We start from the raw sequence: 115343 nt of genomic DNA, 5'->3' as shown, positions 1-115343 counted from the left end.
GGCCCACCGGCGTCGCCAGCGGGCCCGCGACGACCCGGGCACCGAGTTCGGTGAGGAGCGTGTGCGCCTCGTCGACGTCCTTGACGGCGATCGTCGCCGCGACCTTCCGCAACACCTCCATCTCCGCCTCGGGCCCGCTCATCAGCAGGAAGAAGCCGACCGCGGCCACCGACACCCCACCGCGCTCGAACCGGAGCGCCGAGGCGCCCGTGAGGCGTTCGTAGAAGGGGACGGCGGTCTCCAGGTCGTCGACGCAGATACGCAGCGTGGCTCCCAGAATGTCCATACGGACGAGCCTAGTTGGGAAGACCGGGTGTCGTGGTGAGGACGGCCCGCTACCAGCGGTACCAGCGTCCCCTGCCGCCGCTCGCCGAGGTGCCGCGCACCAGGAAGCCGAGCAGCCACACGGCGAGCACGATCAGCGCCACCCACCAGAGGATCTTCAGCGCGAAGCCGGCGCCGAAGAGGATCAGCGCCAACAGAAGGACGATCAGGATCGGAACCATGTGTGTAACCTCCTGACCGCCCGACTGCCCCCGAATCCGCGGATCAGGCGTCCTTACGGCACAGGATCTCCCCGTGCAGCACGGCGAACCAGCCGTCCTCCTGCTTCCCCCACTCCCGCCACGCGTCGGCGATGGCGTGCAGCTGCTCGGGGGTCGCGTGACCGCCCTCGATCGCGATCTCCGCGTACGAGGACGCGACGGTACGGTCCGCCCACAGGCCGCTCCACCACGCCCGCTCGTCCGGAGTGTGGAACGTCCAGGTGCTCGACGTGGTCGTGATGTCCGTCAGCCCCGCCTGCAGCGCCCACGATTTGAGACGCCGTCCGGCGTCCGGCTCGCCCCCGTTGGCGCGGGCCACCCGCTGGTACAGGTCCAGCCAGTCGTCCAGCCCCGGCACCTCCGGGTACCAGGTCATCACCGCGTAGTCCCCGTCACGGGCCGCGATGTACCCGGTCGGTTTGGTCACCCGCTTCATCTCCCGCAGCGCCTGCACCGGATCGCCCACGTGCTGGAGCACCTGATGGGCGTGGACCACGCAGAACGTGTCGTCCGGGTAGTCCAGTGCGTGGACGTCGGCGACCGCGAAGTCGACGTTCGTCAGGCCGCGTCGGTCGGCGGTGGCGCGGGCCTGGTCCAGGATGCCCGGCTCGCGGTCGACAGCGGTGACACGCCCGTCCGGGACCAGCGCCGCCAGGTCCGCGGTGATGGTGCCGGGGCCGCAGCCGATGTCCAGGATCTGCATGTGCGGCTTCAGCGAACCGAGCAGGTAGGCGGCGGAGTTGGCGGCGGTTCGCTGGGTGTGCGATCGCAGTACGGACTCGTGGTGCCCGTGTGTGTAGACAGCGGTCTCCTGCGGCTTCGGCATGGCTCTACCTACCCCTTCGCGGCGGCTTCTTCGTCGTATGAACGAAGGTACGCGCGCATGCCGAATAATGAGACCCACGTTTTACGATGTGGACTGACGGGTGATCAGGGACTCCGTCAGTGGGCGGTAGACCGTCAGCGCCTCGGGCAGTTCCTCCAAGGTCAACTCCCCTCCCACGTCGGTGACTTCGCCGTCGAACGCGAGGAGTGTGCCGGGCGCGAGACCGGTCAGGCGTAGTCGGTGGACCTGGGCCGCCGCATGGGCGGGGGAGCGGGTGAAGGGGCCCGCGAGGGCCGCCGCGAGCAGGCGCAGCGCGGGCCTGCGACCGCCGTGCACGACGCGGATGTCGAGGCGTCCGTCCGCCAGGTCGACCCGGCGGCCCGAGGCGATCCCCATCCGGTGATAGGTGCCGTTGCCGACGAACAGCAGCCACAACGGGCGGGTACGGCCGCCGAGTTCGGCCTTCAGCGGATGCCGGTCGGCGCGCAGCACGCGCAGCGCCGCGACGACCCCCGCGGGCCAGCCGCCGATCCGGGGTGCCCAGTGCTCCCGCTCGCGCACCAGCTCCGGATAGACGCCCAGGCTCAGGGTGTTGAGGAAGATGCCCCGGGTGGCGCCGGACGTGAAACGGCCGACGTCCACGCGCACGGCGTCGCCCTGTTTGATCGCCCGGCTCAGATCGCGGGGGCCCTCCACGCCGAGGTCGTAGGCGAAGTGGTTGAGGGTGCCGCCGGGGAGGACCGCGAGGGGCAGGCCGTGGCGCAGGGCGACCTGGGCCGCCGCGTTCACCGTGCCGTCGCCGCCGCACACCCCGAGGACCCGGGCACGGGTCGCCGCCTTCTCCAACTCGGCCTGTATGTCGGCCGGTTCACAGGCGACGAGCTCCGCGCCGGGCAGCGCGTCCGTCAGCGCGTCCGCCCGGTCGGCGGTGCCCGACGCCGAGTTGACCACCATGACCAGGCCCTCGCCGTCCTCCAGCGCCGGGACCTCGGCACGGGCACGGGCAGGCGGAACGATCTGCCCGCGGGTCGGCACCATGCCGCGCACCGCGAACGCCGCGCACGCGCCGAGGGCGGCGCCCGCCAGCACGTCGCTCGGGAAGTGGACGCCGGTGTAGACGCGGGACAGGGCGACCGACACCGCGATCGGGGCCACGACCGCGCCCCAGGCCGGCGACTCCAGGGCCACACCGGTCGCGAAGGCCGCCGCCGACGCCGCGTGACCGGACGGGAACGAGGTGGTGATCGGCTGCCGCTTCAGCTGCCGCACCATGGGGACAGGGTCCAGGGCGGGCCGGTGCCGGCGCACGGTCCGCTTGCCGATCGTGTTGATGGTGAGCGAGGCCACGGTCAGCGAGGCGAGGCCCCGGGCGGCGGCCCGGCGGGCGCGCGGAGTACGGCTCGCGGCCACCGCGGCGGCCGTCGCGTACCACAGCACGCCGTGGTTGGCACTCCGGCTCAGCCGCGGCAGCACGGGCTCACCGGCGGGCCAGTGCCGCTCGGCCGCCACCTCGAAGAGACGGGAGTCCAGGGAGATCAGCCATGCACGCAGGGCGTGGCGGCCGGGCAGGGGGACCGTGAGGTCGACGTCAGGGCTCATGCGCTGCCGGGTACCCTGAAATGGCCGTTTGCTGCCCGGCGGACCATCGGCGAACCGAATCCACCGTCGGCCAACCGTTTCGTTCCGACCACCGGCGGACTGTTTCTTCGGAGGACCCCCGCATGCGCCTGCTCCTCATCCGCCACGGCCAGACGACGGCCAACGTGGACTATCTCCTCGACACGGCCGTCCCCGGCGCGGAGCTGACCGACCTCGGCCGCCGCCAGGCCGCCGCCCTCCCCGAGGCACTCGTCGACGAGGACATCGAGGCCCTCTACGCCTCCACCCTGATCCGCACCCAGCACACCGCGGCCCCGCTGGCCGCCGCCCGCGGCCTCGACGTACGCGTCCGGGACGGCATCCGGGAGCTGTCGGCCGGTGACCTGGAGATGCTGCCCGGCGACACGGAGCCCGGCCACGAGTACATGCGGATCGTGTTCGCGTGGGCCGCCGGTGACACGGAGCTGCGGATGCCGGGCGGCGAGAGCGGCACCGAGGCCCTCGCCCGCTACGACGGTGTGATCGCGGAGGCCGCGGACAGCGGCGCCCGCACCGTCGCCATGGTCAGCCACGGCGCCGCGATCCGGATGTGGACGGCCGCCCGCGCCGACAACGTCGACGTGCCCTTCGCCGCCGCCCGCCCGCTGGAGAACACCGGCATCGTGATTCTGGACGGCTCCCCGGCCGACGGCTGGAAGGCCCTGTCCTGGGAAGGTGCCGCCGTGGAGGCCGCCGGACCGGGCACGGACGGCGGCCCGACGGGACAGCCGCTCGACGCGGACCAGAAGCCCTAGCGAAGCCGTTGTGAAGCCTTCGCGGGCACAATAAGCGTTTGCCCGGCCGCGAGGCCGCCCCACAGAATGCGTGGTCATGGGACATCTGGAAGCCGCACACCTCGAGTACTACCTCCCCGACGGGAGGCCGCTGCTCGGCGATGTGTCCTTCCGGGTCGGCGAGGGCGCCGTGGTCGCCCTGGTCGGGCCCAACGGCGCCGGCAAGACGACCCTGCTGCGGCTGATCTCCGGCGAACTGAAACCGCATGGCGGCACGGTCACCGTGAGTGGCGGCCTGGGCGTGATGCGCCAGTTCGTGGGCTCCGTACGCGACGAGACGACCGTACGGGACCTGCTCGTGTCGGTCGCACCGCCGCGCATCCGCGAGGTCGCGCGCGAGGTCGACAAGGCCGAGCACGGCATCGTGACCGTCGACGACGAGGCGGCCCAACTCGCCTACGCGCAGGCCCTGTCCGACTGGGCCGAGGTGCACGGCTACGAGTTCGAGACCCTGTGGGACATGTGCACCATGGCCGCGCTCGGAGTGCCGTACGACAAGGCGCAGTTCCGGCAGGTCGGCACCCTCTCCGGCGGTGAGCAGAAGCGGCTCGTCCTGGAGGCGCTGCTGCGCGGCTCCGACGAGGTGCTGCTGCTCGACGAACCCGACAACTACCTCGACGTACCCGGCAAGCGCTGGCTGGAGGAGCGGCTCAAGGAGACCCGCAAGACGGTCCTGTTCGTCTCCCACGACCGTGAACTCCTCGCCCGCGCAGCCGAGAAGATCGTCTCCGTGGAACCCTCGCCGACCGGCGCCGACGCCTGGGTGCACGGCGCCGGCTTCGCCACCTACCACGAGGCCCGGCGTGAACGCTTCGCCCGCTTCGAGGAGTTGCGCCGCCGCTGGGACGAGAAGCACGCCCAGCTGAAGAAGCTCGTCCTGAATCTCCGTCAGGCGGCCTCCATCAGCCATGAGTTGGCGTCCCGCTACGCCGCCGCCCAGACCCGCCTGCGCAAGTTCGAGGAGGCGGGCCCGCCGCCCGAGCCGCCGCGCGAGCAGGACATCACCATGCGCATCAAGGGCGGCCGCACCGGCGTAAGGGCCGTCACCTGCAAGGGACTTGAGCTCACCGGGCTGATGAAACCCTTCGACCTGGAGGTCTTCTACGGCGAACGCGTCGCCGTCCTCGGCTCGAACGGCTCCGGCAAGTCGCACTTCCTGCGCCTGCTCGCCGGCGACGACGTGCAGCACACGGGGGAGTGGAAGCTCGGCGCGCGCGTCGTGCCCGGCCACTTCGCGCAGACCCACGCCCACCCCGAACTCCAGGGCCGCACCCTCCTCGACATCCTGTGGAAGGAACACGCGCAGGCCCAGGGCCCCGCCATGTCCCGACTGCGCCGCTACGAGCTCACCGGCCAGGCCGAGCAGAGCTTCGACCGGCTCTCCGGCGGCCAGCAGGCCCGCTTCCAGATCCTCCTTCTGGAACTCCAGGGAGTCACCGCGTTGCTCCTCGACGAGCCCACCGACAACCTCGACCTGGAGTCCGCGGAAGCCCTCCAGGAGGGCCTTGAGGCCTTCGACGGGACCGTGCTCTCCGTCACGCACGACCGCTGGTTCGCCCGCTCCTTCGACCGCTATCTGGTCTTCGGCAGCGACGGCAAGGTCCGCGAGAGCACCGAGCCCGTGTGGGACGAGCGGCGGGTGGAGCGCGCGCGGTAGTTCCCTTTGTACGGAGGTCGCGGGGCTTGTACGGAGGTTGCGGGGCCGGAATGCCGGAATGTTCGTAGAGTGGCCTTAAGGACCGTGAGACTCGACGAGCGGGGCACACCATGACCGGAGTCGACCCTGCGCGCCTGGACGATTCCCAGCTCATGAAGGAGCTGGAGACCATCCACCGCACGCGCCACGACACCCTGCTGTACGGCTCGAACGACGCGCTGCGCGCCCACAACGACCGCATGGCCGGGCTGGAGGGCGAGTATCTGCGCCGCCATCCGCGCCGCCTCGTGGCCCCCGGCCGTACCCGGCAGGGGGCACGCGAGCGGGACTGAGCGGTGCGTGTTTGTGCCTTGAGGTCGGGGGCAGGCGAACGTTCAGCGCTGGATCGCAAACGCGTTCCCACCGACGGTGACCGTCCAACCCGGAGCATGCTCAAGGGAGTTGTGACGCACCATGCCCAGCACCATGTCCTCTCGCACGAACACGAAGCGTCATTCGCACCATGACGCCCCCGACACGGCGGAGGCGTTCCGCACGCTCGCCGCACTTCCTCCCGGCCCGCAGCGCGACACCGTCCGCGAGCGGATCGTGGAGGCCTGGCTGCCCATGGCCGACCGGCTCGCCGGGCGGTTCCGCAACCGGGGCGAGAACACCGAGGACTTACGACAGGTCGCCGCCCTCGGTCTGGTCAAGGCCGTCGACCGGTACGACCCCGAGCGCGGCAAGGCGTTCGAGAGTTACGCCGTGCCGACCATCACCGGCGAGATCAAACGGCACTTCCGTGACCACATGTGGACCGTGCATGTGCCGCGGCGGGTGCAGGATCTGCGGAACCGGGTGCGGGTCGCCGGGCAGGAGTTGGCGCAGACCGTGCCGGGGCGGCGGCCCACGGTTTCGGAGATCGCCGCGCAGGCGTGTCTCTCCGAGGAGGATGTGCGGGCCGGGCTGGAGGCGCTGGAGAGTTTCAGCGCGTTGTCGTTGGACGCGGATGCCTCCGGCGGTGGGGACGGGTATGCGTTGGGCGACGTTCTCGGGTCGGCTGATCCGGCGTTGGATGTCGTGGCGGACCGGGAGGCTGTGAAGCCGAGGCTTGCTGCGCTGCCTGAGCGGGAGCGGGAGATTCTGTACCTGCGGTTCTTCGGGGACATGACGCAGAGCCGGATCGCGGAGGAGTTCGGGATTTCGCAGATGCATGTGTCTCGGTTGATCAGTCGGTGTTGTCGGCGGATTCGGGAAGAGGTGCTGCAGGAAGTTGCCTGAGTGCGGGCCGGTGGGGGCTGGTCGCGCCCACGCGGCGGAGCCGCAAATCGACACAGCCCCGCGCCCCTGACGGGGCGCCGCAGCTGGCCTGTGTTCACTCGCTCGGGCCTCGCCGCGCGCGGCTCTCTCCTTACCGGGCTTCGATGGTGTTGCCGCCGTCCTCGGTCTAAGGAGCACCGCTCATGCGCCGCACCGCACTCGCCCTGTCCGTCGTCGCCCTTGTCGGGGGCGCCGCCGGACCGGCCGTGGCCGCTGATCCGGCCGCCGAGGTCAGTCCGAGCAGCGTGCAGGCGGGTGGGAGCGTCACCGTCTCCGTCACCTGCGAGGGGATCGGGGGGACCGCGGCCGACACCATCGACGCCACGTCCCAGGGTTTCGACGGCGGGACCGTCCAACTGCAACGCGTGCCCGGCAACGACGACCGGGCCGCCGGGGCCGCCTACCGGGGCACCGCGCGGATCTCCGACGGTGACGGGGGCGGGCGGGACTCCGCGTGGACCGTGGACGGAACCTGTCCGGGGCAGGCCGGGGGACAGGGGCGGCCCTGGAGCGCGACCTTCAGCGTGGAGCGCGGGGCCGGGCAGCCGCCGTGTCAGGAGCCGCGGGGCGATTCCTGCGCCGGTGCCGCCGTGATCGAGCGCGGGGTGCGAGCGGGGGAGGGCGGTACCTTCACCGACTCCGTGCCGGCGCTGGTCGCCGGGGGTGTGCTGATCGCGGGTGCGTGCGGTGGTGCCGTGTACCGGCTGCGCAGGCGGACTCCGGGACACTGAGGGCACGACGAGGACACGGCACGGCACGAGCGACTGCGCGGAGGCACCATGCGGCAGGCGGACGCGGTAGGCCAGGGACCCGTCCGTTACGGGCCGGTCTTTCCCGACGACGGACTGCCCGTCCTGCCGGAACTGGCCGCCGTCCTTGCCGCCGCCGCGAGCCGCACCGAGGAACAGCCGGTCGGCGGCGCCCCCGCCCTGCTCGACGCCGCGAGCGGCTACTTCGAGCGCCGGGGACTGCCCGCCGACCCCGCGCGCGTGGCCGCCGCCCCCGGTGCCCCCGCGCTGCTGGTCGCGCTGACCGCCGCGCTCGGCGGTGACGTCCTGGTGCCCAGACCCTGCGCCGCCTGGTGGGCGCCGTACGCGCGCCTGTTGGGCAGACCCGTGTTCCATGTGGGCACCCCGGCCGAGTGCGGCGGGGTGCCCGATCCGTACGCCCTGCTGGAGACCGTGCGCCGGGTCCGGGACGAGGGCGGTGACCCGCGCCTGCTCGTGCTGTCCGTCGCCGACGACCCCACCGCCACCGTGGCGCCGCCCGAGGTCATGCACGAGACCGTCGAGGCCGCCGCCGCCGAGGGCCTGCACCTGGTCAGCGACGAGACCTGGCGCGACACCCTGCACGCACCCCGGCGCACCATGCTGCTCAGCCCCGCCGAGATGCTGCCCGACAAGGTCACCGTCGTCACCGACCTCGCCGGCGCGCTCCTCCCGTCCGGCTGGCCGGCCGCCGTCGCCCGCTTCCCCGCCGGCCGCGCCGGGAACGCGCTCCACGCGCGCGTGCTCGACGTCCTCACCGCACTCGGCGCCCGCATCGCCGCACCCGTCGCCGCCGCGGCCGGCCACGCCCTCGGCGAACCCCCGCCCGTCATCGCCCGCCGCGACACCGCCGTACGCCTTCACGCGCGCGTGGCCGCCGCCGCGCACGCTGCCGTCACCGGGGCGGGCGCGTTCTCCCGGCCGCCGCAGGCGGGACGCCATCTGTACGTCGACCTCGGGCCGTTGCGCCACGCGCTGACCCCGCAGGGCGTGGGTGACGCGCAGGACCTGGAGGAGTTCCTCACCGCCCGGCTCGGCATGCCCGCCCCTGGAGGCCATCGCTTCGGCGACGACCTGGGCGCGCTGCGGGTACGGCTGTCCACCGGACCGCTGCTGGGCCGAACCGACGAGGAACGCGCGGAATGCCTCACGTCACCCGTGCCGTTGGAACTGCCACACGTGCAACGCGCGTTGATGTCCTTGAGGTCGATCTTCGACGATCTCCGCGACGACGCTCAGCGATGGGAGCCTCCTCGATGACGCAGCAGTCCGAGTCGACCACCACCAGCAGTACGACCACGCGTGAAACCGCCGACCCGATGCCCCCGTTCGCCCCGTCCTCCCCGCCGCTCGCCGAACCCCGCCCCCTCGGCGAGCGGCGCGTATGGCCCCGGACCTTCCACGACCGGCTCACCGCCCCGCTGCCCGGCCTCAAGGCCTTCGCCCGCTTCGCCCGCGAGGGCTCCGTACGGCCCCGCCCGGAGGGCCTCGCCGACATCCCCCGACTCCCGTTCGCACCCGAACCACTGCCCCAGGTCGACGCGTTGACCGTCGCCGTCACCTGGGCGGGACACGCCAGCTGGGTGGTGCGGATCGGCGGCCTGACGATCCTCACCGACCCGGTCTGGTCCCGCCGCATCCTCGGCACCCCGGCCCGCATCACCCCAGTAGGCGTTGCCTGGGAGGCACTCCCGCCGATCGACGCCGTCGTCATCAGCCACAACCACTACGACCACCTCGACGCCCCCACCCTGCGCCGACTCCCGCGCCACACCCCGGTGTTCGCGCCGGCCGGCCTCGGCAGCTGGTTCCGCCGCCGCAGATTCACCCGCGTCACCGAACTCGACTGGTGGGAAGCGGCCCAACTCGACGGCGTCCGCCTCGACTTCGTACCCGCCCACCACTGGTCCAAGCGCAGCCTCACCGACACCTGCCACTCCCTGTGGGGCGGTTGGGTGATGACAGCACCCGACGGCCAGCGCATCTACTTCGCGGGCGACACGGGCTACGGCCACTGGTTCTCACGTATCGGCCGCCGCTATCCGGGAATTGACCTGGCCCTCCTCCCCATCGGCGCCTACGACCCACGCTGGTGGCTGAGCGACGTCCACTGCGACCCGGAGGAGGCGGTGCGGGCCGTACAGGATCTGGGGGCGCGACGGATGGCTCCGATGCACTGGGGCACGTTCGTCCTGTCGGCAGAGCCGGTCCTGGAGCCGCTGACGCGGGTGCGGGCGGCCTGGGAACAAGCGGGCCTGGCCAGGCAAGACCTGTGGGATCTACCGGTGGGAGCTTCGAGAGTGCTGGCTGAGACCCCTTAGGGGCGCGGGGCTGTGTCGAATTGCGGCTCCGCCGCGGGGCGCGCCCAGCCACACACGACCCGCACCCCGCAACGCAACATCAACTGGCAGCCCGAACCCGCCGCCACAAACTTGGCGCCACACTGATCACCACGGTCAACACAACCGCCGCCACAACCCCCTCCCACGGCTCCGGAAACAACGAACCCCCAAGGATGCCGATCAGCTGGTACGTCACGGCCCACGCCAGACACGCGGGCGCATTACCCCGGGCGAACCGGCGGATCGGCCACTCCGCCATCAGACACGCCAGCATCACCGGAATACGCCCCGCCGGCACCAGCCGAGACAGCACCAGCACCGTCACCCCATGGTCGGCCAGCTTCTCCTGGGCCTGCTCCAGCCGATCCTGCGGAGCCCGCGCACGGATCGCCTCCAGCCACCGCGACCCGTTCTTCGACCCCATCCCCCGCCGCCCCAGCCAGTACAGCGCGACGTCCCCGAGAAACGCGGCCAGCGAAGCCGTGACGAAGACCAGCGCCAGCGCGAACGGCGCCGTCTGGTGAAACGCGACCACCGCCGCCGAACTCACCAGCGCCCCCGTCGGAATCACCGGCACCAGCGCCCCGAACAGCACCAGCAGGAACAACGACGGGTAGCCGATGGCCTGTTGGGTGGACTCGGGCGACGTCGTGGCGGTCGCGGACAGCGCGTCCGCGATCCAACTCACCGGGCGACCTCCGGGCGCACGCTCTCCCCGTGTCCGAGCCGGTGCACCGAAACCGAGGGCGCGAGCTGCGCCGCGATCCGCACGAACTCGTCGCCCGGCGTGTGGAATTCGTGCGGGCGCACCGCGTCCATCCCGATCGGCCAGTACGTGCCGTAGTGCACCGGCACCGCACTGCGCGGCGAGAGTCGCGCCAACGCCTGGGCCGCGCGTCCCGCGTCCAGATGCCCCTCGCCGAGATACGGACCCCAGCCGCCGACCGGCAGCAGCGCCACGTCGACCGGCCCGACCTCCTTGGCCATGTCGTCGAACAGCCCGGTGTCCCCGGCGAAGTAGGTGCGCGCCTCGCCCTCGACGACGTAGCCCAGCGCGGGGGAGCGGTGCGGTCCGACCGGCAGCCGCCTCCCGTCGTGCCGCGCGGGCACGGCCCGTACGACCAGGTCACCGACCAGCGTCTGGTCGCCGGGGGCCACCTCGTCGATCCGCAGCTGCCGGAGCCGGCGCAGTCCCGGTACCGCGCGGAGTGCGCCCCGGGGCACGAGCAGGCGCGTGCCCGGGGCGAGGGCGGCGAGCGAGGGAAGGTGTAGGTGGTCGGCGTGCAGATGGGAGACGAGCGCCAGGTCCGCGCGCCGGGCCTCGGGCGGCGGCACCGCGCCCCGGCGGCGTCGTAGATGCGCGAGTCGGCGGGCGAACAGGGGGTCGGTGAGGACGCGTATGTCCGAGTCCTCGATCGTGCAGCTGGCGTGACCCCACCAGGTGATCTCCACCGGCACCTTCTTTGCCTCCTTCGCGCGACTCCCCCGAAGCCTACGGGCAGGAGTAGGGTCGGCGGCGAAACCCGGAGGTGAGGGGGACGCCATGGGACAGGTACGCGGTGCCTCGGGTATGCCCTCGCGGCTTCGGGTGACGGCGATCGCCAGCCTGACGCCGCTGGAGGAGCTGGACGACGACCCCTTCCTGGTCGACTCCCGCAGCCAGCACGCGATGTGTGCCCGCTGGGCCGCCGACCACGGCTATGTGATCGCCCGCGAGCTTCTGGTGCGCGGGCTGCGCCCCGACCACTGCGCGCTGTGGGACGGTGTCCGGCCCGGTCTCGACCTGTTCGTCGCCCCCAGCCGCCGGGTCCTGGAGAGCGCGCTGTCCTCCGTCGACGAGTTCACCGACGAGTGCGCGCGACGCGGGGTGCGGATCGAGACGGTCGGCCGCGCGGAGCCCTCCTACGACGCCCAGATGAAGGCCAGCGTGCACCGACGGCTGTCCATGCCGACGGCGGGCTACGACGGCCGGTGACATCTGGACCGTTCCACCCGTTGTGACAAGGTGGGTGGAGGCCCGCCAGGTCGTCGGGCCAGGGACGTGAGGTGTACGGGGCGTGGGTGGAGCGCGTTGGCGGCGGCTCGCCAGTCAGGTCGGGCGGAGCATCGCGGTGTGGGCGGTCTCCACGGTCACCATGCTGGTGCTCGCCGGGATTCTGCCGGACTTCAAGCTCCAGTCGGCGGACGGCGACAGCGCCACCCGGATCGGGGTCACGGCCGCGCTCGGCGCCGGTGCCTTCGGTGTGCTGTCGGCCCTCGTCTGGCCGCTGCTGGTACGGCTGTTGCTGCTCGTGCCCGCGCTCGTCCTCGGCCTCCTCGTCTTCGTGCTCAACGGCTCGCTGCTGCTGATCGCCCTGCGCATCAATCCCGACGGCGGACTGCGTGGCCAGGTCGCCCCCGAGACCGCCGTGGTCGTCGCCGCCGTCATGTCCGCCGTGGCCTCCGCGACCGGCGGTGCCCTGGCCGTCCGCGACGACGACGCCTACCGCCGTCGCCTCTACCGCCTCGCCGACCGCCGCCGCAGAGCCCTGCCCCCCGGCCCGTCCTCGCCCGGCACCGTCTTCCTGCAACTCGACGGCGTCGGCCACGACGTGCTGCTCGCAGCCGTGGCCAGGGGCCTGATGCCGACCGTCGCGAAGCTCCTCGGCGGCGACCGCCCAAGCCACCGCCTCACCCCCTGGCGCACCGACTGGTCCAGCCAGACCGGCGCCAGCCAGCTCGGCATCCTGCACGGCTCCAACCACGACATCCCCGCGTTCCGCTGGTACGAGAAGGACACCGGCGAGGTGATGGTCTGCAACCGCCCGACCAGCGCCGCCGAACTCCAGCGCCGCGCCGTCGAGTTCACCGGCGACGGCGGCCTCCTCACGCTCGACGGCGCCAGCCGGGGCAACCTGTTCAGCGGCGGCGCCGACGAACAGGCCCTCGTCCTGTCCATCGCCATCCGCCGCCGGGGCCGCGAAAACCGTTCCCGCGCTGGCTACTTCGCCTACTTCTCCGACCCCGCCAACGCCGTCCGCACCGCGATGTCCTTCGTCGCCGAAGTCGGCCGCGAGATCGGCCAGTCGACCCGCAGCCGCCTTACCAAGCAGCGCCCCCGGATCAAGCGCGGCGGCCTCTACCCCCTCGTCCGCGCCTTCGCGACCGTCGTCGAACGGGACGTCGTCGTCGCCGCCGTCATGGGCGACATGCTCGCCGGCCGCACCGCCGTCTACGCCGACCTCGTGGCCTACGACGAGGTCGCCCACCACTCCGGACCGCGCAGCCGCGACGCCGCCAAGGTCCTCCAGCGTTTGGACCGTTCCCTCGCGTTGATCGAGAACGTCGCCGAGCACGCCCCGCGGCCGTACCGCATCGTCGTCCTCTCCGACCACGGGCAGAGCCCCGGCGAAACCTTCCAGGGCCGCTACGGCCTCACCCTCGGCGACCTGGTCCGGGCGGGCTGCGGGCTGCCCGTGCCGCGCCGGGCCCGCCGCACCCACAGCGGCGCCGAGGCCCGCGCCGCCGTCCGCGCGGCGCTGCGCAGGCCCGCCAAGGACGGCGACGAGCGGCAGGTCCACGCCGGCCGCCACTCCGAGCCGATCGTGCTGGCCTCCGGCAACCTCGGTCTGGTCTCCTTCCCGGACGTGCCGCACCGGATGACCAAGGAGGAGATCGACGCCCGCCACCCGGCACTGCTGACGACCCTCGCCAACCACCCGGGCGTCGGCTTCGTCCTGGTCCGCAGCGAGGAGCACGGCGGACTCGTCCTGGGCGCGCACGGTGCCGAACTCCCGGTGGCCGAACTCGACGACAAACAGGGCCCGTTGGCGGACTTCGGCCCCGGCGTCGCGGACGCCGTCCGGCGCACCCACTCCTTCCCGCACACCGCCGACATCATGGTCAACTCCTGGTACGACCCGGCCGAGGGCGAAGTCCTCGCCTTCGAGGAGCAGATCGGTTCGCACGGCGGCCTCGGCGGCTCCCAGGGCAAGCCGTTCCTGCTGTCGCCGCACGCCTTCTCCGCGCCGGTCGACGACGGCGAGGATCTAGTCGGCGCGGAGCAGGTGCACCGGGTACTGCGGCGCTGGCTGCGGGAGTGCAACGGACCCCAAGTCCCGCTGACGGCCGAGCAGGAGGAGCGGGCCGCCTGAAAATGGGCTGCGCCGGGTGGGTCGTAGGCACACACTGGGGGCATTGGAGCGCGTTTGCGCCCTTGTCGAACCCCCTTGAGGAGAGCCTCTTTTGCAGGCTGCCGTCACTGTCACGCCCGCTCGCATACCGGAGTTGCTGCTCGGCCTCGCGACCGTCCGCCCCGTGTTCCTCTGGGGCGCGCCCGGCATCGGAAAGTCGTCCCTGGTAAGGGAGTTCGCCCAGTCTCTGGGGCTTGAGTGCGTCAGCCTGCTGGGTACGCAGCTCGCGCCCGAGGATCTGATCGGTGTGCCGCAGATCCGTGACGGGCGGTCGGTGTTCTGCCCGCCGGAGGCGATCGCGCGGGACGAGCCGTACTGCCTGTTCCTGGACGAGCTGAACGCGGCGACGCCGGATGTGCAGAAGGCGTTCTACTCGCTGATCCTGGACCGCCGGATCGGCAGCTACGAACTCCCCAAGGGCTCGATCGTGATCGGCGCGGGCAACCGGGCGACCGACAACGCGCTGGCCCGCCCGATCGCGTCCGCGCTGATCAACCGGCTCACGCACGTCCACCTGGAGGCGTCCCCGAAGGACTGGCTCGTGTGGGCGGCGGGCAACGGCATCCACCCGTGGATCCTGGACCACCTCACCGACCGCCCCGACCACCTGTGGTCCAAGCCGCCGAAGACGGAAGAGCCCTTCTCGACACCGCGCTCCTGGCACATGCTCTCGGACGCGCTGGGTTCCTTCGGGCCCGACCTCGACGAGGACACCCTCAAGGTCATCGCCCACGGCACGCTGACGCCCGCCCACGCGGTCGCGTTCTGCGGTTACGTCAAGATCGTGCGCAGCCGGTTCGGCATCGAGGCGATCATCAAGGGCGACGCGCGCTGGCCGCACCGCCCGGAGGACCGCGACCTGCTGTACTACCTCGCCGAGTCCTTCCGGGGCCGGCTCGTCAAGGAACTCCCGGTCAGCAAGGAGCACTTGTCGGCGAACGGTTTGCAGACCGCGTACCGCGCCAAGTCGCTGCTCGTGCAGCTCGCCGAGATCTCTGTGGAGGTCGCGCAGAGCGTCATCGCCCCGGACACCGACGGCAATCCGCTGCTGCCCGCCTGGTTCCTGGTCGAGGCGGCCCGTGACATGCCCCGGCTGGTCGAGGCCCGGCAGTGAGCCGCACCCGGGGCAACAAGGGGAAGCCCAAGAAGGATCTCGCGGCCGAGGCCTTCGAGGAGGGGCTGCGGCTGGTGCGGGCCAACCGCGCGCTCGCCGCCATCGGCTTCAGCACCTGCCGCCGGGACGACTGCCCCCGCACGCCCCACACCGGTCTGGTACGCGTCGATTCCAACGGCGTGCTGCACGTCCACCCCACCCGGCGGGCCGAACCCGCCGAATGGGCCTGGGCGATCGCACACTGCATCATCCACCTGGGCTTCGGCCATGTCCCGGCCGCGCCGAAGCTCCGCGACCAGCCCGACGGCCCCGCCCTGGCGGCCAACTGCGCCGTCGTCAACCGCTTCCTGCTCGGATTCCCCATCGGCGTCACCCCCGAGGACCTGCCCGCCGCCTACCCCGGCGGCGACGAGGACCAACTCGCCGCCGGCTGGCGCCGCGACGGCGTCCCGCCCCTCTACGAGCGTTGCGGCACGGCGGGCGGCGAACCGGACCAAGTGCTCGTGCCGTGGGACACCTGGCAGGGCGGCAAGGCCCCGGACTGGCAGCTGAACTTCGCGAACGCCCTCACCCGTACCGTCGCGACGGCCATGGACGTGGCGGGCGGCCGCCGTGCCTCGATGCGCGGCGGACCCACCCGACTCCAGCCCTGGGAACGGGCGTTGAGCTGGTTCGTCTCCTCCTACCCCCTTCTCGGCGGCATTGCGGCCGGCATCACCCTCGTCGCCGACGCCGAGCTCGCCCGCGCCCACGGCATCTCCGTCGCCGCCGTCGACACCGAGGCGGCCGAGATCTACATCAACCCGCTGCGCCAACTCGACGACGAGGAATGGCGGTTCGTCCTCGCGCACGAGATGCTGCACGCCGCCCTGCGTCACGGCGACCGCTGCGGCACCCGTGACCCGCTCCTCTTCAACATCGCCGCCGACTACGTCATCAACGGCTGGCTGTGCGAGATGGACATCGGCACGATGCCCGAAGGGCTGCTGTACGACCCGGAGTTGAAGGACCTCTCCGCCGAGGAGGTCTACGACCGGATCGCCGGCGACCTGCGCCGCATGCGCCGCCTGGCCACCCTGCGGGGCAAGGGCGCCGGCGACATCCTCGGCGGCCCGCTCGGCAGCGCCCGCGACTACGTGGACCTCGACGAGTTCTACCGGCGCGGCCTCGCCCGCGGCCTGGACCTGCACCAGCAGCACGAACGCGGCTACCTGCCCGGCGGGTTGGTCGAGGAGATCCGCGCCCTGAGCCATCCGCCGCTGCCGTGGGACGCGCAACTCGCCCGCTGGTTCGACGAGTTCGTGCCCCGCCCGGAGCCCGTGCGGTCCTACGCCCGCCCCTCGCGCCGCCAGTCCTCCACCCCCGACATCCCGCGCGCCGGGCGGTACTTCCCGCCCGAGGAGGTCGCCCGCTGCACCTTCGGCGTCGTCCTCGACACCTCCGGCTCCATGGACCGCACCCTCCTCGGCAAGGCGCTGGGCGCGATCGCCTCGTACGCCGAGGCCCGTGACGTACCGGCCGCCCGGGTCGTGTTCTGCGACGCGGCCCCGCACGACGCGGGCTATCTGCCGGTCACGGACATCGCCGGCCGGGTGCGCGTCCACGGGCGCGGCGGCACCGTCCTGCAACCCGGGATCGACCTGCTGCACCGCGCGGACGACTTCCCGCCGGGCGCGCCCGTCCTCGTCATCACGGACGGCTGGTGCGACGTGCTGCGGGTGCGCCGCGAACACGCCTATCTGATCCCGCAGAGTGCTCGCCTGCCGTTCACCCCGCGTGGGCCGGTCTTCCGGGTGCGCTGAGCACGGTCAATGCAGCTGCCAGTGCCCGGAGCGGACCTGGCCGAAGGCGTTCATGGCCTTCACCGCGGTGGGGGCCCCGGGGACGTGGGAGCCGTCACTGAACGACTGCATCGTGCCGAGTGTGCCGGCCAGGGTGATGAGCTTCTGCAGGGTGACCTGGTCATCGCGGAACTCCACCGCCGGAAGCCGGTGATACGCGTCCCGCAGGGTCTTGATGTGCTGCGTCAGCCGCTTCGTCGCCGAGTCCCGGTCGTGGTGGTACAGATCGTCGAGCGCGTAGAAGGTGACCTCACTGGTCCACAGACCCAGGCCGTGCACCGTCACCGTCTCCTCCGAGAGCGTGAACTCCTTGGCCAGGTCGAGGTGGTGGCTGCGGCTGTCCCGCGCGACGGTGTCCACGTACTGGACGGTCGCCGTGCCCAGGTCCGGCAGCTCGCGGCCCGGCGGCACGGCGAGTTCCAGGACGATCCAGTACGTCTCGTCGAAGGCGAGGTCGGGCGCGAAGATCCGGATGCCCTTCTCCTCGGTGATGATGTCGGGCAGCGCCTCGGTGCCGTAGTCCTCGCGCGCCCGGACGGCCGCGTGCCGGGCCTCGCGCAGCACCGCTGACCGAGCCCGTGGATCCGTGACCAGATCATGGCCGTACAGATGCCGGACCTCCACCCCGGGGTCGACGTCGAGCCTCAACTGGATGTTCACGGCGGCCAGATGGTCCCGTCTGCTCAGGTCGCCGAGCAGATCCTCCGCCACCTGGTCGGGCCGGGTCACGAAGGTCGAGTGACCGCCGGCGAGCCCCGCGAGCGCCGCCAGTTCCGGCATGCGCGCGTCGGTCCCGAAACCGAAGCAGGACAGGGTCAGGTCGCCGCGGATCCGGGCCGCGATGTTCCTGCGGATGGTGATCCAGTCCCGTTCGCCGGAGGTCGGGTCGCCGTCCGAGAAGAGATAGAGACAGTCGACCGTGCGCCCCCGTGCCGAGTGCCGGCCCAACTCGTCGATGCCGTACTGCACACCGAGGTTGATGTCCGTGCCGCCGCCTGCCGTCAGCTCGGACACCACCTGTGCGAAGCGTTCGGGCGGCAGATCCTGCCTGGCGACCGCGGGCAGGACGGTGCGCACACCGTGGTCGAACGTGATGATGCCCAGACAGTCCGTGGGACGCAGCTTGTCGTAAAGGGTTTGCAGCGACGCCTTCACGGTGTCGAGCTTCTCGCCCTGCATCGAGCCGCTGGTGTCCACGGCGAACACGAAGTTGACAGCGAGCGGCTCGGTCGCGGGAGCGTCGTCGGGGTGTCCCCCGCCCGCCTTGAGCGTGATCTCCAGGAAGTGGGTCGTCGCCTTGTTCGCCTTGAACTCCCCCTGAACCGCGGCCAGTCCGTGACTGACGGCGATACCTTCGTTCCGCCGGGGCCCGGGCACCTGATCGGTGCGGGCGGCGACGAAGTCGTCGAACCGGATCTGGTCCTGGCCGATGACGACGCCCTGCTCGATGAGGTCACGGACGCCCAGGAGGGACCGGGTGCCGAAGGCGTTGTTGCGGCGGATGAAGAGGCCGTCGTGGGGGAGGGGGAGGCTGGTGTCTCGGGGGTTGGACGGGCGGTGGGGCGGTGGGGAGGCGCCGGTGCTCTGGCGTGATGGGGGGCCGATTCGGCGGGGGGCGAGGGGAGAGGCGAGGCTGGTGTGGCGTTCCTGCACTCCAGTGCGGGATTTGAGGAACTCGCGCACTTCGAGGTCGTCCGACCCATCGCGCGAAGATCCGCGGACTCTGCGGCGCTCGAACCCTGCGCGCCGGCCCGCCGATCCCGAGGAGGCGTCGGGATCGGTCCTGTGAGCTGACATGGCACGCACCGGTTCACTCGGTTGCGGCCACAGGATCTCGCGCCCCTGCCGCAGCCACCGCCACAGCAAGCCGTCGGGGCTGTCCGGGTCCGGCGCGGTGATCTCGGGGTGGACGACGACCGTCACGGGCCAGGGGTGGAGCTGCACGAAAGCGCGGCCCAGGGTCCAGGCGGGGCCGGCGTCCGCCAGCACGTACGCGACGTGCAGACCGTGCCGTACGGCGAAGGCCCGGCCCTCGGTCTCACGCTGCGAGTAGGGTGTTTCGTCGCCCACCGGCCCGGTTCCCCGGGGTAGCTCGACCACCAGGAGCGCTTCCTGATGCCGGAGTGGCGGAGACGGAGGACGCGTTTCGTCGTCTGCCTCGGCGGTCTCGCCCAGCCGCAGAACCGCCCCGGAGTACAGAAGGCTCTGTAACGCGCCCCCGGGGTTCTGCGACGGGTCTTCCCCCGGTGTGCGGCCCGGATGAACCACGAGCGCGGCCTGTGGATGCGCCGCGAGCAGCGCATCGGCCTCCTCCACCGTCGTGGCCACCGGCAGCAGAGGAGTCAGTCCGCGCTCGGCCATCCGCCCCAGTGCCACCCTCTTCAGGTGCTCCGCCATCGGACCCGAGGCGTCCGCCACCGCCGGCGGCCCGACGTAGACAACGGCATTCGGCTTACTCGGCATGTGAATTCTCCGTGGTACGGGTGGGCAGTGGGCATCGGGCCTCCAACTGCGTGCGTGTGCGCACCCCGCCGCCGAACATTCCCTCGGCCCGCAACCGCCGCAGCCAGGCGTCGAGTTCGGCGCTGAGCCCCAGGTTCTCCTCGGCCAGCCGGGCGGCCTGGTCACGCCGCGCCGGGTCATTGGCCAGCAACAGCAGTTCGACCTTCAGCGCGATGCCGTACGGGTCCCGGCCGTTGAGCTTCAGCGCCTCGTCGACATAGCCGGACGCGACCTCGATGTTGGCGCGGGCAAGCGCGATCCGGGCCTTCCAGTACCAGAACTGCTCCGACTCCCGGTCCAGGCGCGATGCCTCCAGGGCCCGCTCCGCCCGGTCCGGCTCATCGGCCTCCACGTGCCTGCGCACCGTGGTGAGCGACCGTTCGGCCCCGTGGGCCGCGGCGGTGGGGCGGCGTGCCCCGGGCCCGTTGGTCACGCGCACGGCGATGAGCAGCACCGCCAGCAGGAACAAGAGGAGCATGCCGACGAGGACGACGAACTGGCGTACGGACTTGCTCTCGGCGAGCGTCGCGAAGATCCCGAGGATGGCGACGGCGAAGGCGAGCACGACGACCGCGCCGAAGAGCAGGGTGGCCTGGGAGGAAGTGAGCGTGCGGAACATCCGGTTGCGGATGATGTCGCGGACGAGGTCCCGGTAGAGCAGGTACAGGACGCCGAGAGCGACTCCGCCAAATCCCGCGATCCCCCCGAGGACTTGGAAGAGCTCGACCATGGAACGGACTGTACGGCGTGGGCCTGCCGCCCGGCAGGGGATTCACCGAGCCGCTACGGCCGGTCGCTGCCGAGTCCGGTGGGTGTGGGCGGACCGGATGTGATCGGATGGATCCGAAAGACATCCGCATCGAAAGGACCCATCGTGGCCACCACGCGCACCGCACACACCGTCTGGGAAGGCAACCTGCTCGAGGGCAAGGGCGTCGTCACCTTCGACTCCTCCGGCGCCATCGCCGAGCAGCCGGTGACGTGGGCGTCCCGCGCCCAGGACGCGAACGGCAAGACCAGCCCCGAAGAGCTGATCGCCGCCGCCCACTCCAGCTGCTTCTCCATGGCGCTGTCGCACGCCCTCGCGGGCGCCGGCACCCCGCCCACCAAGCTGCTCACCAACGCCGACGTCACCTTCCAGCCCGGCGAGGGCATCACCGGCATCCACCTCACGGTCGAGGGCACGGTGCCGGGCCTCGACAACGACGGTTTCGTCGCCGCCGCCGAGGACGCGAAGAAGAACTGCCCCGTCAGCCAGGCCCTCACCGGCACCACGATCACCCTGTCGGCCAAGCTCGCCTGACCGCACGACTGCGATCGCAGACCGTACGTCCCATTGACAAGAGCCCACTCAAGTTTTGTGCTGGAGTCCGGGAAGTGCCCTGGCGGAAGGGGACGGCGATGGGACGTGCGGTCGGTATCGATCTGGGGACCACGAACTCGGTGGTCGCGGTGTTGGAGGGCGGGGAGGCGACGGTCGTCGCCAACGCCGAGGGAGCGAGGACCACGCCCTCGGTCGTGGCCTTCGCCAAGAACGGCGAAGTACTTGTCGGCGAGGTCGCCAAACGGCAGGCCGTGACGAACATCGAGCGCACCGCGCGCTCGGTGAAACGCCACATGGGCAACACCGACTGGCGGTTCCCGGACACGGGCGCCATCGACGGAACGCGGTACCGCGCCCAGGAGTTGTCCGCGCGCGTGCTGCAGAAACTCAAGCGGGACGCCGAGGCCTATCTCGGCGAGGACGTCACCGACGCCGTGATCACCGTCCCCGCCTACTTCGACGACTCCCAGCGCCAGGCCACCAAGGAGGCCGGCGAGATCGCGGGCCTCAAGGTGCTGCGGATCATCAACGAACCGACGGCCGCCGCCCTCGCCTACGGCCTCGACCGCGGCGAGGAGCAGACCGTCCTCGTCTTCGACCTCGGCGGCGGCACCTTCGACGTCTCCCTCCTGGAGATCGGCGACGGCGTCATCGAGGTGAAGGCCACCAACGGCGACACCCATCTCGGCGGCGACGACTGGGACCAGCGGGTCGTCGACTTCCTGGTCAAGAAGTTCCAGGGGCAGTACGGCATCGACCTCGGCAAGGACAAGATGGCGCTCCAACGCCTGCGCGAGGGCGCCGAGAAGGCGAAGATCGAACTGTCCTCGTCCTCCGAGACGACGATCAACCTGCCCTACATCACCGCCTCCGCCGACGGCCCGCTGCACCTCGACGAGAAGCTGACCCGCGCCGCCTTCCAGGAACTCACCGCCGATCTCCTCGACCGCTGCAAGACCCCCTTCCACCAGGCGGTCAAGGACGCGGGCATCAAGCTCTCCGCCGTCGACCACGTGATCCTCGTCGGCGGCTCGACCCGGATGCCCGCCGTCACCGACCTCGTCAAGGAACTCACCGGCAAGGACCCGCACAAGGGCGTCAACCCCGACGAGGTCGTGGCGGTCGGCGCCGCCCTCCAGGCCGGAGTCATCCGCGGCGACGTCAAGGACGTCCTGCTCCTCGACGTCACCCCGCTGTCCCTGGGCATCGAGACCAAGGGCGGCATCATGACGAAGCTCATCGAGCGCAACACGACGATCCCGACCCGGCGTTCGGAGATCTTCACCACCGCCACCGACAACCAGCCCTCGGTCGGCATCCAGGTCTACCAGGGCGAACGTGAAATCGCCGCGTACAACAAGAAGTTGGGCGTCTTCGACCTCACCGGCCTGCCGCCCGCCCCGCGTGGCGTCCCGCAGATCGAGGTCGCCTTCGACATCGACGCCAACGGAATCATGCACGTCTCCGCGAAGGACCTGGCGACCGGCCGCGAACAGAAGATGACCGTCACCGGCGGCTCGGCCCTGGGCAAGGACGACATCGACCGCATGATGCGGGAGGCCGAGCAGTACGCGGACGACGACCGCAAGCGCCGCGAGGCAGCCGAGACCCGCAACCAGGCCGAGCAACTCGTCTACCAGACCGAGAAGTTCATCCACGAGAACGAGGAACGCGTCCCGGCCGACATCAGGTCCGAGGTCGAGGCGGCCGCCACCGAGGTGAAGAACCTCCTGGAACACAACGCCGACACCGCCGAGTTGCGCACCGCCGTCGAGAAACTCGCCACCGTCAGCCAGCGGATGGGCCAGGCGATGTACGCGCAGGCCGCCCAGCAGTCACCCACGGAGCAGACGGAGAACGCCGAGGAGCACACCTCCGCGCAGCAACAGGAGGAGGAAGGTGTCGTCGACGCGGAGATCGTCGACGACGAACGGGACGCGAAGGGTGGGGCGGCCTAGCTCACGGTCCGGTGGGTCGGGGCGGTCGGCAGGGTGGCGCAGACGGCGTCCAGGACGGAGGCGTACGGCGTGCCGAAGTCGGCCAGGCGGGCGCGGAGTCGGTCCAGGGCACCGCGGTGTTCGGAGAGGAGGTCGAGGTTGCCGGTGCGGGCCGTGAACTCCAGGACGGCGGGCAGGAAGTCCGGCAGCTCCTCCCCGGTGAACTCCAACTCGTGCGCCCGGTACAGCTCTTGGAAGCGGACCAGGGATATTCCGCGCCGCCGGGTGTCGCCGTCGTACCACCGGCTCAGGTACAGGCTGTGCCGGTCCTCGAAGTCGAAGACCTGGACGTAGTGCGCGGCCAGTTCCTGGGGCGGGGTGAGGGCCGCGTGGTCGACGAACTCCCGTAGTTGCGGGGCCGCTTCGCGCAGCAACGGGAGCCGGGCGCGGAAGTCGTCGTCGGGGAAGGTCAGGCAGAGCGCGGCCGCCTGGTACAGCACAGCGTCCGAGGGCATCAGACCTCCATCGTCGTCGTCCGGCCCGGCGGGCGGGGTCCGCGGGTCCGTCGCCTGCGCTCCCTTGCCCGCCCGTGGTGTCGAACCTAGGGCGGGGCAGGGGAGCGCACCCGCTCACAGCAGCCGTACGGGTCAGAGCCCGTGGACGTACGGGGGTCAGTGCTTGACGGCGACCCCGCCGTAGACCGGGACGACGCCCTCCGCCTGGGCGGCCACGTCCTCCGGCTCCGGCCGCCAGCCGTAGACCGAGATGACACCCGGGCCGAGCAGCTCCAGGCCGTCGAAGAAGCGCGAGAACTCGGCCAGCGAGCGCGGGTAGAACGGGGTGCCGCTGCGCCGGAAGTGCTCGGCGGCCTGCGCGATGGCCTCAGGGATGAGGTCGGGGGTGACCTGCGACAGCACCAGGTAGCTGCCCGGGGCGAGCACATCGACGTACCGCTTGATCAGGCCGTACACGTCGTCGCCGGCGGGGTCGTCGCCCAGATAGTGGGTGAGCGCGACCAGCGACAGCGCGACCGGCTGCGTGAAGTCGAGGGTCTCGCCGGCCAGCCGCAGGATCGTGTCCGGATCGCGCACGTCGGCGTGCACGTACTCGGTGCTGCCCTCGGCCGAGCCGTGCAGCAGCGCCTCCGCGTGCCGCAGCACGATCGGGTCGTTGTCCGCGTACACGACCTTCGCGTCCGGGGCGACACTCTGCGCCACCTGGTGCAGGTTCGGCTCGGTGGGGATGCCGGTGCCGATGTCCAGGAACTGGCGTATCCCGGCCTCGGCGGTGGTACGGGTCGCCCGGTGCATGAACCGGCGGTTGGCCCGCGCCCCGCGCACCGCGGTGTCGTCCGAGGCGAGGATCTTGCGCGCCAGCTCCTCGTCCACCGGGTAGTTGTCCTTGCCGCCGAGCCACCAGTCGTACACCCGCGCCGGATGCGGCCGACTGGTGTCGATACGGGTGGGCGCGGGTTCGGATCCGGTCATGCGGTGTCGTCTCCTCGGGAGTTCGGGTCGTCGTGCCGGGATGCGTGCTCAGAAGTTCTCGCGGTAGTCCCGCAGGATCTTCTTGGTGCGCTGGGCGGACGCGGCGTGCGCCGTCATGTGGTCGAGGACCTCCAGATGCGCGGAGACCTCGGCACGGGAGTCCAGATACAGGGCGCCGGTCAGGTACTCGGTGAACACCATGTCGGGCAGCTCCGGTTCGGCGAAACGGAACAGCGAGAAGGGGGCGTACGTCCCCGGGTGCGGGCCGCTCGCGAACTCGGCGACCTGGAGCGTGATCCGGTCGCGCTCGGCGAACTCCAGCAGTTTGTCGAGCTGTTCGCGCATGACCTCGCCGTGGATGCTCACCGGACGGCGCAGCACCGTCTCGTCCATGATCACCCACAGGTGCGGCGGACTGTCCCGCTCCAACAGCCCCTGCCGCGCCATCCGCAGGGACACATGCCGTTCGATCGTCTCCGGACCGGTCTGCCCGATCGTCCCGGCCTCCATCACGGCACGCGCGTAGGCCTCGGTCTGCAACAGGCCCGGCACGAAGTGCGGTTCGTACGAACGGATCAGCCCGGCGGCGCCCTCCAGGCTCACGTACAGACTGAACCACTCCGGCAGCACATCGTGGAACCGCTGCCACCAACCCGGCTGGTTCGCCTCCTCGGTGAGCGCGACGAACGAGGCCGCCTCCTCGTCGGGCACCCCGTACGTGGTCAACAGCACCTGGACGTACGGCACTTTCAGCGCGACCTCGGCCATCTCCATCCGCCGTACGGTCGCCGGAGCCACCCGCAGGACCTGCGCGGCCTCCTCGCGCTTGATGCCGGCCGCCTCACGCAACTCCTGCAGCCTTCTGCCCAGCACCACTTGACCCACCGTGGGTGCGGGCCGCCGCTCACTCACGCCACGCCTCCCCATACGCGCCGAAGTCTGGGGGCAGTGTGCCATGTTCCGGCCATTGTCTCAGCGGTTCGGGAGTGATCATCCGTCAGCCTCCGAGCGCGTGCAGGTACTTGGCGGTCGCGGGGTCGGCCGGAAGAAACGTCTCGATCGCCAACTCCGAGACCGTCACGTCCATCGGGGTGTTGAACGTGGAGATCGAGGAGACGAACGACAGCACCCGGCCCTCGTGCTCGATCCGCATCGGCAGCGCGAAGTACGGTACGGAACCGGCCAGTTCAGCCCCCTCGTCGACCACCTCCGGCACCGGATACGCCGCGACCTCCTCGTACAGCGCCCGCAACGGCTCGGAGCGGTGCAGGGCGATCTGCCGTTCCATCTGCGCGAGCAAATGCCCCCGCCATTCACCCAGATTGCGGATGCGCGGTGCCATGCCCTCGGGGTGCAGCGTCAACCGCATCGCGTTGAGCGGCGGTTGGAGCAGGGACTCCGGTACGCCGTCCAGGAGCATGGTGATGCCCCGGTTCGCCGCGACCACGTCGTAGACGGCGTCGACCACCAGCGCCGGATACGGCTCGTAGCACTGGATCAGCCGCTCCAGACCCTCACGCAACGCGTCCAATGCCGGGTCGTCCAGCGGGGTTTCCGGATAGTGCGGCGCGTAACCGGCCGCCAGCAGCAGGGAGTTGCGCTCCCGCACCGGCACGTCCAGATGCTCGGCCAGCCGCAGCACCATCTCCTCGCTCGGCCGGGACCGCCCCGTCTCGACGAAGCTGATGTGCCGCGCCGAGGAGTCGGCCCGCAACGCCAGCTCCAGCTGACTCACCCGCCGCCGCTCCCGCCAGGCACGCAGCAACGGTCCGATGCTCTTGCCCGCAGGGGTGGCGGCAGGAGTGTCGGTGCCGGTCGCGACAATGGTCATACGCCTGACCGTAGTCGAAGGAGCACGCACGTGAACGAGTTGAGGAACCCGTCCGGGGAAGCCACGGCGGTGTACCGGGCACGAGTCCGGGGCTGTCTGCTCGGCGGAGCGATCGGCGACGCCCTCGGCTACCCGATCGAGTTCACCTCCCTCGACCGCATCCGCGAGACCCACGGCCCGCGCGGGATCACCGGGTACGTGCCCGGCGAGTACGGAGCACTGGGCCTGATCAGCGACGACACCCAGATGACCCTGTTCACCGTCGAGGCACTGACGCAGGCCGTACGGCGCGAACGGGCGAAGGGCATCGGCGGCGCCTGGCCCGTGCTGCTGCGGCAGGCGTACGAGCGGTGGCTGGAGACCCAGTCGAAACCCGCACCCGCCGAAGACGTCGAGGGCGGTCTGCTCGCCGAGCCCTGGCTGTACGCCCGCCGCGCCCCCGGCAACGCCTGCCTGTCCGGAGTCGCCCAGGGGTACGCGCCCGAACCGTGGCTCGAACTCGACGGCACGCCGGGACCCGTCAACCCCGACTCCAAGGGCTGCGGCACGGTGATGCGCTCGGCCCCCTTCGGCCTGGGCACCACAGCGGAACTGGCCTTCGCCACGGCCGCCCGCGGCGCCCAGATCACCCACGGCCACCCCACCGGCTACTACGCGGCGGGCGCCTTCGCCGCGATCGTCGCGCACCTCGTCGCCGGGGACTCCCTCGAAGGCTCGGTCCTGCGCGCGCTACGACTCCTGGAGCGTCACCCCGCCCACGAGGAGACGTCGGCCGCCCTCCGCGCGGCCCTCGACCTGGCCGCCGAGGGCTCGCCCACCGCCGAGAAGGTCGAATCCCTCGGCGCGGGCTGGGTCGCCGAGGAGGCCCTGGCGATCGGCGTCTACAGCGCGCTGGTGGAGCGCGACGTGAAGGCCGCACTGCTCCTCGCCGTCAACCACTCCGGCGACAGCGACTCCACCGGCTCCCTCTGCGGCAACCTCCTCGGCGCCCGGCACGGCGACCACGGCCTGCCGCACACCTGGGTGCAGGGGGTCGAGGGCCGCGCCACGATCGCCGCCCTCGCCGACGACCTCGCGGCGCAATGCGTACCGGGCTGACCTCCGGGCACCCTTCTGACCAGGGACGCAGCCGCCCGCCTGTGGCACGCTGAAGAGGAACCCGATCCTGAGCCCGACCCGAAGCCCGACCCCGAGGAAGGAGCGAGGCCATGCCCGTCGCACCGCTGTCGCAGAAGGAGATCGAGGACCGCCTCGCGGAACTCCCCGGCTGGTCCGTCGACGCCGACCGCCTCACCCGCACCTACCGGCTCGGCTCCCACTTCGCGGCCACCGCGATGGTCGTCCACATCGCCCAGGTCCAGGAGGAACTCGACCACCACTCCGACCTCACCCTCGGCTACAACACGGTCTCCCTCACCGTGAACACCCACAGCGTGGGCGGCGCGATCACCGACCTGGACTTCCAACTCGCGCACAGAGTCGAGGACTTGGCACCGGGACACGGCGCGGGCTGACCGGACGGGAGCAGGACGGGAGAGGGAAGGGCAGGACGGAAGCGCGTGCTCGACTACGACAAGGAAGCCGACGCGTACGACGCGACCCGCGGCGGCGAGCCCCGCGCCGCCGCGGCGGCCGAAGCGGTACTGGGCCTCGTCCCGCAGCACGCCCGAAACCTCCTGGACGTGGCCTGCGGCACCGGCATCGTCACCCGCCGCCTGGCCGCTGCCCGCCCCGGGCTGCAGGTCACGGGCCTGGACGCGGCGCCGGCCATGACCCGCACAGCGGCGACAAGGCTTCCCGGCGCGATCCTGCTGGCGGACAGCCGCCAACTCCCCTTCCCCGACGGGGTGTTCGACGCCGTCTCCACCGTATGGCTGCTGCACCTGGTGGACGGCCCGGAGGAGGTCGGCGCGATCATCGCGGAGTGCGCGCGAGTACTACGACCCGGCGGCGTCTACATCACCACCGTCGACAAGGCAGCCGCCCACGACGTCGGCAGCGACATCGACACCGTCCTCGCCGCGCGCCCACGCCGCCCCGCCCAGGACCGCCCCGACCAAGTCCGCGCGTACGCCGCCGAGTACGGCCTCCACCCGGCCGGTACGGCCCGTTTCCGGGGCCATGGACAGGGCCGCAGCCCGCGCAGTACGGCCGCGGACCTGCGCCGAGGCTGGTTCACCATGCTGCCGCCCGGCGAACCGCTCACCGAACGGTTCGCCGCCCAACTGGAGTCGCTCCCGGACCAGGAACGGCCGCGCCCCGACCCGGAGTTCACGATCCTGGCCTTCAGGAAGCCCTCGGTCGGGTGAAGTCCATCGTCCAGTTGGTCACCCAGCTCGCCCCGTCGTCCACCGAGAACGCCTGCTCCCACCGAGCGCCGCTCTTGGAGACCCCCGACCACACGAACCGCACCCGCACGTCCTTCCCGTCGTGCGCGTCGTCGCCGTAGAACTCGCCCCGGCCGCCCACGAACTTCCCGGTCACCGGCGGGAACAGCCTGCCGCTGCTGCTCGACGACCAGTTCAGGGACCACTGTTCGGTCTCCCGGTCGAAGAGCCGCAGGGTCAGCCCCTTCGACCCCAGGTACGGCATGTCGATCTCGTCGACGTTCGCGGCGCCGTCGAAAAGGGGCCAGCAGCGGCTCGCGCCCCCGAACTCCTCCCAACCGCTGCCGGGTCGGAGGAAGTCGGTGAGGCGACGGTTCGCGACCTCCCACTCGCCGTGGAAGAAGTCGAAGTCGCGCGGGCTGCTCATGAGCGGTCTCCAGTGGTTCCGGCGGGCAGGGAGTCGGCCAAGTAGGCGTCCAGGTCCGGGACTTCGGGCGCGAGGAGGTGCCGTACCCAGGCGTCCCGCTCGTGCAGGATCGGCGGCAGCTCCCAGACGCAGCCGATCCACGGCAGGTCGGGCTTGACGAAGTGGGTGGGGTCGCGGTCGGGGCAGCCGAGCACCGGCTGGCCCGCCGACGCGCCCCGGAAGTGCAGAACGTTGTCCCACACCCAGCTGTACGCGTTCAGATAGGCGCCGTCGTCACCGCCCCGGTGCAGCACGACGAACGTGGCCGGCGGAGTGCCGTCCGGTTCCGGCAGCAGCTCGGGCAGGATCGCGTACGCCGCCTTCTCCACCTCGGGTGCGATCCCCGCCGGGTCGGCGGTGACGTGGTAGCGCTTGATGTACCGCCCGGCCACCTCGATCGGCGGTGGCACGGTCAGCAGTTTCTCCGTGAAGGGCATGGACGCGACGCTAAGGCCACTTCACTGACACCATATGTCAGTGAAGTCCAGCCGACTCGTCTCGATCCTGCTGCTGCTCCAGACCCGCGGCCGGATGACCGCCGCCCAGCTCGCCGAGGTACTGGAGGTCTCGGTCCGCACGGTCTACCGGGACGTCGAGGCGCTGAGCGCGGCGGGCATCCCGCTGTACGGCGACGCAGGTCACGCCGGCGGCTACCGCCTCCTCGACGGCTATCGCACCCGCCTGACCGGCCTCACTTCGGACGAGGCCGAGGCCCTGTTCCTCGCGGGCGTGCCGGGACCGGCCGCCGACCTGGGACTCGGCGCGGTCCTGGCCGCCGCCCAGCTGAAGGTGCGCGCGGCCCTGCCGGCCGAGCTGCGCGAGCATGCCGACCGGATCAGTGGCCGGTTCCACCTGGACGCGCCGGGCTGGTACGCGGACGCCGACGAGACACCGTTTTTGCATACAGTCGCCGACGCCGTATGGAATAGCCGTGTCCTGTATGCCATGTACCGGCGCTGGCGCGAACCGACCGACGTGGAGCGCCGACTGGAGCCGTACGGACTCGTACTGAAGGCGGGCCGCTGGTACGTCGTCGCCGGCCCCGGACCGCGCACCTTCCGCGTCGACCAGATCCTGGAACTCACCCCCTCCGCCTCGGACGAGGAGTTCACCCGCCCCGACGACTTCGACCTGGCCGCGTACTGGACCGCCCACCAACGGGACTTCCACGACCGCCTGTACCGGGGCGAGGCAGTGGTCCGACTGGCCCCCGGTGCGACCCTCGCCCGGGCGGCCCCCCTCAACGGACAGACGGAGCAGGACGGTTGGACCCTGATGTCGGTCCCCATCGAGTCCGTCGAGCACGCGCACGGCGAGTTCCTGCGCCTCGGCACGGACATCGAGGTCCTGTCACCGCCCGAACTGCGCGACCGGATCGCGCACACGGTGGCCGAACTGGCCGAAAGATACGGCAACTTGCTCACGGACAGCGGCGACTGAGGGCACGGAACCCGTCCGTCCTCCCAGGAGGTACGCCACGTGAGCCACCCGCACCCGCACGTGCACCCGCCCCACCACGACCGCGGACGAAGGGCCGTACTCTCCGCCCTCTCCGCCCCGCTCAGGCGACCGTGCAGGCCTGATCGCCCACCTTGAACGACGCCGGTTTCGTATTCACCCCCGCCCAACTCCCCGTGAACCCGAACCCCACCGACGACCCCGCGGCCACTGTCCCGTTCCAGCTCACGTTTCTCGCCGTCACCGCCGCGCCGGACTGGGTGTAGTCGGCGTTCCACAGCTGACCGATCTGCTGGCCGTCGGCGAACGACCAGCCAAGTGCCCAGCCGTTCCAGGCGGTTGAGCCGGTGTTCGTCAACTGCACATCAGCTTGGAAGCCGCCAGCCCACTGGTTCGTGATCCTGTATGTGACCGTGCAGGCGCCGGTCGGCGTCGGATCGGTACCGCCACCGCCCCCGCTGCCTCCATCGCCGTCGGAGGAGTCGCCGTAGACGATGCCGCGGCCGTTCGTCGACACGTACACCCGGCCGTACACCCGCGGGTCACCGGTGATCGCCGCACCGGTCCAACCCCACTGGTGGGCATCGTCGTTGATCCGGGTCCAGGTCGCGCCCTTGTCGGTAGAGCGGAAGATGCCGCGTACGCCGCCGATCCTCGCGCTGGTGTAGAGCGTCTGGTACGAGGCTCCCGTCGCCGCCTTGCCGAAGCCGATGGCGTCGGCCTGATCGACGTTGGCGAGTTTGGCGAAGGTGGCGCCGCCGTCCGTGGAATGCCATAGCCCGTACGCCCCGTCGCCGGCCCCACCCGCCAGCCAGACGTCCCCTTTCGTACCGGACAGCGCCTTGAAGCGCACACTGTCACCGCTGGGGAGGCCGGTCGCGGAGGATGCCGTGAAGGTCGCGCCGCCGTCCGAACTGACGTAGAACTTGCCGGACTTGAAACCGTAGAAGGTCTTCGCGTCGACCCGGTCCGCCTCGACGATCGCGCCCGCCGGGATACCACTCGATGCCGACCAGGACGAGCCGAAGCCCGTCGTGTACTGCACACCCGCACCCGCCGGACTCCACACGAACCGACTCCCGTCGGCCGCCGCCGCGACGGTCCCGCCCCCGCTGACGCCCGAAGGGTCGGTCCCCGCGAACCAGTTGGCGCCGTTGTCCGTCGAGAACGCGATGTGCGGCCCCGAGTCCACATTGCCCACCCGCACCACCGTGTTCGGGTTGGTCTCCGCGAAGTCCAGGCTCGTGGTCGTGGTGAAGGTCGGCGAAGTGAACATCGTCGAGGGGACCTTGGTCAGGTCCGTGTGCCGGAACCCGCCGATGTCGCCCAGCGCGCTGAGGAGTTGGGCCCCGCCGGACGGGGGAGCGGCGAGGTCCTCGACGGCCGTCTCCTCCAGCCCCTGCACCATCGGCTTCACGGTGAACTGGCCGCCGCTGTCCCAGTTCGTCAGGTTCTCGGTGCCATAGAGCGTCGCACCCGTCCCGTACATCATCCGGTTCGAGTCGAACGGGTCGATCTCCAACGACTCGGTCATCCAGCCGAGTTTCGGGGCCTGTTCGGGCGGCGACGGATTCGCCCCGAAGGTCAGCCAGGGCGAGGACGACACGTCGATGGTGTAGCGGTTCGAGCGGTTGGGATAGGACGTGTAGTCCCACGCCTTCGTCCAGGTACCGCCGCTGTCCGTGGAGCGGAAGATCTGCGTGTCCGGCCACCACGAGCTGTACGCCGTCGCCATCACAGTCCCGGGATGCTGCCGGTCCACGGTCAGACCGCTGAAGCCGTAGTAGGTGTCGGCCTCGGCGACCGGGCTGATGTTCGTCCAGGTGCCGGTCGCGGTCGCGTACCGCCACACCTGACCCTTGCCGCCGTCGTACGGCCCACCCTTGTCGCTGTATGCGATGTACAGATAACCGTTGACCGCATCCAGTACACCCTTGTGCGCCAGATACCCGGTGGGCTGCCCGGCCACCCGCGACCACGTCGCACCCGCGTCCGTCGACCGGTAGACGGCGTTGGCCTGGTCGGCGACACCGACATAGATCGTCCTGGTCGCGCTGCCGGACGTACCCGTCGACTCGTCGAAGGTGACCCACACGATGCCCTGGTTGTCGCTCGCGTAGCCGCTGGTGTCGGTCGGATCCTGCACGTAGTTGCCGACGTCGGGGAAGTTCGTCACCTGCGACCAGGTGACCCCGGAGTCAGTGGACCGCCACAACCCCTTCCCACTCGGCGCACCCAGATACAACACGCTGTCCTTGTTGGGATCGACGGCCAGCCGCTCACCCATACCGCGCCCCGGCATGTTCCCGCCGAGCTTGAACGGAAGATCGGTCTTCTGCCAACTCGCGCCCCGGTCACCGGACCTGAGCACGGCCCCGTTCGTAGGATCCCAACTGTTCGTGTACGTACCGACAGCCGCGTACACCTTGTCCGGATCGACCGAGTCGGACGCGAGACTCACCACACCGGTGTGCCCCCACTCGTCCCACCCGACCGAGTCCAACAACGGAGTCCAGGTCTTCGTCGACTCCTGCCACCGGTAGGCGCCGCCGATGTCGGTACGGGCGTAGGCGAGGTTCTTCTCCTTCCGGTTGAAGACGATGCCGGGTACGAATCCGCCGCCGTCGATACGGGCGTTGTGCCAGGTGTAGCTGTCGGCCGCGAGCGCCGTCGCCTTCGGCGCACTCGCGGCAAGAGCGGACGGACTGCCCGCCAACAGGCCGGCGGCGAGGGCGAGTACGGCCGTGAGGATACGAGTTCTTCGCACGATGGAGTCCTCTCCTTGCGGGGTGGAAAGGCGAGAGGACCGGGCGACCCCCAGTGCGGGTGGGGGTCGCCCGGCGGTTCCTTGAATGAGCCGTGAGGTGTAGCGCCCCTTCAGGGGCGCGGGGAACTGCGCGACCAGCTACAACGGACCGGCACTGTTCCGAACCGCCTGACCCACGGAGCCTCTGGAAGGGGGACTACTCGAGAAGCTCCGCATACGACCCCATGGCCAAGGCGACATCCGCCTGAGCCCAGAACCGGTGATACGTGAACACAGGCGCAGCCCCGCCCGCCAAGTAGCTCTGGATCTTCGACCACGCCGGATCGTTCTTGTAGAAGGACCGCAACGAGGCGAACGTAGAAGCGGAGTTGACCGCGTCCCCGTTCGGCATCGTCCCGCTCCACCCGCTCGGCACATACACACTGTCGTCGAACCGGTTGTAGTCCGCGCGGGTCTCCGGGACGGCGATGCCCAGGCTGTCCTGGTAGTTGCCCCACATGCCGTCCAACAGCGCCTTCGCGGTCGCTTTCGCCGTCGCGGAACCGGACTTCGCGGCGTAGTACGTCAGCGTCTTGGCATACGCGGCCGCGACGCCCACGTCATTGGTGTAGTCGGCGACGGTGACATGAAGTCCCGCATTGGCACCGGGACTTGACGCGCTCCACGTGTCCGGCTGCCCCGACCACTGCAACGTCGAGGGAATCAGATACGTACCGTCCGGATTGATCGTGGTCTTGGACAACGCCCACGCCACCCACTTGTCGAGGACCGCCTTCGCGCTCGCGTTCCCCGTCTGCTGGTAGTACTCGGCGACCCGCTCCATCGACCACGCCTGGAAGCCGAACCACTGGTTGGACGGCGGGTCGTGATAGACGGGCTGCTGGTCGTAGTACATGCCGTAGAAGGTCGACGTCCCGGCCGGCGGAGTGGCGTACCGCCCCTGCCAACTGTTCGTCGCCCCACCGGCGATGGCACCCTCACTCGACTGCAGCCAGCGGTAGAACTCCAGCTGCCGCGACAGCGAGGTACCCCAATCCGCCGCCCCCGTCGTCGACTTGGGCTTCAGATCGGCGTACGAACTCAACGCGTAGGCAGCCAGCGGGTTTTGATAACCCCCGTGCACATGGCTGGACCCGATGCGCCACGCCCAGCCCGCGCTGGTGTCGTTCGCGCCGCCCCACGCGTAGTACCAGGACAGCAGATAGTCCGAGGCGTCCTTGCCGGTGCCGGCCGGGCACGTGGACGGTCCGACGCAGTTGCCGATTTTCTTGAAGTACTTGTCGTACATGGCGTAGCGCAGATAGTCGCCCATCTTGGCCGCCTTGCCGACGGTCGTGGAGACGTCAGTGCCCTTGCCCTGCTCCTTGGCCCACACGTCGGCCCAGTACGCGGCCTGCACGGCCCGCGCGTCGGCGTCGGGAGCGTCCGTGTACTTCCACTGCTTGGCGTACGAGGAGTCACCGGTGAAGAGGTCCAAGTACCCGTTCGTACCGCCGTACTTGAAGGCGTCACAGGTCGGCTGCGGCACCGTCTCCCACACGGACTCCTGCGCCCCGCGCTGGAAGGTGTTGATATACGACGGCCCGCTCGCCGTCGGCCCCGCCTCGCACCCGCCGCCCGGCGTGTCGCCGTAGCCGTAGGTGTTGTCGACGTCCTCCAGCCAGTGCATACCGTAGACATCGTCCGTACCGTATGCAGTCTTCAGTTCACCGGCGATCGGATCCGATCCCACCGGCACCGAGCTGTCTAGCTTCGCCGGATACTCGTTCGGGGTGTCCAGCTCGGGCGCGTAGGTCGCAGGCTTCGAGGCGTTGTAGAACGAGTTCGTCGGCTGGTCGGCGTGGGTGGGGATCATGTACTTCTCCATGAGATCCCAGGCGCCGTTGAACTTGGACCAGTCGCCCGTCACCTTGCCGTACATCGCCTGCAGCCACAGCAGATAGCTGTACGCCTCCGACGTCGTCTCGTGCCCCTGGTCCGGCGCCTCGACGATCAGGGTCTCCACCGAGTGGTAGGGGATGCCCTGAGGGGAGAAGTAGCCGTTCGCCGGGTTGGTGATCTTCCCGTAGAGGTCGAGGAAGCGGGCGTCGTACGCGTTCGACGCCGCCAGCTCCGTCACCGTGACCGTCGCCTTGGTGAACCCCGTCGCCGTCGACTCGAAGGACGCCGAACCCGTGCCGGACGCGTCGGCGGTGAGGGTCACCGTCTGCGGGGTGTTCCAGTTCGACGGCGTGAAGGTGAGCGACGCGCCGCCGGTGACCGACAGTCCCGAGTTGCCGCTCGCGCGGGCCGTCGTGACGGTCACGTTCGACGCCGGCTGCGTGGACAGCGACACCGCATACGTGCCCGACTTGCCCTGCTGGATGCCCAGTTGGGTCGGCGAGGCCACGATCGCGGGTCCCGAGGCGACCGTGATGCCGACCGGCGTGGACGTACCGGACGCGCCCAGGCTGTCGTACGCCTTTGCCACTAGCGAATGACTGCCCACGGACAAACTAGAAGCCGAGAGCGAGTACGGCGAGCTCGTGTCCGTGCCGAGCAGCGTGGTGTCGTCGTAGAACTCGACCTTGCTGATCGTCGCGTTGTCGGCCGCCGCCGCGGTCGCCGCGAGCGGGACCGCGGCCCCCTGCGTGTAGATCGCGCCCGCACTCGGGCTGGTCAGCACGGTGATCGGCGGCTGATGGGCGCCGGTGCAGGTGGTGCCGTTGATCGCGAACGAGGTGGGCGCGGTGTTCGTACCGCTGTAGCCGAACTGCGCGCCGGTCGAGACGGCCGCGCCCGCGGCGATCGTCCCGTTGTACGACGCGTTCGTCACCGTGACCGCGCTGCCGGACTGCGACCAGGTGCCGTTCCAGCCGTTGCTGAGCTTCTGGTTGCCCGAGTACGCGTACGTCAGGGTCCAGCCGTTGATCGCGTCCGTACCCCGGTTGGTGAGGGTCAGATCCGCGGTGAAGCCGGAGCCCCAGTCGTTGGTCTTGTAGTCCACGCTGCACTGAACTGTCGCCGCCTGAGCGGGAGTTGTGCCGGTCGCCAGCATCGAGACCGGAAGAGCGAGGGCCGCCACGACAGCGGTCCAGAGTCTCCGCGTGACGCGGTGTCTCCTTCTGGGGTGCATGTGCTGGTTCCTCCTTGCGGCTCGGAGAAGGTGGGGGCGGAGCAGCAACAAGCCTTGAACCAGTGGGAGCGCTCCCATCGTGGGGACGAGGGTGAGAACCGTCAAGGTGCTTACGGAGTCGAAAAGATTCGACGGACGTGGGTTGAGGGAAAGTCAGCGAAAGTCTGTGACTCCCCTGTCCTTTGCCGTCACTTGGCGCTACCTTCCTGGACACCAGTGGGAGCGACTCCATCAGTCGACGCGTCCGTCACGACGCGCCCGAGCTGCAAGGACTCGCTCATGCGACACCCCCCGCGTTCAATGCTTTTAGCCGTCACCGGTGCGGTCGCCCTCGTCGGGGCAATGGTCGTCCCGGTGGTCACGGCGTCCGGTGCCACTCCCGCGTGCACGGTGGAGTACTCGGTCACCAGCCAGTGGGACACCGGCTTCCAAGGCGCAGTGCAGATCACCAACAACATGGCACCGGTGAGCAGTTGGAGCCTGAGCTTCGACTTCGCCGGAGGCCAGAAGGTCACCCAGGGCTGGAACGCCAAGTGGTCCCAGTCCGGTACGACGGTCACCGCGGCCAACGAGAGCTGGAACGGCGCGCTCGGCACCGGCGCGAGCGTCAGTGCCGGGTTCCTCGCCAACTGGTCGGGGAGCAACGCCGTACCGTCCGCGTTCAGGCTCAACGGAACTACCTGCAACGTGGATTCGGAGCCCCCGCCGACTCCGACACCCACGGAACCTCCCCAGAGCGGCAGCGCGCCCGCACTGCACGTCTCCGGGAACAAGCTCGTGGACGCCGACGGCGCGGGCCGTCGCCTGCTCGGCGTCAACCGGTCCGGCGGCGAGTTCATGTGCGTGCAGGGCTACGGCATCTGGGACGGTCCGGTGGACGACGCGGCCGTCGCGGCGATCGCCGACTGGAAGGCGAACGTGGTCCGCATTCCGCTCAACGAGGAGTGCTGGCTGGGCCTTTCGAACATCAAGCCCGAGTACGCGGGCGCCAACTACACCGCCGCCGTCAAGGATCTGGTGGCGAAGGTCGAGGCGCACGGTATGACGCCGATCGTCGAACTGCACTGGACCTACGGGCAGTACACCGGCAACTCGGCGGGCTGCTCCGACGTGCACGCCACCTGCCAGAAGCCGATGCCGGACGCGCAGTACACGCCGTCGTTCTGGTCATCGGTCGCCAGCACCTTCAAGGGCGACCAGGCGGTCGCGTTCGACCTGTTCAACGAGCCCTACCCGGACCGCGCGACCTCCACGACCACCCAGGCGTGGCAGTGCTGGCGGGACGGCGGCACCTGCCCCGGCATCGGGTATGAAGTCGCCGGTATGCAGGATCTCGTCGACGCCGTACGGTCGACCGGCGCCAAGAACGTGATCATGGCCGGCGGGCTCGCGTACTCGAACGACCTGAGCCAGTGGCTGACCTACAAGCCCACCGATCCGACCGGCAATCTCGTCGCCGCGTACCACGTGTACAACTTCAACACCTGCGCGAGCGAGAGCTGCTGGAACTCCACCCTCGCCCCCGTCGCGGCCCAAGTGCCGCTGGTGGCAGGGGAGATCGGCGAGAACACCTGCTCGCACGCCTTCGTCGACCAGGTCATGAAGTGGTTCGACGACCGCGGGCTCTCGTATCTCGGCTGGACCTGGAACACCTGGGACTGTTCCGCCGGTCCGTCGCTGATCTCCGACTACGCCGGTACGCCCACGGCGTACGGCATCGGGCTGCGCGATCATCTGCGCGCCCTCAACGGATAGGCGCCCCCGCACACCGAACAGCGCACACCACAGCACCCGCAACCAATCAACTTCCTTACCAGACAAGGAAACCCGCACTCATGAGCCGTACCAGAACAGCGTTGCTCGCTGCCTTGGTGCTCGTCGCCGGGGCCTCGGGGACGGCGGTCGCCGTCACCCCCTCGTCGGACGTCGGCATCGCCGCGATCCCGTGCAGCGTCGACTACAAGGTGCAGAACCAGTGGGACACCGGTTTCACCGCCGCTGTCACGATCACCAACAACTCGGCCGCGAAGTCGAGTTGGGCCGTGAAGTGGTCGTACGCCGGTAACCAGCAGGTCACCAGTGGCTGGAACGCGAAGATCAGCCAGAGCGGGACCGCCGTCACGGCGGCCAACGAGACCTACAACGGGAGCCTGGCGACCGGCGGTTCGGTCAGCTTCGGCTTCAACGCCTCCTACAGCGGCACCAACGCCCTCCCGACCACCTTCACCCTCGACGGCGTGACCTGCAACGTCGACGACGGCAGCGGCGGGGGAGGCGGCGGTGGCACCGATCCCGGCACGCGGGTCGACAACCCGTACGCGGGCGCCAAGGTGTACGTGAACCCGGAGTGGTCGGCGAAGGCCGCCGCCGAGACCGGGGGCAGCCGGATCTCCAGCCAGCCCACCGGCGTCTGGCTCGACCGCATCGCCGCGATCAACGGAGTCAACGGCGGCATGGGCCTGCGCGCCCACCTCGACGCGGCGCTCGCCCAGAAGGGCACCGGCGAAGAGGTCGTCCAGCTCGTCGTCTACGACCTGCCCGGGCGCGACTGCGCGGCCCTGGCCTCGAACGGAGAACTCGGCCCGACCGAAATCGGGCGCTACGAGACCGAGTTCATCGACCCGATCGCCGCGATCCTCGCAGACAGCAAGTACAGCTCGCTGCGGATCGTCACCACGATCGAGATCGACTCGCTGCCCAACCTCGTGACCAACACGGGCAGCAAGGCCACCGCCACCCCGCAGTGCGACACCATGCTCGCCAACGGCAACTACGTGAAGGGCGTCGGCTACGCCCTCAACAAGCTCGGCGCCATCCCCAACGTCTACAACTACATCGACGCCGGCCACCACGGCTGGCTCGGCTGGGACGACAACTTCGCCCCCTCCGCGAACCTCTTCTACCAGGCCGCGAACGCCGAGGGCGCGACCGTGAACGACGTGGCCGGCTTCATCACCAACACGGCCAACTACAGCGCCCTGAAGGAGAACAACTTCACCATCAACGACAGCGTCAACGGCGTCTCCGTGCGCCAGTCCAAGTGGGTCGACTGGAACCGCTACGTCGACGAGCTGTCGTACGCCCAGGCGTTCCGCAGCGAGTTGGTGTCGGTCGGCTTCAACTCCGGTATCGGCATGTTGATCGACACCTCGAGGAACGGCTGGGGCGGTTCCGCCAGGCCGACCGGGCCGGGTGCGACGACCAGTGTGGACACGTATGTCGACGGTGGCCGCTACGACCGCCGGATCCAGGTCGGGAACTGGTGCAACCAGTCGGGCGCCGGCCTCGGCGAGCGTCCGCAGGCGGCCCCCGCGACCGGGATCGACGCGTACGTGTGGATGAAGCCGCCGGGTGAGTCCGACGGTTCCAGCACCGCCATCGCCAACGACGAGGGCAAGGGCTTCGACCGCATGTGCGACCCGACGTACACGGGCAACGCGCGCAACGGGAACAACATGTCCGGAGCGCTGCCGAACGCTCCGCTGTCCGGGCACTGGTTCTCGGCGCAGTTCCAGCAGCTGATGGCGAACGCGTACCCGCCGCTGTAGATCGGATACCGCGAGCGCATACCGCATCGCCTATGGCATACCGCCACGGCTTATGGCATACCGCCCGCACCGCACCACCCACCGATGCGGGCTCCGCCGGGGTCAGCCCTTGTTGGACAGACCCCGGCGGATCGCGAACTCCACCGCCGAGTAGTCGCCGTCGGGGCGGTCCAGCTCGTACGGCACCGCCGGCATCAGCGGCGGCTGCCCCATGAAGCGGGGGCGGTCGCCGTGGTGGGGCTGGGCCGCGTGGACCAGGAAGGGGTGGCAGAGGTACACGTCACCGGGCTTGCCGGTGGCGTACGCGAGGGGGCGCCCGGCGGATGCCTCGGCCACCTTCGGGCCGAGCGTCAGTGAGGAGGCGCCCTTCTCGCCGTACGGTTCGAGGACGCGCGGGACGTCGAGGTGGGAGCCGACCCGGATGCGTGTCGGCGCGTTCTCCTCAGTGACCTCGGTGTACAGCATCAGCATGAGCAGGGCCCGGCCGCGCGAGCGCAGGTTCGCGTACGGCCACTCGTTCTCCGCGCCCTCCGCCACATAGCTGCCCTCGATGTGCCAGCCGGCGTCGTCCGGTTCCGTCGCGTGCGGGAAGCGCAGCGGAAGACTGCCCACCGAGTACCGGGACTGCCAGCGGCCGGCGCCCACCAGGAGGTCGAACGCCTCATGCAGGAAAGGGGAGTTGACCGAGGCCGCGAATGGCCCCTGGGGCATGTCGCCCACCCGGACCACCGGGTCCTTCCAGGTGCCGGGGTCGTCGGGGTCGTAGCCCGTCTCCCGCCACAGCAGTCGCGCGCAGTCCTCGGCGACGCGCGGCGGAAAGGCGCCCTCGATCTTCACGAACCCGTCTTCGAGGAAGCGTTCCACCATCACGTCGTCCGTGTCGTCCATACGGGCATGCTCGGCGACCGGCGGCCCATACCGCATCCGATTTTTTGCCGCTTCGGCAAGGGAAGTGGCCGCCGGAGGGTGCGTCGGCGCAGGCTGGCGGCACGCGGACGAGAGGCTGACCACCATGGCGCACGAGCACGACGAGAAGCATGCACAGCACCACGAACACACCGACATCGACTGGGCCGTCATGGGCCCCCTGCTGGAAACCCAGGCGGAGCTGTTCGCGCCCCTGTACGAGCGGGCGATGGCATGGCTCGCGAAGGAGCGGACCGATCCGGGGCTGATCGTCGACGTGGGCAGCGGACCCGGTGTGGTCGCGTGTCTGTTCGCGGAGACGTTCCCGGGTGCCCGGGTCGTCGCGGTGGACTTCTCCGCACCGCTCCTGGAGCGGGCCCGCGCCCGCGCCGACCGGCAGGGCTTCGGTGACCGTTTCGGCACGCTCGTCGGTGAACTGCCCGATGTATTGGGGGAGTTGGAGTACCCGGCCGACCTTCTGTGGGCGAGCCGGAGTCTGCACCACCTCGGTGACCAGCGTGCCGGTCTCGCCGCCTTCGCGCAGCGGCTCGCACCCGGCGGCACCCTCGCGATCATGGAGGGTGGTCTGCCCTCCCGCTTCCTGCCCCGCGACTTCGGCATCGGCCGCCCGGGCCTGGAGGCGCGGATCGACGCGATCGAGGCCGAGTGGTTCGCCCAGATGCGCGCCGATCTCCCCGGCGCCGTCACCGAGACCGAGGACTGGCCGGCCCTCCTGGCCTCGGCCGGTCTGAAGCACACCGGCAGCCGCAGCTTCCTCCTGGACCTGCCCGCCCCGGCCCAGGACCGCGTCCGCGCCTATGTCGCGACCTGGCTGACCCGCGTCCGTGACGTCTACGGCGAGGCCCTGGACGCCGAGGACCGGGCCACCCTCGACCGGCTCGTCGACCCCGAGGACCCGGCAGGTGTGCATCGGCGCGCGGATGTGTTCGTGCTCGCCGCGCACACCGTGCACACGGCGGTGCGGACGAGCTGAAAGGGCCCGTGATCTCGAAGGCTTGACTTCGAGAGTGCTCAAGGTGATGAACTGCCCCTCAGACTGCGCGGAGTTCACCGACCCACGGGGGTACGACCACCATGAACGACAACTCTCATGTCGCGCTCATAACCGGCGGCGGCAGCGGTATCGGGGCCGCCGTCGCCCGGCAACTTCTCAGCGCCGGGGGCCGGGTGGCCGTCACCGGCCGCAGCGAGCAGCGGCTGCACGCCTTCGCCGCTCAACTGGGCCATCCCGAGAGTCTGTTGACGGTCCCCGGCAGCGCTTCCGAATACGACCAGGTGCAGGACGCCGTCGAGACGACGCTCAAACAGTTCGGGCGACTCGACGCGGTCGTCGCCAACGCCGGGGTCGCCACGCACGACTCGGTCGCCGAGGGCGACCCGGCCGGCTGGACCGAGATGGTGCTGACCAACGTCCTCGGGCCCGCCCTCCTGATCCGGGCGTCCGTCGACGCGCTGAAGCAGACGCACGGGCGGATCGTGCTGATCGGCAGCGTCGCCGGGTTCGTGCACACCCCCGGCAACATCTACGGCGCCACCAAGTGGGCGATGACCGGTCTCGCCGAGAACACCCGGCGCGAGGTCACGGAGTTCGGCATCGGGGTGACCCTGGTCGCCCCGGGCCGGGTGGAGACCCCGTTCTGGGACGGCAACGGCAGCCTGCCGCCCGGCCATCTCCTCACCGCCGACCAGATCGCCGACTCGATCCTCTGGGCGATCCGCCAGCCCGCCGGCGTCGACATCAACACCGTCGTCGTACGGCCGATCGGGCAGCCCAACTGACGTAGCCGACCCAACTCGCCCACGGGAAAGGCCCGTTGCCGCGAACTCGCGCGACAACGGGCCAACTCATGCCCTTCCGGGCTCAGTTGTTCTGCAGGAACTGCTTCGCCAGCTGGTCGCCCAGCGAGACCGCCGCGCTGTGGCTCTCGATGGGGGACACCGTCGAGTTCTTGAACAGGATGTACGTCACGCCGGAGTCGGCGCCGCCGGTCGCCGGGTCGGGGTCGATGCCGAGGGCCTTGGCGGTGGCGTACGAGGCCTCGCCGATGATGTTGGTGGGGCCGGTGTCGCCGACGACCGCGTACTCGACCTTGTTGTTGTAGATCACGGCGACCACACCGCCGCCCTTGATGCCGTAGCTGGTGTACTTCCAGATGCTGCTGGTGCTGGGCACCACGATGTAGGGCAGTGAATCCGCCTTCAGGGGCTGGCCGTTGGACTGGTGGAACGCCGTGTCGTCCTGGTACCAGGGGTCGGCGTTCTCGTTGCAGTTCGTGGTGCGCTGGCCGTCGCAGTCGATGTCCATGTCGGCCTTCCAGAACACGGCGCCGTTCTTGCCGCAGACCGGAATGGTGGCCGACGTCTCGTCGTCGGTGCGGTACTTGCTGTTCGATATCTGGGAGCAGGACGTCACCTTGGAGAGCAGGTCGGCCGCGCTGACCGTGCCCTCCTGAGCGGACTTCGGGGTGGCGCCGGAGGCGCTCGCGGGGAGCACTCCGGCGGCGAGCAGGGCGGCACCTGAGGCCGCGGCGAGGGTCAGTGTTCGCATGCGCACTGTGGGGGACCCTTCTGTTAGGAAAGTTTCCTTACCGGGTGCGCAACAAGGTGGCCCTATCTGCATGCTCGCGTCAAGACCCTGGTACGAACCAAGTCCCCGTCGTCACGGAAACGCGAAGCGCCCCGGAGTCGGGCTCCGGGGCGCTTCGTCTTGGCTGGTTCGGGTTCCTGGGCTCAGCCCATGTTGAACGTCGACGGGTCGGGACCCAGCCGGCGGTCCTCGTTCAGCGCGCTGATCGCCGCGAGGTCCTCGGTGTCCAGGCTGAAGTCGAAGACCTCGATGTTCTCCTTGATCCGCGACGGCGTCACGGACTTGGGGATCACCACGTTGCCCAGTTGGATGTGCCAGCGCAGCACGACCTGGGCCGGGGTACGGCCGTGCTTCTGGGCGATGGCGACGATCGCCGGGACCTCCAGGAGGCCCTTGCCCGAGCCGAGCGGCGACCAGGCCTCGGTCGCGATGCCCTGCTCCGCGTGGTACTCACGTGCCGCGCGCTGCTGCAGCTGCGGGTGCAGCTCGATCTGGTCGACCGCCGGGATGACGGACGTCTCGGCGATCAGCCGGGCCAGGTGGTCGGGTTCGAAGTTGGAGACGCCGATGGCGCGAATCCGGCCGTCCGCGTGCAGCTTCTCGAACGCCTTGTAGCTGTCGAGGTACTTGTCCCGGGCCGGGGTGGGCCAGTGGATCAGGTACAGATCCAGGTACTCCAGGCCGAGCTTCGCCAGCGACACGTCGAAGGCGCGCAGCGTGGCGTCGTACCCCTGGTCGCTGTTCCAGAGCTTGGTGGTGACGAAGAGTTCCTCGCGCGGGACACCGGAGGCGGCGATGGCCTTTCCGGTGCCCTCTTCGTTGCCGTAGATCGCGGCTGTGTCGATGCTGCGGTACCCGGCCTCGAGCGCCGTGGCCACCGCCCGCTCCGCCTCGTCGTCCGGCACCTGCCAGACGCCGAAGCCCAGCTGGGGCATCTCGACACCGTTGTTGAGGATGATCGGGGGGACCTTGCTGCTCACGAGCTCTCGATCCTTCAGTCGTCGGTTGGTACTCACATCGTCAACGATCACGGGCCGTGATGCATTCCTGACCGAGAAATCCGTGGCGGGGTGTGCGTCGCTCAGGCGCGGTACAACGCCTCGACCTCGTTGGCGTAGGTGGTCTCGATGGCCTTGCGCTTCAGCTTCAGGGACGGGGTCAGGAGGCCGTGCTCCTCGGTGAAGGGCTGGGCCAGTATCCGGAAGGTGCGGATCGACTCGGCCTGCGAGACCAGGGTGTTCGCGGCGACCACCGCGCGCCGCACCTCGGTCTCCAGGTCGGCGTCCCGCACCAGCTGGGCCGGAGTCATCTGCGGCTTGCCGCGCATGGTGAGCCAGTGCTCGACGGCCTCGTGGTCGAGGGTGACGAGGGCGGCGATGTAGGGGCGGTCGTTGCCGACGACGATGCACTGCGAGACCAGTGGATGGTCCCGCACCCGCTCCTCAAGGAGCCCGGGCGCGACGCTCTTGCCGCCGGAGGTCACCAGGATCTCCTTCTTGCGCCCGGTGATCGTGAGATAGCCGTCCTCGTCGAGGGAGCCCAGGTCGCCGGTGGCGAGCCAGCCGTCGTGCAGGGTCTCGTCGGTGGCCTTCTGGTTGTTGAGATAGCCCTGGAAGACGTTGGGACCGTTCAGCCAGATCTCGCCGTCGTCCGCGATGTGCACGGTGACGCCCGGCACGGCCTGGCCGACCGTGCCGTAGCGGGTGCGGTCGGGCGGGTTGGCGGTCGCGGCGGCCGTGGACTCGGTGAGGCCGTAGCCCTCGTAGATCTGCACGCCCGCGCCCGCGAAGAACAGTCCGAGGCGACGGTCCATGGCCGACCCGCCGGACATGGCGTTGCGGATACGGCCGCCCATCGCGGCCCGCACTTTGGAGTAGACGAGTTTGTCGAAGAGCTGGTGCTGCATGCGCAGCCCGGCGGACGGGCCCGGGCCGATGCCCCAGGCCTTCTCCTCGATCGCGTCCGCGTACTTCACCGCGACCTCGACGGCCTTCTCGAACGGCCCGGCCTTGCCGTCCTTCTCGGCCTTGCGGCGGGCCGCGTTGAAGACCTTCTCGAAGATGTACGGCACGGCGAGGATGAACGTCGGCTTGAAGGCGACCAGGTCGGGAAGCAGGACGGCCGCGTTGAGCTGCGGCTGGTGTCCGAAGCGGACCCCGCCGCGGATCGCCGCGACCTCCACCATCCGCCCGAAGACGTGCGCCAGCGGCAGGAAGAGCAGGGTCGCCGCCTCGTCGCCCTTCTTGGAGTGGAAGACGGACTCCCAGGTGTCGATGACCGTGTCCGCCTCGTACATGAAGTTGCCGTGCGAGATGACACAGCCCTTGGGGCGGCCCGTGGTGCCCGAGGTGTAGATGATCGTCGCGGTCGAGTCCGGGGTGACGGCCTGGCGGTGCCGGTGCACCACCTCGTCCTCGATGTGCGCGCCGGCGTCGTACAACTCCTGCACGGCGCCCGTGTCGAGCTGCCACAGCTGGTGCAGCGCGGGCAGGCGGTCGATGACGGTGGCGATGGTCATCGCGTGGTCCTCGTGCTCGACCATCGCCGCGGAGACCTGCGCGTCGTGCAGCATCCAGAAGCACTGCTCGGCCGACGACGTGGGGTAGACCGGCACGACCTGGGCGCCGATCGTCCACAGCGCGAAGTCGAACAGCGTCCACTCGTAGCGGGTACGGGACATGATCGCGACCCGGTCGCCGAAGCGGACGCCCCGGGCGAGCAGGCCCTTGGCGAGGGCGAGGACCTCGTCGCGGAACTCGGCGGCGGTCACGTCCCGCCACTCGCCCTGCTCGTCCTTGCGGCCGAGGGAGACGTGGAGGGGCTGGTCCTGGGCACGCTCGAAGACGACGTCGGCCAGACCGCCCACCGGCGGTGCCAACGCCAACGGAGGGTTGTTGTACTCGCGCAAACCCCGCTCCCCGCTCCTGTTGGCACTCCCCACAGCGCCGTGAAAGCTACCCCACCGGACGGAAGGGCGGGAGGGGGTCGGAAACCGAGCAGTGCTCACGTACGTACTGGTCAGCGAAGGAAAATGCCCTCACAAGGGGAAGGGTCGGACAGAAATCCTTACGGTTCCGTAGGTTTCGGCCCCGTAATCTCCACTGAATCTGTACGACCCGGTCACCCCTGGCGTCCCGCTCGTGCGACGTCACCGGTGTGACGCCGTCTCCTCCTCGGTCAGCGTCCGCGCGGCCGATTCCGTCACTCCGCCGGCCGGGTCGGAGAAAAACGGCTAAAGCGTGAATTTCCCCGCCTCGGGATGCGACCGTGCCCGTCAACTCGCCCCGGCTCAAAGTAAGTTCAAGATAAATCATGCTCAAAACCAAGCACTCGGAGATGTGAATCACAGTGTTCGGCGATCGAATGTGGCTTGTCCGAACCGATGTCGCAGGGATTTCCCGAAAGATCTTTTTCGAGGCCGGAAGCAATCTTCGGAAATCCGCCGGGCGAGACCCCTGAAGGGAATATTGAATTGAAGACCAAAAATGCTCACCGCAGGAATCTGGGTCGCCGCAGGAAGGTGGTCATGGCTTTAGCCGCTGCGACGACCCTGCTCGGTGGCGCGCTGTACGCCAATGCGAACGCCGCGTCCGTCCAGACCGACCCGTCCACCGGCGTCTCCGCATCCGCGTCCGACCCCGGATCCACCTCCCCCTCCACCCCGGGATCGACATCCCCGTCCAACCCCGGATCCACTTCCCCGTCCACCCCTGGATCCGCATCCGCCCCCGCACCCACGGGCACCGCCGGGACGGGCTCGTCCGTCTCGGACGTGGTCGACGCCGCCAACGCGTTCCTGGACACCCTGGACGACGACCAACAGGCCGACGTACTCCTCGACTTCACCCAGGCCAACGCCGTCGCCTGGTCGAACGAGGCGTGCGGTGCCACCTGCCGGGTCGGCATCGAGCTGAGCACGCTCAGCGACACCCAACTCACCGCCGCCAAGGCCGTGATCGAGGCGGCCACGGGCACCGGCACCGACACCGGCTACGACCAGATCAGCCAGATCCTGGCGGCCGACGACGTCCTGGGCGAGACCGACAGCAGCTACGGCAGCGGCAACTACTACCTCGCCTTCCTGGGCACCCCGAGCACCTCCGGCACCTGGCAACTGCACTTCGGCGGCGACCAGTTGGCCGTGAACCTCACCTACAAGGACGGGGAGGTCGTGGGCACCACCCCGTACTTCGTCGGAGTGGAACCCGCCACCTGGACCGACGACGACACCACCTACGCACCCCTGTCCGGGATGCACGACGGGATGGAGGCGATGCTCGAAGGCCTGAGCGACGACGAGTTGACGGAGGCGAAGCTCTCCGACTCCACCACCGACGTGGTGCTCGGCCCGGACGAGGACGGCGACTTCCCCGACACCAAGGAGGGCCTCGCGGTCAGCGAACTGACCGATGACCAGCAGCAGTTGGTGCTCGACGCCATCACGCCGTGGGTGGAGGCCGCGGACGACACGACCGCCGAGTCCACCCTGAGCACCTACAAGTCGGAGCTCGACGACACCTACATCTCCTACTCCGGCACCACCGCACTGGACACCGCCGGCGACTACGTCCGCATCGACGGACCCGGTGTCTGGATCGAGTTCTCCGTCAAGGACGGCGTCGTCGACACCAGCCAGCTCAACTACAGCTCCGTCTACCGCGACCACGACACCGACTACGGAGGAGAGTTCTCCTTCTCCTGACCCGCCCGACACCGTAACGGGCGGCGCTGCTCCTGGCAGCGCCGCCCGCTGTCGCGCATTTCCACACTTTCACTCCGAGCGCCTACGGCAATTCCGGCAACCACGCGCCGCCTGTCGAGGAATGTGTCGCTGCCGGAATTCTCGTCCGCCGCTATTTCTCACCCTCGCGGAATTCGATCCCGGCATCGCCCCACAATGAACAACCGGGACTACGGACCGCGCCGGTGCAATCGATCCCCGCCCGCCAGAATCGCCGCCGCCAACGCGTCCGCCGCCCCCTGCGCCGAAACCCGCCGCCGCCCGTGCACCAGCACGAAATCGACCTCGCCCAGCTCCGGCAACCCCGCCCGCTCCGGCATCCGTACCAACCCCGGCGGCACCAGCCCCCGCGAGTGGGCCATCACCCCCAGCCCCGCCCGAGCCGCCGCGATCAGCCCGTTCAGGCTCCCGCTCGTGCACGCGATGCGCCACGCCCGCCCCTGCCGCTCCAGCGCCTCCAGCGCGAGCGCCCGGGTGATGCCGGGCGGCGGGTAGACGATCAGGGGCACAGGGCGATCGGCGTCCAGGCGGAGCCGCTCCGCGCCGATCCACACCAGCTTGTCGTGCCAGACCAGTTCGCCCCGCGGGTCCTCGGCGCGCCGCTTCGCCAGCACCAGGTCCAGCTTCCCGGCGGCGAGTTGCTCGTGCAGCGTGCCGGACAGTTCCACCGTCAGCTCGAGGTCGACCTCGGGATGGTCGTAGCGGAAGCCCTCCAGGATCTCCGGGAGCCGGGTCAGGACGAAGTCCTCGGACGCGCCGAAGCGGAGCCGGCCGCGCACGCGGGTGCCGGTGAAGAACGCCGACGCCTGCTCCTGCACCTCCAGGATGCGGCGTGCGAAGCCGAGCATCGCCTCGCCGTCCTCGGTCAGCTCCACGGAGTGCGTGTCCCGGGTGAACAGCTGCCGTCCCGTCGCGTCCTCCAGGCGTCGCACGTGCTGGCTCACGGTGGACTGGCGCAGCCCGAGCCGCCGGGCGGCCTGCGTGAAACTCAGGGTCTGGGACACCGCGAGGAAAGTGCGCAGGTGGGAGAGGTCGTACATGGCATACACCATGGCATACACCGGGCTCGGTTATCGCGATACGTGATGGCAGTGAGAGCGGTATGACGGATTCCCGATCAAGAGCCCGGAGAGGAGGATGGGGAGGGCACGAGTCCGCGCCGGAGGACGGACCGGACGTACAGCGCGACAAGCGAGACAGTGGAGCACAGTGAAACGCCTGCGATGGCCGAGTCGGATGCCGATCGACCCCTACATCCTGCTGCTGCTCGGGACGGTGGGCCTCGCCGCACTCCTCCCCGCCAGAGGCACCGGCGCCGACGTCGCCTCGGGCGCCTCCACGGCCGCGATCGCCTTCCTCTTCTTCCTCTACGGCGCCCGGCTGTCGACGCGTGAGGCACTGGACGGGCTCAAGCACTGGCGGCTGCACACCACCGTCCTGGCCTGCACCTTCGTCGTCTTCCCGCTGCTCGGGCTGGCCGCCCGCGGTCTCGTCCCGGTGCTGCTGACCCACCCCCTCTACCAGGGGCTGCTCTTCCTCACCCTCGTCCCGTCGACCGTCCAGTCGTCGATCGCGTTCACGTCGATCGCGCGCGGTAACGTGCCCGCCGCGATCTGCGCGGGCTCCTTCTCCTCGCTCGCCGGCATCGTCATCACCCCGCTGCTCGCGGCGGCGTTGCTCGGCGGCAACGCGGGCGGCTTCTCCGCCGACTCCCTCGTCAAGATCGTTCTGCAACTCCTCGTGCCGTTCCTGGCGGGGCAGTTGCTGCGGCGCTGGGTCGGCGGCTTCATCACCCGGCACAAGAAGGTCCTCGGCTACGTCGACCGCGCCTCGATCCTCCTCGTCGTCTACACCGCGTTCAGCGAGGGCATGGTCCAGGGCATCTGGCACCAGGTCAGCGCGGTCCGCCTCGGCGCGCTGCTCGCCGTCGAGGCCGTCATCCTCGCGGTGATGCTCAGCCTGACCTGGTACGGCGGCAAGGCGCTGCGCTTCGACCGGGAGGACCGGATCGCCATCCAGTTCGCCGGCTCGAAGAAGTCCCTCGCCTCCGGACTGCCCATGGCCAGCGTCCTGTTCGGCGCCCACGCCTCCCTCGCTGTGCTGCCGCTGATGCTGTTCCACCAGATGCAGCTGATGGTGTGCGCGGTCATCGCCAAGCGCCGTGCCCGCGATCCGCAGCCCGAGGTCATCGAGGCGGCGGCCCCAACCGCAGCGTCACGAACCGCGGTCGGTACAGCGACACGTTCCGGCTGAGGTTCAACGCGGCCGAATAGGCCGTCGCGTCCAGCCAGTTGACGTCGTAGCTGAGGACGATCCGCCCGTCGCCGTCGAGCGCCGTGTGCACCTGCGGGTTGTACGCGGCGACCTGCCCCTGCGGCAGCGGCGGGCTGAGACTCCCGGTCGGCCCGTGCCACGGGCCCGTGGGTGAACAGGCCCAGTACGAGGTGACGGTGGTGAGCCCCCGGCTGCCCGCGGCCATCGTGAACAGGACGTACGTCCCGCCGTCCCGCATCACCGAGAACGCGCTGCCCACACCGATGCGTTGCCCGTCCCCGAGCACCGGCGAGGGTCCGGCCCGGGCCGTCCACGCCGAGCCGTCCCAGTACTCCCAGGCACCCGGCTCCCCGAGCCGCCCCTCCGGCACCCGCGCCACATACGCCGAGGACGTCGGCCGGGCCGCGGCCTGCGCGTCGTTCCCACCGAAGACATACGTCCAGCCGCCCGCCGCGACCAACGTCGTCCCGAACTGCACACGCCGGGACGGGTCCTGGACCAACTGCTGGTCGAAGACCTTCACGATCGACTCCACCCGCAGGTCCGGCAGCGACAGCGTGGCCACCTCGGTCGCGGTCGGCACACCGTAGATCCACGGATACTGCCCGACCGTCCGCGTCCACAGCAGCACCCGTACGACGGACTCGGCCGAGCCGGGGGAGCGGGGCTCGACACGGGCCGCCACCGGCCAACGCCACTCGTTCGGGGCGGGATCGGGGAACAGTGGGGCGGGGAGCGTGAGTTGAGGCTTTCCGTCGCGCATCACCACCGCCGAGTTGCGCACCAGCGGGGCTGTGGTGTCCCGCCAGGCGTACGACTCGCCGACCGGGTTGGGCGGGCCGTGCACCTGGCCGAGGTAGGTGTCGGAGAACAGCCACAGCAGCCGCCCGTCCGGCAGCCGCACCGAGTGGGTGCCGTCGCCGCCGGTCCAGTCGTCGGCGCGGGTCTCGTCGTCGCCGTACGCGGCAAAGGAGTTGGTGAGCTTCGTGTCGTTCGACCAGGAGCGCACCGTACGGGCCGTGCACGTGCCGCCGCCCTCCCGGTCGTGGTCCTTGGGGAGGGCGGTGAGCAGCACGGCCGCGAGAGCCAGGGTCAGCAGCAGGCCGACCCCGGCTCCCATCCGCCGTCGTGCTCGGTCCTCGGGCACGCCCGGGACGTTAGTGGCTGTCGCTCACGTGGTCCATGGGCAGCCACAGGACGGTGCCGTCGGGAGAGGGGTGCTCCGCGGCCAGTTCGTCGTCCGTCAACAGCCGGTCCCAGACGTGGACTTCGTCGAGCGACCCGGTGAAGTACTGCATGCTGTCCATGCGTTGGCCGACATGCACACCGAACGGCGAGTTGCGGCTGACGGACCCCACGATGTCCGCCGTGCTCACCGCCGTCCCGTCGACGGACAGCGTCAACTGCCCACCGCCGCGCCGCAGTACGGCCTGGTGCCACACGCCGTCGTTGTAGGCGCCGGCGGTGACCACCGACGTGGTGTGCACGGTCGTCGCGCCGACGCGGGTGGTGATCAGCGCCCGGACATGGTTGCCCGCGGGCTCGCCGCGCAGCCAGACCTGCGGCTGGGTGGTGCCGACCCCGCCCATCCACAGGAACGGCTGATCACCCGTCGTGGCGGTGTAGCGGAACCAGAGGGACACCGTGAAGTCCTTTGTCCCCAGGGGCAGTCGGTCGCTGTACGGCAGGCGTACGGCGTCGTCGACACCGTCGAAGGACAGGGCGCCGCCGGACACGCCGTCGGTTTCCTGGGCGCCGCCGAGCACGGCCGCGCGCCTGGCGTGCGGGGCGAGATCGGCGGTCGTCGGGTCCGGGCCCCGACGCGGTTGCAGCCAGGCCGCGTTGAAGCGGGCGAAGCGGATCTCGTCGGTGGCGGTCACGGCACCGCCCTCGTAGAGCAGGCCCACCGTGTCGCCGTCGACGCGCGCCATGTCGGAGTAGCCCGACCAGTCCTTCGTCACGACCGTGCCGCGGTCCACGCTGTCCCAGGTGCGGCCGCCGTCGTAGGAGGAGCGGATCATCATCGTGCGGCGGCGGTCGGGATCGGCGTCGCAGGCCAGCAGGATGCGGGAGCCGACGCCGAGCGTCGAGCACTGGACCTGCGGGGCGTACAGGTCGGGCAGGTCGCGGAAGGGCGCGATGAAGCTGTCGCCGCCGTCACGGCTGACCGCCTGGGTGCGATGGCCGAGGTCGGTGCCGTCCTGCTCGCGCCCGCTGACCAGGACCGAGCCGTCGGTGCGCTCGGTCAGCGTCACCTCGGACGGCTTCTGCCGCCACGTCCCGTCGGTCGCGATCGGATACGAGTCGGTGGCACCGATCCTCCAGTGGTCGCCGTCGTCGTCGCTCACGATCAGCGCCGCGTTGTTGGCGGTGACCCGACTCCCGTCCCAGGTCTCGGTGTTGACGCCGAACACGAGCCGGCCCTTGTGCTTGCCGCGGGTGAGCTGGATGCCGTGCACGGGGCCGGTGGCGTACCAGGAGTTCCAGTTCGGGGGCAGGATCTCGGCGCTCAGGTCACGCGGCTGCGACCAGGTGAGTCCGTCGTCGTCGCTGTACTGCATGTGCGGGGTGCGGTCGCAGGGGACCGAGCAGCCGGCGCCGTCCGTACGGCCCGTGTTGTACGTCTCGGCGAGCAGGATGCGGCCCGTCCTGCGGTCCACGATGGGCGCCGGGTTGCCGTGCGTGTCGCCGCCGCCGTCGTTGACGACCTCCAGCGGGCTCCAGGTGAGACCGTCGTCCGTGGAGCGCTTGACGACGATGTCGATGTCGGCGGCGTCACCGCAGTTGAGGACCCGGCCCTCGGCGAACGCGAGCAGCGTGCCGTCGTTCGTCCGCACGATCGCGGGGATGCGGAAGCAGGCGTAGCCCGGGTCCTGGGAGGCCTTGAAGAGAACCTGCTGGTCGAACTCGGGGGAGGCGGTTTGGGCGGTGGCGTGCGCCGGACTCGGGAGCATGAGCAGCGCGGCCAGGGTGAGTGCGGCGGTGAGGGTGGATCTCAGACGTGTGCGAAGCCTTGACGGCATGGAGCGACCTGCCCTTCATTCGTCTGGACATCCGGACATCCCACGTCCAACGGGCGCTTCACAGACGTTAGTTGGGGCCTCCCGTGCCTCACAAGAAGCGTGCAGCCCTCGTCGTCGCACAACTTCGCAGCACCGGGCGAGTGGTGAGTGATCGTCAGCTGCGGCCGGGCATCTCAGGGGCGCAGAACGACCTTGCCCAGGTTGCTCCGCGACTCGATCACCTCGTGCGCCTTCGCCGCCTCCGCCAGCCCGAACTCCCCGTGCACCGCCGGTTTCAGGGCGCCCTCGGAGAACAGCCGCCACAGCTCCTGACGCCACCGCTCGTACAACTCCGGCCTCCCGCGCGCGATCCGCGCCATCTGGAACCCGATCACGGACTTGGCGCCCACGAGAAGGTCGTACGCCTCGATCGTCCCGCCGCCCGAGCTGTACGCCACGAGCCGCCCGCCCGGAACGAGCGCCGTGATCGCCGGGGTCAGCAACTCGCCGCCCACCGCGTCGAGTACATAGTCGACGGGGTCGCCCCAGTCCTCCCGGTCGTAGGTGATCACCTCGTCGGCACCCAGCGCGCGCACGAAGTCGGCCTTCGCCGGATCGGAGACCGCGCCCACGACCCGCCCGGCGCCCCGCACCTTCGCCAACTGCACGGCGAGATGGCCGACTCCGCTCGCCGCCGCCGTGATCAGCGCGGCTTCGCCGGGTTCGGGACGGGCCGCGTCCAGCGCGCCCAGTGCCACCAGTCCGCTGCGGACCAGCGCGACCGCGTCGACGGCGGACACGGTGTCGGGCACGGGCGAGGCCATGGCTTCGTGGAGAACCGCGAAGTCGGCGTACCCGTGCCCGAAACACAGCCCCGTCACGCGCTCGCCCGCCCGGAAACGGGTCACACCATGTCCTACGGCGACCACCTCGCCCGCGATCTCGCCGCCGAGCGGGATCGGCTCGGTGGCTTCGGTGACCTTGCGGACGACGGGCAGGGTGACCCCGATCGCCTCGGCGCGGACGAGGAGTTCGCCGGGGCCCGGTTCGGGGACGGGGGTCTCCTCCAGGAACAGCGGGCCGCCGGTGGACTCGTACCGGACGCGACGCATCGCACCTCCAGGAAGCATGGGGGATCGCCGAGGAGCCGGCTGGGGATCGCCGGGGATCGTTGGGAGGTCCAATGATATTCACGATTTCGTTGGGAAGTCCAACGACTTTTGGGTAGGCTGCCCGCATGGCCGAAGCACCCCTCCCCGCGATCCGCTCGCTCCCCAGCTGGCTCCTCGGCCGGGCCGCCGCACGCGGCCGGGCCCTCGTCGCCGACGCGCTGGCCGCCGAGGGCCTGAAGATGTGGCACCACGTGGTGCTCTCCGCCGTCCGCGATCTCGCCCCCGTCGCCCAGGCCGACCTCGGCCGCGGTGTCGGGCTCGACCCCAAGGACCTGGTCGGCGTCCTCAACGACCTCCAGTCCGCCGGTCTGGTCGTACGGGAACCGGACCCGAAGGACCGCCGCAAGAACGCCGTCTCGCTCACGACGGAGGGTGAACGGCTGCTGAAGCGCTGCGAGAAGGCGGCCCGCGAGGCCAACAAGCAACTCCTCGCCCCGCTGTCGGTGGCCGAACGTGACCGGTTCATGGGGCTGTTGATCCGGATTTCCGGTACGGACGGCTGACGGGAGCTAACGTTCCGTCATGACCCCACCGCAGACTCCCGAACCCCGGCTCGCCCTCGACCCCGAGCGCACCGCCCTGGTCCTGGTCGACCTCATGGACCGCATCGTCGCGCTGCCGCTCGAACCGTACAAGGGCACCGAAGTCCTCGCTGCGGCCGAGGAGTTGGCCACCGGCTTCCGCTCCGCTGGCGCGCTCGTCGTACTGATCCGGGTCGAACGCCCGGGCATCGCCGAGCAGCCCTCCGGCAGCGGACTCGCGGACGGGCTGGCCCGGGACGGTGACCTGGAGATCGTGAAGCGGACGATCGGTGGCTTCCAGGGCACGGGACTTGACGCCCGCCTGCGTGAACGGGGCGTCAGCACCCTGGTGTTCGGCGGGATCGCCACCAACCTCGGTGTGGAGTCCACCGCCCGCGCCGCCGGCGACCTCGGCTACGACCTCGTCTTCGTCGAGGACGCCATGAGCGCGTTCACCGCGGCCGAGCACCAGGCGTCGGTCAGGCTCGACTTCCCGCGACTGGGGTCGGTGGTGACGGCGGCGGAGGTGCGGTTCGCGACGGGCGGCTGAGGTGCGCCTCATGCCGGGTGGTTGAGGAGGGCTTCGCGCCCGGCGGCTGAGACGCGCTCTGCTCCGGGCCGGCGGTACGGGCGCCCGAGTGGTCAGACGAGGACCGTGCCGCCGTCCACGACCACCGTCGAACCGGTGGTGTAGCCGCCGCGCATCAGATACAGATACGCCTCGGCGATGTCCTCTGGCTCGCCGATCCGGCCGACCGGCAGCGAACCGGCGACGGACGCGAACAGTCCGTCCCGGTTCTCGTCGCCCAACTCCCGCCACAACTCGGTGCGGACCACGCCGGGCGAGACCACGTTGACCCGCAGCGGGGCCAGCTCCAGGGCCAGCGCCCGGGTCAGCGACTCCATCGCCCCGCACAGGGCGGCGGCGACGGTCGTCCCCGGCAGCGGCCTGCGCCCGGCGGTGCCCGTGGTCAGGACCACGGAACCGCCCTCCCGGATCGACCCGGCGCCGTACTTCACGGCCGTGTACGCGCCCCACAGCCGGATGTCCAGGAAGGCGCGGGCCCGCCCGAGGTCGGACTCGGCGAGGCTCTCCATCAGCAGCGCCTCACCCGCCGTGTACACCAGGTGGTCGTAGCCGCCCAGCCCCGCGAAGAAGTCCCGCACCGCCTCCTCGTCGCTCGCGTCGAGCACCCGGCCCTCGGTGTCCTCCGGGAGCCGCTTCAACGCCGCGTCCACGCTCTCCTGCCGGCGCGAGGCGACCACCACTCGGGCGCCCTCCCGCGCGGCGGCCTCCGCGACGGCGAACCCGATTCCCGCCGTACCGCCGATGACGACGATCCGCTGTCCCTGCAGGCTCATGTCCTGCCCCTTTCGCATTGCTGTGACGCGATCCAGCCTGCGACCGCCACCGCCCCGCCGTCCAAGACCTCTTTCGGCGGTGGCGATACCCTGAAGGCATCGCCGACGGCGGCACGGAAGCACGGGAAGGGGCGACGTCCATGGACCTCGACCTGCGGAAGGTCCGCTACTTCGTGGCGGTCGCCGAGCTGTTGCACTTCGGGCGCGCGGCCGAGCGACTGCACATCGCACAGCCGGTGCTGAGCCGTCAGATCCGGGCCCTGGAAAAGGACTTGGACGCCACGCTCTTCGAACGCGACAGCCACGGCGTGACATTGACGGCGGCCGGGCGTCAACTCCTCGACGACGGGCATGCGTTGCTCGCCTCGGCGACCGCGACGCGGCGCAGGGTGCAGCGGTCCGCGCGCGGACCCCACCGCCTCGTCGTCGGCTTCCGCGCGGGCGTCGTGGTCACCCGCACCCTGCGCGCCTTCGGCGCCGCCCACCCCGACATCGAGGTCAAGGCCCGCCGCGTCGAATGGGACGACCAGGAACAGCTGATCCTCGACGGCACCGTCGACCTCGCCTATCTGCGCCGCCCGATCCGCGAACAGGGCCTCACCCTGCTACCCCTGTTCACCGAGACCCGGGTGGCGATGCTCCCCGCCGACCACCGGCTCGCCGGCAAACAGGACCTCGTACGGGCCGACCTCGACGGTGAGAACTGGCTGCGGTACGCCAACCCAGGCCCGGACGACGTACCGATCCGCAGCATCGAGGAGAAGTTCGAGGCCGTGGCATCCGGAGCGGGCATCACCCTCGTCCCCACCTCCGTCGCCGAGCAGTACTCCCGCCCCGACATCACCTACGTCCCCGTCACCGACGCCGAACCCGACCAGGTGATCCTCGCCTGGGAGGCGGCCCGCCGCTCACCCCTGATCACGGCGTTCACCCAGGCCGCACAAGGCCTCGGGGACCAGGACTGAGGCGGGGCCCCTGCGGCGCAGGGGGCGCTCCCCGCCGGCCGGGGCCCCGCCGCCGTGACGCGGGACGTGGACCTTCAGCCCTGGGCGGCCGCGGCCCGCAGGGCGATGCGGTCCTCGCCCGCGTACACGTTCATGTTGCTGCCCCGCAGGAAGCCCACCAGGGTCAGACCCGTCTCCAGCGCCAGGTCCACGGCCAGCGACGAGGGCGCCGACACCGCCGCCAGCAGCGGGATGCCCGCCATCACGGCCTTCTGCGCCAGCTCGAACGAGGCCCGGCCCGACACCAGCAGGATCACCCGGGACAGCGGCAGGTCTCCGTTCTGCAGGGCGCGGCCGACCAGCTTGTCGACCGCGTTGTGCCGGCCCACGTCCTCCCGTACGTCCAGCAGCTCGCCCTCCTCGCTGAACAGGGCCGCCGCGTGCAGACCCCCGGTCCGGTCGAAGACCCGCTGGGCCGCGCGCAGCCGGTCGGGGAGGCCCGCGAGCAGCGAGGGCTCGACACGGACCGGGGGAGTGTCCGCGATGGGCCAGCGAGCCGTCGTACGGACCGCGTCCAGGCTCGCCTTGCCGCACAGACCGCACGAGGACGTCGTATACACGTTGCGCTCCAACGTGATGTCGGGCATCACCACGTCCGGGGCGGTTCGTACGTCCACCACGTTGTACGAGTTCGAACCGTCGACGGTCGCCCCCGCGCAGTACACGATGTTCTGCAGATCGTATGCATTAGCCAATACACCCTCGCTGACCAGGAAACCGGCCGCGAGCGCGAAGTCGTCGCCCGGTGTGCGCATGGTGATCGCGAGCGGTTTGCCGTTGAGCCGGATCTCGAGGGGTTCCTCGGCGACGAGGGTGTCCGGGCGGCTGGTGACCGCGCCGTCCCGGATCCGGATCACCTTGCGTCGTTCCGTGACTCGTCCCATGTCCTGATCAGCCCCGGTTCTGTACGTGCTGGTAGCCGAAACGGCCCTTGATGCAGAGGTTGCCGTGGGTCACCGGGTTGTCGTGCGGAGAGGTGACCTTCACGATCTCATTGTCCTGCACGTGCAGCGTGAGGTTGCAGCCCACTCCCCGGTACGGCTGCTCATGCGGCGCTCCTCAGCGCGAGCAGGTCCGAGATGGCGTGCACGGTGCGCAGGGTGGGCACCTCCACACCGGTGATCTCCGCCAACTCGACGACGGCCGCGAGGAGTACGTCGAGTTCGAGCGGCTTGCCCCGCTCCAGGTCCTGGAGCGTCGAGGTGCGATGGTCGCCGACGCGTTCCGCGCCGGCGAGCCGCCGTTCGATGGAGACGCCGACCTCGCAGCCCAGGGCCTCGGCGACGGACAGCGTCTCGGTCATCATGATCTCGATGACCTTGCGGGTACCGCCGTGCAGGCACATCTGGCGCATGGTGGCGCGGGCCAGCGCGCTGATCGGGTTGAAGGAGATGTTGCCGAGCAGCTTGAGCCAGATGTCGTTGCGCAGCTCCGGCTCGACCGGGCACTTCAGGCCGCCCGCCTGCATGGCCTCGCTCAGCGCCAGACAGCGCGCCGAGACGCTCCGGTCGGGCTCCCCGATCGAGAACCGGGTCCCTTCGAGATGCCGTACAACTCCCGGTCCCGCCAGCTCTGTTGCCGCGTAGACGACACAGCCGACGGCCCGTTCCGGCGCGAGCACCGCACTGACCGCGCCGTCCGGGTCCACACTCTCGATGCGCTGCCCGTCGTAGGGCCCGCCGTGTGCGTGGAAGTACCACCAGGGGATGCCGTTCTGGGCGGCCACGACCGCCGTGGTGTCGTGCAGCAGGGGCTCGATCAGCGGCCCGCACGCCGCGTACGAGTTGGCCTTCAGGCCGAGGAGGACGAAGTCGACCGGGCCGATCTCGGCCGGGTCGTCGGTGGCATGGACGCGGGCGGTGAAGTCGCCGCGCGGGCTGAGTACTTGGACACCGTGCTGCCTCATGGCCGCGAGATGCGGTCCACGGGCGACGAGATGCACATCGGCGCCCGCACGGTGCAACGCGGCGCCGACATAGGCGCCGATCGCACCGGCGCCGAGGACTGAGACTTTCACCGGAGACTCTCCGTTCGGTCGAGGGAGTACCGCGGAGGTGGCTGCCGACCGGCCAGTGCGGACGGCGCCGAGCAGAGGAGAAAAGTGTCGACGAAATATTGTCTACAGTATGGAGTCAGGGGCGGCAAGGGTTCGGACAGCGACCGTTTCGGCAACGGCCGTTCCGGCAACGACCGTTCCAACGGCGACCGTTCGGCGCACTCTGCATACCGCTCATCGCATACCGTCGACGCGCCGCCTTCTCAACTCCCCTGCCACTCCCTACCGTCCGGGATCATGAGTCCCCCAGTAGCACCCCCGGCGTGGAGCCGCTGGCTGGTTCCCCCCGCCGCCCTCTCGGTGCACCTCTCCATCGGCCAGGCCTACGCCTGGAGTGTCTTCAAGCCGCCGCTCGAATCCTCACTGAACCTCAGCGGCACGCAGAGCGCGCTGCCCTTCCAGCTCGCGATCGTCATGCTCGGCCTCTCGGCCGCGTTCGGCGGCACCCTCGTCGAACGCAACGGGCCGCGCTGGGCGATGACCGTCGCCCTGATCTGCTTCTCCTCCGGCTTCCTGATCTCCGCGCTGGGTGCGGAGACGAAGCAGTTCTGGCTGATCGTCCTCGGCTACGGCTTCGTCGGCGGGATCGGCCTCGGCATCGGCTACATCTCACCGGTCTCGACCCTCATCAAGTGGTTCCCGGACCGGCCCGGCATGGCCACCGGCATCGCCATCATGGGCTTCGGCGGCGGCGCGCTCATCGCCTCACCGTGGACCGCCCAGATGCTGAAGTCGTTCGGTTCCGACAACACCGGCATCGCCCAGTCGTTCCTCGTACTCGGTCTTTCGTATGCGGTATTCATGACACTCGGTGTGCTGCTCGTACGAGTGCCGCGCACGGAGGACCTCAAGGGCGAGGACAAGGGCAAGGTCGCCGCGAACGCGCCCGGCGTCCTCTCCGGCGTACAGGTCTCGGCCAACAGCGCCGTGCGGACACCGCAGTTCTGGTGCCTGTGGGTCGTCCTGTGCATGAACGTGACCGCGGGCATCGGCATCCTGGAGAAGGCCGCCCCGATGATCACGGACTTCTTCGCGGACACCTCCACACCGGTCACCGTGTCGGCCGCCGCCGGCTTCGTCGCGCTGCTCTCCGCGGCCAACATGGCCGGCCGTATCGGCTGGTCGTCGACCTCCGACCTGATCGGGCGCAAGAACATCTACCGCGTCTACCTCGGCGTCGGCGCGATCATGTACGCGCTCATCGCCCTGTTCGGCGACTCCTCGAAACCGCTGTTCATCCTGTGCGCGCTGGTCATCCTCTCCTTCTACGGCGGCGGCTTCGCGACCGTGCCCGCCTACCTGAAGGACCTCTTCGGGACCTACCAGGTCGGCGCGATCCACGGCCGGCTGCTCACCGCCTGGTCCCTGGCCGGCGTACTCGGTCCGCTGATCGTGAACTGGATCGCCGACCACCAGAAGAACGCCGGCAAGCACGGCGCCTCCCTCTACGACACCTCGTTCATCATCATGATCGGGCTGCTCGCCATCGGTTTCGTCGCCAACGAACTCGTCCGGCCCGTCAACGCCCGCCACCACATCCCCGCCCCGAGGGAGGCCGTCGATGTCGAACGACACCAGTCAGAGTCCGCCTGACCGGCGACCGCTGATCGCCTTCGCCTGGCTCTGGGTGGGCGCACCACTCGTGTATGGCGTATACGAACTGATCCTCAAGGCGAAGCAGCTGTTCACCGGCTGAATGTTCGGCTAACACCGTCGACCCCGGAACGGATGACAGAAGCCGACAAGCCGGACGGCAGTTTCCTGTGGCATCACCTGCCGTCGTACCCGCGAGTCACTGGCAAGACTGGTGGATCCCGCTACCCAAGGCAACGAGGGGGACCACCCAATGAACGGCACGCGGATCGCCGCCGTCGGCCACTACCAGCCCGCCAAGGTACTCACCAACGAGGACCTGGCGGGCATGGTCGACACCAGTCACGAGTGGATCACCTCCCGGGTGGGCATCAAGACCCGCCACATCGCCGGGCCCGACGAGCCGGTCGACGAGCTGGCCGCGCACGCCGCCGCCAAGGCCCTCGCCGCCGCAGGCCTGACGCCCGGGGACATCGACCTGGTCCTCGTCGCCACCTCCACGGCCATCGACCGTTCCCCGAACATGGCCGCGCGCGTCGCCGCCCGCCTCGGTATCCCGTCGCCCGCCGCCATGGACGTCAACGTCGTGTGCGCCGGCTTCACCCACGCCCTGGCCACCGCCGACCACGCCGTCCGCGCGGGCGCGGCCACCCGGGCCCTGGTCATCGGCGCCGACAAGATGTCCGAGGTCACCGACTGGACCGACCGCACGACATGCGTTCTCGTCGGCGACGGAGCGGGGGCCGCAGTCGTCGAGGCCGCCGACGAACCCGGCATCGGACCGGTGCTGTGGGGTTCCGTGCCCGAGATGGGGCACGCGGTACGGATCGAGGGCACGCCCCCGCGGTTCGCCCAGGAGGGCCAGAGCGTCTACCGCTGGGCCACCACCCAGCTCCCGCCCATCGCCCGCAAGGCCTGCGAGAAGGCGGGCCTGACCCCCGCCGACCTCGCCGGCGTCGTCCTCCACCAGGCGAACCTGCGCATCATCGAGCCCCTCGCCGAGAAGATCGGCGCCGTCAACGCGGTCGTCGCCCGCGATGTCATCCAATCGGGCAACACCTCGGCCGCCAGCATCCCCCTCGCGTTCTCGAAACTCGTCGAACAGGGCGCCGTCCGCACCGGCGACCCCGTCCTCCTGTTCGGCTTCGGCGGGAACCTCTCCTACGCCGGCCAGGTCGTCCGGTGCCCGTGACCTGCGCACACGCTCGGATGCGTCTTCGGACGCGCCTTCGGGTGTGACGAGGCCGACTCCCGCACCCCCTGGCTCCTGTGCGCCGTAGACTGTAGACGATAGACAATCGATACTTGGTTGTACGGCTACTGTCTACAAAATGCCGAAGCCGCCCAGGAGGGGGACCGCGATGTTGTCGCAAGGACTGCCGCAGGGGGCGGTGCCCAAGCTCGAACGCCCTGGCCCGCTGCGCGACCGCGTCTACGAGGCGCTGCTGGAACTCATCACCACCCGCGCCCTGCAGCCCGGCCAGCATCTCGTCGAGAGCGAACTCGCCGGGCACCTCGGGGTGTCCCGGCAGCCGGTGCGGGAGGCGTTGCAGCGGCTCAACACCGAGGGCTGGGTCGATCTGCGGCCCGCCCAGGGCGCGTTCGTGCACGAGCCGACAGAGGAGGAGGCCGACCAACTCCTCACCGTACGCACGCTGTTGGAGGCCGAGGCCGCCCGGCTCGCCGCCGCCAACGCGGGCAAGGCGGGCATCGCCGTCCTGGAAGAGCTGTGCGCGGAGGGCGAGCGCGCCGTCGACGCCGACGAGGTGGACGCCGCCGTCGCCATGAACGCCCGCTTCCACGCGAAGGTCATGGAGCTGGCCGGCAACGCCGTCCTCGCCGAACTCGCCGCGCAGGTCGACCGCCGGGTCCGCTGGTACTACACGCCGGTGGCCCGTCAGCGCGGCCTGACGTCCTGGATCGAGCACCGCCACCTGATCGACGCGATCGCGGCCCGAGACGAGCTGCGCGCCAGCCTGCTGATGCGTGAACACACCGAGCACACCCGGCGGTCGTACCACGAGCGCGCCAAGTCCTGAGCCCCACAGAGCCCCTGACGTACCGACAGACTCGAAGGCGATGGCCCTCCCGTCCCGGGGAGGGCCATCAGGCAGTTCCAGGTCAGGTCTACGACGGTGTCGTACGAACTGTCAGGTCGCGGGCTGTGGTTGGGGAACCTGGGTCAACTCCCTGTCCTCGCGCCCGGGTTGGCGCAGCAGCAGCGCGATCGCCGCCGCCACCATCGAGACACCGCCGGCCAGTGCGTACGCGCCGTTGTAGCCCCAGGCCGCAACCACCATGGAGCCGAGGCCGCCGCCGAACAGGCCGCTGATGAGCTTGCCGCTGTACACCAGGCCGTAGTTGGTGGCGTTGAAGTTCTCGCCGAAGTAGTCCGGGGTCAGGGCGGCGAACATCGGGTAGAAGGCGCCGCCGCCGAAGCCGGAGAGGAAGGCGAAGAACAGGAACAGCCACTCGCTGCGCAGATGCCCGGCCCAGATCACGCCGAACTGGGCGAGGCCCAGGACGAGGATGACGAAGACCAGGGTGAGTTTGCGGCCCCACAGGTCGGACAGCCAGCCGACGACCGCGCGGCCGATGCCGTTGATGACGGCCATGATGCCCATCGACGAGGCCGCCACCAGCGGGCCGAAGCCCACGTCCTTGGCGAAGTCGACCTGGAAGGAGATCCCGAAGATCGACACCCCTGCGGTCAGCACGATGGACAGCCACATCAGGGGCAGCATGCCGGTGCGGATGGCCTCCTTGGGCGTGAACTGCCGTACGGCGGGCGGGTTCTTGGCGAGGCTCGTCGCGCTCTTGCCGCTGCCGCCGTAGGTCAGCGGGTCGATGTCGGCGGGCCACCAGTTCTTCGGCGGGTCCTTGAAGAAGAACGCGCACCCGAACACCACGATCAGGATGTAACAGCCGATCAGATCCAGGACCCGGTGGTAATTCCCGGTGTCGAAGGCGTAGTTGAAGATAAAGATGAACGGCAGCGAGCCGTAGGCGAAGCCGCCGTTGACGAACCCGGTGCGGGCGCCCCGCCGTTCGGGGAACCACTTGCCGACCATGTTGATGCAGGTCGCGTAGACCAGCCCGGCACCGATGCCACCGATCACGCCGAAGCCGATGATCGCCAGCCACACGTTGTCCAGGTGGGACAGGGCGAGGAAACCGAGCACGCACAGCACCGAACCGACGTACATCGCCTTGCGGGCCGTCAGGATGCCCTTCTCCCGCATCCAGCCCGCCGGGAAGGCGATGCCGGCCTGGAAGAAGACCCAAACGCTCAGAATCCAGAAGGTGTTGCTCTGCGTCCAGCCGTGCGCGCTGGACAGCGTGTCCTCCGCCGAGCCGTACGCGTACTCGAAGACACTGATCGCCATCATGGCGATCCACGGCAGGTAGATCATGAGTTTGCGCGAGTGGCCGAGGATGTCGCGGTCGGTCTCCCCGACGCGGTATATGCGGCCGTTGGCGTCGGTCACTTCACGGTAGGGACGGTTCGCGGCGCCGGATTCGTTCGTGGTGATGGGATCTGCGGTCATGTCACGCCATCTCCTCGCCGAGCGGGTGCGGATTGGGCACGATGCGCCGGGCGTTGGGCCTGCCCGGTGCCTTGAGGAAGAGCGCCAGCACCGCGGAGGCCAGGCCCACGGAACCGGCCAGGACGAACGCGCCGTGGTAGTCCCACTCACCGACGACGACCGCGCCCAGACCGGAGCCGACGAGCCCCGAGATCAGCTTCGAGCTGTAGACCATCCCGTAGTTGCTGGCGTTGTTGTTCTCGCCGAAGTAGTCCGCCGTCATGGCCGCGAACAGCGGGAAGATCGCCCCGCCGCCGAAACCCGAGACCATGGAGCAGAACAGGAAGAACGGCATGCTGCCCATCTGGCCCGAGACCAGCACACCGAACTGCGCGGTGCCCAGCACGAGACACACGATGATCAGCGTGTGACGGCGGCCGTAGCGGTCGGAGATCCAGCCGATGACACCGCGCCCGGTGCCGTTGACGATCGCCTTCAGGGACATCGCCGTGGCCACGATGCCGCCCGCGAAGCCCATGTCCTTGCCGAACGGCACCTGGAAGGCGATGCCGAAGATGTTGATGCCGGCCGTGCACAGCAGACAGAACCACATCATCCAGAGCACGGGTGTGCGGGCGGCCTCCCTCGGGGTGTACTGCTTGATCGCCGGCGGGTTCTTCTCCAACGCCCGCCGGACCTTGGGGTCTTGGGTCGCCTTGAGCGGATCGACGTGCGCGGGCCACCAGTTCTTCGGCGGATCGCGGAAGAACCAGCCCGCAGAGGCCACCACCAGACACAGTCCTACGCCGACCAGGCTGAACAGCACTTTGTAGTTGCCGAGATCCAGCACCGAGGTGAACAGGAACACGAACGGCACGGACCCGTAGGCGAATCCGCCGTTGACGAAGCCCGTCTTGCCGCCCTTGCGCTCCGGATACCACTTGCCGACCATGTTCACGCAGGTCGCATACACAAGACCGGCGCCGATACCGCTGCACATACCGAAGCCGAAGTACGCGACGAGCACGTTCGGTGCGAAGGCCAGCGCCAGATAGCCCAGCAGGGTGCCGAGCGCGCCGATCAACATGGCCGTGCGCGCCGGGAGTTTGCCGCTCTCGCGCAACTGCCCGGCCGGGAAGGCCACGGCCGCCTGGAAGAACACCCAGACGCCCATCAGCCAGAAGATGTGCCCGCTGCTCCACAGATGCGCGTCGTGGAGCGTGTCCTCCGCCGACGTGAACGCGTACTCGGCGGAGCTGATGCCCATCATGCTCACCCAGGGCAGGACGACCATCCACTTGCGTGCCCGGCCCATGATGTCGACATCGGATTCACCGATGCGGTACACGCGGCCGTGACGGTCCGTCACCTCCCTGTAGGAGACGGACGTCGGGTAGTCCGTTGTTGCCATCGCTCAGTGCCCCTTGCGTCGAAAGTCTGGCCAGCGCCCCCTGTCCAATGCCTTTCGTGTGCGCACGGGTCCCCGGGGCCGGCCGACCGCACTGTCGGCCGACCCCGTGATCACCTACGTCATGAACCACCGCCCAACAGGCCTGCCGCACGCGCCCATTGGTACTTCGCGCCGAGCACGGCCACCGGCTTCTCCGTCGTGTACGGGTACGCCACCACCCCGCGCTCGTACAGGTACTGGCAGGCCTCCTCGACCTCCACGTCACCGGCGAGCGAGGCCACCACCGGCTTCTCGATGCCACGCTCCTTGAACTCGGCCACCACGCGCGCGGTGAGCTCGGCGAAGACCATCGGGGGAGTGACGATGGTGTGCCAGTAGCCGAGGACCAGTGCGTGGATGCGCGGGTCCTCGAGTCCCAGCCGGATCGTCGCCTCGTACGTCGACGGCGGCTCGCCCCCGGTGATGTCGACCGGGTTGCCGGCGGCCCCGAAGGGCGGGATGAACTCCCGGAAGGACGCGTCGAGATCGGGCGGAATCTCCATCAGGGAAAGGCCGTTGTCGGTCACCGCGTCGGACAGCAGCACACCACTGCCGCCGGCGCCCGTGATGATAACTACGTTGTCACCCTTGGGAGTTGGCAGCACGGGCAGGCCACGCGCGTACTCCAGCATGTCGTTGAGCCCGGGGGCGCGGATGACACCGGCCTGCTTCAGGATGTCCCCGTACACGGCGTCGTCGCCGGCGAGTGCGCCCGTGTGCGAGCCGGCGGCCTTCGCGCCGGCCGCCGTACGACCTGCCTTCAGGACCACAACCGGCTTGCGCGGTACGGTCTTTCGGGCCGCCTCGACGAACGCGCGCCCGTCCTTGAGATCCTCCAGGTGCATCGCGATGCACTCGGTGTGCGGGTCCTCGCTGAACCAGGTCAGCAGGTCGTCCTCGTCCAGGTCCGACTTGTTGCCGAGCCCGACGATCGCCGACACGCCCGTCTTCGTCGTCCGCGCGAAACCCAGGATGGCCATGCCGATCCCACCGGACTGCGAGGTCAGCGCCACCCCGCCCTTCACGTCGTACGGCGTGCAGAACGTGGCGCACAGGTCCTGCCAGGTCGAGTAGTAGCCGTAGATGTTCGGCCCGAGCAGCCGGACGCCGTAACGCTCTGCGATCTCGACTATCTCTTCCTGGAGCTGGACCTCACCGGTCTCGGCGAACCCGGAGGGGATGAGGACGGCGTTGGGGATGTTCTTGCGTCCCACCTCCTCCAGTGCCGCTGCCACGAACTTGGCGGGAATGGCGAAGACGGCCACATCCACCTCACCGGGAACGTCCGTGACACTCTTGTACGCCTTGCGGCCGAGGATGTCATCGGCCTTGGGGTTCACCGGGTGGATCTCGCCGGCGAAGCCGCCGTCGACGAGGTTGCGCATCACTGAATTGCCGATCTTGCCCTGCTCGTTGGAGGCACCGATCACGGCGACCGAGGTCGGCTCCATCAACCGGCGCATGGTCGTCAGGATTTCGTCGCGTGTATACCGTCGACGGGGTACCGGCTGCGACTCCGCCAGGATCACCCGGATGTCCGCCGCGACCGCGCCTTCCGCAGTCGCGATCACCGGGTTCAGGTCCACCTCGGCGATCTCCGGGAAATCCGCGACCAGTTGGGACACCCGACGGATCTGCTCCGCGATCGCCCACCGGTCGACGGCCGGTGCGCCGCGCACCCCGCGCAGGATCTCCGCCGCCCGGATCGAGTCCAGCATCGACAGCGCCTCGTCGGGGCTCACGGGTGCGAGCCGGAACGTCACGTCCTTCAGCACCTCGACCAGCACCCCGCCGAGCCCGAACGCGACCACCTTCCCGAACGTCGGGTCGGTCACCGCGCCGACGATGACCTCCTGCCCCTGTGGCAGCAACTCCTGTACTTGGACGCCCTCTATGCGGGCGTCGGCGTCGTACGCCCGCGCGTTGTCGACGATCTTGTGGAACGCGGCCCGTACGTCGGCCGCGCCCTCGACCCCGACGATCACTCCACCCGCGTCGGTCTTGTGCAGGATGTCGGGCGAGACGATCTTCATCACCACCGGCCCGCCGAACCGCGCCGCGTACGCCACGGCCTCGTCGACGTCCGTAGCCAACTCCTCACCCGGTACGGCGATCCCGTACGCGTCGGCGATCACCTTGCCCTCGGGCGCGGTCAGCGCGAAGCGTCCCTCGGCCCGCACGGAGTCGAGGAGCGCGCGCACCCTCAGGACCCGGTCCTCTGCCATCACGTCAGATCACCCCGTTCGACTTGAGGAGGCGCAACTCTTCGTCGCCGAGACCGAGTTCGCCGATGTAGACGTCTTCGTTGTGCTCGCCGAGCAGCGGTGAACTGGTCACGTCCACGGGGGAGTCGGAGAGCTTCAGCGGGCTGCCGACGGTGACGAACTCGCCGCGCTCGGGGTGCGGGACCGTCACGACCATCTCGTTGGCGACCAGCGACTCGTCCTCGATGATCTCCCTGGTCGAAAGGATCGGCCCGCACGGGATGTTGTGGGCGTTGAGCTTCTCCAGCACCTCCCACTTGGGCAGCGTGGACGACCACTCCTCGATCAGCTGGAACATCTTGGCGAGCTGCGGCAACCGGGCCTCCGGCGTCGCCCACTCGGGGTCCTCGGCCAACTCGGGCCGGCCGATCAGCTCGGTGAGCGGCCGCCAGCCGACCGGCTGCACGATGACGTACACGTAGTCGTTCGGGCCGCCCGGCGCGCATTTGACCGCCCAGCCGGGCTGGCCGCCGCCGGACGCGTTGCCCGAGCGGGGCACCTCGTCGCCGAAGTCCTCGTTCGGGTACTCGGCGAGCGGACCGTGCGCCAGCCGCTGCTGGTCGCGCAGCTTCACCCGGCACAGGTTCAGCACGGCGTGCTGCATGGCCACGTTGACCCGCTGCCCACGGCCGGTGCTCTCACGCTGGAACAGTGCCGCCAGTATCCCGGCTACTGTATGCACTCCTGTGCCGGAGTCACCGATCTGAGCACCCGTCGCCAGCGGCGGCCCGCCCTCGAAGCCCGTGGTCGACATCGACCCGCCCATGGCCTGCGCGACGACCTCGTACGCCTTGAAGTTGGTGTACGGGCCGTCCCCGAAGCCCTTGATGGACGCATACACAATGCGGGGATTGATCTCCTGTATGCGATCCCAGGTGAACCCCATACGGTCGACCGCGCCCGGCCCGAAGTTCTCGACCATGACGTCGGAGCGCCGGATGAGCTCGGTGAGGATCTCCTTGCCGCGCTCGGTCTTGGTGTTGAGGGTGATGCTCCGCTTGTTGCAGTTGAGCATCGTGAAGTAGAGGGAGTCGACGTCCGGGAGGTCGCGCAACTGCTTGCGCGTGATGTCGCCGGTCGGTGCCTCCAGCTTGACGACGTCGGCGCCGAGCCAGGCAAGGAGTTGGGTGGCGGAGGGGCCGGACTGGACGTGCGTCATGTCGAGGACGCGGATGCCCTCAAGTGCCCTGGCGGTCATGGCCGTTCACCTCACTTGTACATCGTCTGGTTCATGGTTCCGGGGGCGTACGCGTCCGGGTCGACCCAGACGTTGATCAGCGACGGCTTGCCCGACTCGCGGGCGCGTCGCAGGGCCGGGGCGATGTCGGCGGGGTCGCGGACCTCCTCGCCGTAACCGCCCAGCATCTGGGCGAACTTGTCGTAGTGGACGTCGCCGAGGGTGTTGCCGACCCGCTCGCGCTCCGGGCCGTACTTGGCGGCCTGGCCGTAACGGATCTGGTTCATCGAGGAGTTGTTGCCGACGATGCCGACGAAGGGGAGGTCGTAGCGGACGAGGGTCTCGAAGTCCCAGCCGGTGAGGGAGAACGCGCCGTCGCCGAACAGCGCGACGACCTCCTTGTCCGGCCGTGCCTGCTTCGCCGCGAGGACGAAGGGGATACCGACACCGAGCGTGCCCAGCGGGCCCGGATCCATCCAGTGGCCGGGCGACTTGGGCTGGACGACCTGCCCGGAGAAGGTGACGATGTCGCCGCCGTCGCCGATGTAGATCGAGTCTTCGGTGAGGAACTCGTTGATCTCGCTGACCAGGCGGTACGGGTGGATCGGTGAGGCGTCCGACTTCAGGCTCGGCAACCGCTTCTCGATCGCGGCCTGTTCGGCGGCGCGCAGCTCGTCGAGCCACTCCTTGCGCCTGGACGCACCGCCGTTGAGGCGCCCCGAAGCGGCGTCCGCGACCGACTTCAGGACGAGCCCCGCGTCGCCGACGATGCCGAGGTCGATGTCGCGGTTCTTGCCGACGGTGCGGTAGTCGAGGTCGATCTGCACGACGGTCGCGTCGGGGGAGAGGCGCTTGCCGTAGCCCATGCGGAAGTCGAAGGGCGTGCCGACGATGACGATGACGTCGGCGTTGGAGAAGGCGTACCGGCGCGACAGTTGGAAGTGGTGCGGGTCGCCGGGCGGGAGGGTGCCGCGGCCGGCGCCGTTCATGTACGCGGGGATGTTGAGGGTGCGGACGAGGTCGATTGCCGCCTCGGTGCCGCGAGTTGTCCACACCTGGCTGCCCAACAGGATCGCCGGCTTCTCGGCGTGCACGAGCAGGTCGGCGAGCTTCTCGATCGCCTCGGGGTCGCCGGCCGAGCGGGTCGAGGCACGGTAGGCACCGGGCTTCGGCACCCGCGCCTTGCCCACCGGCACCTTGGCGTCCAGCACGTCACGCGGGATCTCCAGGAAGGAGGGGCCGGGCGCGCCGTGGTAGCACTCGCGGAACGCCATCGACACCATGTCGGCGGCGCGCGCCGTGTCCGGCACCGTCGCCGCGAACTTGGTGATCGGCGTCATCATGTCGACGTGCGGCAGGTCCTGCAGGGACCCCATCTTGTGCTGGGTGAGGGCCCCTTGGCCGCCGATCAGCAGCATCGGGGACTCCGCGCGGAACGCGTTGGCGACACCGGTGACGGCGTCGGTCGTACCGGGACCCGCGGTGACCACCGCGCACCCGGGCTTACCGGTGATCCGCGCGTAGCCGTCGGCGGCGTGGGCGGCGACCTGCTCGTGCCGTACGTCGACGACTTCTATGCCCTCGTCGACGCAACCGTCGTAGATGTCGATGATGTGGCCGCCGCAGAGGGTGTAGATGCGGTCGACCCCCTCGGCCTTCAGGGCTTTGGCGACGAGATGACCACCGGAAATCACGTCCTGGGTGTCGTCGGGCATGGCGAAGTCCTGTCCCTTCGTAGGGGGTTGGAACGCTCTCGCGGTACATTGCATACAGTCGACGAATACTGTATGAAACTTGTTATCCCGCATCCGGTGGGTGGTGTCCAGGGGGCGTGCGGCACTTTTAAGTCAGGAGCCGAGATGGACCTGTACGAGCACCAGGCAAGGGAACTCTTCGAGGAACACGGCATCCTGGTGCCCCGGGCCGAGGTCACCGCCTCGTCCAAGGAGGCACGGGAGATCGCCCGCAGGCTGGGCGGGCGGGTGGTGGTGAAAGCCCAGGTGAAGACCGGTGGGCGAGGGAAAGCGGGCGGGGTGAAGCTCGCCGCCGACCCGGCCGCCGCGGAGCTGACCGCGCGGCAGATCCTCGGCATGGACATCAAGGGCCACACGGTCGGCAAGGTGATGCTGGCCCAACCGGTCGACATCGAGAGCGAGTTCTACGTCTCCTACGTCCTCGACCGCGCGGCCGGCCGTTTCCTCGCGATCGCGTCCGCGGAGGGCGGTATGGAGATCGAGGAGATCGCCGCCGGTCGACCGGATGCGGTCGCCCGTATACACATCGATCCGGCCGAGGGCGTCACCTCGGCGAAGGCGGGCGAGATCGCCGAGGCGGCCGGGCTGCCGCCGCAGACCGTCGACGTCCTCGTACGGCTCTGGGAGGTGCTGGTGCGCGAGGACGCTGTCCTCGTCGAGGTGAACCCGCTCGTGCGGACGAAGCAGGGGCAGATCCTCGCCCTCGACGGCAAGGTCACCCTCGACGACAACGCCCGTTTCCGGCAGGCGCGTTGGTGCGCCGAGGGCGCGGCGCACGACGATCCGCTGGAGGCGGCGGCCGCCGCGAAGGGGCTCAACTACGTCAAGCTCGACGGCGAGGTCGGCGTCATCGGCAACGGCGCGGGTCTGGTCATGTCGACGCTCGACGTGGTGGCCGGCTGTGGTGCCCGTCCCGCCAACTTCCTCGACATCGGCGGCGGCGCCTCGGCCCAGATCATGGCCGACGGGCTGTCCGTCATCCTTTCCGACCCGGCCGTGAAGTCGGTCTTCGTCAACGTCTTCGGCGGCATCACCGCGTGCGACGCGGTGGCCGACGGCATCGTACGGGCCCTGGACACCGTGCAGTTGACCAAACCGCTCGTCGTCCGGCTCGACGGCAACAACGCGGCCCGCGGCCGGGCCATCCTCGACGGCCACGCCCATCCGCTGGTCCAGCAGGCCACCACCATGGACGGCGCCGCACGCCGCGCCGCCGACCTCGCCAACGCACGCTAAGGAGCCGGGACATGGCGATCTACCTCACCAAGGAGAGCAAGGTCCTCGTCCAGGGAATGACCGGCGGCGAGGGCATGAAGCACACCCGACGGATGCTCGCGGCCGGCACGAACGTCGTCGGTGGCGTCAACCCGCGCAAGGCCGGCCGCACCGTCGACTTCGACGACCGCGCCGTCCCCGTCTTCGGGTCGGTCGCCGCCGGTATGCAGTCGACGGGAGCCGATGTAACCGTCGTGTTCGTGCCGCCCGCCTTCGCCAAGGCGGCCGTGACCGAGGCCGCCGACGCGGGCATCGGCCTCGCCGTCGTCATCACCGAGGGCATCCCCGTCCACGACTCGGTCGCCTTCACGGCGTACGCCAGGTCGAAGGGCACCCGGATCATCGGCCCCAACTGCCCCGGCCTGATCACCCCCGGCCAGGCCAACGCGGGCATCATCCCCGCCGACATCACCAAGCCGGGCCGCATCGGCCTGGTCTCCAAGTCCGGCACGCTCACCTACCAACTCATGTACGAGCTACGGGACATCGGCTTCTCGACCTGCGTCGGCATCGGTGGAGACCCCGTCGTCGGCACGACCCACATCGACTGCCTCGCCGCCTTCCAGGACGACCCCGACACCGAACTCGTCGTCCTCATCGGGGAGATCGGCGGCGACGCCGAGGAACGCGCCGCCGCGTACATCCGCGACCACGTCACCAAACCGGTCGTCGGCTACATCGCAGGCTTCACCGCACCCGAGGGCAAGACGATGGGCCACGCGGGCGCGATCGTGTCGGGCTCCTCCGGTACGGCGACGGCGAAGAAGGAGGCGCTGGAGGCCGTAGGAGTCAAGGTCGGACGCACCCCGACGGAGACCGCCCGGCTGGTGCTCGACCACCTGGACCACCTGGACCTCCCGCACGCGGCACGTGATGTCACTCATAGTTGACGTGCCGTGACTGTCGCGCTCCTTCGAGCGCAACTAGCTTCATCTGTACGACAGTTCGTACGTAGGACCGTTCCTGCCTCACCCCGCCCCGACTGTGCACCGAGAGCGGAGCAGAAGCATGGCATCAACCCTCACCCCGGCCCCGATCCCTCCCCACCCGACCCTCAAGGCGGGCACGTCCTGGAGTGACGCCTGGCGGCGTTGTCTCGCCGTCGCGCCCGAGGCGTTCCAGGACGACCGTGTCCTCAACCTCTGGAACTCCGCCTGGCAACGGGACGGCCGGGCCCTGCCTGCCACCAGCCCCGTCGACGGCAGCCCCATCGCCGGACCGCCCCGCCTGGACCGGTCCACCGCCCACCAGGCCGTACGCGCCTCCCTCGACCAGCACCGCGCCTGGCGCCATGTCCCGCTCGACGAACGGCGCGCCCGCGTCGCCGCCACGCTGGACGCCCTGACCGAGCACCGCGAACTCCTCGCGCTGCTGCTGGTCTGGGAGATCGGCAAGCCCTGGCGGCTCGCGCAGGCGGACGTGGACCGGTCCATCGACGGAGTGCGCTGGTACGTCGACGGCATCGAACCGATGCTCGCCGGCCGCACCCCGCTCGACGGCCCGGTGTCCAACATCGCGAGCTGGAACTACCCGATGAGCGTGCTGGTGCACGCCATGCTGGTCCAGGCGCTGGCAGGGAACGCGGTCATCGCCAAGACCCCGACCGACGGCGGCGTCGCCTGCCTCACCCTGGCCGCCGCGCTCGCCGCGCGCGAGGGAATCCCCGTCACCCTCGTCAGCGGCAGCGGAGGCGAGTTGTCGGAGGCGCTGGTGCGCGCGCCCGAGATCGGCTGCGTCTCCTTCGTCGGCGGCCGCGACACCGGAGCCGCGGTGGCCACGGCCGTCGCCGACCTCGGCAAACGGCATGTCCTCGAACAGGAAGGACTCAACACCTGGGGCATCTGGAACCACACGGACTGGGACACGCTCACCGCGGTCATCCCCAAACTCTTCGACTACGGCAAGCAGCGCTGCACGGCCTATCCGCGTTTCGTCGTCCAGCGTGAGCTGTTCGACGAGTTCCTCACGGCCTACCTCCCGGCGGTCCGAACTCTCCGAGTCGGCCACCCCCTTGCGGTCCGGGACGCCCAAGACCCGTATCCGGAGCTGGACTTCGGCCCGTTGATCAACGCGGCCAAGGCCAAGGAACTCCACGACCAGGTGGCCGAGGCGATCGACCGCGGCGCCGTACCGCTGCACCGCGGCAAGCTGTCCGAGGCCAACTTCCTTCCCGGGCAGGACACTTCGGCGTACGTCCGACCCGTCACGCTCCTCAACCCGCCCCCGTCGTCCCCGCTGCATCACGCGGAGCCGTTCGGCCCGGTCGACACCATCGTCCTGGTCGACACGGAGGCGGAGTTGCTGGCCGCGATGAACGCGTCCAACGGCGCGCTGGTCGCCACCCTCTCCACCGACGACCGCGCGACATACGACCGACTGGCCCCGCAGATCCGCGCGTTCAAGGTCGGCCACGGCACACCACGCTCCCGCGGCGACCGCGACGAACTGTTCGGCGGCTTCGGCGCCTCCTGGCGCGGTGCCTTCGTCGGCGGCGAACTCCTCATCCGCGCGGTGACACACGGGCCGGTGGGGGAGCGGCTCCCCGGCAACTTCCCGGAGTACCAGCTCATGCCGTGAGCGGTGGGCACCCGTAGGTGCCGTGACCGGCGGGCACAGTCCCGCGCCGGGACCGGCGGGTGCGGCCCCGAGTTGTCGCCGACAGGCACCGGCAGGCACCGGCTCACGCCGTGATCGGCGGCCGGGTGGCACTCGCGTTCACCGAGTGCCGCCCGGCGATGATCTCGTCGGCCAGCCACCGGGCCACGCCCTGCGGATAGGGGCGCGGCAGACTCAGCACGATGTGGTTCATCCCGGCGTCGACGAGCCTGCCGACCGTCTCCCGGGTCGTGGCCGGATCGTCGTACGACACCAGGATCTGCACCGAGCGCGTGATCGTGCCCGGGTCGCGGCCCAGTTCGGCGCAGTGCGCGTCCAGGACGCGGGCGCGCTCGGCGACGTGCTCGACGGTGTTGTGCGGTGGCCCTGGAACGTTCCACATGTCGGCGTGCTCGGCGACCAGCCGCAGCAGGCGGGTGCCCCAGCCGCCGATGAGCAGCGGGGGACCGGGCCGCTGTACGGGCTTGGGTTCGCATCGCGTGCCCCGGAGACGGTAGTAACGGCCCTCGAAGTCGAAGACGTCCCGGGTCCACATCCCCTTCAGGATCTCGACGGTCTCCGCGAGCCGTGCGAGGCCCTCGCCGGGCGGGACGAGCGAGAGGCCGTACGCCTCGTACTCGGCGATCGCCGGATTGGCGCCCTCGATGCCCCCGGTCCCCGGCGGCTGATGCGTGCCGCCGACTCCCAGCCTGAGGACGAGACGGCCGCCCGAGATCACGTCCACCGTGGATGCCATCTTGCCGAGTACGGCCGGTGGACGGATGCGGTTGCTGGTGACGAGGAGTCCGAGCCGGAGCCGTTCCGTCTGCGCGGCGAGCGCGCTGAGGAGGGTCCAGCCCTCGTGTATCTGCCCGTCCTTCGGGCCGGCGACCGGTAGCAGGTGGTCCCACAGCCAGGCGTCCGCGATCTCCGGCACGGTGTCGGCCTCCAGCCAGACCCGCCGGATGTCCTCGTACGACACATGCATGGGGGTCGTCTTGATCCCGAAGCGCACATTGGTTGCTTCTGCCTTGTCCGTCATGGCTGTCATGACCATCAGCGTAGCCAATCGTCAGGCATGCTGACGATCAGAGTGAGGATTCAGTCGGGATACAGTCGGCGAATGGCCAACGATCAGCACCCCACCCCCCTGGAGTCCCGGCTCGGCTACCTCCTCAAGCACGCCCAGGCCAAGCTGGCCAGGACGTCCGCCGAGGCGCTGGCGCCGCACGGAGTGGACGGTCATGAGCTGGCCGTCCTGGTGGTGCTGTCGGCGGGGGAGCCGTTGTCGCAGGTCGAGGCCGCGGGGCGGCTCGGGGTCGACCGCACCACGATGGTGTCGCTGATCGACGGCCTGGAGGACCACGGCCTGGTCGAGCGCCGCCGCAGCCCGCAGGACCGCCGCAAGAACATCGTCGGACTGACGCCGGAGGGTCAGGACTGCCTCCGCCAGGCCGAGAAGGCCCGCCGCGCGGCGGAGCGCCGTTTCCTCGCCCCGCTGGACGAGGATGCGGCGGCGTCACTCGTACGGGCACTGCAGACCCTGGTGCTCGCGGAGCGGGAGTGAGCGCCGGAATCCGGCCGGTTTCCGTAGCCGAACGTTCACCGGTGGTGGCGGCTTTCCGCAGGTCGCAGGCCTCCCGTGACCTGCCCTCCTAGGGGTGGATATGCAGGTGAAAGGCGCTCCGAAAGCTTGGTATTGTTGTCCATGTCGCCGCGGGGAACACCCCCGGCCAGGCGGCAGACACCTGGTCCGGGTGGCGGAATGGCAGACGCGCTAGCTTGAGGTGCTAGTGCCCTTTATCGGGCGTGGGGGTTCAAGTCCCCCCTCGGACACACACAGTACGCACACCGGTGCTGGCCGATTCTCGGCCGGCACCTTCTGCGTTTCAGGGGCGCCGGAGTGGGCTGAAAGGCCTTGCCGGGGGCACTCGGCTTGTGCGGTACCGATGGGTGCCGCAGAAGCCGAAGGAAAGAGAAGCTCGTGTACATAGGTCTGGGTACCGTGGTCGTCATCATCGTCATCGTGCTCGTCGTCATGATGCTGCGCCGCCGCTGACCCGTACCCCTCGTCCCGCACGATCGGCCATGACCAGAGCCCGCCCCGGATCCGGTTCCCCTGGTTCCCCGGGCGGGCATGGTCACGATCGGTGCGTCGGTGGGCTCAGCCGAGGGTGAAGTCGTCGGCGGTGACGTTGGACTGGCCGTACCAGCCGTGGACGTAGACGGTGACCGTTCCGCTGCTGCCGGTGGTGAAGGCGACCGACAGCTGGTTCCAGGCCGTGTTGTTCGACCAGGTGCTCGCGGAGGCGCCGCCGGTGACTCCGATGTAGGCGTACGGTCCTTGCACCCAGGCGGTGAGCGTGTAGCTCTTGTTGGGGGTCAGGGTGACCGTCTGGTCGCATTCGCCAGTGCTGCTGGAGCTCGGGGTGACCTGGAGGCTGTGGCTCCCGGTGTGGACCGGCGTGGAGACCACCGTGCTGCCGCCCGTGCAGGTCCAGGGGGTCAGAGTGCCGGTCTCGAAGCCCGCGTTGGTCAGTGAGCCTCCGCCGCCTCCGCTCCCGCTCGTGGTGACCGTGAGTGTGTACGTCGCGCTGTGGCTGCCGGTCGCGGCGGTGCCGGTGACGGTGATCGGGTAGGTGCCTGCGGCCACCGACGAGCCGACCGTCGCCGTCAGTGTCGAACTGCCGCCGGATGTCACGGAGTTGGGGCTGAAGGAGACGCTCACGCCGGAGGGTGCGCCGGAGGTGGCGAGGCTGACGGACTCGGCGCTGCCGGAGGCGACTGCCGTGGCGACCGTTGCCGTTGCCGAACCGCCTTGGGCTGCCGAGGCGGAGCCGGGTGACAGGGACAGGGAGAAGTCGGTGGTGGTGCCTCCGCCGCCGCCCGAGCTGCCCTCGTAGGGCACGAACGCGTCGGTGAACGCGAGGCTGTTCTGGCTGATCTCACTGCACGTGGGCAGCGAGTTGGCGCTTCCGCCGCATGCCTGGTCGCGGGTGATGGCCCAGAACGCGAGCCGCCCGACGCTGTTCTGTGCGGCGAAGGTCTCCACCGTCTGGGCGTCCGCCAGCGTGAAGGTGGAACCGTCGTCGTTCTTGCCGATCATCGGCGTGATGCCGAGGTTGGCGTAGGTGTAACCGGAGTCGACGGACTGCATCTGCGCCAGCGTGGCCTTGGCCGCGGAGATCGCGCCCTGGCCCATCTCGGTGCCGGTGCCCGCGTAGTAGTCCATGGCCATGATGTTGACCACGTCGATCTTGATACCCGCGTTCTTCGCGGCCTTCAGGATGTTGACGCCGTCGCCGGTCAGCCCGCTCGTCAGGACGGGGAGGGTCATGGAGAACTGCAGGTTCGGGTTGGACGCCTTGAGGTCCTTCATCGCCTGCATCTGGCGGGCCGCCGCCGCGGTGTCCGCGATGGCTGCGCCCTCGATGTCGAAGTCGAGCTGGGTGACGCCGTAGTCGTTGATGATCGCCTGGTATCCGGCGTCGATGCTGCTCTGCGTCGAGCACGTCCAGGCCAGCGGCTCGCCGCTCGCACCGCCGGAGGAGACGATGACCGACGCGCCCTCGGACTTCGCCTTGGCGATCAAGGGATCGGTGTAGGAGTCGTTGCCGATGGGGAGCGTGTCGCCCCAGATCTGGTTGCAGCCGACGCCGAGCACGAAGGCCGCGGTGTAGGCCTTGAGCTTGTGTCCGGTGATGGCGGTGTCGAGCAGTCCTTCCTGACTGTTCGACATGTCGACGTAGGGGGCCACGGAGTAGACGCTGCTTCCCGCGGCGCTGCTCGCCGGGGCCAGGGCGACGGTGACGCCGGTGGCCGCGAGCGCGAGGGCGGACACGGAAGCCGCCAGTCTTGCCAGGTGCATGACAGTACCCCTCTCGGGGATGCCCAATGGGGCGCGGAGTGGTGGGGGTGAGCCGTGCGGGATATTGGTACATACCAAACCGCTGACGGAGGGCACCGTCAAGAGGACTAGACCAACTGTTTACGGAGTCAGCGCAGGTGGACCAGGATCCGGCCGGCGTTGGTCGGATCGGCCTCCACGCGGGCGTAGAGCTTCTTGAGGTGCTTCTGCGCCAGCACGGCCAGCACGCGCTTCTTGAGCTGGCCCGTTCCCTTGCCCGGGATGATCTGGACGATGTCGACCCCGGTCGCGGCGGCCTTGAACAGGGTCTGCCGCAAGGCCGTGTCGATGTCGCGGTCGCTGCGGAAGAACGGGTGCAGATCCAGGGTGATCAGGGCCATCGCCTCCGATGTGGTCGGTCGCCGGCCGGCGTCGGTGCCCGGCGCGGCGTAGGTGATCCTCCTACAGCGGCGCCGGGGAAGAGGCGTCCGCGATCAGCAGGCGTGGCCTGCCCGTGCCGTTCGCCGGGACGCTCCACAGGTCGGTGGTGCCGACCTTGCCGTTGGTGGGGAGCGCGTAGGCGACGGTGTCGTTGTCGAGCCAGGTGGCCTGGTCGTCGACGCTGTGGCGTTCGGCGAGGGGCGTCTCGCGCAGGGTGCCGAGGTCGAGGACGTACTCGTGCCACAGGTCCGTGCGGGACAGGACCCGCTTCTTGAAGGCGACCCTCGTTCCGTCGGGGGAGAGTGAGGGGCATTCGACGTTCTGGATCAGCGTGGTGACCGACTTGCGGGAGAGGGAACCCCGGACCAGGTACGTCTTGTTGGCGGTGTTGAGTGTGGCGTAGAACGTGTCGTCGTCGGAGGCGAAGGTGACGCCCCAGAAGTTGATGTCCGAGGCGTGGTACGGCTTGCCGTCCAGGGTGATGGAGAACGTCTCCAGACTGGGCGTCAGCTTCATCGTGCGGGTGTCCAGGACCGAGGTCCGGGTGGAGAAGAACGCGGACGAGTAGGACTCGCCGGAGACGAAGACGGTCCAGGCGACGAACCGGCCGCTCGGTGAGACCCGGGCCCGGCTGGGGGTGCCCGCGAGCGGGAAGCTGCGCAGGGTACGGAGGTTCGCGTCCAGGAGCAGGGCGCGGTTGCTCTGCCGGAGGACGCCGGGGGTGGACTGGAGGCAGATGCCGGTGCCGGCCGCCGCGTAGAACCGTACGCACTTCAGGTTCGAGGCGGTCCGTCCGCCCCCGGGGTCGGCGGACGGGACCGAGGCGACCGCGGTGCGGTGGGGGCCGGCTGCCGCGTTGACGAAGGTCAGGCGGCGTTTCTGGTCGAGCGTCAACGTGCCCGTGCTGACGGCCGGGTCGCCGGAGCGCGGCTTGTTCGCCCGGTCCGCGCGGGCGGCCGCGTGCAGGACCACGCCCGTGCCGAGGCCGGTGAGGAGCAGGACCGCCGTGACGAGGACGATCAGGCGGCGGCGGAGCGGTGGCATCTGGTTCCCTGAGGCTGTGGTGGTCATGATCGGGTTCCGGCGGTCGGTCGCAGCACCATGCCCGCGACGGACGCGCAGGCCAGCAGGCCGACCGCCGCGCCGGCGAGCGCGGGGCCGTCCCCCCACACGGTCCAGGCGGCGCCGAAGGCCAGCGAGCAGCAGAACCGGGCCAGTGCCTGGGCGGTGCCGACGATGGCGAGGCCGCTGGCGCGCAGTTGCTCGGGCACGATGTCGGCGAGCGCGGCCGGGAGCACGCCGTCGGTGGCCGCGTAGAACATGCCGTGCAGGGCGAGCACGAGCGGGGGGAGCACCGGTGTGGCCGGGGCCCAGAGGAGGAGGGTGTAGGCGGTGAGCAGGATCGCGTGCCCGGCCAGGAACACCGTGCGTCGGCCGATCCGGTCGGCCAGCGCGCCGACGGGCATCGCCAGGAGCAGGAACACCACGGCGGTGCCCAACGGCAGCAGCGTGAACCACTGTTCGCCGATCCCGGCGCGCCGTTGCAGGAGCAGGTAGACGAAGGCGTCGCTGACGGTGGTCAGGCCGAGCAGCGCGGCACAGCCCGCGAGCGCCCGCAGGCGTGGCAGCCGTAGCAGGGCGAACGCTTCGCGGAGGTCGACGGGGCGCTTGCCGGTTGCTGTACTCGGCTCAGCCGGTTGCGCGTTCTGCTGTTCGTCGCGTGGCGCCGGCACGGTGCGTGCGTCGAGAGGCCGGTCGGTGTCCGTCTCGGCTGCGACCGCACTGGGTGTCTCGGCCTGTGCGCCCCGCTGCTTGCCGGGGACGAACAGCACCAGGACGAGCACGCCGAGCGCGGCGACGCACGCGCTCACGCCGAAGACGGCGTCGTAGCCGTCGGTGGCCGCGCGGAGGATGAAGAAGGCCGCCAGGGGGCCGAGCATCGCGCCGGTGGTGTCCATCGCGCGGTGTACGCCGAAGGCCCGGCCCTGGTTCTCGGGCGGGGTGGACAGGGAGATCATCGCGTCGCGCGGGGCGGTGCGCAGGCCCTTGCCGGTGCGTTCCAGGGCGAGGACCGTGCCGAGGGTGCCGATGCTGCCGGCGAACAGGAGCAGCGGTTTGCACAGCGCGGACAGGCCGTAGCCGAGGCCGGCTATCAGCTTGTGGTTGCGCACCCGGTCGGCGAGGTGGCCGCCGATGAGCTGGACCAGCGCGCTGACGCCGTTGTATACGCCGTCGAGGGCGCCGAAGCCCAGCGGGCTGAAGCCGAGGGTGGTGACGAGGTAGAGCGGCAGGACGGCGGTGACCATCTCCGAGGAGATGTCGGTGATGAGGCTGACCGTGCCCAGGACGAACACGACCGGGGCGGCCCGGGATCCCAGGCCGCGTCTTCGGCGCTGTCCGCTGTCCGCCCTCGGCGGTGTGGAGCGGTCGGTGAGGTACATGTGCGAGGACTCCAGGTGCGGTGCGGTCAGTTCTGCCGACTGCTCTCGTCCCGTAGCCAGGTGCCGAAGTCCTGTGCCCGGATTGCTTTTTCGGCCCTTCGCCGCGCGACCACTGCGGCCGCGACGAAGACTACGACCCCCATGATCAGCCTCGGCTCCCGGCGGAGCAGGGCGATCAGGTCCGCCTTGCTCGTGCGTGCCGAGGCCTGTGCCGGCTCCTGCTGTTCCTCGACCTGGGCGGTGGACACCGTAGCCCGGATCCGCCGTCGGATCAGATCCGGCCAGGTGCGCGGCGGGTGGACCACGACACTGGCCGCACCGACCACGAGCCGCTCCTCGGGGGCGAACGCCAGGGATGCGGCCAGGTCGTCCGCCATCAGCGGGGGCAGGGCGGCGATCCGCGCGTGCCCGGCCTTGGAGACCGCGATCACGCCCCGGCCGAACAGCCCCTCGCGTACGGCGGGCAGGCGCTGCCACACCTGGTAGTAGGCGCGAACCCGCCAAACGCAGTCGGCCAGCGGGATGCGCCGCTCGGGGGCGGTGGCGAGGATGCCCGACGTGTCGTCGTCCAGGGGTCCGGTCAGGGCCCGTACGTCGGCGCCCGCGATCACCACGTCGGCGTCCACGTACAGGCGCGGGAAGCCGCGTGCGTGGTCGTCGCCCGTCCGCAGAGCGGTGTGCTTGGAGGGGGTGGGGATCTCCACCACCCGGACCCGCGGGCCGCGTTCGGCCGCGATCCGCGCGGTGTCGTCCGTACAGCCGTTGCACACCACCACGATGTCGGGTTCGTCCCCGCGAGAATCGGCCAACAGTGAATCCAGGAGCCGGCCGATGACTCGCGCCTCGTTGTGGGCCGGTATCACAATGCTCGTCACCTGGTGCAGTATGCCGTCGGTGTCTCTATTGCGATGTGTGTTTCGTCCAAGTGTTCCCGTGACTGCGGTCGGTGGTCTAGATTGAGGGCCGCCGCACCGGTTTGGGTGGGGAACTCAATCCTGACCGAAGGTCAGGATACGAGGTCGTGCAACAGGTGCGAAACAGGCAGTGACCAACATGCAGGGCGCATGAGGTGGTTGGGGAACCGCTGAAGCTCCCTCGTTTTTCTTCTGTGCCGTTGTGTGGGAGAGCACATCGGTAACCGCGCATGTGGTGGGGGGCCATGACCATTGAGGTCACGCATGAGCTGCTGGTTGTGGAACGCAGAACTCCGGAAGCTCGGCGAAGACGGTGGGAACACAAGTACCGGATAGTCCTGCTGGTCGCGGACAGCTTCGCCGCTGTCGCCGCCGCCTTCGTGATCCACGCGGCCTACGGCCGCTGGACGGTGGCCCTGGTGCTGCCCCCGACGTGGATCGCGGCCATGCTCGCCCACCGCACCTACGACCGCAGCGCCCTGGGCCTGGGCACCGAGGAGTACCGACGGGTGCTTCGCGGAGCCGTCGCACTGCCCGCGCTGGCCGTGGCCGCGTACTGGTTGTTCACCCACGATTCGGGCCTCCTTCATGACATGGTCATGGCTGCGATACCGGCCGTCGCGATCGCCCTTCCCGTCCGCTACGCGCTGCGCCGCAGACTGCACAGACGATGGGCGCGGGGCCGGGGCGGCAGCGCGACGCTCATCGTCGGACCGGCCCGCGGTGTCGCTGACCTGGTCGCCGTGCTGCGGCGCGGCGGAGCCCAGGAACTGCACGCCGCCGGGGTGTGCCTGAGCGATCCGGAGAACGCCGCCGAGATACGCAAGCTGGGCCTCCCCGTCCTCGGCGGCGTCGGCAACATGAACGACGTCATCCAGGCCCTGGGCATCGGCACCGTGGTGGCGCTGCCCGCCCCCGAGTTCGACGCCGCCGTCCTGCGCCGGATGTCCTGGACGGCCGCCGTGCAGGGCGTCGACTTCCTGCTGGCCCCCGTACTGACCGACGTCTCCGCCTCCCGCCTGGAGGTACGGCCCACCAACGGGGTACCGCTGGTGCGGGTGCAGGCGCCGAACCTCTCCCGGACCTCCCGGCTCCCCAAGGAAGCCCTGGACCGGACGCTCGCGGCACTGCTCCTCGCGCTCCTCGCCCTGCCCATGATGCTGATCTGCCTGATCGTCCGGCTGGACAGCTCCGGTCCCGCCCTGTTCCGGCAGCAACGGGCGGGCCGCTACGGCGACTACTTCACGATGCTGAAGTTCCGCACGATGCGGACGGACTCGGAGGACCTGCGGGCGGAGCTGGAGCACCTCAACGAGAACAGCGACGGCCTGCTGTTCAAGGTGAAGCAGGACCCGCGCATCACCCGCGTCGGCTCGTTCCTGCGCCGCACCTCGCTCGACGAACTGCCGCAGCTGATCAACGTGATCGGCGGCCACATGTCGCTCGTCGGCCCCCGCCCCCCGCTGCCCGAGGAGGTGGAGGAGTACACCCCGGAGGTCAAGCGCCGGCTGCTCGTGAAGCCCGGCCTGACCGGGCTGTGGCAGGTCAGCGGCCGCTCCGACCTGCCCTGGGACGAGGCGGTCCGGCTCGACCTCGGCTACGTGGACAACTGGTCGATGGGACTCGACCTGGAGATTCTGCTGCGCACCGGCTCCGCGGTGGTGCGCGGAACGGGGGCCTACTGATGGACCAAGGGGAGAAGAACCAAGTGACGCAGACCAGGGAGCCGTTGGGGGTCGCGGTCGTCGGGGCCGGCTACTGGGGGCCCAACCTCGTGCGCAACTTCCAGGCCAGTGAGCGGTTCCGGCTGCGCTGGCTGTGCGACCTCGACGTGGACCGCGCCCAGCGGGTCCTCGGCGGCTACTCGACGGTCCAGGCCACCGCCGACTACGCGGCCGTCCTCGCCGACCCGACCGTCGCCGCCGTCGCCGTGGCCACGCCCGCCGGCACCCACCTCGACATCGCCCTGGCCGCCCTGCGCGCCGGAAAGCACGTCCTCGTGGAGAAGCCCCTCGCGGCGACCTACGCCGACGGGATGCGGCTGGTCACCGAGGCGGAGGAGCGCGGGCTCACCCTGATGTGCGACCACACCTACTGCTACACCCCGGCGGTGGGCCGCATCCGGGAGCTGGTCCGCTCCGGCGAACTCGGCGAGATCCACTTCGTCGACTCGGTCCGCATCAACCTCGGGCTCGTCCAGAAGGACATCGACGTGATGTGGGACCTCGCCCCGCACGACCTGTCGATCCTCGACTTCATCCTCCCCGACAACGTCGAACCGGTCGCCGTCGCCGCCCACGGCGCCGACCCCATCGGTGCGGGACAGGCCTGCGTGGCCTATCTGACGCTCCAGCTCAACACGGGGGCCATCGCCCACGTGCACGTCAACTGGCTCTCCCCGACCAAGGTCCGCACCACCATGGTGGGCGGCGCCAAACGCACCCTGGTGTGGGACGACCTCAACCCCCTCCAGCGCGTGGCGGTCTACGACCGCGGAGTGGATCTGGCCGCGCCCCAGGAGATCGGCGCGGACGAACGCCGGGACATGCTCGTCTCCTACCGCTCCGGAGACATGGTCGCCCCCGCCCTCGGCGAGAAGGAGGCGCTGCGCGGCATGGTCGACGAGTTCGCCGACGCGATCGGCGAGGGCCGTCCGCCGCTGACCGACGGCCGGGCGGGTCTGCGGGTGCTGGACATTCTGGAAGCGGCGTCGCGAAGTCTCGCGTTCAAGGGCGCGGTCGTCGGCCTGCGCGCCGGGCGTTGACCACCAAACCATCGAGAGGGCACAGCAGTTGAGCAGCGTACGCGGCAAGAAGATCCTGGTCACCGGAGGAGCGGGCACCATCGGCTCCAACCTCGTCGACCTCCTGGCCGAGGGCGGCGCCCGCGAGATCGTCGTACTCGACAACTTCGTGCGCGGGCGGCGGGCCAACCTCGCCCAGGCCCTGCCCAGCGGCGTGGTCGAGGTCGTCGAGGGCGACATCCGGGACGCCGACACCGTACGGAAGGCCACCGAGGGCGCCGACCTCGTCTTCCACCTCGCCGCGATCCGCATCACCCAGTGCGCGGAGGAACCCCGGCTCGCCAACGAGGTGTTGGTCGACGGCACCTTCAACGTCCTGGAGGCGGCCGTCGAGGCCGGAGTCGGCAAGGTCATCGCCTCCTCCTCGGCCTCCGTCTACGGCATGGCCGAGACCTTCCCGACGACCGAACGCCACCACGCGTACAACAACGACACGTTCTACGGCGCGGCCAAGGCCTTCAACGAGGGCATGCTGCGCAGCTTCCACGCCATGTACGGACTGGACTACGTGGCGCTGCGCTACTTCAACGTCTACGGCCCCCGCATGGACATCCACGGCCTGTACACCGAGGTGCTCATCCGCTGGATGGAGCGCATCGAGGCGGGCGAGCCGCCGCTGATCCTCGGCGACGGCACGCAGACCATGGACTTCGTCGACGTCCGCGACATCGCCAGGGCCAACCTGCTGGCCGCCGAGTCGGATCTCACCGACGAGGTCTTCAACATCGCCTGCGGTGCGGAGACTTCGCTGCGCGACCTCGCCGACGGCCTGCTGGAGGCGATGGGCGCGTCGGGCCTGGAGCCGGAGCACGGGCCCGCCCGCGCGGTGAACGGGGTGTCCCGGCGGCTGGCCGACACCTCGCAGGCCGCCGAGCGGCTCGGCTTCACGGCACGGATCGATCTGCGGACGGGCCTCAAGGACCTGGTGGAGTGGTGGCGCGCGGAGCGGGAGGCGGCCAAGTGAGCACCGACCGCATTCCGGTGATGATCCCCTGGCTCGGTGAGGACGAGGCGAAGGCCGCCTCCGACGCCGTGCTGTCCGGGTGGGTCGCCCAAGGGCCCCGGGTCGCCGCCTTCGAGCAGGCCTTCGCCGAGCGGGTCGGCGCCGAGCACGGCATCGCCGTCAGCTCGTGCACCACCGCCCTGCACCTCTCGCTCGTCGCGCTCGGCCTCGGCCCCGGCGACGAGGTCGTCGTCCCCTCGCTGTCGTTCATCGCCACCGCCAACGCCGTGCGCTACGTCGGGGCCGAACCGGTGTTCGCGGACGTCGACCCCGACACCGGCAACCTGACGACGGCCACCGTGGACGCCGTCCGAACTCCCCGTACCAGGGCGGTACTTGTCGTCCACCAGGGTGGCGTGCCCGCCGATGTGCATGCCCTGCGCGCCGCCTGCGCCGACTGGGACCTCCCGCTCGTCGAGGACGCGGCCTGCGCCATCGGCTCGACCGTCGGCGGCAAGCCGGTGGGACACGGCGCGCTGATCGCGGCCTGGTCCTTCCACCCGCGCAAGGTCGTCACCACCGGCGAGGGCGGCATGATCACCACCGACGACGCCGAGTGGGCGGCACGCCTGCGCCGGCTGCGCGAGCACGGCATGAGCGCCTCGGCCGCCGAGCGCCACGCGAGCAACAAGCCCGTGCTGGAGCAGTACTTGGAGGTCGGCTACAACTACCGGATGACGGACGTCCAGGCCGCGATCGGCCTCGTCCAGCTCGGCAAGCTCGACGCGATGATCACCCGCCGCCGCGAACTGGCCGCCCGCTACGACGAGTTGCTGCAGGGCATCCCCGGCCTCACCCCCGTCACCGATCCCGCGCACGGGCAGAGCAACTTCCAGTCCTACTGGGTGCAGTTGGCCGAGGACTTCCCCGTCGGCCGCGACGACCTGCTCGCCGCGCTCTCCGAAGCCGGTGTCTCGGCCCGGCGCGGCATCATGGCCTCGCACCTCGAACCCGCCTACGCGGACCACCCCGCCGTACCACTGCCGGTCACCGAGCGAATCAGCCGCGACTCGCTGATCCTGCCGCTGTTCCACACCATGACCGAGGCCCAGCAGGACCGTGTCGTGGCGGCGCTGCGCGAACAGGCCCGAAGATGAACGGACTTGTCATCGTTGGCGCGGGCGGATTCGCGCGGGAGACGGCTCAAACCGTGGCGGACGCGGGGGAGTTCAAGCTGCTCGGGCACCTCGACGACAACCCCGCCCTGCACGGCACCGACGTGGCCGGCGTCCCCGTCCTCGGCGGCTGCGACCTGGTCCACGAGATGCCCTATGCCCGGGTGGTGATCTGCGTGGGCAACCCCGGGGACTACGCGGCCCGCGCCCGGCTGGTCCGCAGGCTCGCCCTCCCCGCGGAGCGCTACGCCACCGTGGTCCACCCGACGGTCTCGGTGTCCAGGTCCTCTACGGTCGGCCCCGGTTCGGTCCTGCTCGCGCACTGCGTCCTGACCGCCGCCGTCCATGTCGGCGCGCATGTCGCGGTGATGCCGCAGGTCGTCCTCACCCACGACGACGTGGTCGAGGACTTCGCCACGCTCGCGTCCGGCGTCCGCCTGGGGGGCGGGGCACGGCTGGAACGCGGTGCCTATGTGGGGTCCGGTGCCCTGGTCAGGGAGGGCACGACGGTCGGCGCCTGGTCACTGATCGGGATGGGGAGCACGGTGCTCGGCGACGTACCGCCGGGCGAGGTCTGGGCGGGGAGCCCGGCCCGCAGACTGCGCGAGGCGTCCGCGCCCGCGCTGGACGAACTGTCGACACAGCAACTGGGGGGACCAGTCGCATGAACCACATACCGCTGGTGGATCTGAAGGCGGCCCACGCCGAGGTCGCCGACGACGTACGCGCAGGTTTTGAGCGGGTGTTGGCGAACACCGCGTTCATCGGCGGCGACGAGGTGGGGGCCTTCGAGCGCGAGTACGCCGACTTCGGCGGGGTCGCGCACTGCGTGGGCGTCGCCAACGGCACCGACGCCGTCGAACTCGCCCTGCGCGCAAGTGGGGTGGGGCCCGGCGACGAGGTCGTGATCCCCGCCAACACCTTCATCGCCACCGCGGGCGCGGTGGCGCGGATCGGTGCGCGACCCGTCCTGGCGGACTGCCTGCCCGACACGTATCTGCTCGACCCGCAGGCCGCGTTGGACGCGGTCGGCCCGGCCACCCGCGCGGTCGTGCCGGTGCACCTGTACGGGCAGCTGGCCGACGTGACGCCATTGGTGGCCCAACTGCCCGACCATGTACGGGTCGTGGAGGACGCCGCGCAGTGCCAGGGCGCCACCCGCGACGGCCGGACCCCGGGCAGCGGCGGCATCGCGGCCACCAGCTTCTACCCGGGCAAGAACCTCGGCGCCTACGGCGACGCGGGCGCGGTGCTCACCGACGACGAGGAACTCGCGGGCCTGGTACGGGCGATCGCGAACCACGGCGGAGTCGCCAAGTACCGCCACGACGTACCCGGGTTCAACAGCCGCCTGGACGGACTCCAGGCCGTCGTCCTGCGCGCGAAGCTGACCCGGCTCGCGGCCGGCAACGAGGCCCGGCGCACGGCCGCCGCCCGCTACGACGCGCTGCTCGCCGAACTCGCCGACGCCGGACGGGTCGTCCTCCCCGTGACGGCGCCCGGCAACCTCCCCGTCTGGCACCTGTACGTCGTGCAGGTCGCCGACGCGGACCGTGACGCCGTCGTCGGCAAGCTGAATGCCGAGGGCATCGGCGCCGGGGTGCACTACCCGGCCCCGGTCCATCTCACCGAGGCGTACCGCCATCTCGGCCACGCCCGCGGCGACTTCCCGCACGCCGAGCAGGCGGCGGACCGGATCCTGTCGCTTCCGCTGTACCCGCAGATCACCCCCGACCAGCAGCAACGCGTCGTCGACGTGTTCACCGACGCGCTCGGCCGCTGACCGGTCCCCCGAGTTTCAGCACCACGACCCGCCCCCAGGGGTCGGTCCAGCACAGCACCGCTGAGAGGTACACATGAAAAGATGGAGCAGACGGCTCCGGGGCGGCCGCCTCGCCGTCATCGCAGCATTGATATGGACGGTGCTTCCGCAGGCCGTCCCCGCCCAGGCGGCATCCGATCCGTGCGGAACGGGCTCGAACCCGATCGTCTGCGAGAACTCCAAGACGGGCAGCCCCAAGTCCGACTGGTTCTCGCCCAACGCCTACGGCGACATCAAGGGCTTCTCCACCAAGGAGAGCGTCCAGGCCGGTGACACCGTCCAGTTCAAGATCCAGTCGAAGTCCTCGTACAACGTCCAGATCTACCGACTGGGCTGGTACGGCGGCGACGGCGCGCGGCAGATGTCGACCGCGGCCCAGGCGGCGGTGACCTATCCCGCCAACTACACGAGCAGCCCGGCCAGTTGCACCACCAAGAACACCGGCCTCGTCGACTGCGGCAACTGGCCCGTGACCGCGAGCTGGACCGTTCCCAGCGACGCCGTGTCCGGCCTCTACATCGCGAACCTCACGCAGACCGACGGCGACGGCCTGATGCCGTACCCGTTCGTGGTGCGCAACGACTCCAGCACCTCCGACATCGTCGTGCAGACCAGCGACCAGACCTGGCAGGCCTACAACGACTACGGCGGCCAGGACCTCTACGGCGGCGCCGGTCCCGCGCCGGACGGCCGCGCCTACGAGGTCAGTTACAACCGGCCGTTGGACATCGGCGGCGACAACGGCATCTACGGCTCCGAGTACATGATGCTGTCCTGGCTGGAACGCAACGGCTACGACCTCAGCTACACCTCGGGCGTGGACGTGTCGGCGTCGAACGGCGCCACCCAGCTGGAGAAACACAAGGTGTACCTGTCCTCCGGGCACGACGAGTACTGGACGCAGAGCCAGTACTCCAACGTCCTGGCGGCCAGAAAAGCAGGTGTCCGGCAGGCCTTCTTCAGTGGCAACGAGGTCTTCTGGAAGACCCGGCTCGCCCCGAGCATCGACGGCACGAACACCGCCGACCGCACCCTGGTCTGCTACAAGATGACCAAGATGGCGCAGTCCAACGGCATCGCCGACCCGAGCGGCACCTGGACCGGCACCTGGATGGACCCGACGAGCACGAACTACGGGCAGACCTACCAGCCGCCGAACATCCTCACCGGCTCCATGTTCACGGTCAACGGCTACCGCAGCGACGCCATCACGGTCCCGGGGTCGTACGGCAAGAACCGGCTGTGGCGCAACACCTCGATCGCGAGCCTCACTTCGAGCCAGACCGCGACCTTCCCGACCGGGACGCTCGGCTACGAGTGGGACAGCGACATCAGCAACAGCACCAGACCCGCCGGCGCGATCGACCTGTCCTCCACGACGGTGGACATCCAGGACGCCAAGCTGCGGATGGACTGGGGCAACGTCTACGGCAACGGCACCGCGACGCACAATCTCGTCGAGTTCCGCGACCAGGACTCCGGGGCCCTGGTGTTCGGGGCGGGGACCGTGCAGTGGTCGTGGGGTCTGACCAACATCCCGACGTACAACCCCGATGACACGGTGGTCACCGAGGACTCCCGGATGCAGCAGGCGACCGCGAACGTCCTCGCCGACATGGGCGTGCAGCCGCTGACCCTGCAGAGCAACCTCGTCGCCGCCACGGCATCCACCGACACCACCGGCCCGACCGTCACGGTGACGAGCCCGGCCTCCGGGGTCACCGTCCCGGCGCTGAAGGCGGTCACCGTCACCGGTACCGCCGCCGACTCCGGCGGGGGCGTGGTGGCCCGCGTCGAGGTGTCCACCGACGGCGGCACGACCTGGAACGCCGCCAGCGGTCTGACGTCCTGGAGCTACAGCTGGACGCCGACGGCCCCGGGTTCGGAGTCCATCAAGGTCCGCGCGGTGGACGACAGCGTCAACATGGGCGCCGTCACCACCGTCCCGGTGACCGTCGGCCCGCAGGCCTGCCCCTGCTCCATCTGGCCGGCCTCGGCGGTGCCAGGCACCGTCAACGCGGGCGACGGCAGCTCGCTGGAGCTCGGCGTCAAGATCCGTACCACGGTGGCCGGTTCGATCACCGGCGTCCGCTTCTACAAGTCGCCGGCCAACACCGGCACCCACACCGGCAGCCTGTGGAGCGCCTCCGGCACCCGCCTGGCCACCGGCACCTTCACCAATGAGACGGCGTCCGGCTGGCAGCAGCTGAACTTCGCCACCCCGGTGACCGTCAAGGCCAACACCACCTATGTCGCCTCGTACTTCGCCCCCAACGGCGGCTACTCCTACGACGGCGGCGCCTTCACCAACAGCTCGGCGGGCCTGGCCCCGCTGACGGCACTCCAGTCCGGCACCGACGGCGGCAACGGCGTCTACCACTACGGTTCGACGAGCGCCTTCCCGTCCTCGGCGTCCTCGGGCAGCAACTACTGGGTCGACGTGGTGCTGGACACCTCGACGGCCAGTACGACGCCGCCCACGGTCAGTTCGACCTCCCCGACGTCCGGGGCGACCGGGGTGTCGATCACGGCGCCCGTGTCGGCGACCTTCAGCTCGGCGATCGACGCCGACAGCCTGACGTTCACCGTGAAGGACCCGGACGGCAACACCGTGCCGGGAGCCGTGACGCTGCCCGCGTCGAACAAGGCGACCTTCACCCCGTCGACGGAACTGGAGCTCAACACCACGTACACCGCGTCCGTGCAGGCCTCCGACCTGTGGGGCAACGCGATGACGGCCCCGGTGACGTGGACCTTCCACACCAGTTCCACCCCGCCGTCGGTCACCTGCCCCTGCACCCTGTGGAACTCGTCCACGGTGCCGGCCACGACCGACGTCACCGGTGACTCCAACTCCCTTGAACTGGGCACCCGGTTCAAGTCCTCGGCGGCCGGCTGGATCACCGGCGTCACCTTCTACAAGGGCACCGGCAACACGGGCACCCACACGGGCAGCCTCTGGTCCAACGACGGCACGCTGCTGGCGTCGGGCACCTTCACCAGCGAGACGGCCACCGGCTGGCAGACGCTGACGTTCGGCACCCCGGTGGCGATCACCGCCGACACGTCGTACGTCGTCTCCTACCACGCGCCCAACGGCAACTACGCGGTGGACGGCGGCTACTTCGCCGCGGCCCACCAGTCCTATCCGCTGACCGCGACCGCCGACACGACGTCGTCGCACAACGGTCTCTACCGCTACGGCTCGGACGTCGCCTTCCCCAATGGCTCGTACGGATCCGCGAACTACTGGGTCGGCCCGGTCTTCACGGCCGACGACCCGAGCGGGTCCCTGGCGGCGGAGACCGCCGCCTCGGAGGTGACCGCGTCCTCGCTGGCGCACACCGCCGATGTGGCCAGTGCCCTCGTCACGACACTGCCGAGCAGCACCAAGCTGTCGACGGTGAAGGCGACCGTGACCGTCCTGCCGGGCGCCAAGGCGGCGGCCGCCAGGAAGATGCACGTCACCGCCGTCGTCTCCTACGACCGGGCCACCCACAAGGTGTCCGTCCACCTGTCCGCCCCGCTGCCGGACGGCACGCGGTTCAAGGTCACGGTCACGGCAAAGGACAAGAGCCGCCACACGGTGAAGTCCCACAGCTGGACCCTGACCAGCAAGACCGTCCGCAAGAAGAAGAACTAGCACCCACCGATGGCGGCCCCCTCGAACTCGGGGGCCGCCACCGGGGATTGGCCCCCCACCGATGTCCACCGTCAGTGTTGTGATCCCCTGCTACAAGTACGGCCATTTCCTCGCCGACTGTGTGAGCAGCGTCCTGGACGAGCAGGACGGCGTCGACGTCCGGGTCCTCATCATCGACGACGCCTCGCCCGACGACTCGGCGGAGACCGCGCACAAGCTGGCCGCCGCCGACCCGCGCATCGAGGTCCGCGTCCACGAGACCAACAAGGGACACATCGCCACCTACAACGAAGGCCTCCTGGAGTGGGCCGACGGCGACTACGTGGCCCTCCTCTCCGCCGACGACCGGCTGGTCCCGGGCGCGCTGGTCCGCTCCGCCGCCCTCCTGGACGCCCACCCCGAGGTCGGCTTCGCCTACGGGCGTCCCCTGCGCTTCCAGCACGGCGGCCCGCTGCCGGCCGCCCGGACCCGGGGCACCGGGTCCGTCGTCTACCCCGGCCAGTGGTGGCTGGAGCGGCGCTTCCGTGAGGGCACCGGCTGCATCACCTCACCGGAAGTCGTCGTCCGCACGAGCCTTCAGCGCGAGGTCGGCGGCTACGACCCGGCCCTGCCCCACGCCGGCGACATCGAGATGTGGATGCGGCTCGCCGCACACGCCGACGTCGGCTATGTACGCGGCGCCGACCAGGCCTTCTACCGCGTCCACGGCAAGAACATGTCCACGACCGACTTCGGCGGCCAGCTCGACGACCTGCGCCAACGCCTCGTCGCCTTCGACTCGGTGCTCGTCAAGTGCGCCGACCGGCTGCCGCAGGCCGAGCGCCTGGCCCACGAGGTCCACACCCGGCTCGCCCGCTTCGCGCTGCGCCGGGCCTACCGGGCCTACGACCGGGGGCGCACCGGTGTCGTACCGGTCGACGAGTGCGTGGCCTTCGCCGAGGAGTGCCTGCCGGAGTTCGCGACGCTGCCCGAGTACCGCTCCCTGCGGCTGCGGCGGCGGATCGGCGCCAAGGCGATGCCGTATCTCCAGCCGCTGGTGTGGTCGGCCGTGTTCGAGCGCGGGCGGGAGCGGCTGTGGTGGGAGTCGTGGAAGCGCCGCGGTATCTGATGAACCGTCAGTTCGGCTCAGCCGGCCGCGGGCACCGGACCGGCGGTGCGCCGGTGGTCCACAGCGGTCTTCCGGCGGCGGCCCACCAGGAACCGGTCGAGCCACAGCGCCCCGAGAACGCCACCGGCCGCGCCCAGCAGCGCGACGCCCGCCAGGCCCCGGCTCTTGTCGCCCATCACCTCGGCGGCGCTCGGGGCGACCAGCACGGAGGCGGTGATCCGTGCGTAGGCGGGGACCCCCTGGGCCGTCTGCAACTCCTCGACGTGCTTCGTGTAGACGTCGATGATGCGGCGTACGGCCGTGGTGGCGCCGTCGGCGTCGGAGGTCTGCGACTGCACCTGCAGGGACGGGATCAGATAGCGGGGGGTCGCGCTGGTGCCGCTGTTGCGGGGGATCAGCAGGTAGGTCCCGTGGACGCCCGCCGCGCTCAACTCCTTGGCCCCGGCGGGGGATTCCAGCTGCTGGATGACGCCGTAGGAGACCACGGCGAGCGGCGGCAGGAGGTTCGTGTACTGGTTGGGCTGGTTCTGTGTCACCGGCGGCTTGAGGACGACCACCGCGGAGCCGACGTACTGAGGGGTCGGGCGCACCACCTGGTACGCGCCGACGGCCGTCAGCAGCAGCGCGACCACCAGTACGTACCAGCGGCGGAGCAGCGCGTCGGCTACGTTCCCGGGCGACATGTGAGTTCCTTCCGTCGACCCCGATACTGGCAGGACACGCGGCGGGACGCCACCGAATGGAGGGAGGTTTTGTGAGCCTTGGTGAGATATGGGCCATTCTGCGCCGACGTTGGTACTTCATGGTGCCCTTCACCGTGCTCAGCGTGCTCGGCGGCGCCTATCTGTACGCGACAGTGCCCGTCTCCTACCAGTCGCAGAGCTCGGTCGCGCTGCTGGACTCCTCCGCCGTCGCCCGGCTGGCCCCCACGTTCGGCAACCCCATCTCGAACGCGGGCGGTTCGCTGATCGTCACGGCCGACGTGCTGATCAGGACCCTCGAATCGGACGACGCCGCCAAGGAGTTGCGCGGCCGGGGCGTCACCGATGCGTACACGGCGGGCTTCGCGCCGGCGAGCGACAGCCCGCTGCTCGTGCTGAGCGTCACCGGCACCGACCAGGCCAAGGTGCTCAAGGAGACCAACACCCTGACCACCTTCGCCGGTGAACAGCTGACCGCCCTGCAGGCCGCCGCCCATGTCCCGCCCGCCTACGCCGTGCAGACGGCGCCGGTCGTGGTGCCGCAGACCCCGGTGGCGAAGTCGAAGAGCCGCTACCAGGACATCGCGGCCGTGGTCATCCTGGGCGTCGTCAGCGCGTTCCTGCTGTCGATCCTGATGGAGGGCATCGCGGTGGTCCGCCGCCGACGCCGCCTCGTGAAGACCGTCACCTCCCGACCGAAGAAGGCCCGTGGTCCGAACCGGACCCGGGTGAGCGCGCTGAACCGGCGGGTCGACGCCACCGCCGTCCTCACCGTCTACCTGGTGCTGGCCTTCTTCATCCCCTCGAACCTGGCCCTGCCCGCCCTCGGCGGCGTCGGCACCCCGGCCAACGTCTTCGCCCTGCTCGGCCTGTTGTGGTACCTCGCGACCTGGCTCGGCGGCCGCGTCCTCCCCGCACCGGGCACCCGGCTCGCCCGCGTCGCGATGTGCGTCCTCGGGACGGCCGTCCTGGCCGCGTACGTCGCCGACGCGATGCGCCAGAGCTCGCACCAGGAAGTCCTCGGCGCCGACCGGGGGCTCATCGGCTTCCTGGTGTGGGTGTCCCTGGTCGTCCTGACCTCGGCGGGCGTACAGGACCGGAGCCGGCTCGACGTGCTGATGCGCCGGGTGGTCGTGATGGGCGCCGTGGTCGCCGCGATCGGCTTCTACGACTTCTTCGCGGCCACCAACATCGCCGACTCCATCCACATCCCCGGCCTGCAGAACAGCGTGGCCCAGGTGACCACCCTGGACCGCGGTTCCTTCACCCGGCCCCGGTCCACCACCGCCCAACCGCTGGAGTTCGGCGGCATGTTGGCGATCCTGCTGCCCTTCGCGATCCAGCAGGCCCTCGATCCGGTACGCCGCCACCTCCGCGCGTGGCGCCGCTGGGCACCGGTGCTGCTCATGGCCGGCGCACTGCCCCTGACGGTGTCGCGGACCTCGATCATCGGCATCCTGCTGGTCGCCCTGGTGATGGTGCCGCGCTGGAAGCCGGCCCGGCGCTGGACCGCGCTCGGGGTGATGACGGCCTCCGTGGCCGTCTTCAAGGTGCTCATCCCCGGGCTGATCGGGACCATCACGGGCCTGTTCGCGTCGTTCCTGTCCAACTCCGACAGCAGCACCCAGGCCCGCACGGTCAAGTACAGCGCGATCGTGCCCTATCTGAAGGAACACCCCCTGTTCGGGCGGGGGTTCGGCACCTTCACACCGGACCTGTACTTCTTCACGGACAACCAGTACATGCTGACCGCCGCCGAGATGGGCGTGCTCGGGCTCGTCGCCCTGTTCACCCTGTTCATCACCGGCATCCACCACGGCGGCGGCATCCGGCGGCTGGCCCGCACCGAGTCCGACCGCGAGCTGGGGCAGGCCTTCTTCGCCTCGTCCCTGGTCGCCCTGGTCATCAGCGCCACCTTCGACTCGCTCAGCTTCCCCATGTTCGCCGGCATGTTCTTCCTGCTGCTCGGGGCGGGGGGCAGCTATCTGGGCTTCCTCCGGCGCGAGGCGGCCGCCGCCGTCGCCCTCCAAGCCCCTCGTGACACCCCCGAAGCCTCGCTCCGTCAACTCGTGGAGTCCCGTTGAGCCCCGTCGCCGTCATAGCCGTCACCTGGAACAGCGCCAAGGTGCTCCCCGGGTTCCTCGCCGCGCTCCCGGACGGCATGGCGGGCCTCGACTGGCGGCTCGTCGTCGCCGACAACGACTCCGCCGACGACACCGTCGAGGTCCTGCGCGAACTGGCCCCCGACGCCACGGTCGTGCGGACCGGGCGCAACGCCGGATACGCGGCGGGCGTCAACGCGGCGCTGGCGGCGGCGGGGGAGTGGGAGGGCGGCCACGAGGCCGTCCTGGTCTGCAACCCCGACATCCGGATGCGGCAGGGCTGCGCCAAACGCCTCGTCGACCGGCTCGACGGCGACGTGGGCATCGCCGTCCCCCTTCTCTACGAGGACGGCCGGGAGGCGCCCCTGCACTCGCTGCGCCGCGAGTCGAGCGTGCTCCGGGCGCTCGGCGAAGCCGTGATCGGCAACCGGCGGGCCGGGCGCTTCCCGTGGCTGAGCGAGTTGGTCACCGACCCCGCCGCGTATCGACAGCCCACCCGCGCGGACTGGGCGACCGGTGCGCTGATGGCGATTTCGGCGAACTGCCTTGCCGCGTGCGGTCCTTGGGACGAGTCCTTCTTCCTCTACTCGGAGGAGACCGAATACTGCCTGCGGGCACGGGACTTGGGACACGCCACCCAGTTGGAGCCGAGCGCCGAGGCCGTTCACCTGGGCGGCGACTCCCGGGTCTCGCCCCGCCTCTGGACCCTGCTCACCCTCAACCGCGTACGCCTGTACGGGCGTCGCCACGGGGCCCTCGCGACGGCGTGCTTCCGAGGTGCCGTGTTCCTGCGCGAGGCGTCACGGGCCGCCCTCGGCAGGAAGGCCAGCCGTGCGGCGGCGACCGCCTTGCTCACGCCGGGTGCCCTGCGTGCCGCTCCGGGCCCTCAGCCGGACCAAGTGGTGTAGAAACTCCCGGGGTTCACCAGGTACCGCACGGTCGGGTGCGGCACATGGCGCACGCTGTGCTTGCGGCTGTACCGGCGGATCAGCTCCCAGTCCTCTCGCGGTAGCACCTTCGGTGTCCGCCGCAGTCGGCTGAAGTGCAGGGCGCGGTCGCGCCGGGCGACGAACGCGTTGGTGTCCAGGAAGGCCTCGCGGGCGGACCGGCGGCGGTCGAACGGCACGGACAGGACGTCCCGTTCGGTACCGTCCGGCAGGACGCGGCGCAGTGCCGTGTAGACGCCGTCGGGTCCGCCGGGGGACCCCAGGACCGCCAACGCCCGTTCCAGATGGTCGGGTTCCCACAGGTTGTCGTCGTCCAGGAAGGCGACGTACCGCGAGCGGGTGAGCCGGATGCCCACATTGCGCACCACGCCCGCCACGCCGGTGTTGCGTGCCAGCGAGACGGCGAACAGCCGTGGATCGTCCGGGAGTTCGGGGAGACCGGCGCCGTCGTCGACGACGATGACGACCTGGTCGCGGACCGTCTGTGCCAGGGCCGAGCGGATCGCTGCCCGGAGTGCGTCGGGGCGGCGGTGCGTCGCGATGACCGTGGCGACGAGGGCCTCGGGGACGGTGGTCGCGGCGGAGAGACGGCGGGTCTCGGCGGTTTCGAGGCGGTGGAGCCGTAGCGCGGAGGGGGCGAGGAGGACCTTGTTGCGCAGCTCGAAGAGGACGAGCCAGCCGAAGGCGCGCTTGAGGAGTTCCCAGGGGGCGCGGGCGATGCGTCGCATGATCCTCTTCCTCAGCCGGCCGGCGCGGGGGTGATCGGGGTGCCGTCGGAGAACCGGTTGCCGCGCCAGACGTTGCCCGCACCGCCGGCGTTCCAGGCGGTGACGGCTCCGTAGACGCCGGAGTTGCGGTGGTACCGGCGGGAGAAGACGTTGTTCGTGACCTTGATGCCGGTGGCGCCCGGGCCGCCCCCGTAGAGGGCGTACGCGCCGCCGGCCAGCAGGTTGTCGTCGACGACGGTGTGGGAGACGGGGCCGGTGTCGGCGAACAGGCCGATGGCGGCGGAGGCTCCCTTGTCGACGGGGGTGGCGTTGAGCAGCGTGTTGTGCCGGATGATCAGCTTGCCCTTGTTGCTGCCGCCGCTGATCACCGCGTCGGTGTGCTGCCACTCGCCGCCCGCGTTGCGGAAGGGGACGAGGTCGTGGACGTAGTTGTCGTGGAGGTAACCGGTGCCCATGGACAGGGCGTTGCCGAAGACCGAGATGTCGCTCCAGCCGACCTCGACGGAGCTCTCGCTCATGTTGGAGACGGCGTAGTCCACACCGCCGTTGTCCGGGCCCTTGCCGGGGACGGCGGTGAGGGTGGTGTGCAGGACGCGGAGGCCGCTGTGGCCTGGGCGCAGGTTGACCCCCCACCAGTTGGTGGAGGTGATCCTGCTGTCGATGATCGTCACGTCGTCCGCGTAGATGTCGAGCGAACCGGTGATGTCCCAGCCCTTGATGACGGTGCCGTCCGTCCTGACGCTCAGGTTCCCGGTGGAGTGCGGCGTGAGTCCGATGCGGGGGCCGGTCGTGCGGGCGTCGGGGAAACCGGCTTCCCCGGGCGCCGCGGTCTCGGCGTGCGCCGTGCTGTCAGGCGGCGGAGCTCCGGGGGACGGGTCGGTGCTCCCGGAACAGGCGGTGGCCAGCGCGAGGGTCAGGACGGCGAGCAGGAGGCGCAGCCTCGTCATACGGTCTCCGCCGTACGGGAGCCGAACAGGAGGCGGCGGCCGGGCAGGACGCACACCACGTAGCAGGCCAGCGCGGCCGTGCCGACGGCGAAGAGGGCGAGGGTGCCGTCGCCGAGGAGGTGCTTCGCGCCGAGCAGCACCAGCGCCATCACGGCTCCCCCGAACAGGGGCCAGGCGCAGGCCCTGGCGATGGGGGCCAGACCGATCCCGGCCCGGCCCAGCGCGTAGAGGAAGACGGGGACGACGAGGCCGACGGCGACCAGGACGTGGGCCTGGGAGACGCCGACGATGCCGTGGAGCCGGGCGCCGACGATCAGGACGGGAATCAGCGCGACCAGCCACAGGCCCTGGACGAGGATCAGGGAGCGGCGCTGCCCGGTGGCGACGAGACAGTCGTAGGCGAGTTCGCAGCCGATGCGGACCAGGCCGAGGGCCATCAGCCAGGGCAGGGCCTTGGCGGCGGGCAACCACTGGCTGCCGTAGACGAGTTGGACGACCGGGCCGGCGAGGCCGGCGAGCAGGACGCACAGGGGGACGGTGCCGGCGACCAGGACTCCGAGGGCGCGGCTGAAACCCTGGGCGAGGGCCTGCGGGGAGTCGGCGAGGCGGGAGAAGCCGGCGAAGGAGACGCGGCGGGCCGCCTCGGAGATGATGCGCACCGGCCAGCCGGACATGTTGAACGCCAGGACGTAGAAACCGAGGGAGACCTGCCCGAGGGTCGAGCCGACGACCATGGTGTCCACGTTGACGACGGCGAGGGCGAGGAGGCTCGCCCCGGCCAGCGGGAGCCCGAACTTCAGCAGCGCGCGGGCCTGTTCGCGGTCCCAGCCGAACCGCAGCATGCCGGGGGCGGCCAGGGCGCAGCCGACGAGGGCGGCGATGTTGCCCGCGACCGCGCCCCAGGCGAAGCTCATCGCACCCCAGCCGGCGAAGGCCAGCACCAGCGTCACGGTGGTGCTGAGGACGAAGTTCAGCGCGTCGATGATCATCCGCTTGCCCTGCGCGAACTCCCGGGTGAGGAAGCCCGCGGGCACCTGCGCGATCCCGTCGATCACCAGGCACAGGCACATCACGCGCAGGACGTCCGAGGCCCCGGGCGAGCCGAGCAGACCGGCCACCGTCGGCGCCGAGACGAAGATCGCCGCGTACAGCAGACCGCTGGAGACGGTGCCCAGGGTCAGGACGGTCGGCGCGAAGCGGCGGGGGTCGCCGTCCCAGCGGACGATGGCCAGCCCGACGCCCAGTTCGTTCGCGGAGAGCAGCACCAGGAGGACGGTCTGCGCGATGCCGTAGACGCCCCATTCCGCCGGTCCGAGGGCGAAGCGGGCCAGCAGGATGCCGGTGGCGAAGTTGCCGAGGCGCATGACCACGGTGTTGATGAGGCTCCAGCGGGCCGCTGAACGGACCTTCCGGCCAAAGGAGTTCGGAGCCGGCGGAGCGGGGGCGTCGCTCGCTTCAGTGGTCCCGCTGTCCGGTGTGCGAACGGTGTCCATGAGTCGATTCCTCGTCGAGCGGCTCGGTGGCGGGCGCCACGGTCATGACGGATCTGCCCGTCCTCGGCTCTGCGGCGGACCTGCTCTCGGCGGACCGGGACCAGGCCGGCGGTGTCCGCAGGGCGATCGTCTGGTCCATGAGCGGTTCCTCGGCCGTCGGCTCGGGGGCGGGGGCGGTCACCGGCTCGGCGGGCTCCTCGGCCGGCACCGGTGTGCGCGAGCGCCGGCGCGCCTCCGCGTAGAAGGTGACGACCAGGCTGAGCACCAGGCCCAGGGCGCCGGCCATGACCAGGTACTCGAGCCGGGTCTTGGTCTGCGCCACCGGGATCTGCGGAGGCACGATGGTCGTCATCTGGATCATGGCCTTCGGGGCCACCGACTGCTGCTCCTGGAACTGCTCCAGCCGCTCCTTGGCGTACGCGGTGAGGATCTTGTCCGAGGCCAGGACGGAGGCCTTGTCGGTGCCGGTCACGGTGAGCCACATCAGCGGACCCTGCGCGTTGTCGGCGAGCTTGGCCTCGAACGTGCCCTTGGCGCCACGGGACTTGAGGTCCCGGATCGAGCCGTCGGAGTTGAGGTTGCGGGCCAGGCTGTCGGCCATGCCGGTGAGCGAGGTCTGCGTGCTGAGGAAGGGGTTGCCGTCGTAGGCGACCGTGGCCTTCTGGGAGTTCAGCAGAACCACCGTGCTCTGCGACTGGTAGGTGACCGGGACCATCAGCCGCACGGCGACCATCAGGCCCACGGTCAGCAGCAGTCCTGGCAGCAGGACGTACCAGCGCCTGCGCATGACCCGGGAGATCTCAGCGAGATCCATGGTGGTCCCCCCTGGTGACCTGGTGTTCGACGAGCATATGTTGCAGGCGGATCATATGGGGAACGTTCGATCCTCGGCTCGGGGGTGGTCGGTGGGTCTCGGCCGGGTGCTCGCGGTGCCGCCCTCCAGCAGCACGTCGGCGATACGGTCGCTCGCGCGCCCGTCCCACAGGTCGGGGCGGCGCGGCGCGGGCGGGGCGTCCAGGACGCGGTTCACGGTGGCCACGATGCGCGCCGGATCCCGCCCGGCCAGCACGTTGGTGCCCTGCTCGACGGTGATGGGCCGCTCGGTGTTGTCCCGCAGGGTCACGCACGGCACGCCCAGCGCGGTCGTCTCCTCCTGGATGCCGCCGGAGTCGGTCAGGACGACACGGGCGGAGTCCTGCAGGGCGATGAAGTCCAGGTAGCCGGCGGGCGGTACGAGCCGGATGCCGCCGGGGACGCCGATGTCGGCCAGCTTTCCGGCCGCGCGCGGGTGCACCGGCAGCACGAGCGGACAGCGGCCGGCGATCTCGCCGAGAGCCTTCAGCAGCCCGGTGAGGACCTCGGGGTCGTCCACGTTGGCGGGCCGGTGCAGGGTGACCAGGCCGAACTCGCCCTTGGTCAGGCCGTATCGATCGAGGATGTCCGAGGCCCTGGCCCGTTCCAGATTGGCCAGCAGCGTGTCGATCATGACGTTGCCGACGAGGTGGATCTGGTCGTCCCGGTACCCCTCGGCGCGCAGGTTCTCGGTGGCGTCGGGGGAGGGGGCCAGCAGATAGTCGCTGACCCGGTCGGTGGCGACCCGGTTGACCTCCTCCGGCATGCTCCAGTCGCGGCTGCGCAGACCCGCCTCGACATGGGCCAGCAGGGGGCCGGCCTTGGCGGTGACCAGGGCGCAGGCCAGGGTGGAGTTGATGTCGCCGACCACGACGACGATGTCCGGGGACACCTCGGCCAGGAGCGGTTCGAACGCGGTCATCACCCGTCCGGTCTGCTCGGCGTGGCTGCCGGAGCCGACGCCGAGGTAGCGGTCGGGCGGCCGGATGCCGAGGTCGGCGAAGAACACGTCGTTCATGGCCGGGTCGTAGTGCTGGCCGGTGTGGACGAGGATCACCTCGGCGCCCCGGGCCTCCAGGGCGTCCATCACCGGTTTGATCTTCATGTAGTTGGGGCGCGCCCCGGCTACGCAGACGATGCGCGGCATGCTTCAGAGCACCTCGATCGTGGGTCCGGCCGCCAGCCGCCGCCGGCAGTCGAGGACGAAGGGGGCGTGTTCGGTGACGAGTTCGTAGTCGAAGGCGTCGTGGTCGGTGAGCAGGACCACCACGTCGGCGGCGGCCAGCTCCTCCGGACCGGGCTCGACCCGCACCAACCGGGCGTCCACCGGCAGGCTTTCGACCACGTGCGGGTCGGCCGCCCTGACCTGGGCCCCCATGTCGAGGAGGAGTTGGGAGATACGCAGGGCGGGCGACTCGCGGGCGTCACCGGTGTTCTTCTTGTACGCCAGGCCGAGCAGCAGGATGCGCGAGCCGTTCACCGACCGGCGTCTCTCGTTGAACAAGTCGCTGATACGGCGGGTCACGTACTCCGGCATGTGGTTGTTGATGTCGTTGGCCAGCTCCACGAAGCGGAAGCTCTGGCCGAGTTCGCGCTGCACCCGCCACGACAGGTACGAGGGGTCGATCGGCAGGCAGTGACCGCCGACGCCCGGTCCGGGCGTGAACTTCATGAAGCCGAAGGGCTTGGAGGAGGCGGCGTCGATGGCCTGCCAGACGTCGATGTCCAGGTGGTGGGCGAACATCGCGATCTCGTTGACCAGGGCGATGTTCACATGCCGGAAGGTGTTCTCGAGCAGCTTGGCGAGCTCGGCCTCCTTCGGCGAGTTCACCGGCACGGTGGTGTCGACGAGTTGGCCGTAGAAGTCCTGAACCGCCTTCAGGGACGACTCGTTGACACCGGACACCACTTTCGGGGTCTCCTTGAAACCCCATACGGCGTTCCCGGGGTCGATCCGCTCCGGGCTGTAGCCCAGGTGGAAGTCCTTGCCCGCGGTCAGGCCCGAACCCTCCTCCAGGATCGGCGCGAACAGCTCCTGGGTGGTGCCGGGATAGGTCGTCGACTCCAGGACGACGGTGGCTCCCGGGCGGAGATAGCGGGCGAGGGTGACCGCCGACTCCCGTATGTACCGCAGATCGGGGGTGCCCTCGTGCAGCGGGGTCGGCACCGTCACGACGGCGATGTCGAAACCGCCGCAGTCGCGCGCCGACTCGCTCGGGCGATAGGCACCGCTGTCCAGCGCCGCACGGATCCGCTCGGAGGAGACGTCCTCGACGAAGGACTCACCGGCGGCCAGGCTCTTGATCCGCCGGGCGTCGACGTCGTAGCCGACCACCTCGTGTCCGACCTCGGCGGCGCGGACGGCCAGCGGCAGGCCGACGTATCCCTGTCCCACCACGACGACGCGCATCAACGGCTCCTGTTCACGGGCGTGGGTGACGGGGTGAGCCGGATCAGCTCGCGGGCCGTCATGAGAAGGAAGGCTGCGTTGGTGGTCAGATAGCGCCGGCCGAGGCGGCGCGGCTCCTGCAGCGCGCGGTAGAGCCACTCGACTCCCCAGCGCTGCCAGGTCTCGGGGGCCCGCTTGGTGACCCCGGCCAGGATGTCGAAGGAGCCGCCGACCCCGTGCACGACACGGGCGCCGGTGCGGGCGCCGTGCGCGGCGGTGAAGATCTCCTTCTTCGGCGAGGTCATGCCGAGGAACAGCATCTGGGCGCCGCTGCGCGCGATGTCGTCCGCGATGGACTCCTGCTGGGAGTCGTCGAAGTAGCCGTTGCGGCTGCCCGCCACCTTGAGGCCGGGGAAGCGGTCGGCCACCCGGAGCAGCATCTGGTCCAGCACCTCCTCCTTGGCGCCGAGGAAGTACACCGACATGCCCGCCGACTCCGCCTCGGCCAGCAGGCGCAGGAACAGGTCGATGCCCGCGACCCGTTCGGGCAGCGGGGCGCGCAGCACCCGGCCGGCCCAGACCACGGCCTGTCCGTCGGCGAGGACGAGATCGCAGCCGGCCACGGCGTCGGCGAGCCGCTGGTCGCGCCGCATGTTCACCAGCTTCGCGGCGTTGACCACCCCGATCTCCAACTGTCTTCCGTCCCGCACCGCTTCGAGGCAGCGCTCGACGGTCTCGTCCATGGTCAGCGGGTCCAGCTCGACCCCGAACAGAGTCTGACGCTCCGTCATATCCGGCCCCCCTGCCAGGCGTGCAGCATCCAGCCGAACTCGTACGGCCGGCATTCGCGGTCCACGGCGACCGGCGGGTACACCCGGTCCAGCCACTTCAGCCGCAGGCCCGGAACGGCCCGGGTGGTGACTCCGCGGGCGGCGCGCACCGCCTTCTTCGGGTCGCCCCGGTAGACCTTGCGCCAGGTGGCGCCGAGCTCGTCGAGGATCAACGGCTCCTGCTTCTCCGGGCGTGCGGCCAGTTCGGGCACGTCCGTCATCCAGCCCAGGCCCTTGCGGATCGCCGCGCCGAAGTCGGAGCCCCCGGCGTCGGTCAGGTCGAACAGGGCGGTCGGCGCCATCGCGTGCTGGTGGACGCTGTAGACCGGGTAGCCCTCCACCGCACCGCCGGTGCGCGCGTCGTAGTGCCACCACCACTGCCCGCCGTCGCCCTGCAGCTCACAGATGCGCGCCGCGCACGCCTCGGCCGCGGCCAGCGCCTCCGGGTCGCCGCCCCCGTCACCGCTCGCGTGCGCGCGGGCCAGGGCCTGGAGCGGGTACGTCTGGTCGGCGAAGCAGCTCACATGGGCCCGGTAACCGGGCAGCAGACCGGGGCCGGTGGCGTGCGGGAACAGCGGGCTGTCCCCGATCCGGGCCCGCAGCAGCCGGTCGCGGGCCGCGGTGAAACGTCCCTCCACGTCGACCGTGTCGCGCGCCGCCGCGAGCGCGGACAGCACCCACGCCGCCTCGACCGTGTACTGCGGCCGGTTCGCCTCGTCCAGGGCGTCGACCTGCGCGAGGGCGTCGGACAGTTTGGGATGCTCGGTGTCGGCGGCGGCCCAGGCGATGAGCGCCGCGTCACCGAGGTTGGTCACCGCGGGCAGCGACTCGATCAGCAGGCCCGTGAACTCCTCGGCGGTGCGCCCGCCGAGTGCCGCGCGCTGCCGGTCCTCGGGGAGGAACCGGACCCCGAGCGCGGTGATGGCCGCGTACCGGGTGCTGGTCCCGCGCCGCTCCAAGGTCCAGGAACCGTCGGGTGCCCGCCGCCCGGCCATGGTGAAGGCGAAGGCCTCACCACCGGGAAGCAGCATCGACGGAAGCCCCGACTCGGCGACCGCTAGCAGTCGTTGGGCGAGCGCCAGCAGCGGCGGATCCTCATGACCGAGCGCGGCCAGACGTGTGATGGTCATCGTTCGGACACACCAACCCCCCTGTGGGTCCCGTGTTGTGGACAGACTGATGATCGCCGCGGCGCGAACGGGCGCTCGGCTCAAGGCAGATGGAAGATGTCAGACGTCGGAGCGGTTGCCGCTCCTCGCTTCAGGCACAGGTGTCCCCCACCCGGTAACCCCCCTGGGCACGACTGGTCTGTGCGCTCATTGTGCCTGGTCTGCACAGATCGCACACATGTTATGCCGGTAGATGTTCGATGAATAGCGTTTTGAGAGAGACAGGAGTCAAACGCGCTCGACGAGCTCGCCGTCCTTCTCGTCGTACAGCTCGCCCGTCTCGGGACACTCCCAGCCGCCCGGCTCGCCTTCTCGTTCGACCAGCCGCACGCCGGCGCGGCCGACCCAGCCGATCCGGCGCGCCGGAACCCCGGCCACGAGCGCGAAGTCCGGCACGTCCCGGGTCACCACGGCACCCGCCGCGACCAGCGCCCACCGCCCGACGCGCACCGGCGCCACACACACCGAACGGGCCCCCAGCGACGCCCCCTCGGCCACCACCACCGCCACGGCCTGCCAGTCGTCACCGCGCTTCAGCCGGCCCTGCGGGTCCACCGAGCGGGGGAAGTAGTCGTTGGTGAGCACCGCCGCCGGACCCACGAACACCCCGTCGCCGAGCACCGCGGGTTCGTATACCAAGGCGTAGTTCTGGAGCTTCACGTTGTCGCCGATCCGCACTCCCGGGCCGACGTACGCTCCCCGGCCCACGATGCATCCCGTGCCCAGCCGGGCGTCCTCCCGGATCTGGGCCAGATCCCAGACCGTCGTCCCGTCACCGACCGCGGCCGTCTCGTCGACCTGCGCGGTCGGCTGGATTCTGAAGCTCACTGGGCTGAACCTTTCGTCTCGTCCGGGACGGAGGGGACGGCGTCGACGACGGCCCCTCGTGCGGCACAGTTGACCATGCCCCGGGGCCGGTGCGCATCGGCCGCGTTTGAGTCTCCGATGTCTGAATTGAGCCTTCGGCCGTCCGGCCGCCCGGCGAGCCTCAAGGCCTACATCCTGAGACTGACGCGCGGCCCGGATATCCGCCGCGGGCCCGATGCCGCCCGTCACCGCACCCTGAAGGGTGGCGGCCATGGATGAACCCGGAGAACTGACGAAACGTCATAAGAGATCTCTGAAAGGCAAGTTGGCGACCATTGCGGCCGTCCTCTGTCTCACCTCGGGCGCCGTGGCCGCGTTACCCGCGTCCGCGTCCGACGCGACACTGGCCGAGGACGGGCACACGGTCAGCATCAGCCGGACCTCGTACGGCGTACCCCACATCCTGGCCCAGGACTTCGACGGGCTCGGCTACGGCTACGGGTACGCGTTCGCGCAGGACAACGTGTGCGATCTCGCCGACCACGTGGTGACCTTGCGGGGTGAGCGGTCCCGGTTCTTCGGGCCCGACGGGGAGCCCGGCGAAGGCGAGGAGCAGGGCTCCAACCTCGCGAGCGACACCTACTACAGCGGACAGCTGCGCGCGGGTACGGTCCGCCGACTGCTCGCCCAGAAGGCGCCGTTGGGGCCGACTGCGGAGCTTCGCCGCATGGTCGAGGGATACGCCGCCGGCTACAACCGCTATCTCCGGGACACCGGCGTCGCCCACCTCCCGGACGCACGCTGCAAGGGCAAGCCCTGGGTGCGCCCGATCACCGCGCTCGACCTCTGGAACGTCGTCTACGACGTCAACAGGGTCACCGAGACGGTGCCGCTGGTCCCGGACATCGGCGACGCGAAACCTCCGACGGCCTCCGGCGCGACCGCCGCTCCCTCCGTCTCTTCGAGTGGGCTCGACGGGCTCGGCCTCGCCTCCGCCGACGTCGGCAGCAACGGCTGGGCGCTCGGCCGGGACGCCACCCGCAGTGGCAACGCCATGGTCCTCGCCAACCCGCACCTGCCCTGGGCCGTCGGCTACTTCCGGTTCTACCAGGTGCAGTTGACGATCCCCGGCACCCTGGACGTGTCCGGCGCCGGCCTCTACGGCACTCCGCTGGTCGAGATCGGCCACAACAGCACCCTCGCCTGGACGCACACCGCGAGCGACGCCCAACACGCCTCCTTCTACGCCCTGAAGCTCGTCCCCGGCGACCCGACCAGCTACGTGCTCGACGGCAAGTCCGTGCGGATGGACCGCCGTTCGGTCCCGGTCACCGTCCGCGACGCGAACGGCGAGCTGTCGACCGTCGAACGGACCCTGTACACCTCGCGTTTCGGCCCCGTTCTGTCCTCCGGCTGGAGCACGACCACCGCCTACGCGATCCGTGACGCCAACGCCGACAACCTGCGCTCCATGAACACCTGGCTGGCCATGGGCAAGGCCCGGAACCTCGCCCAACTCCGCGCCGCCCAGGACGAGTTCCAGGGCATTCCCTGGACCTACACCCTCGCGGCCGACACCGGCGGTGGCACCTACTTCACCGACTCGTCGGCCGTCCCGCACCTCACGGACGCCCAACTCGCCCAGTGCACCCTCGCGAACGACGAGGGGCCCACCGCCCTGGACGGTTCCCGGTCCGCCTGCGCCTGGGGCAGCGACCCCGACGCGCTCGTGCCGGGCGTCTACGGACCCTCCCACCAACCGAAGTCGAGCCGCACCGACTACGTCGCCAACTCCAACAACGGCCCCCAGTACGTCAACCCGGAGGCGCCGATCACCGGCCTCCCGGGCGTGTACGACACCGACCCCCACCTCGACGGGCGGGCCCAGCTCGGACTCCGCATGATCGCCGAACGCCGGGACGGCACGGACGGGTTGGGCGCCCCGGGCTTCACCGAGGCCACCCTGCGCGCGTCGATGCTCGGCAACCGCGTCCTGTCCGCCGAGACGGGCCGCGACGACATCGTCGCCCTGTGCCGCGCTCACCCGAGCCTGACGGCCACGGACGGCACGCAGGTCGACGTGACGCAGGCCTGCGCGACCCTCGCCCGCTGGGACACCCGCGCCGACACCACCAGCCGGGGCATCGTGCTCTGGAGCACGTTCTACAACCGCCTCCTCGACGGCGGCCCGCCCGACACCTGGCGCCGCGTCCCCTACGACCCCGCCCAACCCCTCACCACACCAAGAGGGTTCAAGGGCGAGGACCCGCGCGTCCAGCGCGCCCTGGCCGACGCCGTCCAGGAGTTCGCGGCCCGTGACCTCCCCGTCGACGTCGAGCTCGGCGCCGTACAGAAGTGGGACGGCATTCCGCTGCCCGGCTGCGACGCGGGCTGTTTCGACGTCGTGGAGGCGAGCCCCGACTCGGGCACCGGCACCCCGACCGCCGGAGCCTTCGGCACCAGCTTCCTGATGACCGTCGAACTGACCCCGGACGGGCCCCGTGCCCACACCCTGCTCACCTACGGCGAGTCGGCGAACCCGTCCTCGCCCCACTTCTCGGACCAGACCCGCCTCTTCTCGCGCAAGCAGTGGGTCACCGAACGCTTCACGCAGGCACAGATCGCCGACGACCCGGCCCTGGAGGTGACGACCTTGCACAGGTGAGGCAGGCCGACGCAGCGCGGGCCGGTCGCAACTCGGTGGCTCGGATGTGGGGTTGACTGGTCTACACCCTTGACTGGTACAGACCAATACGGTTCAGTCGGTGGCGTCATCCCCCACCACGGCCGCCCCCCACGCCGTGACCGGTCCGACCGGCCCGTGCGCACAAGGCTCTGCTTCGCCCTGCCCTCGGCGGGGTACGGCCGTGCTCCACAGAGGAGTTGAACCCTGTGTTGAGACGCCGCATCTCAGCAGTACTGACCGCCATCGTTCTCGGAAGCCTGACGCCCGTGGTCCTTCCGGCCGCGTCCGCGTCCGCCGCCGCGTGTTCCAGCTATCCCAACTGGGTGGCGGGCAAGTCGTACGTCACCGGCAACATCGTCCGCTACACGGACGGCAAGGCGTACATCGCCGAGCACGACAACCCTGGCTACGACCCCGTCGTCAGCACCTGGTACTGGGAGCCGTACGCCTGCGACGGCGGCTCCACGCCCGTCGGGAACTTCGTGGTGAGCGAGGCGCAGTTCAACCAGATGTTCCCGAGCCGGAACTCCTTCTACTCGTACAGCGGTCTCACCGCCGCGCTCAGCGCCTACCCCGGCTTCGCGACCACCGGCAGTGACACCACGAAGAAGCAGGAGGCCGCCGCCTTCCTCGCCAACGTCAGCCACGAGACCGGCGGGCTGGTGTACATCGTCGAGCAGAACACCGCCAACTACCCGACGTACTGCGACTGGAGCCAGTGGTACGGCTGTCCGGCCGGTCAGTCCGCCTACTACGGGCGCGGTCCGCTGCAGCTGAGCTGGAACTTCAACTACAAGGCCGCCGGTGACGCGCTCGGCATCGACCTCCTGGGCAACCCGTGGCTGGTGCAGAACGATTCGGCCGTGGCCTGGAAGACCGCGCTCTGGTACTGGAACACCCAGAGCGGCCCCGGCAGCATGACCCCGCACAACGCGATGGTCAACGGCGCCGGCTTCGGCCAGACCATCCGCAGCATCAACGGCTCGATCGAGTGCGACGGCAAGAGCCCCGCCCAGGTGCAGAGCCGCGTGGACGCCTACCAGCGGTTCACCTCGATCCTGGGGACCACCCCGGGGGCCAACCTCTACTGCTGAGCGTGCGGCACGGGCACCGGTCGGACCGTTCCAACGGCCGGTGCCCGTCCCACCCCCGCGTTCCAGGGGCGGTGCGTTCCAGCAGGTCAGGCCCTGTATGAGCGTTCCAGCTTCCCGTTTCCCCCGACTGTCCTGGCGGCTGGGACGGATCACCGCGCAAGCTGCGGTTGTTCGCAGCGAGACCCACCACGAACCGGGTGGCTCGCCTTCCGGCACCGCACTCAGGGGGAACCCGATCATGTCCAACATTGCCTTCCGCCGCCGTTCGGCACTTCTCACCGCGACCTTCGCCGCGGCCGCCTCACTCGCACTGACCGCCTGCGGAACCAGCACGGACACGGGGGCCAAGAGCACCCCGACCGTCGTCACCGACAACTCCTCGACCGCGACCCCCGAGGGGAACACCGGGGGCACCAAGACGGACACGGGCACCGGGGCAGCGGCCTCCGGTACGGACGCGGCCGTCTCGACGTCGGGCAGCGGCGGCAGCACCTCCAAGGGGTCCACCGGGGCCAAGACGACCTCGGGCATCGTCACCTGCACCGGCGCCAACACCAGGGTCACCGCGCAGACCGTGTCGCGTCCGCTGAACCACCTGCTGCTGGCCGTCAAGAACACCGGCTCCAAGACCTGCTACCTGTACGGCTACCCGGCCCTGAACTTCCAGGACGCCCAGGCCGTGCCTCCGGTCGACAAGGACACGCAGCCGCAGGCGGTCACCACGCTCCGCCCCGGACAGTCGGGCTACGCGGGCGTCCTCCTCTCCGCCGCCGACGGCAGCGGCACCGGCGGCTACACCGCGAAGACCCTCTCGGTGATCTTCCAGAACCGCGCGCTCGACTTCCTGGGCTCCGGCGTCAAGGTCGCGCTGCCGGCCAAGGGCGTCTGGATCGACAGCTCCCTGACCACCACGTACTGGCTGACCGATCCCTCGGACGCCCTCAACTAGGCAGTCCGTGCAGCGAAGTTCCCTGCCGCACAGAGAGGACGTAGGTGTGTCCAGTACATCGAACAACGTGAACCGGCGGCCCGATCCCGAGGCGCCCGCGCACGAGCACTTCGAGGTGGTGTGGCACACCTCGTCCGCCGGCGCGTTCAGGAGAGCGGGCCTGCTGGCCTGGGAGATCATCGGCATCGCGGTCGGCCTGCACTCCGCCGACGAGGTACAGCCGAGCGGTATCGAGATCCGCGAGTACGAGGGCCCGCTCGTCGTCAGATTCGTCTACGGCGACGATCACGAACTCGCCCGCCGGCACACGGCGTTGGTGGAACGCCGGCTCTGGAGCTGCACGGTGGGGGAGTTCCTCGCCTTTCTCCGCGAGACGGCCGCCGACCCGACGACGCAACCCGGGTCGCCGGATTTACCTCTCCTGGATTGCGCATAGCCGGGCCCACCCCTACCACTTGACCCAGTCGAGGAGACATCCCCCCATGTTCGACAGCCCCCTTTCCGGGAGCCGAGTCCTCCGTCGCCGTGCCACGGCCCTCGCCGTGGCCGGTACTGCCCTCGCGCTCGCCGTCCCCGTCTCGGCGACGGCCGTCTCCGGCGCCGGCCGCGCCACCGCCGCCGCCCCCGACCCGGTGTCGTCCTTCGGGTTCACGACCCGGGAACGCAAGGACGCCCTCGCCTACTGGACGCCGGCCCGGATCAAGGCCGTAGGAAAGTCGGTGGACCTCGGGCCGACCGGGCCGAAGACCAAGACGTGGACCGGTCCACAACTGAAGACCGTGGGGCGGATGTTCATGGTCAACGCCGCGGGGGCCGACACCTGGTGCACGGCCACCGCCGTGAAGAGCGGCAACCGGTCGGTCGTGATGACCGCGGGGCACTGCGTCCGCCGTTCCGCCTCGCCGGACAACACCAACATGTCGATGGTGTTCGTCCCGGCCTACAGCAAGGGCAAGCGGCCGTACGGCGTCTTCGCGGTCCGTACCGTGCTGACCCCGCGCACCTTCGCGCAGGAGGGCACGAACGACGTGGCCGCGATGGTCGTCGACGCCGACAAGAACGGTCGTAGGCTCACCGACGTCGTGGGCGGCACGCCGATCGCCTTCAACCGGGCGGTCGGCGGGAAGATCTCGTCCTTCGGCTACCCCGCCACCCACCCGCAGCTCGGCGAGGAACTCCTGCGCTGCGTAGGTACGGAGAAGAAGGAGAACGGCCAGCAGATGATCCCCTGCGACATGACCGGCGGCTCCAGCGGCGGCCCCTGGCTGGCCGGGTTCAACGAGACCACCGGGCAGGGCACCCTCGTCTCGGTCAACAGCGCGCTAGACGCCTTCCAGCCCACCAAGATGTACGGCGAGATCCTGGGCGCCACGGCCAAAACCATGTACGAACGGGCGGCGCGTGGCTGATCCCCCGGCCCCTGAAGGGCTGCCCCCGCCGACAGGGGCAGCCCCACGCCTGTACCGCCAGGGGAGGTGCGGTGACGGGCGCCTTGCCATGACAGCCGTGGGGTTGACCAACACTGCCGGCACCCGAGACTTCCGTTCCCCTGGCGGTGGGACCAGCTTGGAGTGCCGGGCGGGGGTATGGGGTGTGAACTCCCGGAGATCCGTGCACGTAGTCGCCGATGTGGGCCTCCAAGGGGGTACGTAGGTACCCGCATACCTACGCCGACGCGCTCTCCCCGGGCTGTGCCGCCGCCAGGATCTCGGTACGGGAGGCGATACCGAGCTTGGCCAGGATGTGCTCGACATGGGCGTCCACGGTGCGTTTGGAGATGACGAGCCGTTCGGCGATCTCGCGGTTGGACAGACCCTGGGTGACGAGCGCGGCGACCTCGCGTTCCCGGCGGGTGAGGGGGTCGGCCGGGCGGGTGTCGGGGGTGGCGTCGCGGGCCGCGGGGATGCCGGGCGGTTCGTCCGCGTCCGTGCGTACGGCGTCCAGCAGTTCGCGGCCCGACATCCGGGCCCCCGCCTCCCGCCACCGCTCGTACTGTTCGGCGCCCAACGCCGTTCGTGCCGCCCGCTGTTGTGACTCCTGCTCCTCCAGCAGCCGGGGCAGCATGCCGACCGGGTCGCCGCCCAGCCGTCGCGCGTGCTCCGCGTAACCCATGAGCCAGCAGGCCCGGACGTACCGCTTCTGCCCGGCCGCGTGCCAGGCGAGCCCCAGCGACGCGAGCGCGGCCACGAGGACCTCGCCGATCTCGCTCGCCGCCTCCAGCCCCCGCCGCAGCGCGACCGCGCTCTCCTCGGGCCGTCCGACGAGCCACAGGATGACGCCCTGCACGGTGAGCGTGGACCCGTACATCTGGCGCTCGCCCCGGCCCTCCAGATACGCCAGCCCTGCCTCGGACCACTCCAGCGCCAGGTCCGTGAAGCCCAACGCCGCGTACAGCAGGGCCCCTTCGTAGTGGACGACGCCGATGCCCAGCGCGTCGTCCGCCGCGACCATCCGCTCACGGGCCGAGTCGAGCGCCGCCATCCCCTCCTCCACGGCCCCGCCGAGCACGGTCATCGCGCCCAAGTAGCCCTCGCTGAACAGCTCCACACGGCTCTCGCCGATGCGCCGGGCCAGCTCCAGGGCCTGCGGGAACCGGTCCAACGCGGTCTCGAGATCAGCGGTCCACACCCCGAACACCCCGGTCATGAACAGCGCCCAGGCCCGCGCGGGGGAGTCCTGCGGGACGAGACCGAGCCCCTTGTCGATCCAGTACCGGCCCTCGGACAGTGTGCCCGCCGCCCGCCAGTACGCCCCGAGCCGCGTCGCCAGCCACAGCGCGTCGCCCGCTCGTCCCTCGGTCGCGCAGCCGTACTCCAGGGCCGCCCGTACGTCGGCGATCTCCGCGCGCACGGCGTGGTGCAGCCGGACCTGGGCCGGGCCCACCAGGCCGTCCCAGAAGCGGGAGACGAGTTCCTCGTAGTGGGCGAAGTGCCGTTGCCGTACGGCCTCGGCGCCCTCGCTGTGTGCGAGGCGACCGGTGCCGTACTCGCGGATGGTGTCCAGGAGGCGGTAGCGGCGTCCGTCCTCCCCGATGCGCTGGACGACCGACTTGTCGACGAGCCCGATCAGTGCCTCGACGACCTGTTCGCCGTCGAGTTCACCGTCCGCGCACACCCGCTCGGCGGCGGACAGTTCGAAGGAACCGGCGAACACCGACAGCCGCGCCCACAGGAGTTGCTCCTGGGGTGTGCACAGGTCGTAGGACCAGTCGATGGCCGCGCGCAGGGTCTGGTGCCGGGTGAGCGCGGTGCGCCGGCCGCCGGTGAGGACCTCGCAGTGGCGGTCCAGGCGGGCGACGAGTTCGGAGAGGGGTACGGCCCGCAGTCGTACGGCGGCGAGTTCGAGGGCGAGGGGGATGCCGTCGAGGCGGTCGACGAGGGCGAGGAGGCTCTCCCGGTCGGCGCCGTCGAGCGCGGGGCTCCCGGTGACGGCGGCGGCGCGCTGCACGAACAGGTCGACGGCGTCGGTGCGGGC

At 70.1% G+C, this 115343-nt stretch carries 98 protein-coding genes, 1 tRNA gene and 1 pseudogene (2 of these 100 cut by a window edge); 50 read left to right on the top strand and 50 right to left on the bottom strand.

All coding sequences use genetic code 11. From position 1 onward, the window contains the following. The 4 genes from OO70_RS19720 to OO70_RS19705 all read right to left on the bottom strand — a co-directional run. A protein-coding gene (locus tag OO70_RS19720) for a VOC family protein (RefSeq protein WP_043672355.1) crosses the window boundary here: on the bottom strand, window positions 1-286 show its 5' portion. The gene continues 62 nt to the left of window position 1, outside the view; the window shows 286 of its 348 coding nt (coding positions 1-286); its start codon is at window positions 284-286; the stop codon falls past the left edge of the window. A 49-nt stretch (window positions 287-335) separates the two neighbouring features. Then, window positions 336-506, bottom strand: coding sequence for a hypothetical protein (locus OO70_RS19715; RefSeq protein ID WP_043672352.1), 171 nt, complete (start codon window positions 504-506; stop codon window positions 336-338). 43 nt (window positions 507-549) lie between these two features. Beyond that, window positions 550-1371, bottom strand: coding sequence for a class I SAM-dependent methyltransferase (locus tag OO70_RS19710; RefSeq protein ID WP_043672349.1), 822 nt, complete (start codon window positions 1369-1371; stop codon window positions 550-552). 81 nt (window positions 1372-1452) lie between these two features. Next, window positions 1453-2970, bottom strand: coding sequence for a bifunctional phosphatase PAP2/diacylglycerol kinase family protein (locus OO70_RS19705; RefSeq protein WP_043672346.1), 1518 nt, complete (start codon window positions 2968-2970; stop codon window positions 1453-1455). Window positions 2971-3092: 122 nt separating this feature from the next. Here OO70_RS19705 and OO70_RS19700 point away from each other — a divergent pair, with 122 nt between their 5' ends. The 7 genes from OO70_RS19700 to OO70_RS19670 all read left to right on the top strand — a co-directional run bounded on the left by OO70_RS19700 (window position 3093) and on the right by OO70_RS19670 (window position 9847). Beyond that, the gene (locus tag OO70_RS19700; protein WP_043672343.1) at window positions 3093-3764 is read left to right on the top strand and encodes a histidine phosphatase family protein; all 672 of its coding nucleotides are present in this window, start codon (window positions 3093-3095) and stop codon (window positions 3762-3764) included. Window positions 3765-3840: 76 nt separating this feature from the next. Beyond that, entirely contained in the window at window positions 3841-5460 is a 1620-nt protein-coding gene (locus tag OO70_RS19695) for an ABC-F family ATP-binding cassette domain-containing protein (RefSeq protein WP_043672340.1), read from the top strand. A gap of 110 nt (window positions 5461-5570) precedes the next feature. After that, window positions 5571-5792, top strand: a complete 222-nt coding sequence (locus OO70_RS19690) for a DUF6158 family protein (RefSeq protein WP_043672337.1) — start codon at window positions 5571-5573, stop codon at window positions 5790-5792. Window positions 5793-5925: 133 nt separating this feature from the next. Beyond that, the gene (locus tag OO70_RS19685; RefSeq protein WP_043672850.1) at window positions 5926-6720 is read left to right on the top strand and encodes an RNA polymerase sigma factor SigF; all 795 of its coding nucleotides are present in this window, start codon (window positions 5926-5928) and stop codon (window positions 6718-6720) included. Window positions 6721-6902: 182 nt separating this feature from the next. Further along, window positions 6903-7490: a hypothetical protein gene (locus OO70_RS19680; protein ID WP_043672333.1), complete on the top strand. Its 588-nt coding sequence runs from the start codon at window positions 6903-6905 to the stop codon at window positions 7488-7490. Window positions 7491-7538: 48 nt separating this feature from the next. Beyond that, window positions 7539-8786 carry an aminotransferase class I/II-fold pyridoxal phosphate-dependent enzyme gene (locus OO70_RS19675; RefSeq protein ID WP_043672330.1) on the top strand — a complete coding sequence of 416 codons (1248 nt, stop codon included), beginning with the start codon at window positions 7539-7541 and terminating at the stop codon, window positions 8784-8786. Further along, a complete protein-coding gene (locus tag OO70_RS19670) occupies window positions 8783-9847 on the top strand; it encodes an MBL fold metallo-hydrolase (RefSeq protein WP_043672326.1) in 1065 nt (354 codons plus the stop codon). Before OO70_RS19675 ends, OO70_RS19670 begins: the two co-directional genes overlap by 4 nt. A gap of 79 nt (window positions 9848-9926) precedes the next feature. Here OO70_RS19670 and OO70_RS19665 read toward each other — a convergent pair whose 3' ends face one another. Continuing rightward, window positions 9927-10556: a DedA family protein gene (locus OO70_RS19665; protein ID WP_043672323.1), complete on the bottom strand. Its 630-nt coding sequence runs from the start codon at window positions 10554-10556 to the stop codon at window positions 9927-9929. Further along, entirely contained in the window at window positions 10553-11326 is a 774-nt protein-coding gene (locus OO70_RS19660; protein ID WP_043672319.1) for an MBL fold metallo-hydrolase, read from the bottom strand. The genes OO70_RS19665 and OO70_RS19660 overlap by 4 nt, the downstream gene beginning before the upstream one ends. Window positions 11327-11411: 85 nt before the next feature. On the opposite strand from OO70_RS19660, the gene OO70_RS19655 reads away from it, so the two are divergent. The 4 genes from OO70_RS19655 to OO70_RS19640 all read left to right on the top strand — a co-directional run bounded on the left by OO70_RS19655 (window position 11412) and on the right by OO70_RS19640 (window position 16956). Further along, a complete protein-coding gene (locus OO70_RS19655; protein ID WP_051741374.1) occupies window positions 11412-11843 on the top strand; it encodes a hypothetical protein in 432 nt (143 codons plus the stop codon). Between the two features lie 82 nt (window positions 11844-11925). Continuing rightward, window positions 11926-14001 (top strand): phage holin family protein, encoded by a 2076-nt coding sequence (locus OO70_RS19650; protein WP_078651452.1) that lies wholly within the window; start codon window positions 11926-11928, stop codon window positions 13999-14001. A gap of 91 nt (window positions 14002-14092) precedes the next feature. Next, a complete protein-coding gene (locus OO70_RS19645; protein WP_043672313.1) occupies window positions 14093-15154 on the top strand; it encodes an ATP-binding protein in 1062 nt (353 codons plus the stop codon). After that, window positions 15151-16956: a vWA domain-containing protein gene (locus tag OO70_RS19640; protein ID WP_043672309.1), complete on the top strand. Its 1806-nt coding sequence runs from the start codon at window positions 15151-15153 to the stop codon at window positions 16954-16956. The genes OO70_RS19645 and OO70_RS19640 overlap by 4 nt, the downstream gene beginning before the upstream one ends. A gap of 6 nt (window positions 16957-16962) precedes the next feature. Here the strand turns inward: OO70_RS19640 and OO70_RS19635 are convergent, their stop codons facing one another. Both OO70_RS19635 and OO70_RS19630 read right to left on the bottom strand, forming a co-directional pair. Beyond that, window positions 16963-19458, bottom strand: a complete 2496-nt coding sequence (locus tag OO70_RS19635) for a VWA domain-containing protein (RefSeq protein ID WP_043672306.1) — start codon at window positions 19456-19458, stop codon at window positions 16963-16965. After that, entirely contained in the window at window positions 19448-20227 is a 780-nt protein-coding gene (locus OO70_RS19630; protein WP_234336872.1) for a tetratricopeptide repeat protein, read from the bottom strand. Before OO70_RS19630 ends, OO70_RS19635 begins: the two co-directional genes overlap by 11 nt. A 144-nt stretch (window positions 20228-20371) precedes the next feature. Here OO70_RS19630 and OO70_RS19625 point away from each other — a divergent pair, with 144 nt between their 5' ends. Continuing rightward, window positions 20372-20800, top strand: a complete 429-nt coding sequence (locus OO70_RS19625) for an OsmC family protein (RefSeq protein WP_043672303.1) — start codon at window positions 20372-20374, stop codon at window positions 20798-20800. A gap of 98 nt (window positions 20801-20898) precedes the next feature. Continuing rightward, entirely contained in the window at window positions 20899-22779 is a 1881-nt protein-coding gene (gene dnaK / locus OO70_RS19620) for a molecular chaperone DnaK (RefSeq protein WP_043672300.1), read from the top strand. Here the strand turns inward: dnaK and narJ are convergent. From narJ to OO70_RS19600, 4 genes are all read right to left on the bottom strand, one after another. Continuing rightward, window positions 22776-23273: a nitrate reductase molybdenum cofactor assembly chaperone gene (gene narJ / locus OO70_RS19615; RefSeq protein ID WP_043672297.1), complete on the bottom strand. Its 498-nt coding sequence runs from the start codon at window positions 23271-23273 to the stop codon at window positions 22776-22778. The two genes, dnaK and narJ, sit on opposite strands and share 4 nt — an antisense overlap. A 156-nt stretch (window positions 23274-23429) precedes the next feature. Beyond that, on the bottom strand, window positions 23430-24245 hold the full coding sequence (locus OO70_RS19610; protein WP_043672295.1) for an SAM-dependent methyltransferase: 816 nt from the start codon (window positions 24243-24245) through the stop codon (window positions 23430-23432). Window positions 24246-24293: 48 nt separating this feature from the next. Then, entirely contained in the window at window positions 24294-25157 is an 864-nt protein-coding gene (locus tag OO70_RS19605; protein ID WP_043672292.1) for a helix-turn-helix domain-containing protein, read from the bottom strand. Between the two features lie 85 nt (window positions 25158-25242). Beyond that, window positions 25243-26076: a helix-turn-helix domain-containing protein gene (locus OO70_RS19600; RefSeq protein WP_043672290.1), complete on the bottom strand. Its 834-nt coding sequence runs from the start codon at window positions 26074-26076 to the stop codon at window positions 25243-25245. A gap of 30 nt (window positions 26077-26106) precedes the next feature. Between OO70_RS19600 and OO70_RS19595 the strand changes: the two genes are divergently transcribed. The 3 genes from OO70_RS19595 (at window position 26107) to OO70_RS19585 (ending at window position 28385) form a co-directional block, all read left to right on the top strand. Further along, a complete protein-coding gene (locus tag OO70_RS19595) occupies window positions 26107-27174 on the top strand; it encodes an ADP-ribosylglycohydrolase family protein (RefSeq protein ID WP_043672288.1) in 1068 nt (355 codons plus the stop codon). A 110-nt stretch (window positions 27175-27284) separates the two neighbouring features. Continuing rightward, window positions 27285-27590: a 4a-hydroxytetrahydrobiopterin dehydratase gene (locus OO70_RS19590; protein WP_043672286.1), complete on the top strand. Its 306-nt coding sequence runs from the start codon at window positions 27285-27287 to the stop codon at window positions 27588-27590. A gap of 45 nt (window positions 27591-27635) precedes the next feature. Continuing rightward, entirely contained in the window at window positions 27636-28385 is a 750-nt protein-coding gene (locus OO70_RS19585; protein WP_043672284.1) for a class I SAM-dependent methyltransferase, read from the top strand. On the opposite strand, the gene OO70_RS19580 is transcribed toward OO70_RS19585, so the two are convergent. Beyond that, window positions 28363-28830, bottom strand: coding sequence for a hypothetical protein (locus OO70_RS19580; protein WP_043672282.1), 468 nt, complete (start codon window positions 28828-28830; stop codon window positions 28363-28365). The two genes, OO70_RS19585 and OO70_RS19580, sit on opposite strands and share 23 nt — an antisense overlap. Then, on the bottom strand, window positions 28827-29306 hold the full coding sequence (locus tag OO70_RS19575; protein ID WP_043672280.1) for a hypothetical protein: 480 nt from the start codon (window positions 29304-29306) through the stop codon (window positions 28827-28829). Before OO70_RS19575 ends, OO70_RS19580 begins: the two co-directional genes overlap by 4 nt. Window positions 29307-29346: 40 nt before the next feature. On the opposite strand from OO70_RS19575, the gene OO70_RS19570 reads away from it, so the two are divergent. Beyond that, window positions 29347-30309 (top strand): helix-turn-helix transcriptional regulator, encoded by a 963-nt coding sequence (locus OO70_RS19570; protein WP_043672841.1) that lies wholly within the window; start codon window positions 29347-29349, stop codon window positions 30307-30309. A gap of 121 nt (window positions 30310-30430) precedes the next feature. Here the strand turns inward: OO70_RS19570 and OO70_RS19565 are convergent, their stop codons facing one another. Both OO70_RS19565 and OO70_RS19560 read right to left on the bottom strand, forming a co-directional pair. Further along, a complete protein-coding gene (locus OO70_RS19565) occupies window positions 30431-33094 on the bottom strand; it encodes a cellulose binding domain-containing protein (protein WP_043672278.1) in 2664 nt (887 codons plus the stop codon). Between the two features lie 196 nt (window positions 33095-33290). Further along, complete coding sequence (locus tag OO70_RS19560) at window positions 33291-36209, bottom strand: glycoside hydrolase family 48 protein (protein ID WP_043672275.1); 2919 nt, start codon at window positions 36207-36209, stop codon at window positions 33291-33293. Between the two features lie 279 nt (window positions 36210-36488). Here OO70_RS19560 and OO70_RS19555 point away from each other — a divergent pair, with 279 nt between their 5' ends. Together OO70_RS19555 and OO70_RS19550 are read left to right on the top strand one after the other, a co-directional pair. Further along, a complete protein-coding gene (locus OO70_RS19555) occupies window positions 36489-37964 on the top strand; it encodes a cellulase family glycosylhydrolase (RefSeq protein ID WP_199827340.1) in 1476 nt (491 codons plus the stop codon). An 80-nt stretch (window positions 37965-38044) separates the two neighbouring features. Continuing rightward, a complete protein-coding gene (locus OO70_RS19550; RefSeq protein ID WP_043672272.1) occupies window positions 38045-39757 on the top strand; it encodes a glycoside hydrolase family 6 protein in 1713 nt (570 codons plus the stop codon). A 102-nt stretch (window positions 39758-39859) separates the two neighbouring features. Here OO70_RS19550 and OO70_RS19545 read toward each other — a convergent pair whose 3' ends face one another. Further along, window positions 39860-40645 (bottom strand): phytanoyl-CoA dioxygenase family protein, encoded by a 786-nt coding sequence (locus OO70_RS19545; protein ID WP_043672269.1) that lies wholly within the window; start codon window positions 40643-40645, stop codon window positions 39860-39862. Window positions 40646-40769: 124 nt separating this feature from the next. On the opposite strand from OO70_RS19545, the gene OO70_RS19540 reads away from it, so the two are divergent. Continuing rightward, window positions 40770-41657 (top strand): class I SAM-dependent methyltransferase, encoded by an 888-nt coding sequence (locus OO70_RS19540; protein ID WP_043672835.1) that lies wholly within the window; start codon window positions 40770-40772, stop codon window positions 41655-41657. 101 nt (window positions 41658-41758) lie between these two features. Beyond that, entirely contained in the window at window positions 41759-42463 is a 705-nt protein-coding gene (locus tag OO70_RS19535) for an SDR family oxidoreductase (protein ID WP_043672266.1), read from the top strand. A gap of 82 nt (window positions 42464-42545) precedes the next feature. Here OO70_RS19535 and OO70_RS19530 read toward each other — a convergent pair whose 3' ends face one another. The 3 genes from OO70_RS19530 to OO70_RS19520 form a co-directional block, all read right to left on the bottom strand. After that, window positions 42546-43238: a glycoside hydrolase family 75 protein gene (locus OO70_RS19530; protein WP_043672263.1), complete on the bottom strand. Its 693-nt coding sequence runs from the start codon at window positions 43236-43238 to the stop codon at window positions 42546-42548. Between the two features lie 176 nt (window positions 43239-43414). Continuing rightward, entirely contained in the window at window positions 43415-44251 is an 837-nt protein-coding gene (locus OO70_RS19525) for an aldo/keto reductase (protein WP_043672833.1), read from the bottom strand. A gap of 101 nt (window positions 44252-44352) precedes the next feature. Then, window positions 44353-46179, bottom strand: coding sequence for an AMP-dependent synthetase/ligase (locus tag OO70_RS19520; RefSeq protein ID WP_043672260.1), 1827 nt, complete (start codon window positions 46177-46179; stop codon window positions 44353-44355). A gap of 618 nt (window positions 46180-46797) precedes the next feature. Between OO70_RS19520 and OO70_RS19510 the strand changes: the two genes are divergently transcribed. Then, window positions 46798-47973, top strand: coding sequence for a DUF3500 domain-containing protein (locus OO70_RS19510; RefSeq protein ID WP_267881220.1), 1176 nt, complete (start codon window positions 46798-46800; stop codon window positions 47971-47973). A 209-nt stretch (window positions 47974-48182) separates the two neighbouring features. On the opposite strand, the gene OO70_RS19505 is transcribed toward OO70_RS19510, so the two are convergent. Next, complete coding sequence (locus OO70_RS19505) at window positions 48183-49052, bottom strand: LysR substrate-binding domain-containing protein (protein ID WP_043672252.1); 870 nt, start codon at window positions 49050-49052, stop codon at window positions 48183-48185. Window positions 49053-49248: 196 nt separating this feature from the next. Between OO70_RS19505 and OO70_RS19500 the strand changes: the two genes are divergently transcribed. After that, entirely contained in the window at window positions 49249-50265 is a 1017-nt protein-coding gene (locus OO70_RS19500; RefSeq protein ID WP_043672249.1) for a bile acid:sodium symporter family protein, read from the top strand. Here OO70_RS19500 and OO70_RS19495 read toward each other — a convergent pair. The 3 genes from OO70_RS19495 to OO70_RS19485 form a co-directional block, all read right to left on the bottom strand. Further along, window positions 50198-51433: a DUF4185 domain-containing protein gene (locus OO70_RS19495; RefSeq protein ID WP_043672246.1), complete on the bottom strand. Its 1236-nt coding sequence runs from the start codon at window positions 51431-51433 to the stop codon at window positions 50198-50200. The genes OO70_RS19500 and OO70_RS19495 overlap by 68 nt on opposite strands. Before the next feature lie 10 nt (window positions 51434-51443). Next, complete coding sequence (locus OO70_RS19490) at window positions 51444-53309, bottom strand: sialidase family protein (protein ID WP_043672243.1); 1866 nt, start codon at window positions 53307-53309, stop codon at window positions 51444-51446. A 173-nt stretch (window positions 53310-53482) separates the two neighbouring features. Further along, window positions 53483-54400 carry a quinone oxidoreductase family protein gene (locus OO70_RS19485; protein WP_043672240.1) on the bottom strand — a complete coding sequence of 306 codons (918 nt, stop codon included), beginning with the start codon at window positions 54398-54400 and terminating at the stop codon, window positions 53483-53485. A 125-nt stretch (window positions 54401-54525) separates the two neighbouring features. On the opposite strand from OO70_RS19485, the gene OO70_RS19480 reads away from it, so the two are divergent. After that, window positions 54526-54963, top strand: a complete 438-nt coding sequence (locus OO70_RS19480; protein WP_043672236.1) for a MarR family winged helix-turn-helix transcriptional regulator — start codon at window positions 54526-54528, stop codon at window positions 54961-54963. A 19-nt stretch (window positions 54964-54982) separates the two neighbouring features. After that, window positions 54983-55531 carry an isochorismatase family protein gene (locus OO70_RS19475; protein WP_051741370.1) on the top strand — a complete coding sequence of 183 codons (549 nt, stop codon included), beginning with the start codon at window positions 54983-54985 and terminating at the stop codon, window positions 55529-55531. A gap of 92 nt (window positions 55532-55623) precedes the next feature. On the opposite strand, the gene OO70_RS19470 is transcribed toward OO70_RS19475, so the two are convergent. Beyond that, the gene (locus OO70_RS19470) at window positions 55624-56343 is read right to left on the bottom strand and encodes an SDR family oxidoreductase (RefSeq protein ID WP_043672233.1); all 720 of its coding nucleotides are present in this window, start codon (window positions 56341-56343) and stop codon (window positions 55624-55626) included. Window positions 56344-56483: 140 nt separating this feature from the next. Here OO70_RS19470 and OO70_RS19465 point away from each other — a divergent pair, with 140 nt between their 5' ends. Then, window positions 56484-57308 (top strand): LysR family transcriptional regulator, encoded by an 825-nt coding sequence (locus tag OO70_RS19465; RefSeq protein WP_043672229.1) that lies wholly within the window; start codon window positions 56484-56486, stop codon window positions 57306-57308. A gap of 74 nt (window positions 57309-57382) precedes the next feature. Here the strand turns inward: OO70_RS19465 and fdhD are convergent, their stop codons facing one another. From fdhD to OO70_RS19455, 3 genes and pseudogenes are all read right to left on the bottom strand, one after another. Beyond that, the gene (fdhD, locus tag OO70_RS19460; RefSeq protein WP_043672226.1) at window positions 57383-58231 is read right to left on the bottom strand and encodes a formate dehydrogenase accessory sulfurtransferase FdhD; all 849 of its coding nucleotides are present in this window, start codon (window positions 58229-58231) and stop codon (window positions 57383-57385) included. Window positions 58232-58238: 7 nt separating this feature from the next. Next, window positions 58239-58385, bottom strand: a pseudogene (locus OO70_RS52495) (2Fe-2S iron-sulfur cluster-binding protein); the annotation flags it as partial. 7 nt (window positions 58386-58392) lie between these two features. Beyond that, a complete protein-coding gene (locus OO70_RS19455) occupies window positions 58393-59364 on the bottom strand; it encodes a 2-dehydropantoate 2-reductase (protein ID WP_043672223.1) in 972 nt (323 codons plus the stop codon). A 276-nt stretch (window positions 59365-59640) separates the two neighbouring features. Here OO70_RS19455 and OO70_RS19450 point away from each other — a divergent pair, with 276 nt between their 5' ends. The 4 genes from OO70_RS19450 to OO70_RS19440 all read left to right on the top strand — a co-directional run bounded on the left by OO70_RS19450 (window position 59641) and on the right by OO70_RS19440 (window position 63035). Continuing rightward, window positions 59641-60996, top strand: a complete 1356-nt coding sequence (locus OO70_RS19450) for an OFA family MFS transporter (RefSeq protein WP_043672219.1) — start codon at window positions 59641-59643, stop codon at window positions 60994-60996. Further along, window positions 60965-61099: an MFS transporter small subunit gene (locus OO70_RS56660; RefSeq protein WP_267881219.1), complete on the top strand. Its 135-nt coding sequence runs from the start codon at window positions 60965-60967 to the stop codon at window positions 61097-61099. The genes OO70_RS19450 and OO70_RS56660 overlap by 32 nt, the downstream gene beginning before the upstream one ends. Before the next feature lie 150 nt (window positions 61100-61249). Continuing rightward, entirely contained in the window at window positions 61250-62188 is a 939-nt protein-coding gene (locus tag OO70_RS19445) for a beta-ketoacyl-ACP synthase III (RefSeq protein WP_043672216.1), read from the top strand. Between the two features lie 169 nt (window positions 62189-62357). After that, complete coding sequence (locus OO70_RS19440; protein ID WP_043672213.1) at window positions 62358-63035, top strand: GntR family transcriptional regulator; 678 nt, start codon at window positions 62358-62360, stop codon at window positions 63033-63035. Window positions 63036-63146: 111 nt separating this feature from the next. Here the strand turns inward: OO70_RS19440 and OO70_RS19435 are convergent, their stop codons facing one another. From OO70_RS19435 to OO70_RS19415, 5 genes are all read right to left on the bottom strand, one after another. After that, window positions 63147-64544: an OFA family MFS transporter gene (locus OO70_RS19435; protein ID WP_043672211.1), complete on the bottom strand. Its 1398-nt coding sequence runs from the start codon at window positions 64542-64544 to the stop codon at window positions 63147-63149. Between the two features lies 1 nt (window position 64545). Then, window positions 64546-65934, bottom strand: coding sequence for an OFA family MFS transporter (locus OO70_RS19430; RefSeq protein ID WP_043672208.1), 1389 nt, complete (start codon window positions 65932-65934; stop codon window positions 64546-64548). 119 nt (window positions 65935-66053) lie between these two features. Next, window positions 66054-68198 (bottom strand): acetate--CoA ligase family protein, encoded by a 2145-nt coding sequence (locus tag OO70_RS19425; RefSeq protein ID WP_043672827.1) that lies wholly within the window; start codon window positions 68196-68198, stop codon window positions 66054-66056. 4 nt (window positions 68199-68202) lie between these two features. Then, a complete protein-coding gene (gene frc / locus OO70_RS19420; RefSeq protein ID WP_043672204.1) occupies window positions 68203-69435 on the bottom strand; it encodes a formyl-CoA transferase in 1233 nt (410 codons plus the stop codon). Between the two features lie 11 nt (window positions 69436-69446). Continuing rightward, window positions 69447-71129 (bottom strand): thiamine pyrophosphate-binding protein, encoded by a 1683-nt coding sequence (locus OO70_RS19415; protein WP_043672202.1) that lies wholly within the window; start codon window positions 71127-71129, stop codon window positions 69447-69449. Between the two features lie 144 nt (window positions 71130-71273). Here OO70_RS19415 and sucC point away from each other — a divergent pair, with 144 nt between their 5' ends. The 3 genes from sucC (at window position 71274) to OO70_RS19400 (ending at window position 75020) form a co-directional block, all read left to right on the top strand. Next, the gene (gene sucC, locus OO70_RS19410; protein WP_043672199.1) at window positions 71274-72404 is read left to right on the top strand and encodes an ADP-forming succinate--CoA ligase subunit beta; all 1131 of its coding nucleotides are present in this window, start codon (window positions 71274-71276) and stop codon (window positions 72402-72404) included. Window positions 72405-72415: 11 nt separating this feature from the next. Continuing rightward, window positions 72416-73333, top strand: a complete 918-nt coding sequence (sucD, locus tag OO70_RS19405; protein WP_043672196.1) for a succinate--CoA ligase subunit alpha — start codon at window positions 72416-72418, stop codon at window positions 73331-73333. Window positions 73334-73451: 118 nt separating this feature from the next. Further along, window positions 73452-75020: an aldehyde dehydrogenase family protein gene (locus OO70_RS19400; protein ID WP_043672193.1), complete on the top strand. Its 1569-nt coding sequence runs from the start codon at window positions 73452-73454 to the stop codon at window positions 75018-75020. A gap of 103 nt (window positions 75021-75123) precedes the next feature. Here the strand turns inward: OO70_RS19400 and OO70_RS19395 are convergent, their stop codons facing one another. Next, complete coding sequence (locus OO70_RS19395; RefSeq protein WP_043672190.1) at window positions 75124-76080, bottom strand: LLM class flavin-dependent oxidoreductase; 957 nt, start codon at window positions 76078-76080, stop codon at window positions 75124-75126. Between the two features lie 81 nt (window positions 76081-76161). Between OO70_RS19395 and OO70_RS19390 the strand changes: the two genes are divergently transcribed. Further along, the gene (locus OO70_RS19390; protein ID WP_043672186.1) at window positions 76162-76605 is read left to right on the top strand and encodes a MarR family winged helix-turn-helix transcriptional regulator; all 444 of its coding nucleotides are present in this window, start codon (window positions 76162-76164) and stop codon (window positions 76603-76605) included. A 184-nt stretch (window positions 76606-76789) separates the two neighbouring features. Then, window positions 76790-76874, top strand: a tRNA-Leu gene (locus tag OO70_RS19385). Window positions 76875-77202: 328 nt separating this feature from the next. On the opposite strand, the gene OO70_RS19380 is transcribed toward OO70_RS19385, so the two are convergent. From OO70_RS19380 to OO70_RS19360, 5 genes are all read right to left on the bottom strand, one after another. Next, complete coding sequence (locus OO70_RS19380; protein WP_043672183.1) at window positions 77203-78906, bottom strand: carbohydrate binding domain-containing protein; 1704 nt, start codon at window positions 78904-78906, stop codon at window positions 77203-77205. A 128-nt stretch (window positions 78907-79034) separates the two neighbouring features. Further along, the gene (locus OO70_RS19375; protein WP_043672180.1) at window positions 79035-79286 is read right to left on the bottom strand and encodes a Smr/MutS family protein; all 252 of its coding nucleotides are present in this window, start codon (window positions 79284-79286) and stop codon (window positions 79035-79037) included. Window positions 79287-79347: 61 nt separating this feature from the next. After that, window positions 79348-80397, bottom strand: a complete 1050-nt coding sequence (locus OO70_RS19370) for a TolB-like translocation protein (RefSeq protein WP_234336871.1) — start codon at window positions 80395-80397, stop codon at window positions 79348-79350. Further along, window positions 80394-81767: an MFS transporter gene (locus OO70_RS19365; RefSeq protein WP_043672174.1), complete on the bottom strand. Its 1374-nt coding sequence runs from the start codon at window positions 81765-81767 to the stop codon at window positions 80394-80396. The genes OO70_RS19370 and OO70_RS19365 overlap by 4 nt, the downstream gene beginning before the upstream one ends. 26 nt (window positions 81768-81793) lie before the next feature. Next, window positions 81794-82642, bottom strand: a complete 849-nt coding sequence (locus tag OO70_RS19360) for a glycosyltransferase (protein WP_043672171.1) — start codon at window positions 82640-82642, stop codon at window positions 81794-81796. Window positions 82643-82926: 284 nt separating this feature from the next. Between OO70_RS19360 and OO70_RS19355 the strand changes: the two genes are divergently transcribed. From OO70_RS19355 to OO70_RS19320, 8 genes are all read left to right on the top strand, one after another. Then, the gene (locus OO70_RS19355) at window positions 82927-84366 is read left to right on the top strand and encodes a sugar transferase (protein ID WP_043672169.1); all 1440 of its coding nucleotides are present in this window, start codon (window positions 82927-82929) and stop codon (window positions 84364-84366) included. Window positions 84367-84389: 23 nt separating this feature from the next. Further along, complete coding sequence (locus tag OO70_RS19350; protein ID WP_043672824.1) at window positions 84390-85445, top strand: Gfo/Idh/MocA family protein; 1056 nt, start codon at window positions 84390-84392, stop codon at window positions 85443-85445. 28 nt (window positions 85446-85473) lie between these two features. Next, entirely contained in the window at window positions 85474-86448 is a 975-nt protein-coding gene (locus tag OO70_RS19345; RefSeq protein WP_043672165.1) for an NAD-dependent epimerase/dehydratase family protein, read from the top strand. Further along, window positions 86445-87584 (top strand): DegT/DnrJ/EryC1/StrS family aminotransferase, encoded by a 1140-nt coding sequence (locus OO70_RS19340; RefSeq protein WP_043672821.1) that lies wholly within the window; start codon window positions 86445-86447, stop codon window positions 87582-87584. Before OO70_RS19345 ends, OO70_RS19340 begins: the two co-directional genes overlap by 4 nt. Continuing rightward, window positions 87581-88270 carry an acetyltransferase gene (locus OO70_RS19335; RefSeq protein WP_043672162.1) on the top strand — a complete coding sequence of 230 codons (690 nt, stop codon included), beginning with the start codon at window positions 87581-87583 and terminating at the stop codon, window positions 88268-88270. Before OO70_RS19340 ends, OO70_RS19335 begins: the two co-directional genes overlap by 4 nt. Next, on the top strand, window positions 88267-89385 hold the full coding sequence (locus OO70_RS19330) for a DegT/DnrJ/EryC1/StrS family aminotransferase (protein ID WP_043672158.1): 1119 nt from the start codon (window positions 88267-88269) through the stop codon (window positions 89383-89385). The genes OO70_RS19335 and OO70_RS19330 overlap by 4 nt, the downstream gene beginning before the upstream one ends. A 73-nt stretch (window positions 89386-89458) precedes the next feature. Continuing rightward, window positions 89459-93067, top strand: a complete 3609-nt coding sequence (locus OO70_RS19325; RefSeq protein ID WP_043672155.1) for a DUF4082 domain-containing protein — start codon at window positions 89459-89461, stop codon at window positions 93065-93067. A gap of 61 nt (window positions 93068-93128) precedes the next feature. Beyond that, window positions 93129-94175 carry a glycosyltransferase family 2 protein gene (locus tag OO70_RS19320; RefSeq protein WP_043672152.1) on the top strand — a complete coding sequence of 349 codons (1047 nt, stop codon included), beginning with the start codon at window positions 93129-93131 and terminating at the stop codon, window positions 94173-94175. A gap of 17 nt (window positions 94176-94192) precedes the next feature. Here OO70_RS19320 and OO70_RS19315 read toward each other — a convergent pair whose 3' ends face one another. After that, complete coding sequence (locus tag OO70_RS19315; RefSeq protein WP_043672149.1) at window positions 94193-94858, bottom strand: hypothetical protein; 666 nt, start codon at window positions 94856-94858, stop codon at window positions 94193-94195. Between the two features lie 71 nt (window positions 94859-94929). On the opposite strand from OO70_RS19315, the gene OO70_RS19310 reads away from it, so the two are divergent. Both OO70_RS19310 and OO70_RS19305 read left to right on the top strand, forming a co-directional pair. Then, a complete protein-coding gene (locus OO70_RS19310; protein WP_043672146.1) occupies window positions 94930-96960 on the top strand; it encodes an O-antigen ligase family protein in 2031 nt (676 codons plus the stop codon). Next, entirely contained in the window at window positions 96957-97886 is a 930-nt protein-coding gene (locus OO70_RS19305; protein WP_043672142.1) for a glycosyltransferase, read from the top strand. Before OO70_RS19310 ends, OO70_RS19305 begins: the two co-directional genes overlap by 4 nt. On the opposite strand, the gene OO70_RS19300 is transcribed toward OO70_RS19305, so the two are convergent. The 9 genes from OO70_RS19300 to OO70_RS19260 form a co-directional block, all read right to left on the bottom strand. Continuing rightward, entirely contained in the window at window positions 97865-98653 is a 789-nt protein-coding gene (locus OO70_RS19300; RefSeq protein WP_043672140.1) for a glycosyltransferase family 2 protein, read from the bottom strand. The two genes, OO70_RS19305 and OO70_RS19300, sit on opposite strands and share 22 nt — an antisense overlap. An 11-nt stretch (window positions 98654-98664) precedes the next feature. After that, entirely contained in the window at window positions 98665-99600 is a 936-nt protein-coding gene (locus OO70_RS19295; protein WP_043672137.1) for a hypothetical protein, read from the bottom strand. Continuing rightward, window positions 99597-101093, bottom strand: coding sequence for an oligosaccharide flippase family protein (locus OO70_RS19290; RefSeq protein WP_043672134.1), 1497 nt, complete (start codon window positions 101091-101093; stop codon window positions 99597-99599). The genes OO70_RS19295 and OO70_RS19290 overlap by 4 nt, the downstream gene beginning before the upstream one ends. Further along, complete coding sequence (locus tag OO70_RS19285; RefSeq protein ID WP_043672131.1) at window positions 101056-101907, bottom strand: YveK family protein; 852 nt, start codon at window positions 101905-101907, stop codon at window positions 101056-101058. Before OO70_RS19285 ends, OO70_RS19290 begins: the two co-directional genes overlap by 38 nt. 51 nt (window positions 101908-101958) lie before the next feature. Further along, window positions 101959-103092 carry a non-hydrolyzing UDP-N-acetylglucosamine 2-epimerase gene (gene wecB, locus OO70_RS19280; protein WP_043672129.1) on the bottom strand — a complete coding sequence of 378 codons (1134 nt, stop codon included), beginning with the start codon at window positions 103090-103092 and terminating at the stop codon, window positions 101959-101961. A gap of 3 nt (window positions 103093-103095) precedes the next feature. Continuing rightward, window positions 103096-104355 (bottom strand): nucleotide sugar dehydrogenase, encoded by a 1260-nt coding sequence (locus tag OO70_RS19275; RefSeq protein ID WP_043672126.1) that lies wholly within the window; start codon window positions 104353-104355, stop codon window positions 103096-103098. After that, window positions 104355-105125, bottom strand: coding sequence for a WecB/TagA/CpsF family glycosyltransferase (locus OO70_RS19270; RefSeq protein WP_043672124.1), 771 nt, complete (start codon window positions 105123-105125; stop codon window positions 104355-104357). The genes OO70_RS19275 and OO70_RS19270 overlap by 1 nt, the downstream gene beginning before the upstream one ends. Next, entirely contained in the window at window positions 105122-106294 is a 1173-nt protein-coding gene (locus tag OO70_RS19265; protein WP_043672121.1) for a hypothetical protein, read from the bottom strand. The genes OO70_RS19270 and OO70_RS19265 overlap by 4 nt, the downstream gene beginning before the upstream one ends. Window positions 106295-106561: 267 nt before the next feature. Beyond that, window positions 106562-107161 (bottom strand): acyltransferase, encoded by a 600-nt coding sequence (locus tag OO70_RS19260; protein WP_043672118.1) that lies wholly within the window; start codon window positions 107159-107161, stop codon window positions 106562-106564. A 304-nt stretch (window positions 107162-107465) separates the two neighbouring features. Between OO70_RS19260 and OO70_RS19255 the strand changes: the two genes are divergently transcribed. From OO70_RS19255 to OO70_RS19235, 5 genes are all read left to right on the top strand, one after another. Beyond that, on the top strand, window positions 107466-109805 hold the full coding sequence (locus tag OO70_RS19255; RefSeq protein WP_078651451.1) for a penicillin acylase family protein: 2340 nt from the start codon (window positions 107466-107468) through the stop codon (window positions 109803-109805). 227 nt (window positions 109806-110032) lie between these two features. Continuing rightward, a complete protein-coding gene (locus tag OO70_RS19250) occupies window positions 110033-110920 on the top strand; it encodes a glycoside hydrolase family 19 protein (RefSeq protein ID WP_043672115.1) in 888 nt (295 codons plus the stop codon). A gap of 238 nt (window positions 110921-111158) precedes the next feature. Continuing rightward, window positions 111159-111869 carry a DUF4232 domain-containing protein gene (locus OO70_RS19245; protein ID WP_043672111.1) on the top strand — a complete coding sequence of 237 codons (711 nt, stop codon included), beginning with the start codon at window positions 111159-111161 and terminating at the stop codon, window positions 111867-111869. Between the two features lie 46 nt (window positions 111870-111915). Then, complete coding sequence (locus OO70_RS19240; RefSeq protein WP_234336870.1) at window positions 111916-112305, top strand: hypothetical protein; 390 nt, start codon at window positions 111916-111918, stop codon at window positions 112303-112305. A gap of 46 nt (window positions 112306-112351) precedes the next feature. Then, the gene (locus OO70_RS19235) at window positions 112352-113278 is read left to right on the top strand and encodes a trypsin-like serine peptidase (protein ID WP_043672108.1); all 927 of its coding nucleotides are present in this window, start codon (window positions 112352-112354) and stop codon (window positions 113276-113278) included. Between the two features lie 256 nt (window positions 113279-113534). On the opposite strand, the gene OO70_RS19230 is transcribed toward OO70_RS19235, so the two are convergent. Continuing rightward, window positions 113535-115343, bottom strand: partial view of an ATP-binding protein gene (locus tag OO70_RS19230; protein ID WP_043672107.1) — the 3' portion only. Its footprint extends 495 nt past the window's final position; the window shows 1809 of its 2304 coding nt (coding positions 496-2304); its start codon lies off the right edge, out of view; its stop codon occupies window positions 113535-113537.

It is taken from the genome of Streptomyces xylophagus (assembly GCF_000716435.1).
Classification (GTDB): domain Bacteria; phylum Actinomycetota; class Actinomycetes; order Streptomycetales; family Streptomycetaceae; genus Streptomyces; species Streptomyces xylophagus.
Note: the sequence above shows the minus strand (reverse complement) of the source record. Positions and strands in the feature narration are given on the sequence as shown.

Bases quoted from the DNA above. Each gene is read 5' to 3' on its own strand.
- OO70_RS19715 (WP_043672352.1), bottom strand. From the start codon at position 506: ATGGTTCCGATCCTGATCGTCCTTCTGTTGGCGCTGATCCTCTTCGGC.
- OO70_RS19710 (WP_043672349.1), bottom strand. From the start codon at position 1,371: ATGCCGAAGCCGCAGGAGACCGCTGTCTACACACACGGGCACCACGAG.
- OO70_RS19705 (WP_043672346.1), bottom strand. From the start codon at position 2,970: ATGAGCCCTGACGTCGACCTCACGGTCCCCCTGCCCGGCCGCCACGCC.
- OO70_RS19700 (WP_043672343.1), top strand. From the start codon at position 3,093: ATGCGCCTGCTCCTCATCCGCCACGGCCAGACGACGGCCAACGTGGAC.
- OO70_RS19695 (WP_043672340.1), top strand. From the start codon at position 3,841: ATGGGACATCTGGAAGCCGCACACCTCGAGTACTACCTCCCCGACGGG.
- OO70_RS19690 (WP_043672337.1), top strand. From the start codon at position 5,571: ATGACCGGAGTCGACCCTGCGCGCCTGGACGATTCCCAGCTCATGAAG.
- OO70_RS19685 (WP_043672850.1), top strand. From the start codon at position 5,926: ATGTCCTCTCGCACGAACACGAAGCGTCATTCGCACCATGACGCCCCC.
- OO70_RS19680 (WP_043672333.1), top strand. From the start codon at position 6,903: ATGCGCCGCACCGCACTCGCCCTGTCCGTCGTCGCCCTTGTCGGGGGC.
- OO70_RS19675 (WP_043672330.1), top strand. From the start codon at position 7,539: ATGCGGCAGGCGGACGCGGTAGGCCAGGGACCCGTCCGTTACGGGCCG.
- OO70_RS19670 (WP_043672326.1), top strand. From the start codon at position 8,783: ATGACGCAGCAGTCCGAGTCGACCACCACCAGCAGTACGACCACGCGT.
- OO70_RS19655 (WP_051741374.1), top strand. From the start codon at position 11,412: ATGGGACAGGTACGCGGTGCCTCGGGTATGCCCTCGCGGCTTCGGGTG.
- OO70_RS19635 (WP_043672306.1), bottom strand. From the start codon at position 19,458: ATGCCGAGTAAGCCGAATGCCGTTGTCTACGTCGGGCCGCCGGCGGTG.
- OO70_RS19630 (WP_234336872.1), bottom strand. From the start codon at position 20,227: ATGGTCGAGCTCTTCCAAGTCCTCGGGGGGATCGCGGGATTTGGCGGA.
- dnaK (WP_043672300.1), top strand. From the start codon at position 20,899: ATGGGACGTGCGGTCGGTATCGATCTGGGGACCACGAACTCGGTGGTC.
- narJ (WP_043672297.1), bottom strand. From the start codon at position 23,273: ATGCCCTCGGACGCTGTGCTGTACCAGGCGGCCGCGCTCTGCCTGACC.
- OO70_RS19610 (WP_043672295.1), bottom strand. From the start codon at position 24,245: ATGACCGGATCCGAACCCGCGCCCACCCGTATCGACACCAGTCGGCCG.
- OO70_RS19600 (WP_043672290.1), bottom strand. From the start codon at position 26,076: ATGACCATTGTCGCGACCGGCACCGACACTCCTGCCGCCACCCCTGCG.
- OO70_RS19590 (WP_043672286.1), top strand. From the start codon at position 27,285: ATGCCCGTCGCACCGCTGTCGCAGAAGGAGATCGAGGACCGCCTCGCG.
- OO70_RS19580 (WP_043672282.1), bottom strand. From the start codon at position 28,830: ATGAGCAGCCCGCGCGACTTCGACTTCTTCCACGGCGAGTGGGAGGTC.
- OO70_RS19575 (WP_043672280.1), bottom strand. From the start codon at position 29,306: ATGCCCTTCACGGAGAAACTGCTGACCGTGCCACCGCCGATCGAGGTG.
- OO70_RS19560 (WP_043672275.1), bottom strand. From the start codon at position 36,209: ATGCACCCCAGAAGGAGACACCGCGTCACGCGGAGACTCTGGACCGCT.
- OO70_RS19555 (WP_199827340.1), top strand. From the start codon at position 36,489: ATGCGACACCCCCCGCGTTCAATGCTTTTAGCCGTCACCGGTGCGGTC.
- OO70_RS19550 (WP_043672272.1), top strand. From the start codon at position 38,045: ATGAGCCGTACCAGAACAGCGTTGCTCGCTGCCTTGGTGCTCGTCGCC.
- OO70_RS19545 (WP_043672269.1), bottom strand. From the start codon at position 40,645: ATGGACGACACGGACGACGTGATGGTGGAACGCTTCCTCGAAGACGGG.
- OO70_RS19540 (WP_043672835.1), top strand. From the start codon at position 40,770: ATGGCGCACGAGCACGACGAGAAGCATGCACAGCACCACGAACACACC.
- OO70_RS19535 (WP_043672266.1), top strand. From the start codon at position 41,759: ATGAACGACAACTCTCATGTCGCGCTCATAACCGGCGGCGGCAGCGGT.
- OO70_RS19510 (WP_267881220.1), top strand. From the start codon at position 46,798: ATGGCTTTAGCCGCTGCGACGACCCTGCTCGGTGGCGCGCTGTACGCC.
- OO70_RS19505 (WP_043672252.1), bottom strand. From the start codon at position 49,052: ATGTACGACCTCTCCCACCTGCGCACTTTCCTCGCGGTGTCCCAGACC.
- OO70_RS19500 (WP_043672249.1), top strand. From the start codon at position 49,249: ATGCCGATCGACCCCTACATCCTGCTGCTGCTCGGGACGGTGGGCCTC.
- OO70_RS19490 (WP_043672243.1), bottom strand. From the start codon at position 53,309: ATGCCGTCAAGGCTTCGCACACGTCTGAGATCCACCCTCACCGCCGCA.
- OO70_RS19485 (WP_043672240.1), bottom strand. From the start codon at position 54,400: ATGCGTCGCGTCCGGTACGAGTCCACCGGCGGCCCGCTGTTCCTGGAG.
- OO70_RS19480 (WP_043672236.1), top strand. From the start codon at position 54,526: ATGGCCGAAGCACCCCTCCCCGCGATCCGCTCGCTCCCCAGCTGGCTC.
- OO70_RS19475 (WP_051741370.1), top strand. From the start codon at position 54,983: ATGACCCCACCGCAGACTCCCGAACCCCGGCTCGCCCTCGACCCCGAG.
- OO70_RS19470 (WP_043672233.1), bottom strand. From the start codon at position 56,343: ATGAGCCTGCAGGGACAGCGGATCGTCGTCATCGGCGGTACGGCGGGA.
- OO70_RS19465 (WP_043672229.1), top strand. From the start codon at position 56,484: ATGGACCTCGACCTGCGGAAGGTCCGCTACTTCGTGGCGGTCGCCGAG.
- fdhD (WP_043672226.1), bottom strand. From the start codon at position 58,231: ATGGGACGAGTCACGGAACGACGCAAGGTGATCCGGATCCGGGACGGC.
- OO70_RS19450 (WP_043672219.1), top strand. From the start codon at position 59,641: ATGAGTCCCCCAGTAGCACCCCCGGCGTGGAGCCGCTGGCTGGTTCCC.
- OO70_RS56660 (WP_267881219.1), top strand. From the start codon at position 60,965: ATGTCGAACGACACCAGTCAGAGTCCGCCTGACCGGCGACCGCTGATC.
- OO70_RS19445 (WP_043672216.1), top strand. From the start codon at position 61,250: ATGAACGGCACGCGGATCGCCGCCGTCGGCCACTACCAGCCCGCCAAG.
- OO70_RS19440 (WP_043672213.1), top strand. From the start codon at position 62,358: ATGTTGTCGCAAGGACTGCCGCAGGGGGCGGTGCCCAAGCTCGAACGC.
- OO70_RS19435 (WP_043672211.1), bottom strand. From the start codon at position 64,544: ATGACCGCAGATCCCATCACCACGAACGAATCCGGCGCCGCGAACCGT.
- OO70_RS19430 (WP_043672208.1), bottom strand. From the start codon at position 65,934: ATGGCAACAACGGACTACCCGACGTCCGTCTCCTACAGGGAGGTGACG.
- OO70_RS19425 (WP_043672827.1), bottom strand. From the start codon at position 68,198: ATGGCAGAGGACCGGGTCCTGAGGGTGCGCGCGCTCCTCGACTCCGTG.
- frc (WP_043672204.1), bottom strand. From the start codon at position 69,435: ATGACCGCCAGGGCACTTGAGGGCATCCGCGTCCTCGACATGACGCAC.
- OO70_RS19415 (WP_043672202.1), bottom strand. From the start codon at position 71,129: ATGCCCGACGACACCCAGGACGTGATTTCCGGTGGTCATCTCGTCGCC.
- sucC (WP_043672199.1), top strand. From the start codon at position 71,274: ATGGACCTGTACGAGCACCAGGCAAGGGAACTCTTCGAGGAACACGGC.
- sucD (WP_043672196.1), top strand. From the start codon at position 72,416: ATGGCGATCTACCTCACCAAGGAGAGCAAGGTCCTCGTCCAGGGAATG.
- OO70_RS19400 (WP_043672193.1), top strand. From the start codon at position 73,452: ATGGCATCAACCCTCACCCCGGCCCCGATCCCTCCCCACCCGACCCTC.
- OO70_RS19395 (WP_043672190.1), bottom strand. From the start codon at position 76,080: ATGACGGACAAGGCAGAAGCAACCAATGTGCGCTTCGGGATCAAGACG.
- OO70_RS19390 (WP_043672186.1), top strand. From the start codon at position 76,162: ATGGCCAACGATCAGCACCCCACCCCCCTGGAGTCCCGGCTCGGCTAC.
- OO70_RS19380 (WP_043672183.1), bottom strand. From the start codon at position 78,906: ATGCACCTGGCAAGACTGGCGGCTTCCGTGTCCGCCCTCGCGCTCGCG.
- OO70_RS19375 (WP_043672180.1), bottom strand. From the start codon at position 79,286: ATGGCCCTGATCACCCTGGATCTGCACCCGTTCTTCCGCAGCGACCGC.
- OO70_RS19370 (WP_234336871.1), bottom strand. From the start codon at position 80,397: ATGACCACCACAGCCTCAGGGAACCAGATGCCACCGCTCCGCCGCCGC.
- OO70_RS19365 (WP_043672174.1), bottom strand. From the start codon at position 81,767: ATGTACCTCACCGACCGCTCCACACCGCCGAGGGCGGACAGCGGACAG.
- OO70_RS19355 (WP_043672169.1), top strand. From the start codon at position 82,927: ATGACCATTGAGGTCACGCATGAGCTGCTGGTTGTGGAACGCAGAACT.
- OO70_RS19335 (WP_043672162.1), top strand. From the start codon at position 87,581: ATGAACGGACTTGTCATCGTTGGCGCGGGCGGATTCGCGCGGGAGACG.
- OO70_RS19330 (WP_043672158.1), top strand. From the start codon at position 88,267: ATGAACCACATACCGCTGGTGGATCTGAAGGCGGCCCACGCCGAGGTC.
- OO70_RS19325 (WP_043672155.1), top strand. From the start codon at position 89,459: ATGAAAAGATGGAGCAGACGGCTCCGGGGCGGCCGCCTCGCCGTCATC.
- OO70_RS19320 (WP_043672152.1), top strand. From the start codon at position 93,129: ATGTCCACCGTCAGTGTTGTGATCCCCTGCTACAAGTACGGCCATTTC.
- OO70_RS19315 (WP_043672149.1), bottom strand. From the start codon at position 94,858: ATGTCGCCCGGGAACGTAGCCGACGCGCTGCTCCGCCGCTGGTACGTA.
- OO70_RS19300 (WP_043672140.1), bottom strand. From the start codon at position 98,653: ATGCGACGCATCGCCCGCGCCCCCTGGGAACTCCTCAAGCGCGCCTTC.
- OO70_RS19295 (WP_043672137.1), bottom strand. From the start codon at position 99,600: ATGACGAGGCTGCGCCTCCTGCTCGCCGTCCTGACCCTCGCGCTGGCC.
- OO70_RS19290 (WP_043672134.1), bottom strand. From the start codon at position 101,093: ATGGACACCGTTCGCACACCGGACAGCGGGACCACTGAAGCGAGCGAC.
- OO70_RS19285 (WP_043672131.1), bottom strand. From the start codon at position 101,907: ATGGATCTCGCTGAGATCTCCCGGGTCATGCGCAGGCGCTGGTACGTC.
- wecB (WP_043672129.1), bottom strand. From the start codon at position 103,092: ATGCCGCGCATCGTCTGCGTAGCCGGGGCGCGCCCCAACTACATGAAG.
- OO70_RS19275 (WP_043672126.1), bottom strand. From the start codon at position 104,355: ATGCGCGTCGTCGTGGTGGGACAGGGATACGTCGGCCTGCCGCTGGCC.
- OO70_RS19270 (WP_043672124.1), bottom strand. From the start codon at position 105,125: ATGACGGAGCGTCAGACTCTGTTCGGGGTCGAGCTGGACCCGCTGACC.
- OO70_RS19265 (WP_043672121.1), bottom strand. From the start codon at position 106,294: ATGACCATCACACGTCTGGCCGCGCTCGGTCATGAGGATCCGCCGCTG.
- OO70_RS19245 (WP_043672111.1), top strand. From the start codon at position 111,159: ATGTCCAACATTGCCTTCCGCCGCCGTTCGGCACTTCTCACCGCGACC.
- OO70_RS19235 (WP_043672108.1), top strand. From the start codon at position 112,352: ATGTTCGACAGCCCCCTTTCCGGGAGCCGAGTCCTCCGTCGCCGTGCC.